The sequence below is a fragment of the Caballeronia sp. LZ034LL genome, from assembly GCF_031451215.1.
In the GTDB taxonomy this organism is placed as follows: Bacteria; Pseudomonadota; Gammaproteobacteria; order Burkholderiales; family Burkholderiaceae; genus Caballeronia.
The window spans coordinates 572,305-653,332 of sequence record NZ_JARUXR010000001.1; the positions used below are offsets into that span (position 1 = coordinate 572,305).

At 65.2% G+C, this 81,028-nt stretch carries 76 protein-coding genes, 1 tRNA gene, 1 other RNA gene and 1 riboswitch (1 of these 79 cut by a window edge); of the genes, 40 read left to right on the top strand and 38 right to left on the bottom strand.

Annotation, left to right across the window (positions count from 1 at the left end; genetic code table 11):
* The 3 genes from QCE83_RS02620 to nadC all read left to right on the top strand — a co-directional run.
* Positions 1-1,153: the 3' portion of an acyl-CoA desaturase gene (locus QCE83_RS02620; protein ID WP_309807458.1), read on the top strand. Its footprint begins 44 nt before the window's first position; 1,153 of the gene's 1,197 nt are visible here — the last part of the coding sequence; the start codon falls outside the window, past its left edge; its stop codon occupies positions 1,151-1,153.
* A gap of 118 nt (positions 1,154-1,271) precedes the next feature.
* Complete coding sequence (nadA, locus tag QCE83_RS02625) at positions 1,272-2,399, top strand: quinolinate synthase NadA (protein ID WP_309807459.1); 1,128 nt, start codon at positions 1,272-1,274, stop codon at positions 2,397-2,399.
* Positions 2,399-3,271, top strand: a complete 873-nt coding sequence (gene nadC / locus QCE83_RS02630; protein WP_309807460.1) for a carboxylating nicotinate-nucleotide diphosphorylase — start codon at positions 2,399-2,401, stop codon at positions 3,269-3,271. The genes nadA and nadC overlap by 1 nt, the downstream gene beginning before the upstream one ends.
* Here the strand turns inward: nadC and nadB are convergent.
* The 4 genes from nadB to radC all read right to left on the bottom strand — a co-directional run bounded on the left by nadB (position 3,268) and on the right by radC (position 6,505).
* On the bottom strand, positions 3,268-4,866 hold the full coding sequence (gene nadB / locus QCE83_RS02635; RefSeq protein WP_309807461.1) for an L-aspartate oxidase: 1,599 nt from the start codon (positions 4,864-4,866) through the stop codon (positions 3,268-3,270). The genes nadC and nadB overlap by 4 nt on opposite strands.
* 193 nt (positions 4,867-5,059) lie before the next feature.
* Positions 5,060-5,227, bottom strand: a complete 168-nt coding sequence (gene rpmG / locus QCE83_RS02640; RefSeq protein ID WP_006478046.1) for a 50S ribosomal protein L33 — start codon at positions 5,225-5,227, stop codon at positions 5,060-5,062.
* 11 nt (positions 5,228-5,238) lie between these two features.
* Positions 5,239-5,472: a 50S ribosomal protein L28 gene (gene rpmB / locus QCE83_RS02645; RefSeq protein ID WP_008351171.1), complete on the bottom strand. Its 234-nt coding sequence runs from the start codon at positions 5,470-5,472 to the stop codon at positions 5,239-5,241.
* Positions 5,473-5,743: 271 nt separating this feature from the next.
* Positions 5,744-6,505 carry a DNA repair protein RadC gene (gene radC, locus QCE83_RS02650; RefSeq protein WP_404984111.1) on the bottom strand — a complete coding sequence of 254 codons (762 nt, stop codon included), beginning with the start codon at positions 6,503-6,505 and terminating at the stop codon, positions 5,744-5,746.
* Positions 6,506-6,769: 264 nt separating this feature from the next.
* On the opposite strand from radC, the gene QCE83_RS02655 reads away from it, so the two are divergent.
* From QCE83_RS02655 to QCE83_RS02685, 7 genes are all read left to right on the top strand, one after another.
* On the top strand, positions 6,770-7,225 hold the full coding sequence (locus QCE83_RS02655; RefSeq protein WP_309807463.1) for a peptidylprolyl isomerase: 456 nt from the start codon (positions 6,770-6,772) through the stop codon (positions 7,223-7,225).
* 3 nt (positions 7,226-7,228) lie between these two features.
* Complete coding sequence (gene ispH / locus QCE83_RS02660) at positions 7,229-8,197, top strand: 4-hydroxy-3-methylbut-2-enyl diphosphate reductase (RefSeq protein WP_309807464.1); 969 nt, start codon at positions 7,229-7,231, stop codon at positions 8,195-8,197.
* Between the two features lie 430 nt (positions 8,198-8,627).
* Complete coding sequence (locus QCE83_RS02665; protein WP_309807465.1) at positions 8,628-9,845, top strand: branched-chain amino acid ABC transporter substrate-binding protein; 1,218 nt, start codon at positions 8,628-8,630, stop codon at positions 9,843-9,845.
* Positions 9,846-10,071: 226 nt separating this feature from the next.
* A complete protein-coding gene (locus QCE83_RS02670) occupies positions 10,072-11,022 on the top strand; it encodes a branched-chain amino acid ABC transporter permease (protein ID WP_309807467.1) in 951 nt (316 codons plus the stop codon).
* Positions 11,023-11,046: 24 nt separating this feature from the next.
* A complete protein-coding gene (locus QCE83_RS02675) occupies positions 11,047-12,216 on the top strand; it encodes an ABC transporter permease subunit (protein WP_309807470.1) in 1,170 nt (389 codons plus the stop codon).
* A 15-nt stretch (positions 12,217-12,231) separates the two neighbouring features.
* Positions 12,232-13,008 carry an ABC transporter ATP-binding protein gene (locus QCE83_RS02680; RefSeq protein WP_061135759.1) on the top strand — a complete coding sequence of 259 codons (777 nt, stop codon included), beginning with the start codon at positions 12,232-12,234 and terminating at the stop codon, positions 13,006-13,008.
* Positions 13,009-13,026: 18 nt separating this feature from the next.
* A complete protein-coding gene (locus QCE83_RS02685) occupies positions 13,027-13,731 on the top strand; it encodes an ABC transporter ATP-binding protein (RefSeq protein ID WP_404984706.1) in 705 nt (234 codons plus the stop codon).
* Between the two features lie 54 nt (positions 13,732-13,785).
* On the opposite strand, the gene QCE83_RS02690 is transcribed toward QCE83_RS02685, so the two are convergent.
* From QCE83_RS02690 to QCE83_RS02700, 3 genes are all read right to left on the bottom strand, one after another.
* A complete protein-coding gene (locus tag QCE83_RS02690) occupies positions 13,786-14,208 on the bottom strand; it encodes a GNAT family acetyltransferase (RefSeq protein WP_309807472.1) in 423 nt (140 codons plus the stop codon).
* Positions 14,205-15,389, bottom strand: coding sequence for an acetylornithine transaminase (locus QCE83_RS02695; protein WP_309807473.1), 1,185 nt, complete (start codon positions 15,387-15,389; stop codon positions 14,205-14,207). Before QCE83_RS02695 ends, QCE83_RS02690 begins: the two co-directional genes overlap by 4 nt.
* 287 nt (positions 15,390-15,676) lie before the next feature.
* Entirely contained in the window at positions 15,677-16,708 is a 1,032-nt protein-coding gene (locus QCE83_RS02700; RefSeq protein WP_309807474.1) for a CDP-6-deoxy-delta-3,4-glucoseen reductase, read from the bottom strand.
* Positions 16,709-16,792: 84 nt separating this feature from the next.
* Between QCE83_RS02700 and QCE83_RS02705 the strand changes: the two genes are divergently transcribed.
* Positions 16,793-17,812, top strand: a complete 1,020-nt coding sequence (locus QCE83_RS02705; RefSeq protein WP_309807475.1) for an NAD-dependent epimerase/dehydratase family protein — start codon at positions 16,793-16,795, stop codon at positions 17,810-17,812.
* 13 nt (positions 17,813-17,825) lie between these two features.
* On the opposite strand, the gene QCE83_RS02710 is transcribed toward QCE83_RS02705, so the two are convergent.
* The 5 genes from QCE83_RS02710 to QCE83_RS02730 all read right to left on the bottom strand — a co-directional run bounded on the left by QCE83_RS02710 (position 17,826) and on the right by QCE83_RS02730 (position 22,882).
* Positions 17,826-18,002, bottom strand: coding sequence for a hypothetical protein (locus tag QCE83_RS02710; RefSeq protein WP_309807476.1), 177 nt, complete (start codon positions 18,000-18,002; stop codon positions 17,826-17,828).
* Between the two features lie 105 nt (positions 18,003-18,107).
* Complete coding sequence (locus QCE83_RS02715) at positions 18,108-18,971, bottom strand: alpha/beta hydrolase (RefSeq protein WP_309807478.1); 864 nt, start codon at positions 18,969-18,971, stop codon at positions 18,108-18,110.
* A gap of 82 nt (positions 18,972-19,053) precedes the next feature.
* Complete coding sequence (locus tag QCE83_RS02720; RefSeq protein WP_309807479.1) at positions 19,054-19,776, bottom strand: 16S rRNA pseudouridine(516) synthase; 723 nt, start codon at positions 19,774-19,776, stop codon at positions 19,054-19,056.
* 73 nt (positions 19,777-19,849) lie between these two features.
* Complete coding sequence (locus QCE83_RS02725; RefSeq protein ID WP_309807481.1) at positions 19,850-20,944, bottom strand: TIGR03118 family protein; 1,095 nt, start codon at positions 20,942-20,944, stop codon at positions 19,850-19,852.
* 123 nt (positions 20,945-21,067) lie between these two features.
* Positions 21,068-22,882, bottom strand: a complete 1,815-nt coding sequence (locus QCE83_RS02730) for a hypothetical protein (protein WP_309807482.1) — start codon at positions 22,880-22,882, stop codon at positions 21,068-21,070.
* A gap of 323 nt (positions 22,883-23,205) precedes the next feature.
* Here QCE83_RS02730 and QCE83_RS02735 point away from each other — a divergent pair, with 323 nt between their 5' ends.
* Positions 23,206-23,631 (top strand): hypothetical protein, encoded by a 426-nt coding sequence (locus QCE83_RS02735; RefSeq protein ID WP_309807484.1) that lies wholly within the window; start codon positions 23,206-23,208, stop codon positions 23,629-23,631.
* Positions 23,625-23,849 carry a hypothetical protein gene (locus QCE83_RS02740; protein WP_309807486.1) on the top strand — a complete coding sequence of 75 codons (225 nt, stop codon included), beginning with the start codon at positions 23,625-23,627 and terminating at the stop codon, positions 23,847-23,849. The genes QCE83_RS02735 and QCE83_RS02740 overlap by 7 nt, the downstream gene beginning before the upstream one ends.
* Positions 23,850-23,986: 137 nt before the next feature.
* Here QCE83_RS02740 and QCE83_RS02745 read toward each other — a convergent pair.
* From QCE83_RS02745 to QCE83_RS02755, 3 genes are all read right to left on the bottom strand, one after another.
* Positions 23,987-24,071, bottom strand: a tRNA-Leu gene (locus tag QCE83_RS02745).
* 163 nt (positions 24,072-24,234) lie between these two features.
* Positions 24,235-25,395, bottom strand: coding sequence for an ABC transporter substrate-binding protein (locus QCE83_RS02750; RefSeq protein WP_309807487.1), 1,161 nt, complete (start codon positions 25,393-25,395; stop codon positions 24,235-24,237).
* Positions 25,396-25,465: 70 nt separating this feature from the next.
* Entirely contained in the window at positions 25,466-26,407 is a 942-nt protein-coding gene (locus QCE83_RS02755) for a CysB family HTH-type transcriptional regulator (protein ID WP_309807489.1), read from the bottom strand.
* Positions 26,408-26,634: 227 nt separating this feature from the next.
* On the opposite strand from QCE83_RS02755, the gene QCE83_RS02760 reads away from it, so the two are divergent.
* From QCE83_RS02760 to cobA, 6 genes are all read left to right on the top strand, one after another.
* Entirely contained in the window at positions 26,635-28,311 is a 1,677-nt protein-coding gene (locus tag QCE83_RS02760) for a nitrite/sulfite reductase (protein WP_309807490.1), read from the top strand.
* 10 nt (positions 28,312-28,321) lie between these two features.
* Positions 28,322-28,861, top strand: a complete 540-nt coding sequence (locus QCE83_RS02765; protein ID WP_309807491.1) for a DUF934 domain-containing protein — start codon at positions 28,322-28,324, stop codon at positions 28,859-28,861.
* 3 nt (positions 28,862-28,864) lie between these two features.
* Positions 28,865-29,587, top strand: coding sequence for a phosphoadenylyl-sulfate reductase (locus QCE83_RS02770; RefSeq protein WP_309807492.1), 723 nt, complete (start codon positions 28,865-28,867; stop codon positions 29,585-29,587).
* 84 nt (positions 29,588-29,671) lie between these two features.
* Positions 29,672-30,634: a sulfate adenylyltransferase subunit CysD gene (cysD, locus tag QCE83_RS02775; RefSeq protein ID WP_309807494.1), complete on the top strand. Its 963-nt coding sequence runs from the start codon at positions 29,672-29,674 to the stop codon at positions 30,632-30,634.
* Positions 30,635-30,661: 27 nt separating this feature from the next.
* Complete coding sequence (locus QCE83_RS02780; RefSeq protein WP_404984112.1) at positions 30,662-31,975, top strand: sulfate adenylyltransferase subunit 1; 1,314 nt, start codon at positions 30,662-30,664, stop codon at positions 31,973-31,975.
* Positions 31,976-32,009: 34 nt separating this feature from the next.
* Positions 32,010-32,765, top strand: coding sequence for a uroporphyrinogen-III C-methyltransferase (cobA, locus tag QCE83_RS02785; protein WP_309811408.1), 756 nt, complete (start codon positions 32,010-32,012; stop codon positions 32,763-32,765).
* A gap of 510 nt (positions 32,766-33,275) precedes the next feature.
* On the opposite strand, the gene QCE83_RS02790 is transcribed toward cobA, so the two are convergent.
* The 4 genes from QCE83_RS02790 to lptF all read right to left on the bottom strand — a co-directional run bounded on the left by QCE83_RS02790 (position 33,276) and on the right by lptF (position 36,519).
* A complete protein-coding gene (locus QCE83_RS02790) occupies positions 33,276-33,710 on the bottom strand; it encodes a hypothetical protein (RefSeq protein ID WP_309807495.1) in 435 nt (144 codons plus the stop codon).
* Positions 33,711-33,870: 160 nt separating this feature from the next.
* Positions 33,871-34,242, bottom strand: a complete 372-nt coding sequence (locus QCE83_RS02795; RefSeq protein ID WP_309807496.1) for a CbiX/SirB N-terminal domain-containing protein — start codon at positions 34,240-34,242, stop codon at positions 33,871-33,873.
* A 26-nt stretch (positions 34,243-34,268) separates the two neighbouring features.
* On the bottom strand, positions 34,269-35,417 hold the full coding sequence (lptG, locus tag QCE83_RS02800; protein WP_309807497.1) for an LPS export ABC transporter permease LptG: 1,149 nt from the start codon (positions 35,415-35,417) through the stop codon (positions 34,269-34,271).
* Positions 35,418-35,421: 4 nt separating this feature from the next.
* Positions 35,422-36,519: an LPS export ABC transporter permease LptF gene (gene lptF / locus QCE83_RS02805; RefSeq protein ID WP_309807498.1), complete on the bottom strand. Its 1,098-nt coding sequence runs from the start codon at positions 36,517-36,519 to the stop codon at positions 35,422-35,424.
* Positions 36,520-36,689: 170 nt separating this feature from the next.
* On the opposite strand from lptF, the gene QCE83_RS02810 reads away from it, so the two are divergent.
* From QCE83_RS02810 to QCE83_RS02820, 3 genes are all read left to right on the top strand, one after another.
* Positions 36,690-38,219 (top strand): leucyl aminopeptidase, encoded by a 1,530-nt coding sequence (locus QCE83_RS02810; protein WP_309807499.1) that lies wholly within the window; start codon positions 36,690-36,692, stop codon positions 38,217-38,219.
* A gap of 18 nt (positions 38,220-38,237) precedes the next feature.
* Complete coding sequence (locus QCE83_RS02815; protein WP_309807500.1) at positions 38,238-38,663, top strand: DNA polymerase III subunit chi; 426 nt, start codon at positions 38,238-38,240, stop codon at positions 38,661-38,663.
* Between the two features lie 113 nt (positions 38,664-38,776).
* Positions 38,777-39,115, top strand: coding sequence for a DUF2486 family protein (locus tag QCE83_RS02820; RefSeq protein ID WP_309807501.1), 339 nt, complete (start codon positions 38,777-38,779; stop codon positions 39,113-39,115).
* A gap of 16 nt (positions 39,116-39,131) precedes the next feature.
* Here the strand turns inward: QCE83_RS02820 and QCE83_RS02825 are convergent, their stop codons facing one another.
* Positions 39,132-39,464, bottom strand: a complete 333-nt coding sequence (locus tag QCE83_RS02825) for a c-type cytochrome (protein ID WP_309807503.1) — start codon at positions 39,462-39,464, stop codon at positions 39,132-39,134.
* A 144-nt stretch (positions 39,465-39,608) separates the two neighbouring features.
* Positions 39,609-41,282: a dihydroxy-acid dehydratase gene (gene ilvD, locus QCE83_RS02830; RefSeq protein ID WP_309807504.1), complete on the bottom strand. Its 1,674-nt coding sequence runs from the start codon at positions 41,280-41,282 to the stop codon at positions 39,609-39,611.
* 108 nt (positions 41,283-41,390) lie between these two features.
* Here ilvD and QCE83_RS02835 point away from each other — a divergent pair, with 108 nt between their 5' ends.
* Both QCE83_RS02835 and lgt read left to right on the top strand, forming a co-directional pair.
* Positions 41,391-42,350 carry a LysR family transcriptional regulator gene (locus tag QCE83_RS02835; protein ID WP_309807505.1) on the top strand — a complete coding sequence of 320 codons (960 nt, stop codon included), beginning with the start codon at positions 41,391-41,393 and terminating at the stop codon, positions 42,348-42,350.
* 57 nt (positions 42,351-42,407) lie between these two features.
* On the top strand, positions 42,408-43,310 hold the full coding sequence (gene lgt, locus QCE83_RS02840) for a prolipoprotein diacylglyceryl transferase (RefSeq protein WP_309807506.1): 903 nt from the start codon (positions 42,408-42,410) through the stop codon (positions 43,308-43,310).
* A gap of 32 nt (positions 43,311-43,342) precedes the next feature.
* Here the strand turns inward: lgt and QCE83_RS02845 are convergent, their stop codons facing one another.
* From QCE83_RS02845 to QCE83_RS02865, 5 genes are all read right to left on the bottom strand, one after another.
* Positions 43,343-44,071 carry an SIMPL domain-containing protein gene (locus QCE83_RS02845; RefSeq protein WP_309807507.1) on the bottom strand — a complete coding sequence of 243 codons (729 nt, stop codon included), beginning with the start codon at positions 44,069-44,071 and terminating at the stop codon, positions 43,343-43,345.
* Between the two features lie 89 nt (positions 44,072-44,160).
* Complete coding sequence (locus tag QCE83_RS02850) at positions 44,161-44,619, bottom strand: EVE domain-containing protein (RefSeq protein WP_309807508.1); 459 nt, start codon at positions 44,617-44,619, stop codon at positions 44,161-44,163.
* A 95-nt stretch (positions 44,620-44,714) separates the two neighbouring features.
* A non-coding RNA gene (gene ssrS / locus QCE83_RS02855) (6S RNA) lies at positions 44,715-44,896 on the bottom strand.
* A 139-nt stretch (positions 44,897-45,035) separates the two neighbouring features.
* The gene (locus tag QCE83_RS02860; RefSeq protein WP_035508245.1) at positions 45,036-45,350 is read right to left on the bottom strand and encodes a cell division protein ZapA; all 315 of its coding nucleotides are present in this window, start codon (positions 45,348-45,350) and stop codon (positions 45,036-45,038) included.
* Positions 45,347-45,733, bottom strand: a complete 387-nt coding sequence (locus tag QCE83_RS02865) for an ATPase (protein ID WP_309807510.1) — start codon at positions 45,731-45,733, stop codon at positions 45,347-45,349. The genes QCE83_RS02860 and QCE83_RS02865 overlap by 4 nt, the downstream gene beginning before the upstream one ends.
* 284 nt (positions 45,734-46,017) lie before the next feature.
* A riboswitch (cobalamin riboswitch) is annotated at positions 46,018-46,352 on the top strand.
* 110 nt (positions 46,353-46,462) lie between these two features.
* On the opposite strand from QCE83_RS02865, the gene QCE83_RS02870 reads away from it, so the two are divergent.
* From QCE83_RS02870 to QCE83_RS02895, 6 genes are read left to right on the top strand one after another with little or no spacing between them, the layout of a single operon-like run.
* The gene (locus tag QCE83_RS02870; RefSeq protein ID WP_309807511.1) at positions 46,463-48,349 is read left to right on the top strand and encodes a TonB-dependent receptor domain-containing protein; all 1,887 of its coding nucleotides are present in this window, start codon (positions 46,463-46,465) and stop codon (positions 48,347-48,349) included.
* A 26-nt stretch (positions 48,350-48,375) separates the two neighbouring features.
* Positions 48,376-49,386 carry an iron ABC transporter permease gene (locus QCE83_RS02875; RefSeq protein WP_309811411.1) on the top strand — a complete coding sequence of 337 codons (1,011 nt, stop codon included), beginning with the start codon at positions 48,376-48,378 and terminating at the stop codon, positions 49,384-49,386.
* Positions 49,383-50,177, top strand: a complete 795-nt coding sequence (locus QCE83_RS02880) for an ABC transporter ATP-binding protein (RefSeq protein ID WP_309807512.1) — start codon at positions 49,383-49,385, stop codon at positions 50,175-50,177. Before QCE83_RS02875 ends, QCE83_RS02880 begins: the two co-directional genes overlap by 4 nt.
* Positions 50,178-50,187: 10 nt before the next feature.
* Positions 50,188-51,255, top strand: coding sequence for a nicotinate-nucleotide--dimethylbenzimidazole phosphoribosyltransferase (gene cobT / locus QCE83_RS02885; protein ID WP_309807513.1), 1,068 nt, complete (start codon positions 50,188-50,190; stop codon positions 51,253-51,255).
* Between the two features lies 1 nt (position 51,256).
* On the top strand, positions 51,257-52,018 hold the full coding sequence (locus QCE83_RS02890; RefSeq protein WP_309807514.1) for an adenosylcobinamide-GDP ribazoletransferase: 762 nt from the start codon (positions 51,257-51,259) through the stop codon (positions 52,016-52,018).
* A complete protein-coding gene (locus tag QCE83_RS02895) occupies positions 52,003-52,578 on the top strand; it encodes a histidine phosphatase family protein (RefSeq protein ID WP_309807515.1) in 576 nt (191 codons plus the stop codon). Before QCE83_RS02890 ends, QCE83_RS02895 begins: the two co-directional genes overlap by 16 nt.
* On the opposite strand, the gene QCE83_RS02900 is transcribed toward QCE83_RS02895, so the two are convergent.
* Genes QCE83_RS02900 through cobU form a run of 4 tightly spaced genes read right to left on the bottom strand, consistent with a single transcriptional unit; the run spans position 52,579 to position 56,017 of the window.
* On the bottom strand, positions 52,579-53,475 hold the full coding sequence (locus tag QCE83_RS02900) for a cobalamin-binding protein (RefSeq protein WP_309807517.1): 897 nt from the start codon (positions 53,473-53,475) through the stop codon (positions 52,579-52,581).
* Positions 53,472-54,503: a threonine-phosphate decarboxylase CobD gene (gene cobD, locus QCE83_RS02905; protein WP_309807519.1), complete on the bottom strand. Its 1,032-nt coding sequence runs from the start codon at positions 54,501-54,503 to the stop codon at positions 53,472-53,474. The genes QCE83_RS02900 and cobD overlap by 4 nt, the downstream gene beginning before the upstream one ends.
* A 1-nt stretch (position 54,504) precedes the next feature.
* Positions 54,505-55,446, bottom strand: coding sequence for an adenosylcobinamide-phosphate synthase CbiB (cbiB, locus tag QCE83_RS02910; protein WP_309807520.1), 942 nt, complete (start codon positions 55,444-55,446; stop codon positions 54,505-54,507).
* A 16-nt stretch (positions 55,447-55,462) separates the two neighbouring features.
* Positions 55,463-56,017, bottom strand: a complete 555-nt coding sequence (cobU, locus tag QCE83_RS02915) for a bifunctional adenosylcobinamide kinase/adenosylcobinamide-phosphate guanylyltransferase (protein WP_309807521.1) — start codon at positions 56,015-56,017, stop codon at positions 55,463-55,465.
* Between the two features lie 58 nt (positions 56,018-56,075).
* Between cobU and QCE83_RS02920 the strand changes: the two genes are divergently transcribed.
* Positions 56,076-57,572 carry a cobyric acid synthase gene (locus QCE83_RS02920; protein WP_309807523.1) on the top strand — a complete coding sequence of 499 codons (1,497 nt, stop codon included), beginning with the start codon at positions 56,076-56,078 and terminating at the stop codon, positions 57,570-57,572.
* On the opposite strand, the gene QCE83_RS02925 is transcribed toward QCE83_RS02920, so the two are convergent.
* On the bottom strand, positions 57,566-57,985 hold the full coding sequence (locus tag QCE83_RS02925) for a PaaI family thioesterase (RefSeq protein WP_309807524.1): 420 nt from the start codon (positions 57,983-57,985) through the stop codon (positions 57,566-57,568). The two genes, QCE83_RS02920 and QCE83_RS02925, sit on opposite strands and share 7 nt — an antisense overlap.
* A 246-nt stretch (positions 57,986-58,231) precedes the next feature.
* On the opposite strand from QCE83_RS02925, the gene QCE83_RS02930 reads away from it, so the two are divergent.
* Entirely contained in the window at positions 58,232-58,858 is a 627-nt protein-coding gene (locus QCE83_RS02930; protein WP_309807526.1) for a ParA family protein, read from the top strand.
* A gap of 182 nt (positions 58,859-59,040) precedes the next feature.
* On the opposite strand, the gene panD is transcribed toward QCE83_RS02930, so the two are convergent.
* The 4 genes from panD to QCE83_RS02950 all read right to left on the bottom strand — a co-directional run bounded on the left by panD (position 59,041) and on the right by QCE83_RS02950 (position 61,459).
* Complete coding sequence (gene panD, locus QCE83_RS02935) at positions 59,041-59,427, bottom strand: aspartate 1-decarboxylase (protein ID WP_309807527.1); 387 nt, start codon at positions 59,425-59,427, stop codon at positions 59,041-59,043.
* Positions 59,428-59,465: 38 nt separating this feature from the next.
* Positions 59,466-60,299 carry a pantoate--beta-alanine ligase gene (panC, locus tag QCE83_RS02940; RefSeq protein ID WP_309807528.1) on the bottom strand — a complete coding sequence of 278 codons (834 nt, stop codon included), beginning with the start codon at positions 60,297-60,299 and terminating at the stop codon, positions 59,466-59,468.
* A gap of 69 nt (positions 60,300-60,368) precedes the next feature.
* Positions 60,369-61,196 (bottom strand): ScpA family protein, encoded by an 828-nt coding sequence (locus tag QCE83_RS02945; RefSeq protein ID WP_309811414.1) that lies wholly within the window; start codon positions 61,194-61,196, stop codon positions 60,369-60,371.
* Between the two features lie 74 nt (positions 61,197-61,270).
* The gene (locus QCE83_RS02950; protein ID WP_309811417.1) at positions 61,271-61,459 is read right to left on the bottom strand and encodes a DUF3460 family protein; all 189 of its coding nucleotides are present in this window, start codon (positions 61,457-61,459) and stop codon (positions 61,271-61,273) included.
* A gap of 419 nt (positions 61,460-61,878) precedes the next feature.
* Here QCE83_RS02950 and QCE83_RS02955 point away from each other — a divergent pair, with 419 nt between their 5' ends.
* Both QCE83_RS02955 and QCE83_RS02960 read left to right on the top strand, forming a co-directional pair.
* The gene (locus tag QCE83_RS02955) at positions 61,879-63,660 is read left to right on the top strand and encodes an autotransporter assembly complex family protein (RefSeq protein ID WP_404984710.1); all 1,782 of its coding nucleotides are present in this window, start codon (positions 61,879-61,881) and stop codon (positions 63,658-63,660) included.
* 37 nt (positions 63,661-63,697) lie between these two features.
* A complete protein-coding gene (locus QCE83_RS02960; RefSeq protein WP_309807530.1) occupies positions 63,698-67,837 on the top strand; it encodes a translocation/assembly module TamB domain-containing protein in 4,140 nt (1,379 codons plus the stop codon).
* Positions 67,838-67,926: 89 nt separating this feature from the next.
* On the opposite strand, the gene metG is transcribed toward QCE83_RS02960, so the two are convergent.
* Positions 67,927-70,092, bottom strand: a complete 2,166-nt coding sequence (metG, locus tag QCE83_RS02965) for a methionine--tRNA ligase (protein ID WP_309807531.1) — start codon at positions 70,090-70,092, stop codon at positions 67,927-67,929.
* Between metG and QCE83_RS02970 the strand changes: the two genes are divergently transcribed.
* Positions 70,083-70,730 (top strand): type II toxin-antitoxin system HicB family antitoxin, encoded by a 648-nt coding sequence (locus QCE83_RS02970; protein WP_309807533.1) that lies wholly within the window; start codon positions 70,083-70,085, stop codon positions 70,728-70,730. The genes metG and QCE83_RS02970 overlap by 10 nt on opposite strands.
* 236 nt (positions 70,731-70,966) lie before the next feature.
* On the opposite strand, the gene QCE83_RS02975 is transcribed toward QCE83_RS02970, so the two are convergent.
* The gene (locus QCE83_RS02975) at positions 70,967-71,623 is read right to left on the bottom strand and encodes an OmpA family protein (RefSeq protein ID WP_309807534.1); all 657 of its coding nucleotides are present in this window, start codon (positions 71,621-71,623) and stop codon (positions 70,967-70,969) included.
* 263 nt (positions 71,624-71,886) lie between these two features.
* Here QCE83_RS02975 and apbC point away from each other — a divergent pair, with 263 nt between their 5' ends.
* The 4 genes from apbC to QCE83_RS02995 all read left to right on the top strand — a co-directional run bounded on the left by apbC (position 71,887) and on the right by QCE83_RS02995 (position 76,757).
* Entirely contained in the window at positions 71,887-72,975 is a 1,089-nt protein-coding gene (apbC, locus tag QCE83_RS02980) for an iron-sulfur cluster carrier protein ApbC (RefSeq protein WP_309807535.1), read from the top strand.
* Positions 72,976-73,094: 119 nt separating this feature from the next.
* Entirely contained in the window at positions 73,095-73,628 is a 534-nt protein-coding gene (locus QCE83_RS02985; RefSeq protein WP_309807536.1) for a superoxide dismutase family protein, read from the top strand.
* Positions 73,629-73,796: 168 nt separating this feature from the next.
* Entirely contained in the window at positions 73,797-74,366 is a 570-nt protein-coding gene (gene dcd / locus QCE83_RS02990; RefSeq protein WP_309807537.1) for a dCTP deaminase, read from the top strand.
* 105 nt (positions 74,367-74,471) lie between these two features.
* Positions 74,472-76,757 carry an arginine/lysine/ornithine decarboxylase gene (locus QCE83_RS02995; RefSeq protein WP_309807538.1) on the top strand — a complete coding sequence of 762 codons (2,286 nt, stop codon included), beginning with the start codon at positions 74,472-74,474 and terminating at the stop codon, positions 76,755-76,757.
* A gap of 98 nt (positions 76,758-76,855) precedes the next feature.
* Here QCE83_RS02995 and QCE83_RS03000 read toward each other — a convergent pair whose 3' ends face one another.
* A complete protein-coding gene (locus QCE83_RS03000) occupies positions 76,856-77,995 on the bottom strand; it encodes a winged helix-turn-helix domain-containing protein (RefSeq protein ID WP_309807540.1) in 1,140 nt (379 codons plus the stop codon).
* A 364-nt stretch (positions 77,996-78,359) separates the two neighbouring features.
* Here QCE83_RS03000 and QCE83_RS03005 point away from each other — a divergent pair, with 364 nt between their 5' ends.
* On the top strand, positions 78,360-80,960 hold the full coding sequence (locus QCE83_RS03005; RefSeq protein ID WP_309807541.1) for a glycosyl hydrolase family 18 protein: 2,601 nt from the start codon (positions 78,360-78,362) through the stop codon (positions 80,958-80,960).
* Positions 80,961-81,028 lie beyond the last annotated feature (68 nt).

Here is an 81,028-nt window from a genome sequence, read left to right on the forward strand (position 1 = left end):
CTTCTCCTGGTGGCAGATTCTGTTGTTCACGCTGGTGATGACGCACATCACCATCGTGGGCGTCACGGTCTATCTGCACCGTTGCCAGGCGCACCGCGCGCTTGACCTGCATCCCGTCGCGAGCCACTTCTTCCGTGGCTGGCTGTGGATGACCACAGGCATGCTCACCGGCCAATGGGCCGCCATTCACCGCAAGCACCACGCAAAGTGCGAGACCGAAGAAGATCCGCACAGCCCGCAGACGCGCGGCATCTGGAAGGTGCTGCTCGAAGGCGCCGAACTGTATCGCACCGAGGCCAAGAACGAAGAAACGATGCGCAAGTTCAGCCACGGCACGCCGAACGACTGGCTCGAGCGCAATCTGTACACGCGTTATCCGATTCTCGGCATCAGCGTCATGATGGTGATCGACGTCGCGCTGTTCGGCATCGTCGGGTTGTCGGTGTGGGCCGTACAGATGATCTGGATCCCGTTCTGGGCAGCCGGCGTCGTCAACGGTCTCGCGCACTTCTGGGGTTATCGCAACTTCAATTCGTCGGATGCGTCCACCAACATCTTCCCGATCGGCATACTGATCGGCGGCGAGGAACTGCATAACAACCATCACACCTTTGCCACGTCGGCGAAGCTCTCGAGCAAGTGGTACGAGTTCGACATCGGCTGGATGTATATCCGCATCATGTCGGCGCTGCGTCTCGCCAAGGTCAAGAAGGTTGCGCCCACGCCGAAGCTCGCCGCAAGCAAGGCCGTGGTCGACCAGGACACGCTGCAAGCGGTCCTGTCGAACCGTTATGAAGTGATGGCGCGTTATGGCAAGGCGCTCAAGCGCGCGTACGCACAGGAACTCGCCAAGCTGAAGGAAGCCGGCGCGCGCGAGAAGTATCAGCTGATGCGCGGCGCCCGCAAGTGGTTCCACAAGGAAGAAGACGGCCTGAACGAGCCGCAGCTCAAGCAGCTTCCGGAACTGACCTCGGACAACCAGCGCCTGCGCACCTTCATCGAATTGCGTAAGGACCTCTCTGCCATCTGGGACCGCTCGAACGCTTCCCGCGAACAGCTCGTCACCCAGTTGCAGGACTGGTGCCACCGCGCGGAAGAGAGCGGCATCAAGGCTCTGCAAGACTTCGCGCTGCGCCTGCGCCGCTACGCCTGACGCGCGTTATCCGTTAAAATTCCGTGACGTCACATGACCCCGCTCTGGCGGGGTCTTTGTTTTTGTGCGGTCGGATTTGCAGCGGATCGTGCAGCCGTTGCGCGTGGGGATCGGAGACATGGAAGCGATCAGAAGCATCGAGTATGACCGGCCGCAAGGCCTGACCTGCGGTGTGGGCGAAGCGTGGGCGCGGGTGGCCGAAGCGCCGTCGCCGGATGAAAGGCGCCGCTTGAAGGAACGCATTCGCGCGCTCCTGAAGCGGGAAGAAGCGGTGCTGGTGGCGCACTATTATGTCGACGCCGAACTCCAGGAACTCGCCGACGAAACCGGCGGTTGCGTCGCCGATTCACTCGAAATGGCGCGCTTCGGGCGCGATCATGCGGCAAAGACGCTGGTGGTCGCGGGCGTGCGCTTCATGGGCGAGACCGCCAAGATCCTGAGCCCGGACAAGCGCGTGCTGATGCCGGATCTCGACGCCACCTGTTCCCTCGACCTCGGCTGTCCCGCCGATGAATTCTCCGCCTTCTGCGACGCCCATCCGGACCGCACCGTCGTCGTCTATGCGAACACCAGCGCCGCGGTGAAGGCGCGCGCGGACTGGATGGTGACTTCGTCGATCGGGCTCGAAATCGTCGCCGACCTGCACGCGCGTGGCGAAAAGATTCTTTGGGCGCCGGACCGCCATCTGGGCGGTTACATCCAGAAGAAGACGGGCGCGGACATGCTGCTGTGGCAGGGCTCGTGTCTGGTCCACGACGAGTTCAAGGGCATCGAACTGGATCTGCTGCGCCGCGAGTATCCGGACGCGAAGATCCTCGTGCATCCCGAATCGCCGGAAGGCGTCGTGGCGCTCGCGGATGTTGTGGGCTCGACCACGCAACTGATCGACGCCGCCGTGCGCATGGACGCGCACCGTTTCATCGTCGCGACGGATCTCGGCATCCTGCACAAGATGCGGCTGGCTGCGCCGGGCAAGACCTTCATCGAAGCGCCCACCGCCGGCAACAGCGCCACCTGCAAGAGCTGCGCGCACTGTCCGTGGATGGCGATGAACGGCCTGGCGAATCTCGCCGATGTCCTCGAACGCGGTCACAACGAGATTCACGTCGATGCGGCCATTGGCGTGCGCGCGCGCGTGCCGATCGACCGGATGCTCGACTTCGCGGCGCGCCACAAGAAGCGCGTGCAGGCCAGCGGCGACCTCGCGAAAGACGTGTCGCTGTTCAACCAGGTAGGAGCTGCCTGATGTCCGTGTCCCCGATCTTCGAAGAAATCCGCGCGCAATACGGCGACGCGTTACAGGCGGCGCTGGCCCGCAATGTCGTCGATGCGCTCGAGGAAGACGTCGGTAGCGGCGATCACACCGGCCGTCTGGTGCCCGCCGGCGCACGCCGCACGGCACGCATCATCGTGCGCGAGGAAGCGGTGTTGTGCGGCGTGCCCTGGTTCGACGAAGTGATGCGCCGCGTCGATCCGGCCATCGAGGTCGAATGGCAGTATCGCGAAGGCGAACGGATGGCGGCGAACACGCCGGTCGTCCTGCTGCATGGCGCGGCGCGCTCGCTGCTGACCGCCGAGCGCAACGGTCTCAACTTCCTGCAACTGCTGTCGGGCGTGGCCACGGCGACGAGCCGTTACGTCGATGCCATCGCGGGCACGCGCGCGCGCATTCTCGACACGCGCAAGACGCTGCCGGGCCTGCGGCTCGCGCAGAAATACGCGGTGCGCGTGGGCGGCGGCGCGAATCAGCGGCTCGCGCTGTACGACGGCATTCTGATCAAGGAAAACCACATCGCGGCGGCGGGCGGCGTGGGCGCGGCGATGGACGCGGCGCTCGCGCTGCAGGCCGGCGTGCCGATCCAGATCGAAGTGGAAACGCTGGAGCAGCTCGAAACGGCGCTGGCGCATCGCGCGGAATCGATCCTGCTCGACAACTTCACGCTCGACGCCATGCGCGACGCCGTGCGCATTACGGCCGGGCGCGCGCTGCTGGAGGTGTCGGGCGGGGTGAACTTCGAGACGGTGCGGGCGATTGCCGAAACAGGCGTCGACCGTATTTCCATCGGCGCGCTCACGAAGGACGTGCGCGCGGCCGATTTCTCCATGCGCCTCGTCTAAAGACTCGTGCGGCGGGCGGTCGGCGGCGTGAGCACGGTCGGCAGCGCCTTCGGCAGCGTTTCCGGCCAGTCGCGGCTGTAGTGCAGGCCGCGGCTCTCGCGCCGCGAGCACGCGCTTTCCACGATCAGCGACGCCACGTCCACCAGATTGCGCAGTTCCAGCAAGTCGCGGCTGACCTTGAAGTTCGCGTAATACTCGTGGATCTCGTCGCGCAGCAGGGCAATGCGATGCTGCGCGCGCGCCAGACGCTTGTCCGTGCGCACGATGCCGACGTAATTCCACATCAGGCGCCGCAATTCGTCCCAATTGTGCGCGACGACCACTTCCTCATCCGGGTCCGACACGCGGCTCTCGTCCCAGTCGGGCAGTTCGGCGTGACAGCCGTTGGAAAAGCCGTCGGCTTCGATGGCCTGCGCCGCCGCGCGTCCCACCACGAGACACTCCAGCAGCGAATTGCTCGCCAGCCGGTTCGCGCCGTGCAGGCCCGTGTACGAGGTTTCGCCGACCGCATAGAGCCCCGGCCGGTCGGTGCGCCCGGCGAGATCGGTCACGACGCCGCCGCAGGTGTAGTGCGCGGCGGGCACGACGGGAATCGGCTCCTTCGCGATGTCGATGCCGAATTCCTGGCAGCGCGCGAGGATCGTCGGGAAATGCTCTTCGAGGAAGGCGCGCGGCTGGTGGCTGATGTCGAGATAGACGCAGTCGATGCCGCGCTTCTTGATTTCGAAGTCGATCGCGCGCGCGACGATATCGCGCGGCGCGAGCTCGGCGCGCTCGTCGTGCGCCGGCATGAAGCGCGTGCCGTCGGGCAGGCGCAGGATGCCGCCTTCGCCGCGCACGGCCTCGGAAATCAGGAACGACTTGGCGTATGGATGGAACAGGCAAGTGGGATGGAACTGGATGAACTCCATGTTCGCAACGCGACATCCCGCGCGCCAGGCCATGGCGATGCCGTCGCCGGTGGCGGTGTCCGGATTGGTCGTGTAGAGGTAGACCTTGCCCGCGCCGCCGGTGGCGAGCACTGTATGAGGCGCCTGCAGCGTCACGGTGCGGCCGGTACTCACGTCCAGCGCGTACAGGCCGTGGCAGCGATGCCCGGGCAGGCCGAGCCGGTCGGACGTGATCAGGTCGATCGCCTGATGATCTTCGAGAACGGTGATGTTCGGATGGCGCCTTACGCGCTCGCCGAGCGTGGTGACGACGGCGTGGCCGGTGGCGTCGGCGGCGTGGATGATGCGGCGATGGCTGTGGCCGCCTTCGCGCGTCAGATGGAAGCCGAGTTCCGCGGACAGGTCGCGGGTGAAGGGCACGCCTTCCTCGATCAGCCATTCGATCGCCTTGCGCCCGTTCTCGACGATGAAGCGGGTGGCGGCTTCGTCGCACAGACCGCCGCCGGCGACGAGCGTGTCGCCGACATGTTCGTCGACGCTATCGCCTGAATCGAGCACGGCCGCGATGCCGCCTTGCGCCCAGTCGCTCGCGCCCACGTTCGCCGCGCGTTTGGCGAGGATCGCGACGCGCCGCGTTTCGGCCAGATTCAACGCGACGCTCAGGCCCGCGAGTCCGCTTCCTACGATCACTACATCGAAATTCATGCTGCCGCTTCTCCGTCCGATTACTGGTCGCCGATCGATAGCCGGGAAGCATAGCGCGCGGGGAGAATGAGGGACAGCGAAAACCCGCGCACGAGTGTGTGAAAAACGGATGAAAAGCAGGCGCCAGAACGACAAAAAGCCCCGCGATGGCGGGGCTTTCCGGTGTCTTCGTTCAGGCTCTCAACATCAAGATTTACTTGATCTTGGTTTCCTTGTACTCAACGTGCTTGCGGACGACGGGATCGAACTTCTTGATCGCCATCTTTTCCGGCATGTTGCGCTTGTTCTTGGTCGTCGTGTAGAAGTGACCCGTGCCTGCGGTCGATTCCAGCTTGATCTTGTCGCGTGCGCCCTTGGCCATGTGCGTGCTCCTTAGATTTCACCGCGTGCGCGCAGGTCTGCGAGCACGGCGTCAATACCGTTCTTGTCGATCAGGCGCAGACCGGCGTTCGAGACGCGCAGACGGACCCAGCGATTTTCGCTTTCAACGAAGAAACGGCGGTTCTGCAGGTTCGGCAGGAAACGACGCTTGGTCTTGTTGTTTGCGTGGGAAACGTTGTTGCCCGACATCGGGCCTTTCCCAGTTACTTGGCATACGCGTGCCATGAGGACACTCCTAATACACGTTAAGTCTGAGTCGAACGCCCGATTGATATTGGGTTTCGAGGAAACTGTTCCTCTCCTTCCTTTACCTCTCGATGCCTCTGATCGCCCGATTTGCCCATCGGGGATTTGGCAGCACGGTTATGCCAATGAGGACTACGCTCAGTTCACCGTTACTCAGAACAGGCTGGTGGAAAAAAGCAAACGAGGATTCTAGCAGAAAAAACGCTGCATTATCAAACCTTTTGGGATGCGCGGCGCGTCAGGAGCGCAGTCACAGCCAGCCGCGTCGCGCAAACGAAAGCACTTCATTGGTCGCGACCACGAGATGATCGAGCAAGCGCACGTCGACCAGGGCGAGCGCGTCGTGCAGCGTGCGGGTCAGGGCGCGGTCGTTGGCGCTGGGCTCGACGCCGCCGGACGGGTGATTATGCGCGACGATCAATCCTGCTGCATTGAGCGTCAGCGCCCGCCGCACGATCTCGCGCGGATACACCGCGACGCGCGTCAGCGAGCCGCGCGCCGATTCCTCGGCGAGCAGCAGCTTGTGGCGTGCATCCAGATAGAGGCAGACGAAGACTTCGTAAGGCTTCGTGCCGATGGACAGCCGCAGGTAATCCTCGACGATACCCGGCGAATTCAGCACCTCGCGCTCGCGGGTTCGCTCCGCCAGCGCCCGGCGGCACAGTTCGGAGACCGCGAGCAGCGTGGCGGCGCGCGCCGGCCCGATGCCGCGTTCCTCGCAGAGTTCGCCGGCGGACGCGTCCAGCACGCCGCGCAGCGAACCGAAGCGGCGCAGAAGCCGGCGGGCGAGATCGATGGCAGTCGACCCCGGCACGCCGGAACGCAGGAACAATGCGAACAATTCCGCGTCCGATAGCGATGTCGGGCCTGCGTCGAGCAGGCGTTCGCGCGGCCGGTCGGCGCGGGCCCAGGTGCGGATAGGCGTGAGGGCCGGCGTCGGGTCGTGCTCGTGCCCGGTTGGCGGCTGAAGGCAGGGCGGCGTGCGGACGAGCCGCAACTTGACGGCGCTCACCGGAATGCACCGCGCGCACCCGTGCCGATGCGGCCGGGACGCCTGCTGGAACGCGGTTTGAATCCCGTATCGAGACTTTTTGTCACGCGCGTGAACGCACGCAAGCCGAAGCCGCGTGACGCGTCCCGACACAACTCTGTCTTACAATGGCGGTTTTGGCGCCCGCAATGCCCCGGCGCCGCGCGGTTCGCCGCTTGCTGCCGGCGTGCCGCCGCAAGCGGGGGCCGCCGTCCGCATCCGACTGAACGGCTAGATCCAATACTCATGAGCATCATCGATATCTCCCAGGTGAAACCCGGTTCGCACGTCACGCTTCATTACCGGCTCGCGCTTGCCGATGGTGCGGACGTCGTCAACACCTTCTCCGACAAGCCCGCCACGCTGCTGCTGGGCGCCGGGCAACTCGCCGAGCCACTGGAAGAGATTTTGCTGGGCCTGAAGGTCGGCCACCATTCGACCTTTCGGCTAGCGCCGGAGCAGGCGTTCGGCCCGCGCAATCCGGAACTCGTCCAGTGGGTGTCGCTCGCGACCCTGCGCGAGAACAGCATGATCGGCGAGCATTTTTCGCCTGGCGATCTCGTCGAATTCAACGCGCCCAACGGCGGGCGCTACGCGGGCGTGCTGAAGGAAGTGAGCGAGACGGCCGCGCTGTTCGATTTCAATCACCCGCTGGCGGGCCAGGCGCTCGTCTTCGAAGTGAAAATCATCGGAATCCTGTAAGCCATGAGCCTGACCGAAAGCCTCAACGAAGTTCAGACCGACGTCGAAATCCTGCTCGCGCAGCCGCGCGGCTTCTGCGCGGGCGTGGACCGCGCGATCGAGATCGTCGAGCGCGCCATCAAGCTGTTCGGCGCGCCCATCTACGTGCGTCATGAGATCGTGCACAACGCCTATGTGGTCGCGGATCTGCGCAAGAAGGGCGCGATTTTCATCGAGGATCTCGCCGACGTCCCCGAAGGCGCCACGCTGATCTTCAGCGCGCACGGCGTTTCGAAGGCCGTTCGCGGTGAAGCCGAAGCGCGTGGCCTGCGAGTGTTCGACGCCACCTGTCCGCTCGTCACCAAGGTGCACATGGAAGTGGCGAAGATGCGCCAGGAAGGCTTCGACATCGTGATGATCGGCCACAAGGGGCATCCCGAGGTCGAAGGCACGATGGGGCAGTCCGGCGAGGGCATGCATCTCGTCGAGGATATCGAGGACGTGCTGAAGCTCGACCTGCCCGACCCGAAGCGTATCGCCTATGTCACGCAGACGACGCTCTCCGTCGACGACGCCTCGGCCATCATCGACGCGCTGAAGAGCAAGTATCCCGACATCAAGGAACCGAAGAAGCAGGACATCTGCTATGCGACGCAGAATCGCCAGGACGCGGTCAAGTTCCTCGCGCCACAGTGCGATGTCGTGATCGTCGTCGGCAGCCCGAACAGCTCGAATTCCAGCCGTCTGCGCGAAGTGGCCGAGAAGCGCGGCATTCCCTCCTATATGGTGGATTCGCCGACGCAAATCGACCCGGCATGGGTGGAAGGCAAGAAGCGTATCGGCGTGACGGCGGGCGCGTCGGCGCCGGAAGTGCTGGCGCAGGCGGTGATCGCGCGCTTGCGTGAACTCGGCGTACGCAGCGTGCGTTCGCTGGAAGGCATCGAAGAAACCATCGCGTTCCCGCTGCCGCGTGGTCTGTCGCTGCCGCAGTAAAGCGGCGAAGCCGTACAAGAAAAAGGCGCCTCCGGGCGCTTTTTTTTCGCGTGCACTAAAGATTGCCAAGGAGCACGGAACCCTGCTCGCACATCTGGAACCAAGCGTAAATTCCTAGTCCGGGCCTGCTGCGGATTCAACACTTTTTTCTAAATCCCTTAAGGGTTAGCCCGCAGGTCCGATAACCGGACGGAGCATCTTCACCCATTGAAAAAACCCCTCGTCGCGTAATGGTGCAACTGCTGCAAAAGATGAGATTGCAACCTGGTTGCGCCATGCGTGGAAAGTCGCACGCAAAAGGCGGTTGCAATGCTGGAAAACCCCGCCACGCAAGAATATTGCTCGTCTCATATTTAGCGTTACAATGCGCGCGTCTTGAGGCCTAAGGGTTCCGGACCAATGTTTTTTGAAGGCGCGGGAGACCTTATTGATGCGATTCAAGTTTGCTCACGCCGTGTCCATCGCGGCTGCGGTTGCAATGGCAACCGCATGCGGCAAGAAGGACGAAGGCGGGGCGAGCACAGCGGCGTCGGCAGCGAGTGCTGCGGCGTTGCCGGCTGCGTCCGCGCCGGCTCAGGCTGAAGCAACTGTCGTGAAGATCGGTCATGTCGCGCCTTTGACGGGCTTGCAGGCGCATCTCGGCCGCGACAACGAAAACGGCGCGCGGCTCGCGCTGGAAGAGATCAGCGCACAAGGACTGACGATCGACGGGCACTCGATCCGCCTCGAACTCGACAGCCAGGACGACGCAGCCGATCCGCGCACCGGCACGGAAGCGGCGCAGAAGCTGGTCGATGACCACGTGGTCGCGGTGATTGGCCATATGAATTCGGGCGTGTCGATTCCAGCGTCGAAGATCTACAGCGATGCCGGCATTGCGCAGATTTCGCCGTCGACGACCAATCCGGAATACACGAGGCAGGGTTACAAGACGACCTTCCGGCTCGTTTCCACCGATGCGCTTCAGGGCCCCGTGCTGGCCGGCTATGCGATGAAGACGCTGCACGCGAAGAAGGTCGTGGTCGTGGATGATGCCTCTGCCTATGGCCGGGGGCTCGCGGACGAATTCGCGAAGACCGTGCAGGCCGGCGGCGTGAAGATCGCGGCGCGCGAGCAGACCACCGAGAAGGCGCGCAATTTCAAGGCGATTCTCACGAAGATCAAGCGCATCCAGCCGGACGTGGTGATGTACGGCGGCATGGACGTGACGGGCGGCCCCTTCGCGAAGGAAGCGGCGGCGCTCGGCATCAAGGCGAAGATTCTGGCGGGCGACGGCGTCTGCACCGACAAGGTGGCCGAGCTCGCGGGCGACGCCGTGCAGAACCTCGTCTGTTCGGAAGCGGGACTCGCGCTTTCGAAGATGGACAAGGGAGCGGATTTCGCGAAGAAATACGAAGCCCGCTTTCACACCCCGGTGCAGATTTACGCGCCGTTCACGTATGACGCGATGTACGTGATCGTCGACGCAATGAAGCGCGCCAATTCCATCGAAGCGCCCAAGGTGCTCGCGGCGATCGCCACGACCGACTTCAACGGTCTGACGGGGCATATCGCATTCGACGACCGGGGCGACCTGAAGGCGGGGACCATTACGCTTTACGACTTCAAGGACAAGAAGAAAGACGTGCTCGACGTCGTCAAGCAGTAGCAGCAGCAAGCGTGGGCAGTTCCGACGGCGCTTCACCGACAGCGCCGTTTTTGCATCCGTTCGGGAACGGCTGCCGCCTTATCCGGCTGCGGCCGGATAACCGACCGACCAACCTTTACCGGTTTTTTCAAAAGTACGCGCAGTGCCGCTTCAGATTTTGCTTCCCACCGGTTTATCGGCCGGCGATAAAGGCGGAATCGAAACGCACGGGGCTAAGGAGCTTTAAATGGATATTTTCATCCAGCAGATCATCAACGGTCTGGTGCTTGGCAGCGTCTACGCCATCATCGCGCTGGGCTATACGATGGTGTACGGCATTCTCGGCATCATCAACTTCGCGCACGGCGACGTGCTGATGGTCGGCGCGATGGTCGCCTTGTCGGCCATCGGCGTCATGCAGAACCACATGCCCGGCCTGCCCGGACCGATCATGCTGGCCATTGCGCTGGTCATCGCAGCGGTGGTCTGCGCGCTGGTGGGCTACACCATCGAAAAGGTCGCGTACCGGCCGTTGCGCAAGGCGCCGCGTCTCGCGCCGCTGATCACCGCGATCGGCGTGTCCATCCTTCTGCAGACCGTCGCCATGATGATCTGGGGCCGCAATCCGCTGGCCTTCCCGCAGCTCCTGCCGACCGATCCGATCAACGTCATCGCCGCCGACGAAACCCGTCCGGGCGCGGTGATCTCGATGACCGAAATCGTCATCATCGTGACCGCGTTCCTCGTGATGGCGGGCCTCCTGCTCCTCGTGCACAAGACCAAGCTCGGCCGCGCGATGCGCGCGATCGCCGAGAACCCGGGCGTCGCCTCGCTGATGGGCGTGAACCCGAACTTCGTGATTTCCGCGACCTTCATGATCGGCTCGGCGCTGGCTGCGCTGGCGGGCGTGATGATCGCGTCGGAATACGGCAACGCGCACTTCTACATGGGCTTCATCCCTGGCCTGAAGGCGTTCACGGCGGCGGTGCTGGGCGGTATCGGCAACCTCGGCGGCGCGATGGTGGGCGGCGTGCTGCTCGGTCTCATCGAACAGCTGGGCGCCGGCTATATCGGCAATCTGACAGGCGGCGTCTTCGGGTCCAACTACCAGGACGTGTTCGCCTTCATCGTGCTGATCATCGTGCTCGTGTTCCGTCCGTCGGGTCTGCTCGGCGAACGTGTCGCGGACCGCGCTTAAACCTCGTGTGAGGAGCTCAGAAAAATGACTTCGATTCAACCGATTGAGCCGTCCACGACGCTCATCCCCGAGAAGAACACGACGAAGACGCTCGTCGTCGGCATTCTCACCGCCGTATTCGTCATTGCGGCGCCGATGGTGATCGGCGCGGCTGGCGGCAACTACTGGGTCCGCGTGCTCGACTTCGCGATGCTGTACGTGATGCTCGCGCTGGGCCTGAACGTGGTGGTCGGCTTCGCCGGCCTGCTCGACCTGGGCTACATCGCGTTCTATGCGGTCGGCGCGTACGTGGCGGCGTTGCTGTCCTCGCCGCAGCTGACGACCCAGTTCGAATGGATCGCGCATCTCGCGCCGAACGGACTGCACGTGCCGTTCCTCATCATCGTGCCGTGCGCGATGGCGCTCGCCGCGACCTTCGGCGTGCTGCTCGGCGCGCCGACACTGCGTCTGCGCGGCGACTATCTCGCGATCGTGACCCTGGGCTTCGGGGAAATCGTCCGGATCTTCATGAACAACCTCGATCGTCCGGTCAACATCACGAACGGTCCGAAGGGCATCACGGGCATCGATCCGGTAACGATCGCAGGCTTCAACCTGTCGCAGACACACGAGTTCTTCGGCCTGAGGTTCCCGTCGGTGTACATGTACTACTACCTGTTCGTGATTGGCGCGCTGATCGTGATCTGGGTGTGTACGCGTCTGCAGCACTCGCGCATCGGCCGCGCATGGGCCGCCATTCGCGAAGACGAAATCGCCGCCAAGGCGATGGGCATCAACACCCGTAACGTGAAGCTGCTCGCGTTCGCGATGGGCGCGTCGTTCGGCGGCCTGTCGGGCGCGATGTTCGGCGCGTTCCAGGGCTTCGTGTCGCCGGAATCGTTCACCTTCTGGGAATCGATCGTCGTGCTGGCGTGCGTGGTGCTGGGCGGCATGGGCCACATCCCGGGCGTGATCCTGGGCGCGGTGCTGCTCGCCGTGTTCCCCGAGTTCCTGCGCTCGACCATGGGTCCGTTGCAGAACGCGATCTTCGGTCATCAGATCGTCGATACCGAGGTCATCCGCCAGCTGCTCTACGGCCTGGCGATGGTGCTGATCATGCTGTATCGCTCGGAAGGCCTGTGGCCGGCCGCGAAACACGAAGACAAGATCGCGAAGATCGCGAAGCGCAACGGCAAGAAGCCGGTGCGTGCCTAAGGCGGGGGATAGAACATGAGCGACAAGCAAACACGACTGTCCGTCACGGGCGTCAACAAGCGCTTCGGCGGCCTGCAGGCGCTGTCCGATGTGCGCCTCCAGATCAAGGAAGGCGAGATCTATGGCCTGATCGGTCCGAACGGCGCGGGCAAGACGACGTTCTTCAACGTCATCACCGGCCTGTACACGCCTGATTCGGGCGAATTCAAGCTCGACGGCCAGGCCTACACGCCGACCGCCGTCTATCAGGTGGCGAAGGCGGGCATCGCGCGGACGTTCCAGAACATCCGTCTGTTCGGCGGCATGACCGCGCTGGAGAACGTGATGGTCGGCCGTCACGTGCGCACCAAGCACGGGCTGATCGGCGCAGTGTTCCAGACGCCGGCCGAGCGCCGTGAAGAGCGCGAGATCAAGGAACGCGCGCTCGAACTGCTCGAGTACGTCGGCGTGCTGCAATACGCGGACTACACGTCGCGCAACCTGTCGTATGGTCACCAGCGCCGTCTGGAGATCGCCCGCGCGCTCGCGACCGACCCGAAGCTGCTCGCGCTCGACGAACCGGCCGCCGGCATGAACGCGACCGAGAAGGTCGAACTGACGCGTCTGCTCGACAAGATCCGCTCGGACGGCAAGACGATTCTTCTCATCGAACACGATGTGAAGCTGGTGATGGGATTGTGCAACCGCATGACGGTGCTCGATTACGGCAAGGTGATCGCCGAGGGTCTGCCGCAGGACGTGCAGAAGGACCCGAAGGTGATCGAGGCATATCTGGGTGCGGGGGTGCACTAAATGGCGACCACAAGCGCGATGTTGAAGGTCAAGGGTCTGCAGGTGAATTACGGCGGCATCCAGGCGGTGAAGGGTGTCGATCTCGAAGTGGGGCAGGGCGAACTGGTTACGCTGATCGGCGCGAACGGCGCGGGCAAGACCACGACGATGAAGGCCATCACGGGTCTCAAGCCTTACTCGGGCGGCGATATCGAGTACATGGGCCAGTCGATCAAGGGCGTCCCGACGCACGAACTGCTGAAGCGCGGTCTCGCGATGGTGCCGGAAGGCCGCGGCATCTTCGCGCGCATGTCGATTCTCGAGAACATGCAGATGGGCGCCTATCTGCGTAACGACACGGACGCCATCCAGAAGGACACCGAGCGCATGTTCGGCTTCTTCCCGCGGCTGAAGGAGCGGGCATCGCAGTATGCGGGCACGCTCTCGGGCGGCGAACAGCAGATGCTGGCGATGGCCCGCGCGCTGCTCTCGCGTCCGAAGCTGCTGCTGCTGGACGAGCCGTCGATGGGTCTGTCGCCGATCATGGTCGAGAAGATCTTCGAGGTGGTGCGGGAGATTTCGAAAGAAGGTCTGACCGTGCTGCTGGTGGAGCAGAACGCGCGTCTGGCGTTGCAGGCGGCGAACCGCGGCTACGTGATGGATTCCGGCACGGTGACGATGACCGGCGACGCGAAGACCATGCTCGACGATCCGAAGGTGCGCGCCGCGTATCTGGGCGAGTGACGCTTCGTTGCTGAAGATAAGAAGCCGGCTCTTGCAGTTCAGAGCCGGCTTTTTTCATAGCCGCTTGCCGAGGCTCACGACTTCATCCATCCGGTAGCCAAGCTTTTCATAGAAGCCGCGCAGGTCGGTCTTGAAGGCCATGATCTGCAGGTTCACCTTCGGACAGCCGAGCGCGCCCAGCGTGCGCTCCACATGATGCATCAGCGCGCGGCCGAAGCCGCGTCCCTGCTGCGCGGGCGCGACCGCCAGCGAATACACCCAGCCGCGATGCCCGTCGTAGCCGCACATGACCGTGCCGATCACGGCGCCGTCCAGCGTGCCGACGAAGAACAGCTCCGGCTGCGTCTTCAGCTTGTTGTCGATGGAGAGCGCGGGACTGCGCTGCGGCCGCGAGGCATCCGCGTATTCCGGAAACACCTCGCGCCACAGGGCGATCACGGTCTCGCGATCGCCTGCATCGAACGTGCGGATGATCACAGCGAATCGAGCACCGAGCGCAGCATCGTCATCATCTGGTCGATCTCGTCCTTCGTGACGTTGAGCGCGGGCATGAAGCGCAGCAGGTTCGGACGCGCCGCGTTCAGCAGCAGGCCGTCGGGCTGCATCAGGCGCGCACGGTCGACGATCTGCGGACCCTTGTCGCTGTCGAGCAGCAAGGCGCGCAGCAGGCCTTCGCCGCGCTCGCCCTTGAAGCCGCGCTCGTCCGAGAGCTTCAGCAGTTCCTGCTTCAGGTACTCGCCCTTTTCGCGCACGCTTTCCAGGAAGCCCGGCGCGACGAGTTGCGAGATCACCGAATGGCCGACCGCCGACATCAGCGGATTGCCGTTGTAGGTGCCGCCCTGGTCGCCCGGTTCGAAGCACGCGACTTCGGCCTTCGAGAGCAGCGCCGCGAGCGGCACGCCGCCGCCGATTCCCTTGCCGAGCGTCATGATGTCCGGCTCGATGTTGGACAGTTCGTAGGCGAACAGCGTGCCCGCACGGCCGCAGCCGCTCTGCACTTCATCGACGATCAGCAGCAGGTTGTGCTGCTTCGTCAGCGCGCGCAACTGCTGCATGAATTCGCGCGTGGCCGGGATCACGCCGCCTTCGCCCTGGATGGGCTCGAGCATCACGGCGACGGTCTTCTCGTTGATGAGCTTCTCGACCGACGCGATGTCGTTCAGATCGGCCTTCGGGAAGCCCGGCACTTGCGGCGCATAGATGGTGTCCCAGCCGGGCTTGCCGCTGGCGGACATGGTGGCGAGCGTGCGGCCGTGGAAGCTGTGATCGAAGGTGATGATCTCGTACGCGCCGTTCTTGAACTTCTTGCCCCACTTGCGCGCGAGCTTGATCGCGCCTTCGTTGGCTTCGGCGCCGCTGTTGGCGAAGAACACCTTGTCGAAGCAGCTGTGCTGGGTGAGCAGGCCCGCGAGCTGGGCCATCGGACCGTTGTAGAAGGCCGGCGACGGATTGATGAGCGTGCGCGCCTGTTTCTCGAGCGCCTCGATCATGCCTTCGTTGCAGTGGCCGAGCGAGTTGACGGCCCAGCCCTGGATGAAGTCGAGATAGCGCTTGCCCGTGTTGTCGTGGAGCCAGGACCCTTTGCCGTGCGTGAACACGATCTCGGGACGGTTCGTGATGTACATCAGCGAATCAACGGGGTACTCATTGAAATTCATGACAGCGGGCTCCACGAAGGCGGGTGCGGGACGAAGAAAAACAGAAAGAAAAGACGGCGCGAAAAAAACAAAAGCCACGGAATTCCGTGGCTTCATTTCGTACGCTTCGAGCAAACCAGACCGAGTGCGCACATGATTGACGAGCCAGCGGCATCCCTAGGGGAGCGGCGAGCGGCGACGTCGAAGTGCGTTCAGGATTCTGATCATTCGCGAAGGATACGTTATGACGTTCCCGCCTGTAAACCGTGCACGCGGATTTTTTGTCCGCGTGCCGGCGATGACGCAAGTCAGACGGGATGAGCGAGATCCGCTGCGCTGGTGAACGAGTCCGCGTAGAACTCGTCTTCCGGCAGGCGATGATGCAGCGTGAAATCGCGCTGCGCCGACTCCACCATCACGGGCGCGCCGCACGCGTAGACCTGATAGCCGCTCAAGTCTGGCAGATCCTCGATGACAGCGCGATGAACGAAGCCCGTGCGGCCGTTCCAGTTGTCGCTCGGATCGGGTTCGGAGAGCACCGGCACGAACTTGAAGTTCGGGATCTCGCGCGCCCATTGTTCGGCGAGCGTCATCATGTACAGGTCGCGGGCGCGGCGGCCGCCCCAGTAGAGCGTCATCGGGCGGTTCAGGTTCTTGAACACCGCGTGCTCGATGATCGCCTTGATCGGCGCGAAGCCCGTGCCCGATGCCAGCAGCACGATGGGCTTGTCCGATTCGTCGCGCAGGAAGAAGGTGCCGAGCGGGCCTTCGAAACGCAGGATGTCGCGCTCCTTCATCGCCCCGAAGACGTGGTCCGTGAAGGTGCCGCCGGGCATGTGGCGGATGTGCAGTTCGAGCGGGCCTTCGTGATGCGGCGGGCTGGCCATCGAGTAGCTGCGGCGCTTGCCGTCCTTCAGGATGAACTCGATGTATTGCCCCGCGAGATACTGCAGCCGTTCGTTGGCGGGCAACTGCAGTTTCAGTTCGATGACGTCGTCGGCCTTCCGCTCCAGCGCGTTCACGCGGCAGGGCAGCTTCTTCACCTGCACGTCGCCGACGCCCGCCACCTCGCGCACGTCGATCTTGAGGTCGGTTTGCGCCGTCGCGCAGCAGAACAGGGCCATGCCGCGGGTTTTTTCATCGTTCGACAACGCCGACGACGAATGCGGCGCCTGTTCGACTTCGCCGCTCACGACCGCGCCCTTGCACGAACCGCACGCGCCGTTCTTGCAGCCGTACGGCAGGCCGATGCCCTGGCGCAGCGCGGCCGTCAGGACCGGTTCGTCGGGTTCTACTTGAAACTGCCGGCCGCTTTGCCGGAGCGTTACGTTGAAAGCCATAGATCGATTTCTGCGAGGGGTGAATTGTCTCGTGTGTCCTTGCCGCGCCGCACGCGTGTGGCAGGCGGCGGATAGAATGCCCGGATGATTGCTACTCGAACTCTGCGCCGTGCGCGTGTGCTGATTGTCGGCTGCGGCGATGTCGGCATGCGCACGCTGCCGCTCTTTCACGCGCAGGCCGCGGCGCCGCGCATTCTCGCGCTCACGCATCATCCCGAGCGCGCGGGCGAACTGCGCGCGGCCGGCGCGCTGCCGCTGGTCGGCGACCTCGACCGGCGCCGCAGTCTCGGGCGGCTCGCGGGGCTTGCGCGCCGCGTGGTGCATCTGGCGCCGCCGCCGCGCGACGGCGAAACGGACCGCCGCACCCGTGCGCTGATCGCCGCCTTGCGTGCGCCGCGCCGTTCGGTGGCGCGCGGCGGGGGTGGACGCTGGCTGCATGCGGATCGCGCAGGAAGAACCTCGTTCATTGTACCCGAGGGTCTGCGCGCGGCCATGATCCGCAAGGCGCGCCGCGCTGCGCGGCTGCGCTTCGTCTATGCCAGCACGACGGGCGTCTACGGCGATTGCGGCGGCGCGCGCATCGATGAAACCTGGCCGGCGCGGCCCGCAAACGAACGCGCGCGGCGGCGCGTTTCGGCGGAGCGGCAATTGCGCGCGGCGGGTGTGGAAAGCGGCTGGCGGGTGTCGATCGTGCGCATTCCCGGCATCTACGCCGCCGACCGCCTGCCGCTTGCGCGCATCGAACGGCGCATGCCCGCGCTGATCGAGCAGGATGATGTCTTCACGAACCACATCCACGCCGACGATCTCGCCGCCATTCTCGTGCGTGCACTCGCGCGCGGGTGGGCGCAACGGGTGTTCAATGCATCGGACGACACGGATCTGCGGATGGCGGATTATTTCGACCGCGTGGCCGATGCACATGGCCTGCCACGCGTGCCGCGCATTTCCCGGCAGGAGGCGGAGACGCGTCTGGAACCGGTCACGCTGTCGTTCATGCGCGAATCGCGGCGGCTCGGCAATGCGCGGCTGAAGCGCGAACTGGGCATCGCGCTGCGGCATCCGACCGTCGACGATTTCCTGCGCGCCGAGGCCCGGCGCTAGCGCGTCGCCGGAGTCAGATCAGTGCGGGAATCGCTTCCAGCAGGACGAAGCACATCAGCGCGCCGATCAGCGCTCCGATGAGATTCGCGGAGTATCGGTGCCGCACGTGCATGACGACAGCCAATGCCCCGATGAGGACAGCGCCCAGCGCGACGAACGCGATCAGCGCAACAGTCATGTGGGAGACCATGATGCCCTCCTGCTTTTTTGATAGTCATTATTGGTATCCGTAAGACCAGTATAAGAGGGTCGGTCGCGGAAGGCATGCTGCGCCGCAGCGCCCGCCGTTCGGTGCTTACACCGATTTGCATGCGCAATGCGTGCGGATAAAAGCGGTGACGTCGGCGAGCACAGGAGAATCCGTCTGGCGCGCGGGCGCAAGGGCGTCGATGATCTGCCCGTGGCCATATCCCGCATAGGTTTTCAGCTCGACGGGCACGTCGTGGGTGCGCAATGCGTCGGCGAAACGCAGGCTGTTGGACGGCTCGACCACCGTGTCGGCGGTGCCGGTGGCGAGCAGCATCGGGGGTTCGTTGCCGGAAACGAAATCGATCGGCAGCGCTTGCGCGCGCAACGCCGCCGGGAAGATGTCGGCCATGTGCGGCTCGCGCGGCGGAATGGCCGAATACGGCCCGGCAAGCCCGATCATGCCGCTCAGCGAAGCCTTCGAGAGTCCCTGCGCCGCGAGATAGCGCGGATCCGTGGCGATCAGCGCCGCGATGTGCGCGCCCGCCGAGTGTCCCATGACGAAGATGCGCCGCGGGTCGCCGCCGTATTCGCCGGCATGGTCGCGGGCCCAGCGGACGGCGCTGGCGGCGTCGTTGACGAAGCCGGGGAAGATGGTGTCCGGATACACGCGATAGTCGGGCGCGATGGCGACGATCCCCTGCATCGCCAGGGTTTCGCCGATGCCGCGTGCATCGGCGCGCTGCCCCGCCTGCCAGCTTCCGCCGTAGAAATACACCACGACGGGACGGCCGGCGCCGCTGCGAAGGTCCGGCGCGTAGACATCGAGGCGCTGGCGCGGCGCCGCGCCATAGGCGATGCCGTCGGCGCGCTCGTCTTCCTGCGCGTCGGCTGCGGACGCGCCGCTGCCGAGGCCGGCCGCGAGCACGGCGAGCGAGAGGGACATGAACCGCCGTCTGGTCAGAATGGGCATGGTGTCCTCGCGATTCGATTGCCGGGAGAATCAAAGCGAACCACGGCAGCACGTAACAGACGAGGAGCGGCTGGCCGTGAGCTCAGGACGTCTTCAGCGGGTCGCCGCGCAGGGCGGCCAGGTCGGCGTCTTCGAGCCAGCGCCAGGCGCCTTCCGCGAGCGTCGACGGCAAAGCATAACCGCCCACCCGTTCACGGTGCAGTTTCTCGACCCGGTTGCCCGCGGCCGCCACCATGCGCTTCACCTGGTGATACTTGCCTTCGAGCACGGTGAGTTCGAGCAGCCGCTCGTCGCGCTGGACGGCTGCCAGCGCCGCGCTCGGCCGGCTCTCGCCGTGCAGCAGCACACCTTCGCGCAATTTCGTGAGCTGCACGTCGTCGAGCGGATGACGCAGCGTCGCCAGATAGACCTTCGGCACCTTGCGTTTCGGCGACGTGAACGCATGCACGAACGGTCCGTCATCGGAGAGCAGCAGCAGGCCGGTCGTGTCCTGATCCAGCCGGCCGACCGCCTGCACGCCGCGTTCAGCGAACTGCGCCGGCAGCAGGTGGAAGATGCTCAGATGATGTTGCGGATCGCGCGAGCATTCGTAGCCCGCGGGCTTGTTGAGCGCGATATAGGCTTTCTCGCGATAGATCCAGCGCTCTGCATCGACTTCGAATGCGAGCCCGGGTGTGGCGGGGAGTTCGTCGCGCGGATCGTCGCGCACCACGCCGCCGATGCGCACGCGGCCTTCGGCCACGATGCCGCGGCACTGGCGGCGCGACCCGAAGCCTTGGGAAAAGAGGAGGGTTTCGAGGTCCATCGGATGAGCTGAGTTGAAGCGCGCATTCTAGCAAGGCGCGCTTTCCCTCAGCTCGGGCAGGGCGCAAGGGCAGTTACTGCATGTCGATACGGCCATACACGCCGTCGGCCTCGAAGTTCGGACCGGCCGCGAAGAACAGCGTGTTCGACGGCTGCGCGCTCAGGTTGTTGCCGAACGCAATGCCCCATAGCCCGCGCTGCACGAGCGGCGTGCCGTCGGTGTTCATCAGCTGGCCGACGAACGCGCCGGTCGTGGGATTGAACGCGTTGATCGTGCCGTCGCCGAAGTTGCCGACCAGGATGTCGTCGCTGTAGGTGCCGAAGTTGCCCGGCGCCTGCGCGATGCCCCACGGCGCGTTCAGCGGGCCGTTCGCCGCGAAGCGCTGGGTGAGGTTGCCGTCGAGGTCGAAGACATCGACGAAACCCTGGCCCGCGCCCGGCACGTCGTCCTCGGCGTCGCCGTCCTGCTTCGCGTAGGTGACGAAGATCTTCGCGCCGATCGCCTGGATGCCGAACGGCGCGAAGCCCGCCGGGATCTGCGTGTCGTGGAAGCCGCCGGGCACGGAGATCCGGTTGAACGCGCCGTCGAAGACATCGACGCGGTTGTTGTGGAAGTCGGTCGCATACAGGCGATGACCGCCCGATGGCAGCGTGCCGAGCGCGAGACCCTTGTAGATCGCTCCCGAGGCGCTGGAATCCACGACGGTGAAGGCGTGCGTGGTATCGACGGCGGGCGCCCACGCGGTGATCGAGCCGCCTTCGCCCGCGAACAGGAACGCGGCGACGCCCGACTTGCCCGCCCGCGAGAGCATCAGGTCCGGCCCCTTGTTGAAGACGATGCCGGTGGGATTGGCGGGACCGTTCGCGGTTGCCGGAATCGACACCACGAGCGACTGGACGACGCCGTTGCCGTCGTAGAGCGTGGCCGTCTGCGTGCCGTTGTTGGCGACCCAGACGAAGCCGTTCGGATTGAACGCGACGCCCCAGCTGTTTTTCAGATTCGGATCGGTGTGCGGCGCGGCGATGGCGCCGTCCGACACGACGATCGACGCCTTGAAGCGGGTCGGCGCCGGCATGTTGTCGCCGGACCCGCCGCACGAGACAAGGGCCGTCAGCATGACGAGCCCCGTCGCGCACACGGCGACGCGGTTCCGCAATCCGTTCGGCATGATGGTGACTCCTTCGGCGCGAGGGCCGTCAGTGGTTTCGTCACCTTCAAACGGATGAGCGCGGAGCGCTATTCCGGCGTTGTGGTTCGCAATCGGCGCGTCGTCCGAACCGCGCGGCGCGGATCAGTGAGCGTCGCCGCGTCCTTTCGATACCGTCGGCACGCCCCAGCCGAACAGCGTCAGATGCGTGTCGGTGGCGATCGGCGCCGCGCTGTGGTGGGCGCCGACGCTCCAGCGGCCGTCGAAGGTCATGGCGGGCGCGATCGGCTTCGGGATGCCGCTGGCCTGCTGGAAGTACTCCGTATTGCTCTCGTTCTGCACCGCGAGCGCGCGCCGCAGACTGGCCTGCGCCTGCCCGTTGCGCGGATCGAGCGACACGGCGCGGCGCGCGTTGCGCAGCGCGCACGACGGTTCCTTGTTGGCGGCGCAGGTGCGCGCGGTCGCGATGGCGCTGTCGCGAGCGCGTTCCTGACGCGACAGGTCGGCGGCGAGCTGCTGGATCTCGGGACTGCGCGGCTGGTTCGCGTCGAGGGTGCGCAGATGCTTGCGCGCCGCGGCGAGATCGCGGCTGGCGAGGGACTGTTGCACCGCGATGATGTTGCGCGCGATGGATGGTGACGGGGGCGGCGCGACCGGCTTGGCGGGCTGCGGGGGCGCAGGCGGGGTCTGGGCGGCGATCGCGAGCGGTTTGTGCGGTTGGGTTTCGGGTTGGGCGGGGCGCGCGGTGAGCGTGGCGGCGGGCGCGGGTTTGGGCGTTGCGGTGGCTGCGGTCGTGACCGGACCGCTTGCCGAAGCGTTCGCGCCGGGCAGCGGCTTCGCGGCGGCAACTTGTTGAGGCGAGGGACGCTCGGTGTTGGTCGTGTCGGACGGCGGCTTGGTTGCTGCAGTTGCGGGCGTGGCCGGCGTGCTTGTCGAGGCGTTCGGGCCGGGCACCGGCTTCGCGGCAGCAACCTGTTGAGGCGAGGGACGCGCGGCGTTTGTCGTGTCGGACGACGGCTTTGCTGCGGCAATTACGGGCGTGACCGGCGTGCTTGTCGAGGCGTTCGCGCCGGCAACTTGTTGAGGCGCCGGGCGCGCCGCGTTTGTCGTGTCGGACGACGGCTTTGCTGCTGCAGTTGCGGGCGCGACCGGCGCGCTTGCCGAGGCACTTGCGCCGGGCAACGGCTTCGCTGCCACGACTTCCCGGGGCGACGAACCGGCCGCGCTTGCAACCGTCGCCGCAGCTGCCGGCTCGCTGTGCGCAACGGCGGCGCGAGGTGGCACGGCCGAGGCGGGTTGCTCGACGCGCGCCACGGCCGTCGGCGCGGATGCGGCGGGTCCCGTTTGCACGACCGCCTGCGTCGTCTCCGGCTTCCGCGCGGCCGGCGGGCGCGCCGCTGTAGCCTGAGACGCCGAAGCTGCCGTCACGGGCGCCGGTGTCGTCTGCGCATCGGCTCTGGAACGGGACAGCGAAGCTTGCCGGGCGTCGCCGGCCCGGTCCGTCACCGGATTGCCGGAATGAATCGCTCCCGCTGCGCTGAGCGTCGGGCGGCCTTGCGTCGGATTGGCGTCATCGTCCGAATGGACATACCAATAGCCTCCGGCCGCCAGTCCGGCCATGACGCCGCCGACCAGCACAGCCACGCCGGTACGCGCGGGCTTGCGGGCCGAGGTGCGCGGCTCGTCGCCCGGCTCGGCGACGCTCGGATAGGACGTCACCATCTTGCGGCGCACGGCGCGCTTGAGCCAGTGGGTGTCGCGCAGGTCGACGATATCGAGCTGTTCGGGCGCCGGCTCGGCCATGGCGGCGGGCGGCGCGGTTTCGGCGGCGGAGGTGAAGATCGCCCCCTGGCGATCGGCGCCGCACTGCGGGCACATGTCCTCGTCGGCACGCGAGAGGGTGTTGCAGCGAAGGCAGATGACGGAGTCGAGCGACAGCGAGTATTCGGTTCGATTCATGCCGCACCCCTGTTCGAATGTGGGTTCGATGCGTCGCGCGCGCAAGCCACGACATCGGCAGGTCCTAAGCAACCCGAAAGGCGGGCGCCGCGCGGGCGAGCATCCTCGACATGCCCCGCGCGCGAAGGCTTCCTGAAGCCGGTTGAAAGCTCATTGTTTCGATGGCTGCAATGACCGTCTACGCGATTGCGCACATTCGTATGGCGATGGACTTAGGGGAAACGCTTAAAACGGCGGTCACGGCGAACGAACGCACTGGCCATCCGGACGACTGTCGCAAGCGTCCGCGACCCGTGACACTTCCTCATCGGACATGACGGGTGATGAAGATGAGCACAAACGGTTTGAACACGGCGCGACAACTGCTCGTTGGCTTGCCGTTCTTCATGGGCGCGATCGAATACCTGCTGCGGGTGGCGCTGAAGCAGCCCGGCCAGAATGATTTCTTCCCGATCTCGCTGGTGGCTTCGGGCGTCAGTCTGAACGTGGGGTTGACGTCGCTTTCGGAGACGCTTCGGTCCGATCCCGAAGGCGAGCCGGACGGGCTCGTCAGGCGCGCCATCGTTCTCGCCAATCTGGGAGTTTTCGCGTCTCTGTTTGGCGTGTTGCTGTGGATATACTTGCTCGTGGCCTCGTTTAGTCAGGAGGTCAGAGAGATTCTGCTTGTACGGCCGTATCGGGAAGCTACGGCCTACTACGTACTGTCATTCGCGCTGAGCGAATTCAAAGCAAGGAACACAACATGTTGAACATCGTGCTGGGATTCTTCCGGGAATATGCGCCGGTCATCGTTGGCTGCGCCTTCATGCAGTTCTGCGTGCCGGGACTCGTGGACTGGCTTTATCGCGTCGCGTTTGCGGAGGATCGCAACATTGCTGCGAAGGGCACGCCATCGAGCGGCGCCATTGCGTCTTCGTTGAGGTCTTCGCCGGGCGCTGCGTCGGGTGAGAGCGCGTTCGAACGCTGATGCGCGGGCATCGGCGTAATGTCGAAATGAGGGCGTCCTGTGGGAGCAGGTTTGACCCGCCGTCTCGAAATCGTCTCGAAGCCCGGCCCCAAACGCAAAAAGCCGCTCTCAGAAGGAGCGGCTTTTCACAGGATTCGTGGTGCCCAGGGCCGGAATCGAACCGGCACGCCTTGCGGCGGGGGATTTTGAGTCCCCTGCGTCTACCAATTTCACCACCTGGGCTTGCTTCGGTCTTCGTCAGCCTTGAACGCCTCACGGAACTTCAACGCGAAACGCAGGCCAATCGAGTCGGCGATTATGACCGAAAACACCGTCGCGGGCAAGCAGGATCGGCGCTGCCGTGCGCCGGTCCTGCCGAAACAATCACTGCGCGATCACTGCGTCGTCACTGCGCCAGATAAACAAACGCGCCGTTCTTGATGACGCCCATGACACTGGCGCGCTGATCCAGTCCGACGTGATCCGTCGCGCTCGTGTTCACGACGCCGTTCGGCACCACCAGTTCATGCGCGTGCTCCAGTTCCGAGCGCAGCGCCACGCGGAATTCCTTCGTGCCCGGCTTGCCGGCCTTCAACGCCCGGGCCACGGCGTCCTGCAGGCGCGGATACACACCCGCCGCGTCGCCCGCGAACTGTGTCACCGAACCCTTGCCGTACTTCTCCTCATAGGCCGTGACGAAAGCCAGCGCCGCCTTCTTCGACGGATGATCCGCCGGCAGCGTCCGCGCGACGACCACCGGCTGCGTCGGGAACAGCGTGCCCTCCACGTCCTTGCCGCCGAGCTTGATGAACTCCGGCGTCGCGATGCCGTGAGTCTGGTAGATCGCGCCCTTGTAGCCGCGCTCGACCAGCGTGCGCTGCGGCAGCACGGTCGGCGTGCCGGCGCCGGCGATCAGCACCGCATCCGGCTTCGCGGACATCAGCTTGAGGATTTGCCCGGTGACGCTGGCGTCCGTGCGGTTGAAGCGCTCGCTCGCCACAATCCTGATATGCCGCAGCTCGGCGAACTTGGTGAACTCGCTGAGCCAGCTGTCGCCATAACTGTCCGCGAAACCAATGAAGCCCACCGTCTTCACCCCGTGGTTCGCCATGTAGCGGGTCATGACGTCGGCCATCGCGCGATCGGTCTGCGCCATCTTGAACGCCCAGACCTTCTTGCCTTCCTGCGGCTCCACGACCGACGCCGAGCCGATCAGCGTGATCATCGGCGTTTCATACTCGGCGACCGGGTCGAGCGCCGCAAGCGCCGCCGGCGTGATGTTCGGCCCGACGATCACATCGACCTTGTCTTCGGTGATCAGCTTGCGGATGTTGCGCACGGCCGCGCCCGGGTCCGAGCCGTCGTCGAGAATGATGTATTCCGCGTTCTGCCCGGCAATGGTCTTCGGCCACATCAGCATCGCGTTCTTGCTCGTGATGCCGATCGCGGCGGCGGGGCCGGTGCTCGACAGGTCGATACCCACTTTCAATTGCGCATGCGCGGCGGCGGCAACGGCCGAAACGGCGGCGCCCGCAATCAGCCGGCGCATGAACTTCGACAACGTCATTGGAAGGTCTCCAGGGAAGTGGCAATGATTTTTGTCGGCGGCAGGCGGCCGCCGCTTTATACAGCGTTCGTCACAGCTCGTAGCTTTCGTGATCGCCCGAGAGCGCCTGCTCGATCAGCTTGCGGTTGAGCGACGGCGACAGCAGTTCCACCAGCGTGTACACATAGCTGCGCAGATACGCGCCTTGCTTGAGCGCGAGCCGCGTGACGTTGGTGCCGAACAGATGCCCGACCGGCATCGCGCGCAGATGACGGTCGCGCTCCGGATTGAACGCGATGTCCGCCATGATGCCCACGCCCAGTCCCAGTTCGACATAGGTCTTGATGACATCGGCGTCGATGGCTTCGAGCACGATGTCGGGCGTGAGGCCGCGCAGCTGGAACGCCTGGTTGATCTTGGTGCGCCCGGCGAAGGACGCTTCGTAGGTGATGATCGGATATTGCGCGAGATCGTCGAGCGAGAGGAGCTTGCGCTCCAGCAGCGGATGATCCGGCTGCATGACGGCGAGATGCTGCCACTGGAAGCAGGGCAGCGACACGAGTTCCTTGTAGCTCGCGATCGCCTCGGTGGCGATGGCGATATCCGCCTGATCGCGGATCACCATTTCGGCGACTTGGGTCGGGCTGCCTTGCAGAATCGAAAGGTGAACTTTCGGAAACCGCTTCTTGAACTCGGCGATGGCGGCGGGCAGTGAATAGCGCGCCTGCGTGTGGGTCGCGGCAATCACCAGATTGCCCTGGTCCTGCGCCGCGTAATCCTTACCGACACGCTTCAGGCTTTCCACTTCCTGCAGGATACGTTCGACCGACGCCAGGATGATCCGCCCCGGCTCGGTCAGCGACCGGACGCGCTTGCCGTGGCGCGTGAAGATCTCCACGCCGAGTTCGTCTTCCAGCTCGATGATCGCCTTGGAGACGCCGGGCTGTGACGTATACAGCGCCTTTGCGGCTTCCGTGAGGTTGAAGTTCTGCCGGACGGCCTCGCGCACGAAGCGGAACTGATGCAGATTCATTTATAACCCAGCCGCATATCAAAGTAATTTTTCAGTCGTTTGCAATATATAGCAGGTTCTTTACTATCAGTCCAATTTTTCCAATATCCATATCTGTTTTCGTCATTTGCAAATGAGTGAACCGTCTGAACGACGGTCGCGACAGGAACTCAATGGATATTCGATGGATGAGACGCGCTGCGGAAACCTAGGCCGCAGCGTCTTTGACAAGAACATGGGGTCCCCGAATGTACCAATACGATCAGATCGACCAACGCATCGTCGACGAACGTGTCGAGCAGTACGCTGACCAGGTTCGTCGCCGTCTGTCGGGCGAATTGAGCGAGGAAGAATTTCGTCCGCTGCGTCTGCAGAACGGCCTGTACTACCAGCGCCACGCGTACATGCACCGGATCGCGATTCCGTACGGCAACCTGCGCAGCGACCAGCTCCGCATGCTCGCGACCATCGCGCGCGAACACGACCGCGGCTACGGTCACTTCTCCACGCGCACCAACATCCAGTTCAACTGGGTCGAGCTCGAAGAAACGCCGGAAATCCTGCGTAAGCTCGCCTCGGTGCAAATGCACGCCATCCAGACGTCGGGCAACTGCATCCGCAACATCACCGCCGATCAATTCGCGGGCGTCGCGCATGACGAGCAAGTCGATCCGCGTCCGTGGGCGGAAATCCTGCGCCAGTGGTCCACGTTCCATCCGGAATTCGCGTGGCTGCCGCGCAAGTTCAAGATCGCGGTGAACGGTTCGACGGAAGACCGCGCGGCCGTGCAGGTCCACGACATGGGCGTCTATCTGAAGCTGAACGCGCAGGGCGAAGTCGTGATGGACATCCTCGCGGGCGGCGGGCTTGGCCGTACGCCGATCGTCGGCGCGATCATCAAGCGCGACCTGCCGTGGCAGCATCTGCTCACCTACTGCGAAGCCGTACTGCGTGTGTACAACCGCTACGGCCGACGCGACAACATGTACAAGGCGCGCATCAAGATCCTGGTGAAGGCGCTGTCGCCGGAGAAGTTCTCGAAGCAGGTCGAGGAAGAGTGGCAGCACCTGAAGGACGGCCCGTCGACGCTCACGCAGGACGAAGTGACGCGCGTGTCAGCGTTCTTCGCGCCGCCCGTCTATGAAAAGCTCGCGGACACCGATGCCTCTTATGAAAAGCATCTGATCGACAGCAAGCCGTTCGCGCGTTGGGTCGAACGCAACGTGCGTCCGCACAAGGTGCCGGGCTATGCGTCGGTGACGCTGTCGCTCAAGCCGCAGCACATCGCGCCGGGCGACGCCACCGATCAGCAGATGGACGACGTCGCCACACTCGCCGACGAGTTCTCGTTCGGCGAAGTCCGCGTGTCGCACGAGCAGAACCTGATCCTCGCGAACGTGAAGAAGCACGACCTCTACACGGTGTGGGAGCGTGCGAAGGCGCTGGGTTTCGCGACCGCGAACGTGGGTCTGTTGACCGACATCATCGCGTGCCCGGGCGGCGATTTCTGCTCGCTCGCGAATGCGAAGTCGATCCCGATCGCGCTGGCCATCCAGGACCGCTTCAACGATCTGGACTACGTGTACGACCTGGGCGACCTGTCGCTGAACATCTCGGGCTGCATCAACGCGTGCGGTCACCATCACGTGGGCAACATCGGCATTCTGGGCGTCGACAAGGACGGTTCCGAGTGGTACCAGGTGACGCTCGGCGGCGAGCAGAGCTCGGGCACGACCGGCGCGCATCTCGGCAAGGTGATCGGCCCGTCGTTCTCGGCCGAAGAAATGCCCGATGTGATCTCGCAGGTGGTCGACACCTTCGTCGACAACCGTGGCGAGGGCGAACGCTTCATCGAGACGTTCAACCGCATCGGCATCGCGCCGTTCAAGGAGCGCGTGTACGCATCGCGCCAGGCTCACGCTTAAGGATTCGCACATGACCTTGATTATCAAGAACCGCGCCATTGTCGAAGACGCCTTCGTCGTCGTGCGCGCGGCGGAAGACGGCACGCTGCCCGCCGTCGATGCGCTGCCGGCCGGCAAGATCATCGTGCCGTTCGCGCTGTGGAAGGAACACAAGGCGGCGATCGTCGCAACGCGTGCGAAGGATGACATCGGCGTGTGGCTCGCGCCGGACGACGAACCCGCCGACCTCGTCGCGGACTTTGCCGAGCTGAGCGTGATCGCGGTGGATTTCCCCGTGTTCCGCGATGGCCGTGGTTTCTCCATCGGCCGCCTGCTGCGCGAGCGCTATCAGTGGACCGGCGAACTGCGCGCGATCGGCGATGTACTGCGCGATCAGGTCGCGTTTCACGCGCGCTGCGGCTTCGACGCCTTCGCCGTGCGCGCCGACAAGGACATTCACGACGCGCTCAATGCGTTCGGCGAATTCACGGAGCTGTATCAAGGCGCAACCGACAATCCCGAACCGCTGTTTCGCCGCCGCGCGGCATTGATCGCGACTCTCGGAGCGTAAGGCATGACCCCTGAATTGCAAGCCAAGGTTGAACGCCTCGACGCGCTGCTCGATTCGATCGCAGCGCGCCACGAGCGCGTCAAGCTAGCCAGCAGCCTCGCCGCGGAAGACATGGTGCTGACGCACGCCATCCTGTCGCGCGGCGTGAAGATCGGCATCTTCTCGTTGAACACGGGCCGCCTGCATGCGGAAACGCTCGGCATGCTCGATACCGTCAAGCAGCGCTATGGCTACGACATCGAGCAGTTCCTGCCGCAACAGGACGCCGTCGATGCCTACGTGCGCGATCACGGCCTCAACGCTTTCTACGAAAGCATTGATTTGCGCAAGAGCTGCTGCCATATCCGCAAGGTCGAGCCGCTCAATCGCGCGCTGTCGGATGTGTCTGCATGGGTAACGGGTCAGCGCCGCGAGCAGTCGGTCACGCGCGCCGAACTGCATGAGGAAGAGCACGACGAACCGCGCAACATCGCGAAGTTCAATCCGCTCGCGGACTGGACCGAAACCGATGTGTGGGATTACCTGAAGGCCTTCGATGTACCGGTGAATCCGCTGCATGCGCGCGGCTATCCGAGCATCGGCTGCGAACCCTGCACGCGCGCCGTGCGTCCCGGCGAGGACAGCCGAGCGGGCCGCTGGTGGTGGGAGTCGCGCGATACGAAGGAATGCGGTCTGCACATGACCAACATCAAGATCGTCGAGGAAGCACCGAGCTCGGCCATCTAAGGCGCATAAGACGCCGCACCAACCCAGTCACCGAACGCGACGCTTCGAGAAAGTCCAGGCGCCGCCACAACAAGGATCGAGAACATGAGCACGACGCTCGACTCAACCGTCAACGCGCCGGTCGTCAACCAGGCGACGCGCATGGATCACCTGGATTGGCTCGAAGCCGAGTCGATCCACATCATTCGCGAACTGGTCGCCGAATGCAGCAAGCCCGCGCTGCTGTTCTCGGGCGGCAAGGATTCGGTGGTCGTGCTGGCGCTCGCGCTGAAGGCATTCGGACTCGGCGCGAACCGCAAGACGTCGCTGCCGTTCCCGCTCGTGCATATCGACACCGGCCACAACTTCCAGGAAGTGATCGACTTCCGCGACCGCCGTGCAGCCGAAATCGGCGCCGAACTGGTGGTGGGCCACGTTGAGGACTCCATCAAGAAGGGCACCGTGCGCCTGCGCCGCGAGACCGATTCGCGCAATGCCGCGCAAGCGGTGACGCTGCTCGAGACCATCGAGGAATACGGCTACACCGCGATGATCGGCGGCGCGCGCCGCGACGAAGAGAAGGCCCGCGCGAAAGAGCGCATCTTCTCGTTCCGCGACGAATTCGGCCAGTGGGATCCGAAGGCGCAGCGCCCGGAACTGTGGAGCATCTATAACGCGCGCCTGCATGCAGGCGAGCATCTGCGCGTGTTCCCGATTTCGAACTGGACCGAACTCGACATCTGGCAATACATCGCGCGCGAAAAGCTCGAACTGCCGTCGATCTACTATGCGCATGACCGCGAGATCGTGCGCCGCAACGGCCTGCTCGTGCCGGTGACGCCGCTCACGCCGGTGCGCGAGGGCGAAACGGCCGAGGTCGCGCAAGTCCGCTTCCGCACGGTCGGCGACATCAGCTGCACCTGCCCGGTGGCGAGCGACGCCGATGACGTCGAGAAGATCATCGCGGAAACGGCCGTGACGGAAATCACGGAACGCGGCGCGACGCGGATGGACGACCAGGCGTCGGAAGCCGCGATGGAACAGCGCAAGAAGCAAGGTTATTTCTAAGCGACACGCCCCAAGGACGAACGAATCATGAGCATCTATCAAGCAGAAGACCTGGGCGTGTTGCGCTTCATCACGGCGGGCAGCGTGGACGACGGCAAGAGCACGCTGATCGGCCGCCTGCTGTACGACAGCAAGGCGGTATTGTCGGACCAGCTCTCGGCGATTTCGCGCGCGAAGAACAAGCGCACGGTCGGCGATGAGATCGATCTGTCGCTGCTGACGGACGGGCTGGAAGCCGAGCGCGAGCAGGGCATCACTATCGACGTCGCGTATCGCTATTTCGCGACGGCCAAGCGCAAGTTCATCATCGCCGATACCCCCGGCCACGAGCAGTACACCCGCAACATGGTGACGGGTGCATCGACCGCGCACGCGGCCATCATCCTCGTCGACGCGACGCGCGTCACGCTCGAGAACGGCGTCGCGCAACTGCTGCCGCAGACCAAGCGTCACAGCGCGATCGTCAAGCTGCTCGGCCTGCAGCATGTGATCGTCGCGATCAATAAGATGGACCTGATCGAGTACAGCGAAGCCCGTTTCAACGAGATCCGCGATGCCTACGTCGCGCTCGCGCGCCAGCTCGGCATCGCCGACGTGCGCTTCGTGCCGGTCTCGGCGCTGAAGGGCGACAACATCGTGTCGGCGAGCGAGCGCATGCCCTGGTATGCGGGTGAGCCGCTGCTCGATCTGCTCGAATCGCTGCCGGTTGCGCAAGCAAGCGATCAGGCGCTGCGCTTCCCGGTGCAGTGGGTCGCGCGCCAGGACGGTTCGCAGGCCGACGACTTCCGCGGCTACATGGGCCGGGTCGAGGCGGGCGAGGTGCGCGTGGGCGATGCGATCGCCGTGCTGCCGGCCAACCGCGAAGCAACGGTTGCCGAGATCATCGCCCCGGTGCCGGGCGGGGTGGCGCCGGTGGATCGCGCGTTCGCGGGCCAGACGGTGACGATCCGCCTGGCGGAAGACGTCGACGTCTCGCGCGGCGATACCTTCGTCCCGCTGACGCAGAAGGTCGAGCCGGCGAAGAAGCTCGAAGCGGATCTCTGCTGGTTCGACGAAGAACCGCTCTCGCTGCAGCGCAAATACTTGCTGAAGCAGACGACCAACACGGTGTTCACGCGCATCGGCGCAGTGAAGCAGGTGCTGGACGTGCATACGCTGTCGCATTCGGTGGATCGCGGCACGCTCGCGATGAACGATATCGGCCGCGTGGCGCTCACGTTGCAGAAGCCGCTCGTCGCGGACGAGTACGATACGCATCAGGGCACCGGCGCGTTCGTGCTGATCGACGAAGCGACGCATCACACGGTCGCGGCCGGTATGATTCGTGCGATTTCCGCATGAGGATGCTGAACGCGTGAGTTCAACGATGAAAGCTATGGGTAAGGTCTATCTGATCGGAGCGGGGCCGGGCGCGGCGGATCTCATCACCGTGCGTGGCATGCGTCTGCTCGAACAAGCGGATGTGGTGCTGCACGACGCGCTGATCGAGCCGGCAATGCTCGACTATGCGCCCAACGCGAAGAAGATCGCCGTCGGCAAGCGCTGCGGCCAGCGTTCGACGGCCCAGCATTTCATCAACAAGCAGATCGTCGATGCCGCGCTGGAGCATGGTCTGGTCGTGCGTCTGAAGGGCGGCGATCCGATGCTGTTCGGCCGCGCCGACGAGGAAATGCGCGCGCTGGAGGCGGCCGGTGTCGAGTATGAGGTGGTGCCGGGCATCACGGCGGCGCTGGCGAGCGCGGCGTCGCTCAAGCGATCGCTGACCTTGCGTGGCGTGTCGCGCAGCGTGGCGCTGGCGACGCATTCGCGCGCCGCGGACAGCGAGGATATCCGCGAGCAGGCGCAGGCGGATTCGCTGGTGTTCTACATGGGCCGCGACAGCGCACCGGAAATCGCCCAGCAGTTGATCGATGCGGGGCGTCCGGGCGCGACGCCGGTGGCGATCGTCGAGGCATGCAGCACGGCGCGTGAACGTACGCTGACGTTGACGCTCGCGCAGATGGCGTTGGGTGAGGCGCAGGAGTGGCTGGATCCGTCGCAGCCGAGCTTGCTGATGATCGGCGAGGCGTTTCGCGAACGGACGGCGGTGAAGCCGAAGGTGCATTTGAAGGGGATGCAGGCGGCGGCTTGATGGGGTTTGTTCGAGCGGGTCATGCGAAAGCGCACTGGAGACGGTGCGCTTTTTTGTTGGGCGGCCGCTTGTTGATGCTTTTACCGTCCGGGATTCTTTCGCTTGGCGTTGTCCGTCATGCGTTCTATCGCGCAAAGAGCGATCAGACCGCGGTCCGGCCACGCTTGTGTCTTGTACTTCCAGTGTGATGTCGAGCAAGCGCCGAAGCAGCCAGCGACTTTGCGTGAGCAGGCCGTCCCGTCAGCTGCGCTTCGAGCCGCCTCAGTCCACGTCGTAGTTGTCGGATGTCCTCTTGCATTCGAACCATGCTTTCTGACTGCCAGCTTAGGCCTTCAACCGCGGCGGCCCTGCAACCGGCCTCATCACTGTCCTTGTGTCCTGAAACCTCCGCGCGGCTCAAACGCGCGAGCTTCCACCGATAGAGGTATGCGAGTGACTGCACCAATGCGAAGGTGATTGCCGCAAGGACCAGGACGCCATAGTTGTCCTGCACGAAGAGAATGAATGAAGTCATGATGTCAGCCGTTTCAGTTCAGTCAGGCTTACCGCCAAAAAATAGTAGAGCATGGCGAACGCTTTTGGCGAACTCCAGCTCAGCAGCACCAGCACGGTCAGCGTTTCCGGATCGCCCGAGAGCGAGGCGCCAAGTATCTGATGCCAGATCGGCATGCCTGCCACTGCAAGCGTGGCGGCAAGCAGAATCAATGCGATATCGCACTGGTACTTGAATCGCTGCCGTGCCGCAGTCAGTTCATCCGGCGCTTTGGCTGCCAGGCATAGCGGGATCAACAGCGCGATTGCGCCGAGCATAAGTCCGGGTGCCAGAAAGGCATCGGGATCTTTCTCCTTCATTGCCTGATGAACCGTCAGCTCGAACGCACCCAGCCAAAGAGGCAGTACATACATCAGAAAGCGGACGAAGAGGTTGTAGACAAACCGCGTCATTCAAGCAACTAAGACTGTCAGAGAAGGCACTGCCTGTGAATGAAAGCCATGCTAAACCGGACGCGTCCTCAAGCCCACTGGATCAATCCGATCCTTCCGTCTTGAAATTATGTTTCTGCGTTTTCCGCCCGGTTGCCGCCTCGTTGCGAGGACGGCCGGCTTACTTCCCCACCTGCCTCAAGCAGTACCCTGCGACCGCGTCCAGCACGGCATCGTCCTCACCGACAGCCGTCGCGCATGCAATGGTCACATCGGGATGCGCCGCCTGACACCGCGCGACGATTTCCGGCAGATCCTTGCGCACATGCCCGCCTTGCCCGAAGAACACCGGCACGACAGTAATCGCATCGCAGCCGTCAGCAACCTGCGAAGCCACCGCCGCCGGCAAGTCCGGCGTCATCAGTTCGAGGAAAGCGAGCGAAACCGGCTCACCGCGTGCCGCGCGCAGCTTCGCCGCGAGCCGCTCGAACGGCTCGGCCCAGCGCGGATCGCGGGCGCCGTGACCGAACAGGATGATGCCGTGCTTGTTCATCGTGCGCTCCCGAGGAAATCGAGCGGTCAGTGCCGCTCCACCCACTTCAAGCCAAGCAATCCGACGGCCAGATAGGCGAGGGCGGGCACGGCCGCGGTGATCGGCGCGGGCCAGGTATTCAGATTGCCGATGTGCGAGAACAGCGTGTTGAACAACTGGAAGCTCATGCCGATCATGATGCCGCCGAACACCTTCACGCCGACCACCCCGGCACGCGTATGCAGATAGGCGAACGGCAACGACAGGATCAGCATCACGAACACGGCGAACGGATACAGGATCTTGCGCCAGAACGCGATCTGATAGCGCTGCGTGTCCTGATGATTTTCCGTCAAGTGCTGGATATAGCGGAACAGGTTGAACATCGACATGCGGTCCGGCGACACCAGCAGCACCGACAGGATCTGCGGCGTCAGTTCCGAGCGCAGCGAGTATTCGGGCAGCGTCGTCTGGACCGCGCGATACACCGGATTCAGCGTATCGCCGGGATTCACGGCCTGAGGCGGCGCGGCGGAGAGTTGCGTGTCGGTCACGCCAGTCAGTTTCCAGTGGCCCGGCGGCTCGTACACGCCGGTCTTCGCGATGCGCACGTTGGTCAGGCGGAACTTGCCGTCGAATTCGTAGATGCGCACATTGGCGATGGACGTATCCGGATTCAGCGTGCCGACGTTCACGAAGCGCGTGACCTGCTCGCCGTTTTCCTTGGCGGTCAGCGTGTCCTTCACCCATACGCCGGACTGGAAGTTCGACGATACCGACGAACCGAGCGCCTCCAGCCGCACGCGCTCGGACAACTGGTCCGTGTACGGTCCCACCACTTCGCCGATCAGGTACGTGACGAGCACGAGCGGGATGCCGATCTTCAGCAGCGAACGCAGCGCGGCGCCGGTCGAGAGCCCGGAGACGCGGAAGATCGTGAACTCGGACGCCGCCGCCATTTGCGCGAACACGTAGATGGCCGAGATGAGCGCGGCGACCGGAATGATTTCGTAGAAGCGCGAGGGCGTCTGCAACGCGACGCGCAACACCGCGAGCGGGAACTTGTAGTTGCCGTGGCCGACCGTGTTCAGTTCGTTGATCAGGTCAAAGAAGAAGAACAGGCCGGAAAACGCGAACAGGATGAAGATGAACGCGAGGTAGATCTGGCGCGCGAAGTATCGTTCGTAGATGCGCATGGGTTCAGGCTCCCTTCGAACGCGTCAGGGACGACAGCCTGAAGAGCGGCCGGTTGCGGATCCGCAGCCAGAAGATGAACGCGACCAGCGCGCCCACGATCACGTGCAAGCCCACCAGCCCCACGCCGAAGGACACCTTGCCCTGCTCGATCCACGATTGCACGACGTTCAGCAGGTTCGAATAAGTGAGATAGATGAGCACGGCCATCACGAGGTTGATGGTGCGGCTGCGGCGCGGATTCTGATAGGAAAGCGGAATGGCGAGCAGCATCAGGTTGATGGCGATGAGCGGCAGCCCCGCGCGCCAGGCGAATTCCGCGAGATTGTCCTTGGTGGGCGCGGCCAGCAGATCGGGCGTCGAGATGCCGGTGGTGCTCGGCGTGTTGACGACCTGATGACTCATGATCTTCACGCCGTAGCGTTCGAACTCCATGATGCGGAAGTTCGGCTGGCCGGGTTCGCCGTCATAGCGGCGGCCGTTGTCCAGCACGATGAAACGATCGCCGTCGCCGCGCGTCTCGGTGTGACCCGTCTGCGAAACGATCACGTTGACCTTGCCGCCTTCCGTGCTGGTGACGAACACGTTCTGCACCTGGGCCTGGTCCGGCGACATCTTCTCGATGAAGAACACGCGGTGGCTCGACGGCGATTCGCGGAACTGGCCGGGCGCCAGCAAGGACACTTCGTCGCGTTGCTGGAAGCGCGCCTTGATGAGCTTGCTCTGCTGGTTCGACCAGGGCCAGCCGACGAACGCGAAGAACATGATGAGGATGATGATCGGCGTGGAGAACACGGCGACCGGCTTGATGAGCTGGGTCTGGCTCACGCCCGAGGCGAGCCACACGACCATTTCGGAATCGCGATACCAGCGCGTCAGCACGAACAGGATGGAAACGAACAGCGTCACGATCAGCATGACCGCGAGATAGCCGATCACGGTCAGCCCGATCAGCACGACGACATCCTTCGGGTCGATCTGACCTTGCGCCGCGAAGCCGACGATGCGGATCATCATCGTCGTGAGCATGATCGTGAGCAGCACCATGAACACGGCGCCGGCCGTGTACGCGAGTTCGCGCTGCAGGGAGCGTTCGAAGATCATTGAATTTTGCTTAAGACTGGCGGCGATGCGGAATCACGCACGCACCTCTTCGGCAGACGGGAAGGGGTCTTGCTTACCCTCACGCCGCAAACCGGTGACTGCCGCGGAAAAAATAGCGGATAATTGCGGCTTTCATCCTTCAGCCAAGATTTTATCCGAGGATAAGCGCGATGGACTTTAGCATAAAAGCCTGTGATTGGAGCGAAGGCGAGGCAAATGGTTTCCTTACCGGAAAGTCGGATGTCATCGTCCTCGGCATCTTCGAAGCGCAGTCGCTCACGGGCGCCGCGCGCGACATGGATGTCGCGACCAAGGGCCTGATTTCGCGCATCGTCAAGGCCGGCGACATGAGCGGCCGCGCCGGCACCACGCTGCTCGTGCCCGAAGTGACGGGCATCGGCGCCTCGCGCGTCTTGCTCGTCGGCCTCGGCAAGCAGGACGCCTTCACGCAGAAAGCCTATGGCGAAGCCGTGCGCGCCGCCTGGCGCGTGCTGCTCGGCGCGAAGATCGGCCAGGCCACCTTCACGCTCGCGCAATTGCCGATCCAGGAACGCAGCGGCGACTGGGCCGTGCGTGCCGCCATCCTCGCGCTGCGCGAACTGACCTACAAGTTCACGCAGATGAAGAGCAAGCCGGACACCACGCCGCGCGCGCTCAAGAAGGTCGTGTTCAGCGTCTCCAGCGCCGACGAGAAGGCTGCGAAGGCCGCGTTGAAGCAGGGCGTGGCCATCGCCAACGGCATGGATCTCACGCGCGATCTCGGCAACCTGCCGCCTAACGTCTGCACGCCCACCTATCTCGGCCAGACCGCGAAGAAGCTCGGCCGCGACTGGAAGCTCAAGGTCGAGGTGCTCGGCCAGAAGCAGATCGAGGCGCTCGGCATGGGCTCGTTCCTCTCGGTGGCGAAGGGCTCGGTCGAGCCGCCGCAGTTCATCGTCATGCATTACCAAGGCGCGGGCGACACCGCCAAGGCGAAGGGCAAGAACGCGCCCATCGTGCTGGTCGGCAAGGGCATCACGTTCGATTCGGGCGGCATCTCGATCAAGCCCGGCGAAGCCATGGACGAAATGAAATATGACATGTGCGGCGCGGGTTCGGTGTTCGGCACGCTGCGCGCGGTGGCCGAGATGGGCCTCAAGCTCAATGTGATCGGCGTGGTGCCGACCTGCGAGAACATGCCCGCGGGCAATGCGCTCAAGCCGGGCGACATCGTCACCGCGATGAACGGCACGACCATCGAAGTGCTCAACACCGACGCCGAAGGCCGCCTGATCCTGTGCGACGCGCTCACCTACGCGGAACGCTTCAAGCCGTCCGCCGTGATCGATATCGCGACGCTGACGGGCGCGTGCATCATCGCACTCGGGCATCACAACACGGGCCTGTTCGCGAAGGACGACGCGCTCGCCGGCGAACTGCTCGACGCGTCGCGCGAGGCGGTCGATCCGGCCTGGCGCCTGCCGCTCGACGACGAGTACCAGGATCAGCTGAAGTCCAACTTCGCGGATCTGGCGAACATCGGCGGACGTCCGGCGGGCAGCGTGACGGCGGCATGCTTCCTGTCGCGCTTCGCGTCGAACTATCCGTGGGCGCACCTCGATATCGCCGGCACCGCATGGAAGAGCGGCGCCGCGAAGGGCGCGACGGGCCGGCCAGTGCCGTTGCTCGCGCAGTTCCTGATCGACCGCGCCGGCGCGTGATGCGGGCATGACGCACGTATGACGCGCATCGACTTCCATACGAACGTCGGCGATCCGCTCGCGTATGCCTGCCGCCTCGCGCGCAAGGCGTACCTGAGCGGCAAGCCGCTCGTGGTGCTCGCCGAGCCCGCGCGGCTCGCCGCCTTCGACGAGCAGTTGTGGACCTTCCAGCCGCTCGAATTCGTGCCGCACTGCATGGCGAAGAGTCCGCTCGCGCAGGACACGCCGGTCGTGCTGACCTCGAGTCTCGACGAAGCGCCGCATCATCAGGTGCTGGTGAATCTCGGCGCGCCGATGTCGGCGCAGTTCGCGCGCTTCGAGCGGCTGGTGGAGATCGTCGGCAGCGAAGGCGGGGAACTGGCGGCGGGGCGTGAGCGTTATCGCTTCTATCGCGATCGGGGCTATGCCATCGAAACGCACAATCAACGCAATCAGGGCGGTTGAGCGAACAGAGCGTCGGCGCGGGGCTGATTAAGCTCTGCCCGGTACACCACGCCTTGCATACAGACGCGGCCGTGCCCGCCGCGTTCGCAACGCTCAAGAGGAGACCCCTTTCCATGACGGACAAGCCGCAATCCTTCGATCCCTCCATTCCCGTCCTCACCGACGTCGTCGTGCCCGGCAGGCCGGAGTACGCGCGCGCGCCGTCGGCCAATCTCGCGATCGAATACGACGCGGAGCAGATCGCCGGGCAATTGCGCGGGCGCTTCACGAACTTCCTGACGGGCGATGCCCGCGCGCTGATCGAAGAGCGCTGCCGCGAAGTGCTGCGCGAGCATTCGGCCCAGCTCGTCTCGGCCATCACGCGCGAAGTGGCGACGGCGCTCGAGAGCCACATGAGCGAATGGGTGCGCGAGGCGGTGGAAATCGAGTTGCGCCGTCAGCACGGCGAGTGAAGAGCGCACGCGCCGGTCAGCGCAGCGAGAGGATCCAGTCGGCGAGCGCCGCGGCCTGATCCGGTGAAATCTGCGTGTTGGCGGGCATCGGCACCGGGCCCCACACGCCTACGCCGCCTTCCATGATGCGGCGCGCAAGCATGCCGCGCGCGCCTTCGACTTGCGCATACTTGTGCGCCACGCTGTCGAACGATGGCCCCATGAAGTTGCGCGAGACCGAATGGCAGCTCATGCAATTGTGGCTTTGCGCGAACGCGAGCATCGAGGCGCTGTCGTTCTGCGCGCAGGCCGCGCCGCACACGCTCCACCACACCAGTCCCGCAACGACGTCCCTGAGCTGTGCTTTCATGTGGTCTCCCCCGATGCACGCGCACGCTTCACGTTGTCGCGCATTATAGGAGACATGGCGTGCGGCACGCGGAATGCAGAAGGGGCGCCGCTGCGCCCCTTGTGCATGTTGTGCATGATCCATCCGGGCGTTTCGGCGCGCGTATCAGCCCGTCACTGCGCCCTTGTTGGCCGGCTGCGCCAGCGCCGCGAACTTCGCCAGCACACCGCGCGTGTACTTCGGCGCCGGCTGCTTCCAGGCGGCGCGGCGGCGCGCGAGTTCGGCATCATCGACGTTCAGTTGCAGCAGCAGCTGGTGCGCGTCGATGGTGATCGAATCGCCTTCCTGCACCAGCGCGATGGTCCCGCCGGCATACGCTTCCGGCGCCACATGCCCGACCACCATGCCCCACGTGCCGCCGGAGAAACGCCCGTCGGTGATGAAGCCCACTGACTCGCCCAGTCCCTTGCCGATGATCGCCGAGGTCGGCGCGAGCATCTCCGGCATGCCCGGTCCGCCCACCGGCCCGAGATAGCGCAGCACGAGGATATCGCCGGCCGTGATCCTGTCGGCGAGGATCGCGTCCATGGCGCTCTGCTCGTCGTCGAACACGCGCGCGGGACCGGTGATAACCGGATTCTTCAGGCCCGTGATCTTCGCGACCGCGCCGTCTTCCGCGAGATTGCCGCGCAGGATCGCGAGGTGGCCTTGCTTGTAGAGCGCCTGCGCGATCGGGAAAATGACCTTCTGGTCGGCGCGCGGCTTGGCCGGCACGTCTTTCAGCTCTTCGGCGATCGTGCGGCCCGTGATCGTCATGCAGTCGCCGTGCAGGAGACCGGCATCGAGCAGGATCTTCAACACTTGCGGAATGCCGCCGGCCTTGTGGAGATCGGTCGCGACATACTGGCCCGACGGCTTCAGGTCGCAGATGACCGGCACTTTCTTGCGCATGCGCTCAAAGTCGTCGATGCTCCATTCCACTTCCGCCGCATGCGCAATCGCCAGATAGTGCAGCACGGCATTGGTGGAACCGCCGGTCGCCATGATGAGCGCGACGGCGTTCTCGATCGACTGCTTCGTGATGATGTCGCGCGGCTTCAGATCCTTCTTCACGGCCTCGACGAGTACGCGCGCGGATTCAGCGGCGGAGTCGACCTTTTCCTGATCGGGATTCGCCATCGTCGATGAATACATCAGCGACATGCCGAGCGCCTCGAACGACGAGCTCATCGTGTTGGCCGTGTACATGCCGCCGCACGAGCCCGTGGACGGGCACGCATTCTTCTCGACGCCCTTGAAGTCTTCCTCGGTCATGCGGCCCGCGGTGAATTCGCCGACCGCCTCGAACGACGACACGATGGTCAGGTCGCGGCCTTTCCAGTTGCCCGGGCGGATGGTGCCGCCGTACACGTAGATGGACGGCACGTTCATGCGCGCCATGCCGATCATGCCGCCCGGCATGTTCTTGTCGCACCCGCCGATCACTACGACGCCGTCCATCCACTGCCCCTGCACGGCGGTCTCGACGCAGTCGGCGATCACCTCGCGCGACACCAGCGAGTACTTCATGCCTTCGGTGCCCATCGACATGCCGTCCGAAATGGTCGGTGTGCCGAAAATCTGCGGATTGGCGTCGGCGTGGCGGATCGCCTCGATGGCCGCGTCGGCCAGCGGTTGCAGGCCGGCATTGCACGGCGTGATGGTGGAATGCCCGTTGGCGACGCCGATCATCGGCTTGTCGAAGTCGGCTTCCTGATAGCCGAGGGCGTAATACATCGAACGGTTGGGCGAGCGCGCGACGCCCTGTGTGATGTTCTTCGAGCGACGATTGAAGGCCATGATGTGCTCCTGAGGGGGACTTTTTGGTCTAGTCCGGCAAGCATGCGACTCGCGCGATGTGTCTGTCCAATATATTATTTACGGCTAATAAGGTCGTAAAACATATCAATGGATCCGCGCACCCCGTCTTTCGATCTGCGCCTCTTGCGCTACTTCGTCACGGTCGCCGAAGAGATGCACTTCGGCCGCGCCGCCGCGCGTCTGGCCATGACCCAGCCGCCGCTTTCGCAGGCGATCCGCGGGCTGGAAGAAGCGCTTGGCGTCGCCTTGTTCGTGCGGACCAAACGGAGCGTGGAGCTGACGCCGGTCGGCAAGGATCTGCTGCCCGAGGTGCGGCGCCTGCTCGCGTCCGCGGATGCGCTGCGTCCGCTGGCGCAGTCGCTGGCGCGCGGCGAGGCGGGCGTGCTGTCGCTCGCGTTCGTCTCCACGGCCGACTACGGGCTGCTGCCTGCGCTGCTGCACGCGTTCGGCGCGCGCCATCCGGGCGTCCGGCTGCAACTGACCGAAGCCACCAGCGACGTGCAGATCGAGGAACTGGTCGCCGGCCGCATCGACGCCGGGCTCGTCATTCCGCCGCTGCCGGCGCGCCATGCGGGCGCGCTGTCGTATCTGCCGGTGGCGCGCGAGCCGCTCGTCGTCGCGATGCCCGCCGCTACCGCGCGCGAACTCGGGCAGGGCGAGCTGGAGTGGGCGGACACGCGCGTCGAACTGGGCGCGCTGGCCGCCGCGCCGCTCATCGTCTTTCCGCGGCGGCTCGCGCCCGGCCTGTACGACAGCATCATGGGCTGCTACGGCGCGGCCGGCCTGACGCCGCGCATCGGTCAGGAGGCCATCCAGATGCAGACCATCGTGAGCCTGGTCTCGGCGGGCATGGGGGTCGCGCTGGTGCCGCGTTCGCTGCGGCATCTGCGGCGCACGGGCGTCGTGTACCGGCCGTTGCACGCGCCGGAGGACCCGGCGATGCTCGTCGAAACCGGGCTCGTGTGGCGCGCGGCGGAAGTGAGCCCGGTGCTGGCCGGCTTCATCGACATCGTCCGTTCGCGGGCGCAGGGCGCCGGTTCTGTATGATGCGGCCTTGAGGTTCGCTCGAGGCCCCTCGAAGTCCGTCAGCTCTTCGACATCAGCATGCTCATACATCCCAATTTCGATCCCGTCGCCATCCATCTCGGACCGCTCGCCGTACGCTGGTACGGCCTCATGTATCTCGTGGCCTTCGTGTCGGCCATTGTCATCGGGCGGCTGCGGCTGCGCCTGCCCTATGTGTCGCGCCAGGGCTGGACCGCGAAAGACATCGACGACATGCTGTTCTACGGCGTGCTCGGCACGATTCTCGGCGGCCGCATCGGCTATGTGATCTTCTACAAGGCGAGTTACTACGCCGCGCATCCGCTCGACGTCTTCAAGGTGTGGGAAGGCGGCATGTCGTTCCATGGCGGCTTTCTCGGCGTGACGCTGGCCATGGTGCTGTTCGCGTACCAGCGCAAGCGCACCTGGCTGCAAGTGACCGATTTCGTCGCGCCGATGGTACCGCTCGGACTTGCGGCAGGACGTCTCGGCAACTTCATCAACGGTGAACTGTGGGGCCGCGTGACGGACCCGAACGCGCCGTGGGCGATGCTGTTCCAGAACTCGACCAACGACGACGCCGTGTGGCTCTCGAAGAATCCGCAACTGGACGCGCAATACCATCTCACCGAGATTTTCCAGCGCTACCACATGCTGCCGCGCCATCCGTCGCAGCTGTACGAGATCGCGCTGGAAGGGCTGGTGCTGTTCATCCTGATCTGGACGTTCTCGCGCAAGCAGCGGCCGGTCGGCGCCGTCTCCGCGCTGTTTCTGATCGGCTATGGACTGGCGCGCTTCACAGTGGAATTCGCGCGCGAGCCGGACGACTATCTCGGCTTGCTCGCGTTCAATCTCTCGATGGGCCAGTGGCTCTCGCTGCCGATGATCATCGCCGGCGTGCTGATGATGGTGTGGGCGTACAAGCGCAATCTGCGCCTGCCGCCTGAATCCGCGCAGGCCTGACTGATGCGGGGCGCGAGCGCCCCGCGTACCGCTTACCGCCCCATCTGCACGGAGCCGTTCACATCGACGGTCACGGTCGTCGTGCCGGCTTCCATCGCGATGGGCGCGGCCATCTTCGCATCGGCGCTCATCGCGCGTGACTGCATCATCATGACCGGGCGCGGCTGAACGCCGCTGTGTCCGATGTTCACTTCCCTGATCGAGAAATTGCTGTAGCCGAACGACTGCGCGGCGGTCTGCGCCTGCTTGCGGAACGAGTCGATGGCCTGCGTCACGAGTTTCTGCTCGGCCGCGCGCTGTGCTTCCGGCGACAGCGAGAAGGCCACGCTGCCCACCTGCATCGACGCGCTCATCTTGCCCGCGAGCTTCGAGGCCGCCGCGAAATCGTGCGATTCGAGCACGACTTCCGTGCGGCCGCGCCAGGCGGAGATCTTGCCATCGCGATCGGTGGACGGATACACGGTGAACGAGCCGCTCCTGGCCGTCACGCCGTCGACGCCCCGTGCCTCGCGCAAGGCCGACTCGGCGCGTTGATTGAGCGTGTTGGTGAGGGAGGAGGGATCGGCCGCTTCCTGTTCGTAGAACAGCGTGATGGTCACGACATCCTGCGCCACCTGCGCGCTCGATTGCGCCGACAGCGACAGCACGCCCGCGGGCTGCTGATTGATCACCGTCTGCGCGGCGGCGGATTGAGAGAAGGTGAACGCGGCGCCGGACATCGCGAGCAGGGCGAGGGCGGCGGCAGTTTTCTTGTAGGTCATCGAAGGCTCCAGACGCAAAGGCAATCACGTGTTGCGTCGCATGATGTGCGACGGCCTTTAGGCGGCGGCCGTGTGTCGTAAGTTCCTTGTTAGACGAGACGCTCGGTAATGAAGCGCCATTGCGCATCGGTGACGGGCGTGATCGAAAGACGATTGCCGCGTGCGAGCACCTGCATGTCCGCGAGTTCAGCATGCTCGCGCAACGTGGCGAGCGAAATCAGCGGCGTCTTCTTGACGAACTTCACGTCGACCAACATCCAGCGCGGCGTTTCCTGCGTGGACTTCGGATCGTAGTAGTGGCTCTTGGAATCGAACTGCGTGGGATCCGGATAGGCCGTGGAGCAGACCTTCGCGATACCCGCGATGCCCGGCTCCGGACAGCTCGAATGATAGAACAGCACGCCGTCGCCGACCTGCATCTGGTCGCGCATGAAGTTGCGCGCCTGATAGTTGCGCACGCCCGTCCACGGCAGGGTTTTCTTCGGCGCGTGCGCCAGGTGATCGATGCTCGCTTCGTCCGGTTCGGACTTCATCAGCCAGTAGCGCATGATTGTTCGTTATGCGTGATCGACGATGGGAAGGGGGATGCAAAAGCACTGCCGCAAATGAAAACGGCATCGGAAAAACCGATGCCGTTTGAGATGAGGTCCCCGCCATAGCCGCTAGGCCGGCATCCTGAACCTGGGTTCAAGATTGGTCGCGGTAAGCAACACTTCGGGTACATCGGACTAGCGACGCGCGCGCCCATGTTGCAAGGTTCCGCAACCGTGCCAATGTAGCATTGGTTCAAGGAATATATGACCTTGGCGTACCAGGCAGGGAAACGTCACTCTACACCAATCGTTTGCCTTCTGCAGCCCCGCTGCGGTTTCTTTTTTCGATCGACGTGGCGCGCTGATTGTGCCTTGGTTGTGCCTTCACTGAGCCTTCGCAGCCGCGCTCCGACGCACCGCATCAACGCGCTTTATTGCACTTCGTATTGTGCAATGACGGCGCCGAGCTGCTCGTTCATCGAGTGCATCGTGCGACGGATTTCCTCGGCCGGGAAGGCTTCGCCGTGACGCACGCTGTCCTGCAGCTTGAGCAATTCCGACGCCAGCGACAATGCCGCCATCACCGCGATGCGATCCGTGCCGCGCACGTTGCTGGCATTGCGCACCTTGTTCATCTCGGCATCGACGCGCGCGACGGCTTCGCGCAACGCGCCTTCCGTTTCAGGCGAGCAGGCGAGGCGATAGGGCTGCCCCAGAATGGAGACTTCGATTTGCGTGGTCGTCATGCCTTCTCTCCTTGATGATGCTCGCCGTGCAATTCCGCTTCGGACGCATGGGCATGTTCATGCGCGTCCGGCGAATCGGCTTCGAGGAGATCGAGTTGATTGTCGGCTTCGCCGTGCTGTGCGGACTTCGCGCGCGGCAGCTTTTCGAGGATCGCGTTGAGGCGGACTTGCGCGTCGTCGATCTTGGCGGAGAGGGAATCGCGTTCGGATTGCAGCGTGTCGCGTTCTTCGCGGACTTGCGCGAGGTCGGCCTGGAGATTGGCGTACTCGGTGCGCAGTTGTTCGAGTTGTTCTTGCAGCGCGGCACGCGCCTGATTGTGGCGCTCGCTGATCTGGATCAGCCGGCCGATGTTTCCTGACAGTGATTCGAGTTCGTTGAGCATGTGCTGCGTCCTCTAAAGACCTCGCATTTTAGCGCGGTTCAACGGAGCTACCGATAATTGTCTCGTTTCGAGACGTAACAGCACGCGATCGTGCGCGCAAACCCCGGGTTCTCGCGCATCTCGCGATGCATTCGTGTGCAGAAAACACGAGCGTTGATTTGCTCGTGAATACAGTCAGGCTGATTCTCGCTCGCTGAGTTCGTTTGTTCTTTGCATCTTCACGCGCCGCCTGCTGTCCTTCGCGCCAGGGTTCGCCGTTTCTTGACGGTCCCGACCCGCGCTCCTACACTTGCTGCACTTCTGGTGCTCGCATGCGCGGCTCTCGCGCATGCAGTCAAACGGGAAACAGGGAGCGAAGTCCTCGAAGCAGCCGAACATGTGAACGGCGGCCAAACAAGACGGAGCCAACCTGTGCTGCCCCCGCAACGGTAAGCGACCGCAACGCAAGTTGCAAGTCGTCTCATACGCGTTTTTGCAGTGCGGGCGCATGGATTCATCCATACGCCGGGCCGCTCGTCGGCCTCTGCAAGAAACGTGTCGACGCCACTGCGCATGATGCGCGGGAAGGCGGGACGATGCGTCGCCAGCCCGGATACCGGCCAGAGTGCCACGCGCCTGCCGCCGGTCATCGCACGATCACTGCATGATCCCGAACGGCAGGGCGCGTTCGTCGCGCATCGAACCTCGCGGGGAGCGGGGCCGCGCTCATCCTCCACGGGAACACTCGTCATGCAATCGCCATGGGCCTCCGTCCGGGACGGCCTTTCCAGTCGCGGCCTCGCCGCTGCCACCTTTCTCCTGCCGCTCGCCGGCGTCGCGCAAGCCGCGACGACCACCGCCACGGATGACGCTTCGCAAACGCTTGCGCCTGTCGTCATCACTGCAACGCGTGCAGCGCAGCCGCTCGCCGATTCCATTCCGCAGACCTCGCTGTTCGATGCACAGGACATTGCCGACAGCAACGCCGACGACGCACTCGGCCTCATCGCGCTCGCGCCCGGCGTACAGATCACGCGCAACGGCGGACCGGGCGCGAACTCGGGACTCTTCATTCGCGGCGCGTCGTCGTCGCAGTCGCTCGTGCTGATCGATGGCGTCCGGGTCGAATCGGCATCGCTCGGCGCGGCGCAGCTGTCGCAAGTGATGCTCGATCAAATCGGCCGCGTCGAGGTGGTGAATGGCAATGTTTCGGCGCTGTATGGTTCCAGCGCGATCGGCGGGGTCGTGCAGATCTTCACGAAGGAGGGCGAGCCGCATCCGCCGCGCTTCAGCTTCGAGACCGAGCTCGGCAGCTATCACACGCAGCGCCAGTCCGCCGGCGTGAACGGCGCGCTGGACCAGGACGGGCGCACCACCTTCAGCCTGAACGTGTCGCGCGAAAAGACCGACGGCTTCTCGTCGATCGATCCGAATCTCGCGCCCGGCGCGAATCCCAACGCGAACGGCTATCTGAACGAGAGCGTCGCTGCGACCTTGCGCCACAGGTTCAACGACCAATGGGATGCGGGCGTGCGCTTTCTGCAGTCGAACGGCATCAGCAGCTTCGACGATGCCTATGGCCAGCCGACCGATCTCAACGAATCGCATAACCGCGTGCGTTCGGCGTCGGTGTTCGCCAATGGCAAACTCACCGGCAACTGGACCACGCACTTCACGATCGCGCAGGGCCAGGACCGCGCGAACATCGAGCAGAACGGCGTCTATACGAGCCGCTTCAATTCCGAGAACCGTCAGTACACGTGGCAAAACGACATCCGCATCAGCGACGCGCACACGTTCCTCTTCGGCTACGAGCACCTCGACCAGACGCTCGATTCCGATCAGTTCAGCGCGCCCGACCGGCACGTGAACTCGGTGTTCGCGGGCTATGTCGGCCATCTGGGCGCGAGCGAATTCCAGGCGAACCTGCGTCACGACCAGTATTCCGATTTCGGCGGCGCGAACAGCTACTATCTCGGCTACGCGTACAACATCGACGCGCACTGGAAGGCGAGCGCGAGCTATGCCGCCTCGTTCCGCGCGCCGAGCTTCGACGATCTCTACTATCCGTTCAGCGGCAATCCGTCGATTCAGCCGGAGCGCAGCCATTCGGTCGAAGCGGCGTTGCAGTATGCGTCGAGCGGACTCGGCGTGCTGCGCGTCACGCTGTTCCAGACGCGCTACTCGAACCTGATCGACTACGTGTCCGACGGCGGCTTCTACTACACCGCGCAGAATGTCGGGCGGGCGAAGGTGCAGGGCATCGAGGGATCGTGGGCGGGGCATGTCGGCAGAACGGATGTGCGCGCGGGCGTCACGTTCCAGAATCCCGTCGATGAAACGAATCACCAGGACCTGACGCGGCGCGCGCGGCATTTCGCGACGCTGAGCGCGCATCGCACGATCGGGCGCTGGCGCGTGGGCGGCGAGTGGCTCGTGAGCGGCCAGCGCAGCGATTACGATTCGACGCTGGCGGGCTACGGCATCGTGAACCTGTCGGCGCGCTATGACATCTCGAAGTCGTGGTATGTCACGGCGCGCGTCGACAATCTCTTCGACAAGGACTATGAGCTTGCGTATGCCTACAACACCCCGCGACGCGGCGCTTATCTCACGCTGGGCTGGCATCCGTCGTGAGCCGCGCGCCTGAGCGGTTGCGCGGCATGAACGGCGCGCGCGCCGCCGCGATCTGGGCCTGTCTTGCCGCCGCGGCGTGCGCGGTGCTGATCGCCTCGCTCGCGCTGGGCAGCGTCGCGCTGCCGCCGTCGCGCGCGTTCGCCGCGCTGCTTCATGCGCTCTCTCATGCGGGGTCCGCCACGCCTGACATCGCCGACGACATCGTGCTCACGCTGCGCCTGCCGCGCGCCCTCGCGGGCTTTGCGTCGGGCGCGCTGCTCGCGCTGGCCGGGGCGCTGTTGCAGGTGCTGCTGCGCAACCCGCTGGCGGAACCCTACGTGCTCGGCGTCTCGGGCGGCGCGGCCAGCTTCGCGCTGGCGGCGATGCTGGCCGCGCTGCCGTGGTGGGGCGTCGATCTCGCCGCCTGCGCGGGCGCATTCGCATCGATCGTCCTGGTGCTCGGACTGGCGCGCCGTGATCTGTGGCGCGGCACGCAGGACGCATCGCCGCGGCTCTTGCTGACGGGCGTCGTGATCGCATCGGGCTGGGGCGCGCTCATCACGCTGATGTTGAGCATCGCGCCCGACAACCGCCTGCGCGGCATGATCTTCTGGCTGACCGGCGATCTCGACGGCGCCGCCACGCCGTGGCCCGCGCTGCTGGCGCTGGTGCTCGCGCTGTTGTTGATCCTCCCCGTCGCGCCGCAGTTGAACGTGCTGCTGCGCGGCGACAGCGCCGCGCAGGCGCTCGGCGTGCCGGTGGCGCGTCTGCGGCTGCGTGTCTACGTGGTCGCATCGCTGGCGGCTGCGGCAGCGGTGACCACGGCGGGCACGCTCGGCTTCGTCGGACTGGTCGTGCCGCATCTGCTGCGGCTCGCGTTCGGCAATGATCAGCGCATGCTGATGCCCGCTGCCGCGCTGGCGGGCGGTCTCGCGGTGATGGCCGCCGACCTCGCCGCGCGCACCGTGATCGCGCCCGCGCAGTTGCCGGTGGGCGTGGTGACGGCGCTGGCCGGCGTGCCGATGTTCCTCTGGATGCTGCTGCGGAGGCCGCGATGAACCTGCATCTCGACGCCATCGTGCTGCGGGCCGGCAAGCGCACGCTGATCGACAGCCTGACGCAGACCTTCGCGCCGGGCGAGATGTGGTGCATCGCGGGCCCGAACGGCGCGGGCAAGACGACGCTCATCCATGTGCTGGCCGGGTTGAGCGCACCGGATGCGGGCCGCGTCTTGCTCGATGGCCGCGCGCTTGCGTCGTGGCGCGCTGCGCAGCTTGCACGCGTGCGCGCGTTGATGCCGCAGGCGATCCACGACGCCTTCAGCGCCAGCGTGCTGGACACCGTGCTGCTCAACCGCTTTCCGTATCTGACCGGCTGGGGCTGGGAAAGCGCCGACGATCGCGCCGCCGCGCACGCGGCGCTCGACGCGCTCGGCCTTGCGCCGTTCGCGACGCGCGACGTGCTCACGCTGTCCGGCGGCGAACGGCAGCGGGTCGCGCTCGCGGCGGTGCTGTGCCAGAACGCGCCGCTGCTGCTGCTCGACGAACCCCTGGCGCATCTGGACCTGCATCATCAGATCGCGTGCCTGCATGCGTTACGCGCGGCGACGGGCGCGACTGCTCATCCAGCGGGCTTCGCCCGCACCGTCGTGTTCTCGTGCCATGACCTGAATCTCGCGCGCCGCTTCGCGACGCATGCCTTGCTGCTCGATGGCCACGGCCACGCCTGTGCGGGCCCGGTCGCCGAGGTGCTGACGCCCGAACGCGCCAGCGCGGCGTTCGGCTATCCGCTCGCGCTGCTGCGCGACGGCGATCACGAGGCGCTCGTGCCTTCCATCCCACGTTTCTGAAGGAATATCGATGTCCACGCTCAACGACATCCCGCTCCCGCCCGCACTCGACCGTTCGCTCGAAGCCGAACTGCGCCGCGTCATCGACATGAAGACCAAGCCGCGCGGCAGCCTCGGGCGGCTCGAAGCGCTCGCGCTGCAAGCGGGACTGATCCAGCGCACGACGAAGCCGCGCATCGTGCGTCCGGCGATGATCGTGTTCGCCGCCGATCACGGTATCGCCGCGGAAGGCGTGAGTTCGTATCCGCAGGAAGTGACCGCGCAGATGGTCGCGAATTTCCTGGCGGGCGGCGCGGCGATTAACGCGCTGTCGCGCTCAGTGGGGATGACGCTGGAGATCGTCGATGCGGGCGTCGCGACGCCGATTCCGGCTGTGCAGGCAGGTCCGGACGTGGGCTATGAACGCGAGTCGCTCGGCCCCGGCACGCGCAACTTCGCGCGCGAGCCCGCGATGTCGCGCGCGACCGCGCTGGACGCCATCGCGCGCGGCGCGGCGTGCGTGCGCCGCCATGCGGCGCTGGGCACGAACGTGATCGGCTTTGGGGAAATGGGGATCGCGAACACGTCGGCGGCGGCGTGCCTGATGAGCCGCCTGTGCGGCGTGCCGATCGACGACTGTGTCGGCCGCGGCACGGGTCTCGACGACCGCGGTCTCGCGCACAAGCGCGAGGTGCTGGGCCGCGCGCTGGCGCTGCATGCCGACACCGGCGATGCCGTCGATACCCTCGCGACCTTCGGCGGCTTCGAGATCGCGATGATGACGGGCGCGTGTCTCGAGGCCGCGCGTGCGGGCATGACGATCCTCGTCGATGGCTTCATCGCGACGTCGGCGCTGCTGGTCGCCGCGACGCTCGCGCCGGCGGTGCTCGACTACTGCGTGTTCGCGCATGCATCGGACGAGACCGGTCATCGGCGCATGCTCGCGCATCTTGGCGCGGCGCCGCTGCTGCAACTCGACCTGCGTCTGGGCGAAGGCACCGGCGCCGCGCTCGCGCTGCCGGTGTTGCGCGCGGCTGTCGCCTTCCTCGATGAGATGGCGAGCTTCGAGTCGGCGGGCGTGTCGGATCAGGCCGGCTGAGATGCAGCGCCCGCTCGACGAACTGCGCTACTTCTTCACCGCGCTCGGCTATTTCACGCGCGTGCCGGTGCCGCGCTGGGTCGGATTCGAGCGCGACTATCTGAACGCGGCGGCGCGCTATTTTCCGCTGGTGGGCGTGCTGGTCGGCGCGCTTGCGGCGCTGGTCTGGCTGGCTGCGTGGCGGGTGTTTCCGGCGGGCGTCGCCGTGCTGCTTTCGATGGCCGCGACGCTCCTGCTGACCGGCGCATTCCACGAAGATGGCCTCGCCGATTGCGTCGATGCCTTCGGCGGAGCGTACACGAAGGACGATGCGCTGCGCATCATGCACGATTCGCGCATCGGCGCGTTTGGGGCGATAGCGCTCGTGATCGCGCTGGCGCTCAAGTGGCAGGCGCTGGCTGCGTTGCCGCCGTATCGCGTCGCATGGACGATGATCGGCGCGCACGCCGCGAGCCGCGCCTTTGCGATCAGCTATCTCGTCACGCTCGACTACGTGCGCGCCGAAGGCAAGGCCCGGCCGGTCGCGCAGCGCATGAGTCGGGCATCGTTCGGATGGGCGCTGCTGTTCGGCGTGCCCTGGCTCTTCGCGCTGGACTGGAAGCTGGCCGGGGTGACGATTGCCGTGCTGTGCGTGCTGCGCTGGATGATCGGCCGATACTTCGTGCGGCGCATCGGCGGCTATACGGGCGACTGCCTCGGCTTCGCGCAGCAAGTGTTCGAAATCACGATCTATCTCGTCGAGCTCGCATGGATCTCGTTCTGATCCGCCATCCGGAAGCGGCCATCGAGGCCGGTGTCTGCTATGGGCAGACGGACGTGCCCTTGCTGCGTGACGTCGCTGAGTCGGCGCTCGAGTTGTCGGCGCGCATGCAGGCGCTGAAGGTGCCCGGCTGCGTCGCGGGCTGGCACGCCAGTCCGTTGCTTCGCTGCGCATCGCTCGCCCGTGCGCTGTCGCCGAATGCCCCGCTTCATCTCGACCCGCGCCTCGCCGAGATGAACTTCGGCGCGTGGGAAGGGCGCACGTGGGACGGCATCGAGCGCGCGCTCATCGATGCCTGGGCGGCCGACATCGAGCATGCGCGTCCGCATGGCGGCGAGAATCTGGTGCAGTTCGCGCGCCGCGTGATCGCGTGGTTCGACGACACCTGCTCCGGCGAGCAGACCGTGCACGTCGTCGCGCATGCGGGCGTGATGCGGCTGCTGGCGGCGCACGTGCTGGGCATCGCGAATGAGCACGCGCTGCAATGGCCGCTCGATTTCAACGGCATCGCATGGTTCAGGCGCGTGCGCGGACAGTGGCTGCTGGTGCGCTGGAACGCGTGATTATCGTGCTCGGCGTGCGCGGGCGTCGTCGAGATCACGGCACAGTTGCGCCGCGCCCAGCGCGAGACGGGGTGTCGGCCGGTTGATGAGATCGCCGTCGATGCCGAACAGATTGCCGCGCGCCACGGCAGTCAGCGCGGTCCAGCGCCGCCAGCGATCGAATGCCGGCAAGGGCCGGTCCGGCGGCGTCGCGCCGGGCGTCGCGGTGACGATGGCTTCGGGATTTGCCGCGAGCACGGCTTCCGCCGAGACCGTCGGCACGCGCAGCGGCTCGGCCGCGAACACATTCACGCCCCCGCACAGCGTGATCACTTCATCGAACACATTGTCGCGATTGAGCGTCATCAGCGGCTCGTCCCAGACCTGATAGAACACGCTCACGGGCGGCCGCCGGGCATAGCGTTCACGCAACTGGGCGATGTCGTCGGTGAAGGCATCGGCGGCGGCGCGCGCGGTGGCCTGCGTGCCGAGCAGCGCGCCGAGCTTCGTGAGGCTCTTCGCGATATCGGCGAGATGCTTCGGCTCGTTAAAATAGATCGGCACGCCGAGCGCTTTCAGCCGGTCGAGCTGACGCGCCGCATTGCCATGCCGCCAGACCACGATCAGGTCCGGATGCAGCGCGACGATGCGCTCCAGATCGAGCGCCTTGTTGTCGCCGACGCGGGGAATGGCCTGCGCTTCCTTCGGATAGTCGCTATAGCTCACCGCGCCGACCACGCGCGCGCCGCCGCCTGCCGCGAACAGCAGTTCGGTGACGTGCGGCGCGAGGCTGACGACCCGCCGCGCCGGCTGCGCGAGCTTGACGGCGGCGCCGCTGTCGTCGGTGACGGTGATGGCGGCGTGCAGATTCACGCAGACCGCCATCAGCAGGCTCGCAAGCAGAGCGCGCGCGATCATCCGCGAATCTCCGCCAGCGCGCGCGCCAGACGCACCCAGTCGCCCTCGGCGCCCGGCAGGCCGACGCGCAGGCTCGGCGTCATGCCGGGCAGGTCGAAGAGACGCGTCCAGATGCCGCGCCGCGCGAGTTCGTGCTGGAGCGCGGCCGCGTCCGGTACGGGCATCCATGCAAACAGCGGCGTGCCGCGCGCGTCGAGGCCGTGATTCGCGAGCAGGGCGGCGAGACGCGCGCCATCGCGATGCAGGCGCGCGCGTGTGTCGCGTTGCCAGGCGCGGTCGGCGAACGCGGCTTCGACCGCATGCCGCGCCGGTCCGCTCACGGTCCAGGCGCCGAGCATCGCGCGCAGTGGGTCGACGACGGCTGGCGAGGCCAGCACGAACCCCGCGCGGATACCTGCAAGCCCGAAGAACTTGCCCACCGAGCGCAGCACGACGAGACCTTCGCGTGCGGTTTCGCCCGCGAGCGATGCAGAGGGATCGACATCGGCAAACGCTTCGTCGACGAACAGCGTGCCGCCGCGCGAAGCCAGCCGTTCATGCCAGCGCAGCAGCGTGTCGCGCGGGAGGGATTCGGCGGTCGGGTTGTTCGGATTGGCGACGATGACGTGATCGAGTGCATCCGGCAAAGCCTGCGTGTGAATGTCGAGCGTCACGACCGTGTGGCCGGCGCGGCGGAATGCCGGCGCGTACTCGCCGTAAGTCAGCGGCGCGACGCCCACCATGCCCGGCCGCAACAGCGCCGGCAGCGCGCGGATCGCGGCCTGCGAACCCGCGACCGGCAGCGCGCACGGAGCGCCGTAGTAGAGCGCTGCGGTGTCGCCGAGACCGTCGTCGTCTTCGGGCAGACGGCGCCAGGCATCGGGCGGCACCGGCGGCACCGGATAGCCGTGCGGATTGATGCCGGTCGAGAGATCGAGCCAGTCTTCGAAGGGAATGTCGTAGCGGCGCGCGGCTTCGCGCAGGTTGCCGCCGTGGCGCACCGGGGCGTCGGCGTCGTCAGCGTCTTCAGGTTGCCTGGTGTGAGTCATGTCAGCCGCCCGTCGTCACGCTCGCGACGGCGAGCACCAGCAGCACCGCGAGCCACATCAAGGTCGCGCGCTCAACCAGCCGCAATGCCGCGACCACATGCTTCGGATTCGCGCTGTGCCCCGCGCCGAGCGTCGGCCGCGCCTCCAGCTTGCCGTGATACACCGCCGCGCCGCCGATCAGCACGTTCAGGCTGCCCGCGCCCGCGGCCATCACCGGGCCGGCGTTCGGGCTGTCCCAGGAACGCGCCTGGGTGCGCCAGCAGTGCCAGGCCATGTGCGTGTCGCCGGCGAGCGCGTAGCTCGCGGCCGTCAGGCGCGCGGGAATGAAGTTGAGCACGTCGTCGAAGCGTGCCGCCGCCCAGCCGAAGCGCAGGAAGCGCGGCGTGCGATAGCCCCACATCGCGTCGAGCGTGTTGGCGAGCCGGAACATCAGCGCGCCTGGTCCGCCCGCGACGGCGAACCAGAACAGCGCGCCGAAGATCGCATCGTTGCCGTTTTCCAGCGCCGATTCGACCGCCGCGCGCGAGAGGGCGTTTTCATCGGCCTGCGAGGTATCGCGCGACACGATGCGCGCCGTCAGCGCGCGGGCGCGGTCGAGGTCGCCGAAACTCAGCGCGCGTGCAATCGGCGCGATGTGCTGGCGCAGACTCTTTGCGCCGAGCGCGAACCAGAGCAGCAGCACGTGCACGAGACTCGCATAGGCGAACGGCAGCACGCTGACCAGCAGCCATGCCACGGCAACCGGCGGCGCCACCAGCGCGAACCACGCGAGCATGCCCGCGGGCCGGGCGCGGAAACCGGTGTTCATGCGCGCTTCGAGCTTCGTCGCGAGCTGGCCGAAGCCGACCAGCGGATGCCGCGCGCGCGGTTCGCCGAACAACCGGTCGACGATCACGCCAAGCACCGCGAGCAAGGCCATGGCGTAGACGGAGAGCAGCAGCATCGTAGCGATTCCTCCGTCAGCCCTTGAGCACGAGCGGCAGGCCCGCGGCCATCAGCACGGCGCGCGTGCTGGCGGCGGCGACGCGCTGGTTCAGCCGGCCGAGCTCGTCCACGTAGAGACGCGTGACCGAGCCGAGCGGCACGACGCCCAGCCCGATCTCGTTGCTGACGACGATGACCTTGCCGCGCACGTCGGCCAATGCGGCGTCGAAGTCGGCGAGGGCGGTTTGGGCACGCTCGGGAAATACGGCGATGTCGTCGCCGTCGCCGTCGTTATCGGACGAAAACACCAGGTTGGTGAGCCACAACGTGAGGCAATCGATCAGCACGCAGCCATCCTCGCGATCCGCCGCGCGCAGCGCGCCCGCCAGATCGAGCGGCGCTTCGACCAGCAGCCAGTGCGCCGGCCTGCGTTCGCGATGCAGCTGCACGCGTTGCTCGAATTCGGCGTCGCCGATGCGCGCGGTCGCGATATAGGTGACCGGCAGTCCGCTGCCGTCGGCGAGGCGTTCGGCGTGTGCGCTCTTGCCGGAGCGCGCGCCGCCGAGGATGAAAGTGAGATCCGGGGTCATCGCGACATTGTACTGACGGGCTAAGATAGCGCGTCGTTCATCACAGGATTGGCCTCGTATGTCTTTCACGCCCCGCGGCACGCTGATGATCCAGGGCACCACCTCCGATGCCGGCAAGAGCACGCTCGTCGCGGGCCTGTGCCGTCTCGCGCGGCGCGGCGGCGTGCGGGTCGCGCCGTTCAAGCCGCAGAACATGGCGCTGAACAGCGCGGTCACGGTGGACGGCGGCGAGATCGGCCGCGCACAGGCGTTGCAGGCGGTCGCGGCGGGCGTGCCGGCGCGCATCGACTTCAATCCGGTGCTGCTCAAGCCGACCAGCGACCGGGGCGCGCAGGTCATCATCCACGGTCACGCGCATGCCAATCTCGACGCGCGCGCCTATCACGACTTCAAGCGCATCGCGCTGGACGCGGTGCTCGCTTCCCACGCGCGCCTGTGCAACGAGTTCGACGCGGTGATCGTCGAAGGCGCGGGCAGCCCGGCGGAAATCAATCTGCGCGACAACGACATCGCCAACATGGGCTTCGCGGAGCGGGTCGACTGTCCGGTCGTGCTGGTGGCCGACATCGATCGCGGTGGCGTGTTCGCGCATCTCGTCGGCACGCTCGCGTGTCTTTCGGAGAGCGAAAGCGCGCGCGTGCGCGGCTTCGTCATCAACCGGTTTCGCGGCGATATCGGCTTGCTGCAGCCGGGCCTCGACTGGCTCGAAGCGCAGACGGGCAAGCCGGTGTTCGGCGTGCTGCCGTATCTGCACGGCCTCACGCTCGACGCCGAAGACATGCTGCCGAGCCAGCCGCACGCGCGCGGCAGTGCGCCGGCGCTGAAGGTGATCGTGCCGGCGCTGCCGCGCATCAGCAATCACACGGACTTCGATGCGCTGCGGGCGCATCCGCAGGTCGATTTCACCTACATTCGCGCGGGCGTCGCGCCGCCGCCGGCCGATCTCATCGTGTTGCCCGGCTCGAAGAGCGTGCAGCGCGATCTCGCCTGGCTGCGCGAACATGGCTGGGACCGCGCGATCGAGCGGCATCTGCGCTATGGCGGCAAGGTGCTCGGCATCTGCGGCGGGATGCAGATGCTCGGACGGGAAATCGACGATCCGGGTGGCGTGGAAGGCGTCGCCGGCTGTGTGAACGGGCTCGGCTTGCTCGAACTCGCGACCGTGCTGACGCCGCACAAGCAACTGGAGAACGTGACCGGGCAGTTGACGGTCGGCGCGGCGGATGCGCCCGTGCGCGGCTACGAGATCCACATGGGCCGCACGCACGGCGCGGCGCTGGCCCGGCCGCTGGTCGCGCTCGATGGCGGGCGCAGCGACGGCGCCGTGTCCGCCGATGGCCAGATCGCCGCGACCTATCTGCACGGCGTGTTCGATACCCCCGAAGCCTGCGCGGCCCTGCTCGCGTGGGCGGGCGTGCAGGACGCGCAGGCGCTCGACTATCCGGCGCTGCGCGAGGCGTCGCTGGACCGTCTGGCCGATTCGTTCGCCCAGGCGCTCGACCTGGACGCGCTACAGGCGGCGTTCGGGCCGCCGCATCGGCCTCGGCATCAGTAGAGAATCATCTGCGTGCAACGGAACAGGGCGATGAGCTTGCCGTCGCCGTTCGTCACCGTCGCGTCCCAGACCTGCGTGCTGCGTCCGAGGTGCACCGCCGTGGCGGCCGCGACGATCTTGCCTTCGCGCGCCGTCGAGACGTGATTGCTCTTCAGTTCGAGCGTGGTGAAGTTCTGCGCGTTCTCGGGCAAATGCGCGATGCACGCGTAACCGCAGCAGGTGTCCGCGAGGCCGACCACGGTCGCGGCGTGCAGAAAGCCGTTGGGCGCGAGCAGTTCCGGGCGGATCGCGAGTTCGCCGCTCAGCCGGCCCTGATCGAGGGACAGCAGTTGCACGCCCAGCAGATCGGGCAGGCGGCCTTTCTGACGATTGCGCAGGAAGTCGAGCGTCACATCGGGGCGGAGCGAAGTCATGGGCGTGGGCGGTTCCGGTGAGGGTGATGGGAAGGTCGGAAGCGGGACGACAAACGGGACGACAAACGGGACGACAAGCGGCAGTCACCGTCCCGGCCGTTCGGACGACATGCCGGATGTCGCGCTTTTGCCGATAATATCAACGCTCGAAACAGGCATCCGCCAGGAATTTCATTCAATAAAGACGAAAACGCGTGTCGTCCGGCCTCGTCCGGGCGGCGCGCCGAACTTTCTCCGGGACCTTTCATGACCGTGATCGTGGTGGCAAATCCGAAGGGCGGCGTAGGCAAGAGCACGCTCGCGACCAATCTGGCAGGCTATTTTGCGGCGCAGGGCGAATGGGTCGCCCTCGCCGATCTCGACAAGCAGCGTTCCTCCCACGCGTGGCTTTCGCTACGCCCGGACACCTTGCCGAAGATCGAGGAATGGGGCGTCGATGTCGATTCCCCGGCGAAGCCGCCCAAAGGTCTGGAAAAAGCCGTCGTCGATACCCCCGCCGGCGTGCACGGCAACCGCCTCGCGCTGGCGCTGGAACTGGCGGACAAGGTGATCGTGCCGCTTCAGCCGTCGATGTTCGACATCCTCGCCACGCAGGACTTCCTCACTCGTCTGGCGAAGGAAAAGGCGGTGCGCAAGGGCGCGATCGAGATCGGCGTGGTGGGCATGCGGGTCGATGCGCGCACGCGCTCGGCGGACCAGTTGCATCGTTTCGTCGAGGGGTTGGAGCTGCCGGTGCTCGCCTTCCTGCGCGACACGCAGAACTACGTGCAGCTCGCGGCGCACGGCTTGACGGTGTGGGACGTGGCGAAGAGTCGGGTCGAGAAGGATCTGGAGCAGTGGGCGCCGATCGTGGAGTGGGCAGGGAAGAAGTGAGTGGGTGAGGCTGATTAGCGGGCGGAGGTTTTTCGGGCCACTCGTCCGGGTAGGCAACGGCCGATACGATTGAATCGGCCCGTTTGCCCGGATTTAGCCGCATAACAGCTAAATCCGTTTTATCTGCTATACGGCTATTTCGACGTCGCGCCCCGCCCACAAGGCGCGGCGACGCGCTTCCCTCACGTCCAGCTCTGCACCGGCACGTGATCCCGGCTGCCCTTGATCTGGTTCTTCTCGTCGACGAACACGAGATCCGGCTTCCAGCCGGCCTTGATCTCTTCCTCGTCCACCTGCGCGAATGCCGCGATGATCACCAGATCGCCCAGTTGCGCCCGCCGCGCGGCCGAGCCGTTCAGCGAGATCATGCCGCTGCCGCGTTCGCCCTTGATCGCATACGTGGTCAGGCGCTCGCCGTTGTTCACGTTCCAGATGTCGATCTGCTCGTTCTCCATCAGGTTGGCGGCGTCGAGCAGGTCTTCGTCGATCGCGCACGAACCCTCGTAGTGAAGCTCGCAGTGCGTGACCGTCGCGCGGTGGATTTTCGATTTCAGCAAGGTGCGCTGCATGGTCCTTCTTTCCTCTTCCTTCAGATGCTTGAAATACTTCAGATTTCCAGATTGTCGATCAGGCGCGTCGCGCCGAGCTTCGCCGCCGCGAGCACGACGAGCGGCGCATCCGCGTCCGCCTCGCCCGGCGGCAGCAGGTCGACGCGCTTGCGCACGCTGATGTAGTCGGGCTTCCAGCCGCGTCCGGCGAGCGCGTTCATCGCTTCGCGTTCGAGCGCGGCGATATCGCGATTGCCCGACAGCACCGCCTCGCGCACGCGCTGCAACTGCGCGGCGAGCTGCGGCGCCTCGGCGTGCTCGGCGTCCGAGAGGAAGCGGTTGCGCGAACTGAGCGCCAGCCCGTTGTCCTCGCGCACGGTCTCGGCCGCGACAATCTCCGTGGGCAGCGCGAACTGGTTGCACATGGCGCGCACGATCATCAGCTGCTGATAGTCCTTCTTCCCGAACACCGCGACGCGCGGCTGCACGCACGACATCAGCTTCATCACCACCGTGCACACGCCGGTGAAGAAGCCGGGGCGGAATTCGCCTTCGAGAATGTCGCCGAGATTGTGCGGCGGATGCACGCGATACTCCTGCGGCTGCGGATACATGTCCTTCTCGGTCGGCGCGAAGAGCACGTAGACGTTTTCCTTCTGCAGCTTTTCGATGTCGTCCTGCAGCGTGCGCGGATATTTGTCGAAGTCTTCGTTCGGGCCGAACTGCAGGCGGTTCACGAAGATGCTGGCCACGACCGGGTCGCCGTGCTGGCGCGCGAGCCGCATCAGCGAGAGATGGCCTTCGTGGAGGTTGCCCATCGTCGGCACGAAGGCGGTGCGGTTCTGGCCGCGCAACTGGTCGCGCAGTTCATGAATGGAGCTGATGACTTTCATCGAGCGGGTGTCTCCTGTCGGCACGGCCTCGATGCGGCCGCGTCTGAACAAGCCAAGGGGTGAGCGGTGTCAGGCGGGAGCGTACGCGAGTCTGACGTAGATCGGCGCATACGGCTCGGCCTGCGTGATCTCGATCAAGGATTCGCGCGACAGCTCCAGCATCGCGATGAAGTTCACCACGACCACCGGCACGCCGCGCGAGGTGTCGAAGAGTTCGGTGAACTCCATGAAGCGCGCGGTCTGCAGGCGTCGCAGGATCACGCTCATGTGCTCGCGCACGGACAGTTCCTCGCGCGAGATCTTGTGATGCTGGACGAGCTTCGCGCGCTTGATGACGTCGGCCCACGCGGCGCGCAGGTCGTTCATGTCGACGTCCGGGAAGCGCTGCTCCGCCGCCTGTTCGATATGAATGTCGGCACGCAGGAAGTCGCGCCCCAACTGCGGCAACTGGTCGATGCGCTGCGCCGCGAGTTTCATCTGCTCGTATTCGAGCAGGCGCCGCACGAGTTCGGCGCGCGGATCTTCGGCTTCCTCGCCGGTGTCGGCCTTCTTGACCGGCAGCAGCATGCGCGACTTGATCTCGATCAGCATCGCGGCCATCAGCAGGTATTCGGAGGCGAGCTCCAGATTCGATTCGCGGATCTGGTCGACGTAGCCCAGGTATTGCGCGGTGACATCCGTCATCGGGATGTCGAGCACGTTGAAATTCTGCTTGCGGATCAGGTAGAGCAGCAGGTCCAGCGGGCCTTCGAAGGCTTCGAGGAAGATTTCGAGCGCATCGGGCGGGATGTAGAGATCCGTGGGCAGCTTCCACAGCGGTTCGCCGTACAGATGCGCGATCGCGACGCCGTCGATGGTGTCGGGCGTCGAATCGGTCGCGGGGGCGGCGAGCGCCACTGCCCGGTCTTCCCGCGCGCCTTCACGGCGCGCTTCGGGCGCCGAAGGCGGCTCGTGGCCGGCTGCGCTCACGTTCAGAAGTTCTGGTAGTAGACGTAGGGCGTCTGCTGCACGCGCGATTGCTGCTGCTCGCCGCGCTCGTCGAGATCGATCGGCTGCTTGTCCCACAAAAGCGCGCGGCCGCGGCGTTGCTCGGCTTCCAGCGTGGGCTTCTGCTCTTTCAGCTGATTGATGAACTGGGTGATGTCCGACTGGTACATGATCCGGCTTCCGTTGTCCGTTGAGTCGATGCGGGGTTCGATGCGCGGTGCGGTGTGGCCTTCCTCGAAGCGGCCCTGTGGTCCGCTCCTGCCCGCGCGCCGCAATTTTACCGCAAGCCCGCGCCGCCGACGCCGCTCGCTGAAAGATGCACGTCCGTGCGTGATTCGCGGAACCCCGCGCGCCGTGTGCCGTCCAACCGGCGCGCTTTTCAGGCGGAAACGCGCTCGTCCGTGCCGTTTCGCTGCCCGCAATGCGCCGCCGGCATGCGCCAGTGTGGTGAAATAGCGCCTGCGCCGCCGGAACCTGCCGCCGCGCCGCGCAAGCCTGACGACGCGGCAGCTGCACGCCCGGTTGCCATCCTTTCAAATCCAGGTTATCCCGATGCCGGAGGTCACGTTTGGCGGGGCGTTCGTTTGATCCGCTGCGCGCGCTGCGCGTCAAGCCGTTGTGCCCGAGGCGCTTTCCCTCCGTGCTCGCCGCGTTCCTCGCGTGCGGCGTGCTGGGCGTGTTTGGGTTTGCGACACCGGCCTTCGCCAAGTACGACGTCGATATCGACGCGCCGCGCAGCATCAAGAAGCTGCTCAAGGACAATCTCGACCTGTCCCGCTTCGCCAAGCGCGACGACGTCAGCGATGACCAGATCCAGTTCCTCATCACGGCGGCGCCGAAGGACGTGCGCGATCTCGTCGCGACGGAAGGCTATTTCTCGCCGGTCGTGCGCACCGACGTCGCGAGCGAGGACGGCAAGCGCAGCGTCAAGATCAGCGTCGATCCCGGGCCGCGCACGCGGGTGGCTTCGGTGCAGCTGACCTTCAAGGGCGCGGTCACCACCGAAGACCGCGCTCAGGAAAATGCGGCGCGCTTCGCGTTCTCGGTCAACGAAGGCGATCCCTTCACGCAGGGCAGCTGGGACGACGCGAAGAACGCCGCGTTGCGCGCGCTGCAATCGAAACGCTATCTCGGCGCGAAGATCGTGCGGTCGCAGGCGCGCATCAATCCGCGCGCGCATCTCGCCGATCTCTCCGTCACCTTCGACAGCGGCCCGACCTTCACGCTCGGCAAGCTCGACGTGAGCGGCACGCGGCGGTATCCGGCGTGGATCGTCGATCACGTGAATCCGATCCAGCCCGGCGAAGTCTATGACGTCGCCCGCATCAACGAACTCCAGCGCCAGGTGCAGAACACGCCGTACTACGCGAGCGTGGCCATCGACGTCGACAACGACGTGAACAAGCCTCAGGACACGCCGCTGCACCTGAAGGTGTCCGAGTATCCATACAACAGCATCCGCTACGGCGTCGGCTACGCGACCGACACCGGCTTCCATATCCAGGGCGCCTACAGCTACCTGAACACCTTCAACGCCGCGTATCCGTTCACCATCTCCGGCCGCCTGGACCAGACGCAGCAGTACGGACGCGTGCAGCTCGCGATGCCGCCCGACGGACATGGCTGGGTCAACGCCGTGTTCGGTTCGTACACGATCACCGATGTCTCCAGCACGAACATCTACAGCGGCCGGGTGGGCGTGCAGCGCTCGCGTTCGCGGCAGAACATCGACACGACTTTCTCGCTCACCTTCTACGACGATCGCCTGACGCAGAACGAGCCCAACCCGTCGACGGCGCGCGCCCTCGTGCCGGCGTGGAGCTGGGTGCGGCGTAACGTCGACGATCCGCTGTTTCCCCGCCGCGGCAACATCATTCGCGCCGAAGCGGGCTTCGCGGTGAAGGGCGTGATGACCGACCAGACCTTCGCGCGCCTTTACACCAACGCGCTCCAGTACGTGCCGCTCGGCAAGAACGACCTGCTGGTGTTCCGCGCGGAGTTCGGCGGCGTCTTCACGAGCGGGCCGTCGAGCGGCGTGCCGGCGTCGCTGCTGTTCCGCGCGGGCGGCGCGAACTCGGTGCGGGGCTACAGCTATCTGAGCATCGGCAACAACGTGGCCGGTTCGATTCTGCCCACCAAGTACATGGTCACAGGCAGCAGTGAATATCAGCACTGGTTCACGCATGACTGGGGCGGCGCGATGTTTTTCGATATCGGCGCGGCCACCGATACCTGGAGCGAGCGCGTGTTCGAGCCAGGTGTGGGCGTCGGCGTGCGCTGGCGCAGTCCGGTCGGGCCGGTCAATGTCGATCTGGCGTATGGCCTGAAGAACAAGAGCATCAAGCCGTACCTGACGCTCGGCATCGCCTTCTGACGTGCACAAGAATCCTGATACGGAACCCTGAACCCGCATGACCGAGCCGACCCCGCACCGCGACGCTGAAGCCCCGCCGCCCGGCAACGAAGCCGGCGCGGGCGCTTCAGCGCCGCCGCCTCCGCCGCGCCGCAGTGCCACGCGGCGGCTCGCGCGCTGGCTCGGCGTGCTGGTGCTGGTCGTGCTGCTGATCGCGGGACTGGCGATCGGCACGGTCCTGTATGTGCTGAACACCGAGCGCGGCACGCGCTATGCATGGAACGCGGCTACGTCGCTGCTCAAGGGACAACTGACCGGCAAGCTCGACGGCGGCGCGATCGCCACCGGCCTGCGCCTGCGCGACGTCCACTGGAAGGACGGCAAGGGCACGGACATCGCGGTGGACAGCGTCTCGGGCCGCTGGGCGCTGACGCGCGAGCCGCTGCGTTTCACGATCGACTATCTGCACGTGGGGACGGTCGATGCGCGCATTGCGCCGTCGAATGAGCCCAGCAAGAAGACCGAACTGCCGAAGGATCTGCGCATTCCGATCCAGCTCGTCATCAACGATGTGTCGCTGGACAAGCTGCGCCTGCACCAGGGCACGACGACCACCGAGTTCTCGCGCCTGCTCGTCAGCGGCCGCAGCGACGGCCAGCATCACCAGGCGACCGTGCAGCGGCTCGATACCCCGTTCGGCGCGGTGACGGCGTCGCTCAAGCTCGACGGCGGCGCGCGGCCCTTCCCGCTGTCGGGAGACGCCGGCTATTCCGGCAAGCTCGCCAACGAGGCGGTGACGGTCAGCGCGCGGCTGTCGGGCTCGCTCGAAGACCTGATCGCCGATGTCGACGCCAGCGGCATGAAGCTGAACGGCCGGGCGCACGTCGAAGCGCTGCCGTTCGCCGACGTGCCGCTCAAGTCGGCGCTCGTCACCTTCGATCACGTGAATCCGCAGGCCTTCAGCCCGGCGGCGCCCGAGGCGGACCTCGCCGTGCGCGCCGAAGTGAAGCCGGTCGAAGGCGCGGATGCGAAGGGCTTCGTCGTGAGCGGCCCGGTGTCGATCGTCAACGCGAAGCCGGGTTCCATCGACAAGAAGCTGCTGCCGCTCATCGACGCGCACGCCGACGTCCGGCTCGATGCCTCCGCGCAGACGATCACGAACCTCGACGTGCGGCTCCTGAAGAACGCGACCGTGACCGGCGGCGGGTCGCTGGCGGGCGGCAAGGGCAAGTTCGACCTGAAGGTGGCGAAGCTCGACCTCAACGCGATCGAACCGACCCTGCGTCCCACCGATTTCGCCGGACCCATCGGCATCGTGCTGGACGGCGACAAGCAGAGCATCAGCGCCGACCTCAACGATCCGAAAGCGACCATCCGCGCGCAGGCCAAGGTCAGGCTCGACCCGCAGCAAACCACGCTCGACGAAGTGAAGCTGACGGTAGGCCGTGGCCGCGTCGAGGCGAACGGCGTGCTGAAGAAGGACGCGAACTCCAGCTATGACCTGAAGGCGAAGTTCGTCGACTTCAATCCGCTGCTGCTGCAACAGCAACTCATCGCGCAGAAGCCCGCGCCGGTGAAGAAGGGCGCGGCGAAGAAGCCCGCGCCGGCTGCGCGTCCGGTGGAAGCGCGCGTGAACGGTACGCTTGCCGCCGCCGGCACGCTCGCGCCGACGCTGACGGCAAAAGCCGCGTTCAAGCTCAACGACAGCATGTACGACAACCTGCCGCTGACCGGCGAGGGCACCGTGCAGGTCGCGTGCACACGCCTGTTGCCGAGCAAGGCGTCGCTGTCGGTGGCGGGCAACGATGTCGACCTCAACGGCAGCTTCGGCGCGCCCGGCGACCGGCTGCGCTTCCGTGTCGATGCGCCCGCGCTCGAACGGCTGGGCTTCGGCATCGCCGGCACGGTCAAGGCGGACGGCGATCTGACCGGCTCGATCGCGCATCCGAACGTCGCGGCGAACTATCAGGCCGATGGCCTCGTGTTCGGCGCCAACCGGCTGGGCCACGCGGAAGGCCGCGCCGATATCCGCGACGGAGCGAACGGCGCGCTCGTCTTCACGCTGAAGGCGCGCGACGCGAGTACGGACGGCATCGAAGTCGCGAATCTCGACGCCAGCCTGAACGGCACGCGCGCGCATCACACGCTCGACGTGACCGCGACCGGCAAGGTGCGCGGCCAGCCGGTCAATCTGGCGCTCGGCGCGAACGGCAAGTTCACCGACGCCCCCGACGGTCCGCATTGGGACGGCACGATCACGAAGCTGTCGAACAAGGGCACGCCCTCGGTCAATCTCGAAGCGCCGCTGACCGTGAGCTACGGGCCGCAGCGGCTCGTGCTCGGCGCGACGCGGCTGGTTGCCGAAGGCGCGGTGCTGAGCCTCAAGTCCTTCGCGATGGAGCATGGCCGGATCCAGTCGGCGGGCATGCTGACGAATCTGTCGGTGCCGCATCTGCTCGAAGTGCGTCAGGAACTGACTGGCGAGGAGCCGCCGATTCGCACCGATCTCGTCTTCGACGGCGACTGGGACTTTTCGCTCGGCACCACGGCGACGGGCCACGTGCAGATCAAGCGCCGCGCCGGCGACGTGACCATCGACGGGACGCGCGGCGTGGCCGCGCTCGGCATCTCGGATATCACGGCGCGCGCGGACTTCTCCGGCGGCAACCGGCTCAACGCGTCGCTGCATGCGCAGGCGAGCCGCATCGGCGTGATCGACGCGAACGTGCACACGCCGCTCGTGAATCGCGACGGCATGCTCACCGTCGACGACAACGCGCCGCTCACCGGCGCCGTCGACGCCAATATTCCCGAACTGCGCACGACCGGGGGGCTGCTCGGCGCGAACTATCTGCTCGGCGGCCGGATGGCGCTGAAGCTGGTGATCGCGGGTATCGTCGCGAAGCCGACGCTGTCGGGCTCGCTGACGGGCGACAACCTTTCCGCGACGGTCGTCGATCAGGGCGTGCAGCTGAAGGACGGCATCATCCGGATCGCGCTGGCGGAGAATCTGGTGGATTTCCAGCGCGTCGAGTTTCATGGCGCGAGCGGCACGCTGCGCGCGACCGGCAAGGTGCGGCTCGACCAGCAGCAGCCCGACCTGACGGCGAGCATCATCGCGGACAAGCTGGAGCTGTTCGCCTCGCCGGACCGCGAACTCACGCTTTCGGGCGAGGCCAAGATCGCCAACGCGGGGCTGGAGGGCGGCATGGCGATCGACGGCAAGTTCACCGTCGATCACGCGCTGATCGACTTGCCCGAGTCGTCCGCGCCGAAGCTCGGCGATGACGTGGTGATCGAACGCCCCGACGGCACCATCAAGGGCGACAACCAGCAGCTCACGGCCGCGACCGGCAAGCCGGTGGGGCCGTTCACGCCGCGCGCGAACATCGAGATCAATCTGGGTCAGCGCTTCCGCTTCAAGGGCGCGGGCGCGGATCTCGGGCTGGCCGGCTCGATCACGGCGACGAGCGCGCCGAACATGCCGCTGCGCGCGGTCGGCAACGTGCGCGTGACGACGCCCGGTTCGTCGTACACCGCGTTCGGGCGCAAGCTGAACATCGAGAACGGCTTCTTCACGTTCAACGGACCGGTGGCGAATCCGGGCATCAATATCCTGGCGATGCGGCGCAATCAGGAAGTCGAAGCGGGCGTGCAGGTGACCGGCACCGTGCAGGCGCCGGTCGCGCGGCTGATTTCCGAGCCGAGCGTGCCCGACAACGAAAAGCTTTCGTGGCTGCTGTTCGGGCACGGCACGGATCAGGGCAATAACGTCGGCCAGCAGAGCGCGATGACGAGCGCGCTCGCGCTGCTCGGCAGCAAGGGGGGCGCGAAGATCGCGCAGACGGTCGGGCTGGACGAGTTCACGGTGGGGTCGAGCGAAGTGGGCCTGACCGATCCGCAAGTCGTGCTGCTCTCGAAAGCGATCAACGAGCGCCTCGTGATCGGCTACGAGCAAGGGCTGCAATCGGCGGCCAACGCGGTCAAGGCGACGCTCAACCTGTCGCGCTTCTGGGCGGTGACGGTGTATGGCGGCACGTATCAGGGCGTCGATCTGTCCTATACGCGCAGGTTCAGTTCGTGGGCGCGGTTGTGGTCGGGGGCGTCGTCGCGGGCGGTCGCGTCTGCCGCGGACTCGGCCGCGGCGGCTTCCGGGGCGTCGTCGACCGATGCCTCGCCGCCGGGCGACGCGGACTGAGCCTCTTCAGGCACAAGCGCGTGGCTGAAAGAAAGAAGGGCACGCGATTCGCGTGCCCTTCGTCTTTGCAGCGATGCCTTGCGGCGCGCTTACTTCACACGCATGCCGGGCTTCGCGCCGCTGTGCGGCTCGAGGATGTAGAGACCCGGCTCCGCCTTCTCGTTGGCCGCCGACGCCGCCAGCACCATCCCTTCGGACAGGCCGAACTTCATCTTGCGCGGCGCGAGATTGGCGACCATGACCGTGAGCTTGCCGATCAGGTCCTGCGGCTGATACGCCGACTTGATGCCGGAGAACACGTTGCGCGTCTTCTCCTCGCCGATGTCGAGCGTGAGTTGCAGCAGCTTGTCGGAGCCTTCCACCGCCTTGCAGTCGACGATCTTCGCGATGCGCAGATCGATTTTCGCGAAATCGTCGATTGAGATGATGCCGCTTTCGTCCGTCTGAGCCGTCTGGTCCTGCTTAGGCTTGGCGTCCTTCTTGGCGGTCGATGCCGGTGCAGCCGCCGCCGTGGCCGCTTCCGCGCCCGGCTGCAGCGATTCGCGGTTGGCCGCCAGCAGGGCCTCGATCTGCTTCGGATCGACGCGCGTGGTCAGGTGCTTGTACGCGTTGATCGGATTCGCCGACGACAGCGGCCGCGCCGCATCCGTCCACACCAGCGGCGCGATGCCGAGGAACGCTTCCACCGCCTCGATGAGCTTCGGCAACACCGGCTTCAGCGCCAGCGACAGCAGGCGGAACGCTTCGAGACTCACGCTGCAGGTTTCATGCAGCGCGACGCTGTTGGCCGGATCCTTCGCCTGATCCCAGGGCTTCGCGGTATCGACGTAGGCGTTGACGGCGTCCGCCAGTTCCATGGTCGTGCGCAGCGCGCGGCCGTACTCGCGGGCTTCGTAGAACCCGGCGATCTGCGGAATCGCCGCACGCAATTGGCCGAGCAGCGGATGGTTCATCGCGCTGTCCTGCACGCGGCCTTCGAAGCGCTTGATCAGGAAGCCCGCTGCCCGGCTCGCGATGTTCACGTACTTGCCGACCAGATCGCTGTTCACGCGCGCCTGGAAGTCTTCCAGGTTCAGGTCGATGTCTTCCATCGTGCTGTTCAGCTTCGCCGCGAAGTAGTAGCGCAGCCACTCGGGGTTGATGCCCGTGTCGATCACGCTCTGCGCGGTGATGAAGGTGCCGCGCGACTTCGACATCTTGGCGCCGTCGACGGTCAGGAAGCCGTGCGCGAACACGTTCGTAGGCGTGCGATGGCCGGAGAATTCGAGCATGGCCGGCCAGAACAGCGTGTGGAAATACAGGATGTCCTTGCCGATGAAGTGATACTGCTCGGTCGTGGAGCCGGGCTTTACCCAGTCGTCGAACGCGAGGCCGAGACGGTCCGCGAGATTCTTGAAGCTCGCGTAATAGCCGACCGGCGCGTCCACCCACACGTAGAAGTACTTGCCCGGCGCGCCCGGAATTTCGAAGCCGAAGTAGGGCGAGTCGCGCGAGATGTCCCAGTCGGCGAGCTTGGCTTCGCCCTTGTCGCCGAGCCATTCGCGCATCTTGTTGGTCGCTTCCGGCTGCGCGAGTCCGCTGACCCAGCCGCGCAGGAACGATTCGCAGCGCGGGTCGGACAGGCGGAAGAAGTAATGCGTCGAGGTCTTGCGGACCGGCGTGGCGCCCGAGACGACCGAATACGGATTGATGAGCTCGGTGGGCTGGTAGGTCGAGCCGCACACTTCGCAGTTGTCGCCGTACTGGTCCTTGGCGCCGCACTTCGGGCACTGGCCCTTGATGAAGCGGTCCGGCAGGAACATTTCCTTGACCGGATCGTAGGCCTGCTCGATGTCGCGTGCTTCGATCAGGCCGGCCTGTTGCAGCGCGGCGTAGATCGAATTGCAGAGCGTGCGGTTTTCCTCGGCGTCGGTGGAGTAGTAGTTGTCGAAGGAGATGCCGAAGCTGTCGAAGTCGCGCTTGTGTTCCTTCCACACGCGCTCGATCAGCTGTTTCGGCGTGATGCCTTCCTTCTCGGCGCGCAGCATGATGGGCGTGCCGTGGGTGTCGTCGGCGCCGACGTAATAGACCTCATGGCCATGCATGCGCAGCGTGCGAACCCAGATGTCCGTCTGAATGTACTCGACCATATGGCCGATATGGATCTGACCGTTCGCGTAAGGGAGCGCGGACGTGACGAGGACCTGGCGGCGGCCGCTGGCAGAAGTTGAAGCGGCCGGCGCGGCGGCGGCGGTGGCTGGAATCGGTGCTGACATGGAGGCGCGGACCGTGGGAAGGCGGTGAGGGTGAAAGACGAAAGATCGATTTTAGCAGGCAGGTCAAGGGCGAACGGTGCCCGCGCAACGTGTACGCGGATTGCTGCGGCCGCGCATCGACAAAAAACATCATGGAGTGTGCAGATTTCGCTTGGAGGCTTGAAACGTCGGCGTTGTATCTTCGGCGTTCCCGAAGCGTCGCCTGGAGCATTCACACCATGCTGTCTTATCCAGTCAAACTGGAACTCGATACCAACAACACCTATCTCGTCACGTTTCCGGATGTTCCGGAGGCACTGTCCGTCGGTGATGATCACGACGAGGCGCTGATCAACGCAGCCGATGCGCTGGAAAGCGTGATTGAAAGCTACTTCGACGAAAAGCGCGAAGTGCCCATGCCATCCAAGGCAGAAAAGGGCCAGCCAGTCGTGTCCTTGCCGGCGCTCGTCGTCTCGAAGGTGCTCTTGCAGAACGAAATGCTTCGCCAGGGCGTCCGCAAGGCCGAACTCGCGCGCCGACTCAACGTCCACATGCCGCAAGTAGACCGCCTGCTGAACCCGCGTCACTCGTCGAAGCTGGAGACCATCGAGGCGGCGTTTCTGTCGCTCGGCAAGCGTCTCAAAATCTCGGTGGTGTGAATCGGTCCAGCGCGTTCACGGACCGTACGCACAAAAAAAACCGGGGTCCAATTGGGCCCCGGAGCAACAACGACAAGAGGAGAATGGCAGGCGATGGCGTGGCCATCCACCTACCGTAAAGACAGACACGCGCCGCGCGCCCAAGTTTCAAATTTTTTTCAGACGCTTGCGTGTTCGTGCCGCAGCCTTCTCCGCCGCGCTTTCCGCGCGGCGAATTCCCCTTTCAGATCAACCGATTACTGCACTTGTCCCGGCTGTGCTGTCGCGCGCAGATAGATCTCTACGCGACGGTTCTGGGCGCGGCCGGCTTCCGTCGAGTTGTCGGCGATCGGCTGGTTCTGGCCCATGCCCTGCGACGACAAACGTTGCGCCGCCACGCCGTGCGTCGCGATGTACGAGGCCACGCTCTGCGCGCGATTCTGCGACAGCGTCTGGTTGTAGGCCGGCTGGCCGGTGTTGTCCGTATGGCCGATGACGTTCGCCACCAGTTCCGGATGCTGCTGCAGCGTCTGCGTGACCGAGTTCAGCACCGGGTCGAACGAAGGCTTGATGGCATAGCTGTTCGTATCGAACGAGATTGAATTCGGAATGTTCACCTTCAGCGAACCGTCCTGCTGCTCGGTCACCTGCGTGCCCGTACCCTTCGAGTCGCCGGAAATCTTGTTGCGGATGGCCTGCCAGTTGTAGCCGACGATGCCGCCCGCCGCCGCGCCGGCGCCCGCGCCGATCGCCGCGCCCTTGCCGCCGCCGAAGATCGCGCCGATCGCCGCGCCGGTCGCGGCGCCCGCGCCGGTGCCGACTGCCGTGTTGGTGCCCTGCTGCGTCTGGCAGCCGGCAAGGATGGAGCCCGCGATGGCGAGCACGGACAGGCGAGTCATGAACTTCGTATTCATCTTTGATCTCCTTTGAATCGACAAGCATTCGGCGGCACGCGCCGACAGTGCGGGAGGGTCTTCAAACGGGCCTCCGGACGAGCCTCTACAATAACGAGAAACTTGCCCGAGCGTCCCGTACGATGCGTCCCCGGAAACAATTGCTGCGGGATAGTGCAGCGCACGCGAGCCACGCGCAACGGCTCATAACAATTACTTTCAATTTCGTCAGATTGTTGCAATGCGCCGCATGCGGTGAGCAACAAGCGTTCCATGGAGCCCCAATGAGCATTGATCGCGCGCAGATCGACACTGCACTCGCCACACTGACCGATCCGAATACCCATCGCAAGTTCGTCGATACGAAAAGTTTTCGCAGCGTGTCCGTCGAAGGCTCGACGGTCGCGGTGAGCGTGGTGCTCGGCTATCCGGCGAAGTCGCAGTTCGAGACCATCCGCGAACAGGTGGCGGGCGCGCTGCGGCAGATTGCCGGCGTGTCGGATGTGAAGGTGGACGTTTCGTCGCAGGTGGTCGCGCATACCGTGCAGCGCGGCGTCAAACTGCTGCCGGGCGTCAAGAACATCATTGCGGTGGCATCGGGCAAGGGCGGCGTCGGCAAGAGCACGACGGCTGCAAACCTCGCGCTGGCGCTCGCAGCGGAAGGCGCATCGGTCGGCATGCTGGACGCCGACATCTACGGTCCCTCGCTGCCGATGATGCTCGGCATCACGGGCCGTCCGGAGTCGCCGGACAACCAGACGATGAACCCGCTGATCGGCCACGGCATCCAGGCGAACTCCATCGGCTTTCTGATCGAGCAGGACAACCCGATGGTCTGGCGCGGCCCGATGGTCACGTCCGCGCTCGAACAATTGCTGCGGCAGACCAACTGGCAGGACCTGGATTATCTGGTCATCGACATGCCGCCCGGAACCGGCGACATCCAGCTGACGCTCGCGCAGAAAGTGCCGGTGACGGGCGCGGTGATCGTCACGACGCCGCAGGACATCGCGCTGCTGGACGCCAAGAAGGGCTTGAAGATGTTCGAGAAAGTCGGCATTCCGATTCTCGGCATCGTCGAGAACATGAGCACGCACATCTGCTCGAACTGCGGCCATGAAGAGCACATCTTCGGCGCGGGCGGCGGCGAGCGCATGGCGAAGGAATACGGCGTCGAGATCCTGGGCCAGCTGCCGCTCGACATCGCTATCCGCGAACGCACCGACGCCGGCCAGCCGACGGTCGTGTCGCAGCCGGAGAGCCGCATCGCGGAGACCTATCGCGCGATTGCACGGCGCGTCGCGATCGCGGTGGCCGACCGGCAGCGCGACATGAGCTCGAAGTTCCCGAGCATCGTGGTGCAGAACACCTGAGCGGAACACACCGCGCGGATCACCGCGAGCCTTGTGCGGTGCGGCTCGCGGTATCATGTCGCCTTCGATGCGCGGCAGCGTGGATGCACAGGGCGTCAGCGGGCCGCCGAGAGGATCGCATGAGAATCAGATTCGACGGGAAGGCGCTCCACGCCTTGATCGCGACGGCCGCTTGCAGCGTCATGCTGAGCGGCTGCGGCCTCATCTTCCAGAACCACGAAAAACGCGCGGACGCGGTGCTCCAGCCGACGCCCGGCAACGCCGCGCGCGGCACCATCACGCTGATCGAGCGCGCCGACGGCGTGCAAGTCTCCTACAGCCTCACCGACATGCCGCCCAACAGCGACCACGCGCTGACCGTGCATGAGCGCGGCGACTGCATCGCCGTCAACGACCAGGACACGAGCCCGGTATTCGCGCTCCCCTCGGAGCGCAGACGCACGTCGAGCCGTCTCGAGGGCGAACTCGGCAACATTCACGCGGACGCGAACGGCGCGGCAACCGGTTTCATCGTGGCGACGGACGTCTCGCTCGACGGCGTGCGTTCGCTCATTTCCCGCGCCATCATGCTGCACCGCGAGGCCATGGACCCGTATGCGAGCGCGCCGCACAACGTGGGACCGGCGCTCGCCTGCGGCGTGATTCGCCGCTAGGGGCGCGCCTCGCGCGGTGTCTCCGGCGCCGCGGCCCGATCGCGTAAAATACGCGCTTTCGTCTGGCGGGTGCGGCAGGGGCAGGACAGGCCGCCGCAAGCCAGGCTTCGTTTGACAGCAGGCGGCGGTCGCAAGACCGGAGCCGTTCACCGTTGAGTAGCGTCCCCTATGAGCATCAAGTCCGACAAGTGGATTCGCCGCATGGCCGAGCAGCACAAGATGATCGAGCCGTTCGTGCCCGATCAGGTGCGGGTCTCCGAGGACGGCCGCAAGATCGTGAGCTACGGCACGTCGAGCTACGGCTACGACATCCGCGTCGCCGACGAATTCAAGATCTTCACCAACATCAATTCGACCATCGTCGACCCGAAGGCCTTCGACGAAAAATCGTTCGTGGACTTCAAGGGCGATGTCTGCATCATCCCGCCGAACTCGTTCGCGCTGGCCCGCACGGTGGAATATTTCCGCATTCCGCGCTCGTGCCTGACCGTGTGCCTCGGCAAGTCCACCTACGCGCGCTGCGGCATCATCGTGAACGTGACGCCGTTCGAGCCGGAATGGGAAGGCTATGTGACGCTCGAATTCTCGAATACGACACCTTTGCCTGCCAAAATCTACGCGAACGAAGGTGTCGCGCAGGTCCTGTTCTTCGAGAGCGACGAAATGTGCGAAACCTCGTACGCGGATCGCGGCGGGAAATATCAAGGGCAGCACGGCGTGACGCTGCCGAAAACCTGATCATCGCCGCGCGTTTCGAGACGCACACGGCAGACGTTTGGTCGAAGACCGCTGGTTTCGGGATTGCTTCCCGGACAGCGGTCGTTCCATTTGGAGAATCGCCTCATGAAGTTTCGCTTTCCCGTCGTCATCATTGACGAAGACTTTCGCTCCGAGAACATCTCGGGTTCCGGCATCCGGGCGCTCGCCGAGGCGATCGAGAAGGAAGGCGCCGAAGTCCTCGGCCTGACGAGCTACGGCGACCTGGCCGCGTTCGCGCAGCAATCGAGCCGCGCGTCGTGCTTCATCCTGTCCATCGACGACGACGAACTGCTGCCTTACGCCGACAACGTCGTCGTGGAAGGCGATACGCCCGAGCTGGCCTCGGCGATCGTCGCGCTGCGGGCGTTCATCGAGGCGGTGCGCCGCCGCAACGCCGACATCCCCATCTTCCTGTACGGCGAAACGCGCACCTCGCGCCATCTGCCGAACGACATCCTGCGTGAACTGCATGGCTTCATCCACATGTTCGAGGACACGCCGGAGTTCGTCGCGCGCCACGTGATCCGCGAGGCAAAGGTCTATCTCGACGCGCTGGCGCCGCCGTTCTTCAAGGAACTGGTGCAGTACGCGGACGAAGGCTCGTACTCGTGGCACTGTCCCGGACACTCGGGCGGCGTCGCGTTCCTGAAGAATCCGCTGGGGCAGATGTTCCACCAGTTCTTCGGCGAGAACATGCTGCGCGCGGACGTCTGCAACGCGGTGGAGGAACTGGGCCAGCTGCTCGACCACACCGGTCCGGTCGCGGCCTCGGAGCGCAACGCGGCGCGCATCTTCGGCGCGGATCACCTGTTCTTCGTGACCAACGGCACGTCGACGTCGAACAAGATCGTCTGGCATGCGACGGTGGCGCCCGACGACATCGTGCTGGTGGACCGCAACTGCCACAAGTCGATCCTGCACGCGATCACGATGACCGGCGCTATTCCAGTGTTCCTCACGCCGACGCGCAATCACTTCGGCATCATCGGGCCGATTCCGCGCGACGAGTTCAAGCCCGAGAACATCCGCAAGAAGATCGAGGCGAATCCGTTCGCGCGCGAGGCGCTGGCGAAGAACCCGAAGATCAAGCCGCGCATCCTGACGATCACGCAGAGCACCTATGACGGCGTGATCTACAACGTCGAGATGATCAAGGACCTGCTCGGCGACATGCTCGACACGCTCCATTTCGACGAAGCCTGGCTGCCGCACGCCGAGTTCCACTCGTTCTACCAGGACATGCACGCGATCGGCGCGGGCCGCCCGCGCACGGGCGCGCTCGTGTTCGCGACGCACTCCACGCACAAGCTGCTCGCCGGCATCTCGCAGGCGTCGCAGATTCTCGTGCAGGACAGCGAGAACAGCACGTTCGACCGCCATCGTTTCAACGAGGCGTACCTGATGCACACGTCCACGTCGCCGCAATACGCGATCATCGCGTCCTGCGACGTGGCCGCCGCGATGATGGAGGCGCCCGGCGGCACGGCGCTGGTGGAAGAATCGATTGCGGAGGCGATCGATTTCCGCCGCGCGATGCGCAAGGTCGATGCCGAATACGGCGACGACTGGTTCTTCACGGTCTGGGGCCCCGAGGCGCTGACGGAAGAGGGCATCGGCGACCGCGAGGAGTGGATGCTGAAGCCGAACGACCGCTGGCACGGCTTCGGCGCGCTCGCCGAGAACTTCAACATGCTCGACCCGATCAAGGCGACGATCATCACGCCGGGGCTCGACGTGGACGGCGAGTTCGGCGAGACCGGCATTCCGGCCGCGATCGTCACGAAGTATCTGGCCGAGCACGGCATCATCGTGGAGAAGACCGGGCTGTATTCGTTCTTCATCATGTTCACGATCGGCATCACCAAGGGCCGCTGGAACTCGATGGTCACCGAACTCCAGCAGTTCAAGGACGACTACGACAACAACCAGCCGCTGTGGCGCGTGCTGCCGGAGTTTGTCGCGCAGCATCCGTCGTACGAGCGCATCGGCCTGCGCGACCTGTGCGAGCAGATCCATAGCGTGTACCGCGCCAACAACATCGCGCGCCTCACCACCGAGATGTACCTGTCGAGCATGGAGCCGGCGATGAAGCCGTCCGAAGCGTTCGCCAAGCTCGCGCACCGCGAGATCGACCGGGTGCCCATCGACGAGCTCGAAGGGCGCGTGACCTCCATCCTGCTGACGCCGTATCCGCCGGGCATTCCGCTGCTGATCCCGGGCGAGCGCTTCAACCGCACGATCGTCGATTACCTGCGCTTCGCGCGCGAGTTCAACGAGCGCTTCCCGGGTTTCCACACGGACATTCACGGGCTGGTCGGCGAGATGATCAACGGCCGGGTCGAATACTTCGTCGACTGCGTGCGCGGCTGAGCGTCCGCGCGGTTTCTTCGTGCGGGGTCTGCATCTGGCGCCTGCGCAGGCTCGACGGCCTGCGCGGGCGCTTTTTTTATGGGCGTTGCAGCGTCGTGTCAGCTGCCCAGCCTGTGTACGGAATAGGACGCGGGCATCTCGCTGAGGCTGCGGCAACCGGCCGCGTGCAGGTCCTTGATGACGTCGCACCAGGCGTCGTCCACGGCTTCGGTCATCGAGCCATGCGGTTTGATCGACAGTGACGCGGCCACGTCGCGAACGAAGACATCGTGCATGACCTGCCGGTCACATCGCGTCAGGTTGACCGGGCGCAGGACGCGTTGATGCGCGGGTGTCGGATGACTGTTGGAGAGCGTCAGCAGAACCGCCATGGCCAGTGTGGCCGATGCGGGTAGTCCGGGCAGCCGCACGCCGGCGCGCGCCGAAGAGGATGGCGTACAGGATGCTTCGTCGCGCGCGATCCCGTGCGTCGCGGAGTGCGCCTCCGCGGCGGGGTCCATCGCGCAGAAGCGATAGCCGACGCCCGGCACGTGAACGATGCGCTGTGCAAGACCCAGCGGTTCGAGCGAGCGTCGCAAGCGGGACACGAGACGCGTGAGCCGGTGCACGTCGATGTTCTCCTCGTTGCCCCAGATGCGCTCGATCAACTCCTGGCGCCGCAGCGTGACGTCCGGCTGCTCGACGAAGGCTTCCAGCAATGCGCGTTCGAAACCGGTGAGGTGCCCTGTCGTGCCTGCGAACGTAACGGTCCCGAGCCGGGCGTGAATGACCGGCAAGCCGCTCGGTACGGAGGGTGCGGCTTGCAATACGCGGCTTGCACCGGCATCGCGCCGCGCCGGGCGACATTTCTCCAGCAGCGCGCGCCATCCACGCAGCCCATGCGCGGGCGCCTCGTCCACGCCTTCCGCACCGGGCAGATCCTGCATCTGCAAGCCCTCCGCATCGAACCGGTAGCCCATGCGCGGCATGGTCACGATGCGCTCGCACAAGCCCAAGGGCTTCAGCGCCTTGCGCACGCGATACACCAACTGCGTGAGATAGAGATCGTCCATGTAGGCGGCGCGCGGCCCCCAGATGGCATCCATCAGTTCCTCGCGTTCGCACACGCGTCCCTGCGCCGTGACCAGCAGCCGCAGGACTTCTTTTTCCTGACCCGAGATGCGGGCGGCGACCTGACCGCTGCAGACGCGGTCGTGTTGCCAGTCGAATCGTGTGCTGCTCCTTGCGTTGTCCATCATGTCCTCGTGCGTTTAAGACGCTTACCGTAGCAACAGAGGCGGGTTGGAGACCATGGAAGAACTGACACGTTTGCGCACGAGGGGCGGACATAGGAGGGACACATGCAAGGCGATTCGGCGGTCCTAGCGTTGAAGACCCGCATGGAGGTCGACAGACGTGTCTTCAAGACGCCGAGCAGGTCGCCATTCCGGGCCGCCTGCACGGTCCTGTCGATGTGGACGCCGATGACGCGCGGCGGACATTGAGTATTCCACACGTTTCCCATGTCCTTGTCCGCCTGCATTCCTGAACATGGTCCTGTCACCCGGAGCACGGAGCGCACCGGACAGACGAACCTTTTCATACTGGATCAAGAGGAATGCAATGAGCAACACACGCAAGACAACGAACCACGCCGTATCGAACGAGGTCATGACGAACCGCAATGTCGAAGGCGGCCGTCCGAACAGCAAGCTGGTCTACAACGGCGATCCCGGCAACACCTATGGTGCGAAGGGCGCGACCGAAAAGAAGTACGGCATGAACGCCTACGATCCGAAAACGGAAACACAGGATTTCAGCTATACGTCCGGCCGCGTGGCGAAGCGCGTGTATAACCGCTACAAGTCGAACGACAAGAAGGTGTTCGGTTACTACACGGACTGGTCGCAATACGACGGCCGCTACCTCGGCGATTTCGGCGATGCGGATTGCGGCCGCGGCATCGACCTGATGGCGCTCGATCCGTTTGCCTACGACAAGCTCATCATCGGTTTCCTCGGGATCGTCGGCGACAAGGGCGAGAACAGCGCGCACATCCAGCAGGCCGCGCAGGATTTCGCGTGCAGCCCGAACGAAGCCACCTTCGTCGATGCATGGGGCGACGTGAGCTCTTATATCGACTGCGGTTTCTCGGCGCCCGCCAGCGGCAGCTACACGGAGCTGTTCTATCAGAACAAGGCGCAGGGCGTGCTCGGCGGGCTGCGCAAGCTGCACGAGAAGAACCCGGACCTCGTGATGGCGCTCAGCATCGGCGGCTGGACCATGAGCGAGGCGTTCCACTGGGTCGCCGCCGACGCCGGCAAGCGCAAGACGTTCATCAACAGCGTGCTGGACATCCTGTCGCGCTTCCCGATGTTCACCGAACTGGATCTCGACTGGGAATACCCGGGCGCGGAAGGCAACACGGGCAACACCTACGACGCCAGCGACGCGCCGAATTTTGCGACCCTCGTGAGCGAACTGGGCGCGGCGCTGAAGCAGGCCGGCCGTGAGGACGTGAAGATCAGCATCGCGGTGTCGGCGGACGTCGACAAGATGAAGGCCGCCCATCTGGACAAGATGCTGGACGCCGGCGTCTACGGCTTCAATCTGATGACCTATGACTTCTTCGGCACGCCGTGGTCGGAGGGACTCGCGCATCACACAAACCTGCATCCGTTCAACGCCGACGGCTTCAGTGTCGATGCCGCCGTCGATTATCTCGAACAGACCGTCGGCATTCCGCTCGAGCGGGTCGCGCTGGGCTACGCCGCCTATAGCCGCAGCGGGCGCAATGCGAACATCGCGAGTTTCTCGCCGCTCCAGGGCAGCTACGATCCGGGCCAGGGCACGACCACCGGCAGCTTCGAGTCGGGCGTCACCGAGTGGTACGACCTGATCTACAACTATGTCGATCTCGAGAATCAGGCGGGCATCAACGGCTACAACGTCTACACCGACGAAATCGCCGATGCCGATTATCTCTACAGCCCGGAATCGCGGCTGTTCCTGTCCGTCGATACGCCCCGCACCGTGAAGGCCAAGGGCGAGTACGTGCGCGAGCGCGGGCTGGCCGGACTGTTCACGTGGACCATCGACCTGGATAACGGCCTGCTCGTCAATGCGGCGCGCGAGGGTCTCGGCAACGAGATCGAGGTGGAGCATGTCGACATGGAGCCGTTCTACTTCAAGGGCATCAACGTGACGGGCGAGAATCATCCGCCGGTCGCCGTCATCGACGGTCCGGCCACGGCCGCAGCGGGCGCGACCGTGACCTATACGGGCACGCGTTCCAGCGATGCCGACGGCGACGCGCTCACGTTCCGCTGGTCGGCGCCGGGCCTGTCGTTCGATGGCGCGACCACGATGGAAGTGAGCGGCGCCGTGCCGGCGAACGCTGCGCCGAAGTACACGGTCAGCCTGACGGTCGACGACGGCAAGGGCGGCACAAATACCGCGAAGCTCGAACTCGACGTGCAGTCGGACAGCGATCATCCTCCGGTCGCGAAGCTGCTGGTGCAGCTCGATGCGGGTACGCCGTTCAGCCTGTCGGGCGCGCAGTCGTCCGATCCTGACGGCGATGCGCTGACCTACTTGTGGAGCGCGCCGGGCCTGCCGTTCGACGGCTCGACGCAAGTGAGCGTCGCGGCGTCGATGCCGGCCGTCACCGAGGTGACCGACTATCTCGTGCAGCTGTCGGTGAGCGACGGCACGTCGAGCGCGAGCGAGACGGTGTGCCTCGAAGCGAAGCCGGTGTCCACGCCGGTCACCGCCGTGATCACCGGGACGACCAACGTCCAGGCGGGCGGACCGCTGGCCTTGTCGGGCGCGGCATCGACGGGTCCGGGTGTGCTGACTTATCTGTGGAGCGCACCGGGCTTGCCGTTCGACCAGTCGCGCGACATGAGCGTGAACGTGACGGCGCCGGCGGTCAGCAGCACGACCGCGTATCCGGTCCAGCTCACGGTAACGGGCAACGGCGGCAGCGGTCCGGCTTCGACCGCCACGACGACCGTGACCGTCTCGCCGGTGGACGACGCGGGCACCTGGGTGCCGCAGGACTATCCGGGCGGTTCGACCGTGACGCACAACTACAAAGGCCAGGGGTTGCATACCTACGTGACGCAGTGGTGGGCCACGTCGTACGACGAGCCGGGCAATCCGGCCTGCACGGGCAAGACCGCGGCGGACGCCAAGCCGTGGATCGACAAGGGCGCGGTCTGACGCGCGGTCCGGCCAGGCGGGGCGGCTGACGCTGCCCCAAAGCGGCCGCGCGGCGGCGTCTTCAAGAC

Excerpts from the sequence above, each read along its gene's own strand:
- nadA (WP_309807459.1), top strand. The coding sequence starts at position 1,272 with ATGGAAGCGATCAGAAGCATCGAGTATGACCGGCCGCAAGGCCTGACC.
- nadC (WP_309807460.1), top strand. The coding sequence starts at position 2,399 with ATGTCCGTGTCCCCGATCTTCGAAGAAATCCGCGCGCAATACGGCGAC.
- nadB (WP_309807461.1), bottom strand. The coding sequence starts at position 4,866 with ATGAATTTCGATGTAGTGATCGTAGGAAGCGGACTCGCGGGCCTGAGC.
- rpmG (WP_006478046.1), bottom strand. The coding sequence starts at position 5,227 with ATGGCCAAGGGCGCACGCGACAAGATCAAGCTGGAATCGACCGCAGGC.
- rpmB (WP_008351171.1), bottom strand. The coding sequence starts at position 5,472 with ATGGCACGCGTATGCCAAGTAACTGGGAAAGGCCCGATGTCGGGCAAC.
- QCE83_RS02655 (WP_309807463.1), top strand. The coding sequence starts at position 6,770 with ATGAGCATCATCGATATCTCCCAGGTGAAACCCGGTTCGCACGTCACG.
- ispH (WP_309807464.1), top strand. The coding sequence starts at position 7,229 with ATGAGCCTGACCGAAAGCCTCAACGAAGTTCAGACCGACGTCGAAATC.
- QCE83_RS02665 (WP_309807465.1), top strand. The coding sequence starts at position 8,628 with ATGCGATTCAAGTTTGCTCACGCCGTGTCCATCGCGGCTGCGGTTGCA.
- QCE83_RS02670 (WP_309807467.1), top strand. The coding sequence starts at position 10,072 with ATGGATATTTTCATCCAGCAGATCATCAACGGTCTGGTGCTTGGCAGC.
- QCE83_RS02675 (WP_309807470.1), top strand. The coding sequence starts at position 11,047 with ATGACTTCGATTCAACCGATTGAGCCGTCCACGACGCTCATCCCCGAG.
- QCE83_RS02680 (WP_061135759.1), top strand. The coding sequence starts at position 12,232 with ATGAGCGACAAGCAAACACGACTGTCCGTCACGGGCGTCAACAAGCGC.
- QCE83_RS02685 (WP_404984706.1), top strand. The coding sequence starts at position 13,027 with ATGTTGAAGGTCAAGGGTCTGCAGGTGAATTACGGCGGCATCCAGGCG.
- QCE83_RS02695 (WP_309807473.1), bottom strand. The coding sequence starts at position 15,389 with ATGAATTTCAATGAGTACCCCGTTGATTCGCTGATGTACATCACGAAC.
- QCE83_RS02700 (WP_309807474.1), bottom strand. The coding sequence starts at position 16,708 with ATGGCTTTCAACGTAACGCTCCGGCAAAGCGGCCGGCAGTTTCAAGTA.
- QCE83_RS02705 (WP_309807475.1), top strand. The coding sequence starts at position 16,793 with ATGATTGCTACTCGAACTCTGCGCCGTGCGCGTGTGCTGATTGTCGGC.
- QCE83_RS02710 (WP_309807476.1), bottom strand. The coding sequence starts at position 18,002 with ATGGTCTCCCACATGACTGTTGCGCTGATCGCGTTCGTCGCGCTGGGC.
- QCE83_RS02715 (WP_309807478.1), bottom strand. The coding sequence starts at position 18,971 with ATGCCCATTCTGACCAGACGGCGGTTCATGTCCCTCTCGCTCGCCGTG.
- QCE83_RS02720 (WP_309807479.1), bottom strand. The coding sequence starts at position 19,776 with ATGGACCTCGAAACCCTCCTCTTTTCCCAAGGCTTCGGGTCGCGCCGC.
- QCE83_RS02725 (WP_309807481.1), bottom strand. The coding sequence starts at position 20,944 with ATGCCGAACGGATTGCGGAACCGCGTCGCCGTGTGCGCGACGGGGCTC.
- QCE83_RS02730 (WP_309807482.1), bottom strand. The coding sequence starts at position 22,882 with ATGAATCGAACCGAATACTCGCTGTCGCTCGACTCCGTCATCTGCCTT.
- QCE83_RS02735 (WP_309807484.1), top strand. The coding sequence starts at position 23,206 with ATGAAGATGAGCACAAACGGTTTGAACACGGCGCGACAACTGCTCGTT.
- QCE83_RS02740 (WP_309807486.1), top strand. The coding sequence starts at position 23,625 with ATGTTGAACATCGTGCTGGGATTCTTCCGGGAATATGCGCCGGTCATC.
- QCE83_RS02750 (WP_309807487.1), bottom strand. The coding sequence starts at position 25,395 with ATGACGTTGTCGAAGTTCATGCGCCGGCTGATTGCGGGCGCCGCCGTT.
- QCE83_RS02755 (WP_309807489.1), bottom strand. The coding sequence starts at position 26,407 with ATGAATCTGCATCAGTTCCGCTTCGTGCGCGAGGCCGTCCGGCAGAAC.
- QCE83_RS02760 (WP_309807490.1), top strand. The coding sequence starts at position 26,635 with ATGTACCAATACGATCAGATCGACCAACGCATCGTCGACGAACGTGTC.
- QCE83_RS02765 (WP_309807491.1), top strand. The coding sequence starts at position 28,322 with ATGACCTTGATTATCAAGAACCGCGCCATTGTCGAAGACGCCTTCGTC.
- QCE83_RS02770 (WP_309807492.1), top strand. The coding sequence starts at position 28,865 with ATGACCCCTGAATTGCAAGCCAAGGTTGAACGCCTCGACGCGCTGCTC.
- cysD (WP_309807494.1), top strand. The coding sequence starts at position 29,672 with ATGAGCACGACGCTCGACTCAACCGTCAACGCGCCGGTCGTCAACCAG.
- QCE83_RS02780 (WP_404984112.1), top strand. The coding sequence starts at position 30,662 with ATGAGCATCTATCAAGCAGAAGACCTGGGCGTGTTGCGCTTCATCACG.
- cobA (WP_309811408.1), top strand. The coding sequence starts at position 32,010 with ATGGGTAAGGTCTATCTGATCGGAGCGGGGCCGGGCGCGGCGGATCTC.
- QCE83_RS02790 (WP_309807495.1), bottom strand. The coding sequence starts at position 33,710 with ATGACGCGGTTTGTCTACAACCTCTTCGTCCGCTTTCTGATGTATGTA.
- QCE83_RS02795 (WP_309807496.1), bottom strand. The coding sequence starts at position 34,242 with ATGAACAAGCACGGCATCATCCTGTTCGGTCACGGCGCCCGCGATCCG.
- lptG (WP_309807497.1), bottom strand. The coding sequence starts at position 35,417 with ATGCGCATCTACGAACGATACTTCGCGCGCCAGATCTACCTCGCGTTC.
- lptF (WP_309807498.1), bottom strand. The coding sequence starts at position 36,519 with ATGATCTTCGAACGCTCCCTGCAGCGCGAACTCGCGTACACGGCCGGC.
- QCE83_RS02810 (WP_309807499.1), top strand. The coding sequence starts at position 36,690 with ATGGACTTTAGCATAAAAGCCTGTGATTGGAGCGAAGGCGAGGCAAAT.
- QCE83_RS02815 (WP_309807500.1), top strand. The coding sequence starts at position 38,238 with ATGACGCGCATCGACTTCCATACGAACGTCGGCGATCCGCTCGCGTAT.
- QCE83_RS02820 (WP_309807501.1), top strand. The coding sequence starts at position 38,777 with ATGACGGACAAGCCGCAATCCTTCGATCCCTCCATTCCCGTCCTCACC.
- QCE83_RS02825 (WP_309807503.1), bottom strand. The coding sequence starts at position 39,464 with ATGAAAGCACAGCTCAGGGACGTCGTTGCGGGACTGGTGTGGTGGAGC.
- ilvD (WP_309807504.1), bottom strand. The coding sequence starts at position 41,282 with ATGGCCTTCAATCGTCGCTCGAAGAACATCACACAGGGCGTCGCGCGC.
- QCE83_RS02835 (WP_309807505.1), top strand. The coding sequence starts at position 41,391 with ATGGATCCGCGCACCCCGTCTTTCGATCTGCGCCTCTTGCGCTACTTC.
- lgt (WP_309807506.1), top strand. The coding sequence starts at position 42,408 with ATGCTCATACATCCCAATTTCGATCCCGTCGCCATCCATCTCGGACCG.
- QCE83_RS02845 (WP_309807507.1), bottom strand. The coding sequence starts at position 44,071 with ATGACCTACAAGAAAACTGCCGCCGCCCTCGCCCTGCTCGCGATGTCC.
- QCE83_RS02850 (WP_309807508.1), bottom strand. The coding sequence starts at position 44,619 with ATGCGCTACTGGCTGATGAAGTCCGAACCGGACGAAGCGAGCATCGAT.
- QCE83_RS02860 (WP_035508245.1), bottom strand. The coding sequence starts at position 45,350 with ATGACGACCACGCAAATCGAAGTCTCCATTCTGGGGCAGCCCTATCGC.
- QCE83_RS02865 (WP_309807510.1), bottom strand. The coding sequence starts at position 45,733 with ATGCTCAACGAACTCGAATCACTGTCAGGAAACATCGGCCGGCTGATC.
- QCE83_RS02870 (WP_309807511.1), top strand. The coding sequence starts at position 46,463 with ATGCAATCGCCATGGGCCTCCGTCCGGGACGGCCTTTCCAGTCGCGGC.
- QCE83_RS02875 (WP_309811411.1), top strand. The coding sequence starts at position 48,376 with ATGAACGGCGCGCGCGCCGCCGCGATCTGGGCCTGTCTTGCCGCCGCG.
- QCE83_RS02880 (WP_309807512.1), top strand. The coding sequence starts at position 49,383 with ATGAACCTGCATCTCGACGCCATCGTGCTGCGGGCCGGCAAGCGCACG.
- cobT (WP_309807513.1), top strand. The coding sequence starts at position 50,188 with ATGTCCACGCTCAACGACATCCCGCTCCCGCCCGCACTCGACCGTTCG.
- QCE83_RS02890 (WP_309807514.1), top strand. The coding sequence starts at position 51,257 with ATGCAGCGCCCGCTCGACGAACTGCGCTACTTCTTCACCGCGCTCGGC.
- QCE83_RS02895 (WP_309807515.1), top strand. The coding sequence starts at position 52,003 with ATGGATCTCGTTCTGATCCGCCATCCGGAAGCGGCCATCGAGGCCGGT.
- QCE83_RS02900 (WP_309807517.1), bottom strand. The coding sequence starts at position 53,475 with ATGATCGCGCGCGCTCTGCTTGCGAGCCTGCTGATGGCGGTCTGCGTG.
- cobD (WP_309807519.1), bottom strand. The coding sequence starts at position 54,503 with ATGACTCACACCAGGCAACCTGAAGACGCTGACGACGCCGACGCCCCG.
- cbiB (WP_309807520.1), bottom strand. The coding sequence starts at position 55,446 with ATGCTGCTGCTCTCCGTCTACGCCATGGCCTTGCTCGCGGTGCTTGGC.
- cobU (WP_309807521.1), bottom strand. The coding sequence starts at position 56,017 with ATGACCCCGGATCTCACTTTCATCCTCGGCGGCGCGCGCTCCGGCAAG.
- QCE83_RS02920 (WP_309807523.1), top strand. The coding sequence starts at position 56,076 with ATGTCTTTCACGCCCCGCGGCACGCTGATGATCCAGGGCACCACCTCC.
- QCE83_RS02925 (WP_309807524.1), bottom strand. The coding sequence starts at position 57,985 with ATGACTTCGCTCCGCCCCGATGTGACGCTCGACTTCCTGCGCAATCGT.
- QCE83_RS02930 (WP_309807526.1), top strand. The coding sequence starts at position 58,232 with ATGACCGTGATCGTGGTGGCAAATCCGAAGGGCGGCGTAGGCAAGAGC.
- panD (WP_309807527.1), bottom strand. The coding sequence starts at position 59,427 with ATGCAGCGCACCTTGCTGAAATCGAAAATCCACCGCGCGACGGTCACG.
- panC (WP_309807528.1), bottom strand. The coding sequence starts at position 60,299 with ATGAAAGTCATCAGCTCCATTCATGAACTGCGCGACCAGTTGCGCGGC.
- QCE83_RS02960 (WP_309807530.1), top strand. The coding sequence starts at position 63,698 with ATGACCGAGCCGACCCCGCACCGCGACGCTGAAGCCCCGCCGCCCGGC.
- metG (WP_309807531.1), bottom strand. The coding sequence starts at position 70,092 with ATGTCAGCACCGATTCCAGCCACCGCCGCCGCCGCGCCGGCCGCTTCA.
- QCE83_RS02975 (WP_309807534.1), bottom strand. The coding sequence starts at position 71,623 with ATGAATACGAAGTTCATGACTCGCCTGTCCGTGCTCGCCATCGCGGGC.
- apbC (WP_309807535.1), top strand. The coding sequence starts at position 71,887 with ATGAGCATTGATCGCGCGCAGATCGACACTGCACTCGCCACACTGACC.
- QCE83_RS02985 (WP_309807536.1), top strand. The coding sequence starts at position 73,095 with ATGAGAATCAGATTCGACGGGAAGGCGCTCCACGCCTTGATCGCGACG.
- dcd (WP_309807537.1), top strand. The coding sequence starts at position 73,797 with ATGAGCATCAAGTCCGACAAGTGGATTCGCCGCATGGCCGAGCAGCAC.
- QCE83_RS02995 (WP_309807538.1), top strand. The coding sequence starts at position 74,472 with ATGAAGTTTCGCTTTCCCGTCGTCATCATTGACGAAGACTTTCGCTCC.
- QCE83_RS03000 (WP_309807540.1), bottom strand. The coding sequence starts at position 77,995 with ATGATGGACAACGCAAGGAGCAGCACACGATTCGACTGGCAACACGAC.
- QCE83_RS03005 (WP_309807541.1), top strand. The coding sequence starts at position 78,360 with ATGAGCAACACACGCAAGACAACGAACCACGCCGTATCGAACGAGGTC.